The organism is Microbacterium sp. NPDC055442 (assembly GCF_053644215.1).
The window spans coordinates 595,749-707,994 of the sequence record NZ_JBSHLF010000001.1 but is presented as its reverse complement, the minus strand read 5'-3'; the positions used below and the strand labels follow the sequence as shown (position 1 = coordinate 707,994).

Genomic DNA, 112,246 nt, shown 5'->3' with positions numbered 1-112,246 from the left:
AAGCGCCGCCCACTCCACCGGGGCTCCCTCATCGGTGAGGGTGCGCCAATTCACCACGTGCGCCGCGATCGCAGCAGACGTCCCGCCACGCTGTCGGGCGTCGAGGGCGAGGTCGTCGGCGAGCATCCCGTCGTAGTCGACGTCCGGGTTGTACCCCTTCACGACACCACCCCCTCCCCGTAGCGCTGGAGCTTGGATCGCAGGGCGGTGAGGGCGAGGGCGGTGGCGTCGCGGCGGGTGCGGTGGCGGGACAGGACGGGGTCGCGGTCGATGAGCCGGTGCAGCAGTTCGTGGCATCCCCGATGCAACGCCACCAGATCCTCGTCCCGCTCCGCGGCAACCCACCTGCCGTTCTGGATGGTGACGCCGGCGTAGTCGACGTGGTGCAGCTCGAGCTCACGCTTCGACGCGACACCCCCGCACGCCGCGCACGCGAGCTCCCCTGTGCTGCGGAGCCGGTCGGTGAACCAGCGGTCCCGGCGGGCGAACCACGCCCTCGAGCGGAGGTAATCGCGTTGGTACCCGGCGTCGCGGGGCTTGCGGCGATTGCTCATTCGTCCCTCACCACCTCAACCGCCTCGACCTCAGCCGCCGGCTCCTCAGGAGAAGCCTTGTTCTCGGCTGAGGGAGTCGTCGGGGTGGTGTGGGTGTGGAAGACGGCTTGTTGTTCGCGTTCGGTGTCGGCTTTGCCGGTGCGGATGGTGCGGGCGTCGGCGCGTTCGTCCCATCCGGTGAGGTCCAGGAGTACGCCGCGGCGGTTCCGGTAGGCGAGGAGGCCGAGGTTTTGGGGCATGCGGCGGATCTCATCGACCGACATGAGGGGGAGGCGTTCGTTGTGTTCGCTGGTGGAGTGCCCGCTCTCCCTCGTCGTCCACGACCTCTGTGTGCGGCGGGTGTCTCTCGTGCCGAGAAGCGCTTCGACATCGCGCAGGTGATCGACGTGCGATGCGCCGCCGAGGAGGACTTTCGCGGTGGCGGCAGCCCAGATGGTGTCCGCTTCTGCTTTGGACCAGGACGTTTCTGCTTGGGAGAGGGCCTGCAACACGACGAAGGTGCAGATGCCGCGCCCACCACCGTCGGCCATGGTGCGGGGCAGGTTTCCCCACCGGAACATGTTGGCGATCTCATCCAGAATCAACCCCAACGGCAACGGCAACCGCGACCCGGGGGAGGCGAGCGCGGTGGTGCGGGCGACCTCCACGACGTCATCCATCAGCGCCGATAACCATCCGCCCATCGCGGCGGCACCGGAGGAGGACCCGATGAGGTAGAGGGTGTTGGGGGCGGTGAGGAACTCGCCCGGGCGGAAGATCGGGTCGCCGGAGCGGGGCATGAGGGAGTCGCGGATCTGCGGGACGGCGAGCGGGGCGACGGCGCCTTGGACACCGAACCAGATGGAGGAGACGAGCTTCTCATCCCCACTGATCGTCGCCTCCAGGCTGTCTCCCCACCCCGGTGCCCCATCACCGCGGAGAATGTCCACCGCCCCGCGGGCAAGGGCAGAGGAGGATCCCCAGTCGTAGATGTCGGCGATTGTTCTGCCGCCGACAGCGGCGGCGTGAAGGAGGCGGCCGAGGACGACACCGGAGGCTTGCGCCCATTCCTGGTTCGTGGACGAGGATCCGAGGGCGGTGCCGGTGATGATCGCGGCGCCACGTTGCATCGCCACCAGCGGGTCTTCGCACCCGGTGATGGGGGACACCCGGAGGGGGTGGCGGATGCCGGAGAGGCCTTGCGGGTCGAACACGTGCACGTCCCCGCGGGCCTGGCGGGGCCGCATGGTGGCGGTGAGGTTGTCGTTCGTAGTCGAGGTCGTGATGAGCGGCCCGGTCCAGTCGAGGATCGCGGAGATCAGAACCCGGTATCCCTTTCCGGAGCGGGGTGGGCCTTCCAGAGCGACGGAGTCTTCGATGGACACGTACACGTCCATCCCCCGCGACCGTCCGACCCGCCACCCGACATCCGCGGGCACCGCCCGCCCCGCCCCTGGCCGCAGCTGGGATGCCCTGCGGAGCACGGCTTTCGCGGAGAGGTGCTGGCGGATCTCCGACCCGGCCGCGAACCCCGGCCGGGTGCGCAAATCCGAGACGAACGCCCGGTCCGAGTGCTGGTAGCGGCGCACCGCCGTGATGACCACGACCGCCAGGGCGATGATGAGGAGCAGGGCGGTGAGGTCGGCGACCCGGATCTGCCACACCGGCAACTCACACCCCGCCGGAGCCGTATAAGTGGTGGGGTCCCCGGTCAGGGCAAGCCCAATGCCGGAGAACAGGCCCGTCGGGGTCGGGCGGGCACCGCACAGGGCCTGGGTGATTACTTCAGCGAGGAACGCGGTGGCCAGGGTGAGGACGATCCCTGCGGCCGCTGCGCCGGCGAGGATCTTCACAAGCAGCCCGTCACTCATCGTCGTGTCACCGTGGTCAGAGGGTGATGACGGTGGTGGCGGTGGCGCGAAGCCAGGCGTCTTGGGTGCGGGTGCGGAGCGTGCCCCACCGCAGCGGCCCGGATTTCAGGGCCGGGTCAAACGGGATAATCTCCACGGCGCGGACAAGGCCGGCGAACCCGTCGACGATGCGGACCAGGTCTTTCGGGTGCGCGGCCTCCTGCTGGGTGACGATGACCACGGCGTTGTCGGCGAGAACACGCGAGTGCGCATCCCGGGTGCGGAGCGCGTCCAGGAGAAGCGCGGCGGACTCGGCGGACTCGGGGGAGGCGAGGGTGGGGATGACGACCTGGTAGGACGAATCGATCATCCGAAGCCACCGATCCGCGGACTCGTCGTTGCCGGAATCGAACACCACCACCCGGTAGTACCGGGCAGCGACCTGCATCAGCAGATCGAACTCGGACGTGGTGAGGCGTTGGTCGGTGGCGAGGAGTTCGGGGTTGGAGCGGAGCACGTCGTACCGGTCGTCGGGCTGATGGTGCACGAACTGCGCGATCTCCGACACCGCCGCCGCCCGATCCAACAAACCCGGGGCGTGGCGGAGGAGGTCGCGGATGGTGGTGTCGTACCGACCAGGTTCGGTGCGCCAGCCCAGCGTCCCGCGGGTGTCGTTGTTGTCCCAGGCGAGCACATTCCCGCCCCCGTGCCGGGCGAGGACCGCGGCGAGCATCGCGGTGGTCATCGTCTTCCCCACCCCGCCCTTTCCGTTTACCACCGCGATGGTTCGGCACCCCGCCCACTGCGACGACACTGCCCGCACTGCCCGGGCCCGGGCCTTCTGCGCGTGTGACCCGCCGCGGGTCAATCCGAGCCGCGCCCAGAACCGTTGCCATCCCGACCCGCCGTGATCAGGGTCTGCGGGGGTGGTGAGGAAGGTTTGGCGGGGTGTGGGTGGCTCCGCGACCGGGGCCGCGCCCGAGACGGACTCATCCGTGATGGACGCATCCGTGGCGGGCGCGGCCGTGGAGGTCTCGTCCGGGTGCGGAGCCGTTTCCCTCACCTCCTTCCCAAACAGTTCGAGCTCCTCCGCCACGAGTTCCTCCTCCGTGAGGGGTGACGCGGGCGCCGTGTCGGGGGCCTCGTCGATCGCGTGCGCGTCGTGGGGGAGGGGTGCGAGGGTTCCGTCGGTGTGGACGACGAGGTGGTGGTCGCCGCGGTCACCGCGGGTGACGAGTTCGATGGGGGTGCCGGTGCGGCGGGCTTCGTCGGCGGCGCGGCGGACGACGGCGTGGCGGATGTCTTCATCGGCGGTGGTGGTGATGGGTTCGGTGTGCCCGTCGGGGCCGGTGTAAGTTGCGGCGGGCCCGGTGACGGTCGCATAGGCACGGACTCTCATGACAGCTCCTTCGATACCGGGGCCAACCAGCCCTCCACATCCCGACCCCACCCATCCGGGCCGGCGGTGGGCGCCGTCGGCCAGAGGTGTTCAAGTTCGTCCGGGTCCAGCAAGTGCAGGTGCGGGTCGTCGCGGTCGGCGGGGGTGACGGCGTCGTCGGTGCTGAACAGGTCGTATTCCCACGGGGTGCTGGTGGGGAAGCAGTTGACGAGGTAGGAGTATTGGCCGATGTAGGCGATGAACTCGCCCTTCTGCAGTTCCCTGGCCATCTCCACGTGCGGGGCGGGGAGGTTCAGCCGGTCGCGGAGCGCGGTTTGTTCTTGGTGGTTGACGCGGAAGATGAACTTGTTCTCGATGTCCCCGATGATCGAATACGCCAGGGCCCGTTCGGTGGAGTCCGCATCCCCGACCGCGTCGAGGTCGCCGATCTTGTGCAGGATGACAATGTTGCTGATCCCGTAATGCCGGGACAGTTTCAGCCACTGTTGGAACATCTGCAGCGACGCCAACGATGTCATATCCCGCCACCCTTCCTCCCGCACCACGTACCGGGTGCGGCGGGCGGACCGGTCGGAGATGACGGCCTGGATCCACGCGGTGGAGCACACCTGCGTCAACTGCGCGGCAAGCTCCCCCCGGGCGAACAGCTCGCTGGTGTCGGTGACAACGATGGGTGCGTCCTGATCGAACTCGACGGTGGATTCGTCTTCGAACAGGCCGGAGAGGTCCCCGTCGACGAACCGGCGCAGCACGAACCTCGGCTGCACCGCACCCTCAGCCACCCGCCGCTCCGACTCCGTCCCCACCGGCGGCCGACCGAGCTCCTCATACACACCCCGCAGCGTCGGGCGATCGCCCGTGGTGGTGACGCAACGGGCGAGGGCGTCGTGGATGGCAGCATGCTCGACAGCGGTGAGCCGGCCTGCGAGGGTCATCTCGACCAGGGCGATGAGGGTGCCGATGCGCCGCTGGGTGACCATCTGCTCGTGCTGCTCATCCGACGCACCCGTCCGCCTGGGCCCCCGATCCAGCGGGTTCAGGCGGGCACCGGTGCCACCGCCGAGGCGGATCACCTTCCCTCCGGGGATGGCTTCGGCGACGGTCACCCACTCCCCTTTCGGATCAGAGGGGACGACGACTTGGTGGCCGAACGCGATCGACCTCGTGGTGAGGGTCTTGATGGTGGCGGATTTCCCGGACCGGTACGCACCGAGCGCGAGGATGTTGGTCGAAAACGTGCCCCGATCGGAGGTATCGGTGTAGGCCTCCCAGGGGGAGAAATGCCAGAGGGCGTCCGCGTTGAGGTCGACCCCGACGATGGGACCGCGGTGGCCGAGGCCGGCGTCGGCGACGAACGGGTAGATCCCCGCCAGATGCTGCGACGTTGCCTGATGCGGCGGCAACGCCGGGGAGGCGAGATTCCAGTACCCGCCCTCGATCAACCCCGGCCCGAACGGACCCCGAACGGCCGGGTCCGGCAGCGACCGATCCCTGCGCGTGGACCGGGGTGGTTGCTCTTCCCTGCTGAGCGCGGCGAGTTCGCGGCGCAGGGTTTTACGTTCACGGCGGGTGAGGTTGCCGGGGGTGAAGGTGACGGTGCGGCGAGTCATTTCATGCCCAGTCCGATAGGCAGCGCGTTGACCATGAGCGCTTCGGCTTGCTGGCAGTACAGGATCTGCGCTTCCATCCCCGCCCGCGACAACGCGTTGCGCATCCCCGCGATCGCCTGATCCAACTCCTCCTCCGTGGGAGCGGTGACGGTGAGGTATGCCCCGTACCGGTACTCACCGTGACCTGCGACGATCTCCTGCTCCTGCTTGCCGAGTGCTTCCCAGTCGGCAAGGTCCGCAGCCGACCCGTCCGCGCCGCGCTTCGCACGCAGCTTCTCGTTTCCCCGCCACACTTTCTTCTCATCCCGGATGCGGCGGAGTGCTTTGGAGACGGGGACGGGGGTGAGGACGAGGGAGAGGATGTGGGTGACCGCGTCGCCGGTGTGCGGGTGGCGGGCGAATACGATCGGGGACACGAACCCGACGGGGGCGTCCGAGCGGGGCCACTCATGAATCCACATCGTGCAGTGCACTCCGGAATCGGTGACCACGATCCCGTTGTTCCCCTTCGGTTCATCTAGGAACATTGGCCCGATTGCCACCGGGTCCACCCCCGACTGCGCCTCGTCCCGGTTTTGCACTGTGCCGGCGAACTCCGGATCAAACGCCACCCGTCCCAGTGCTGCGACATCCCGCGGTGTGAGCCATTTGCGGACGCGGACGCGGGCGGCGTGCAGGGCGTCAGCGAGGTTTCCGGCTTCAATGTAGGCAAGCGAGGTGATGGCGGTTTTGCCGCCGCCGAGGGATTTCAGTTGGGCGCCGAGGGCGACCAGGTCCAGGGTGAAGGTGAGGTAGTTGCGGTGCGAGACTGCGAACCGCTCCGACCCGTCCATCACCTCCCGGTAATTCACCGCCACCACTGACCCCTGGTCCAGGTTTCGGCGCAGCCGCACCGTGTCGTAATGGTCACGGGCGGGACGGATCGTGGTGGGAAGGGTGCGTTCTTGCAGGGTGACGCGTTTCACCCCGGGGCGTTGCGTGAACGAGGCGAGGACGGTGGACCACTGTTGGGCGAGGTCGAACCGTTCCGGGGTGTCGTGCATCAAAAACCCCTGCACCTCCAGTTCGGCGGTGACGGACACGGTCCGGTCGTGCGGGTTGTACACGCACGCCATCCCCTCCACCTCCCACAACTGGATCGACGCCCGCACCCCCGGCAGATTCAACGTCCCCGAAAGCTGCACACGCTCGGGGCGGAACGACTGTGTCGTTGCCCCGGCCGCCTGCCGGACCTGCTTCATCACCCACAGGCCCGCCATCCGGGGTGTGGAGATCCCGTGAATGCTCGTCAGCGCGGTGATCCCGAACGCGAGGTAGAGGGGGGCGGCGTAGAGGAGTCCGGGTGGGCCGAACCGGTTGATGCCGATGAGGAGGATAAGGGCGGCGGCGGCGACAAAGGCCAGCTGCCACCCGTCCATGCCCATCACCACCCCCTGTCGGGATCGGCGCGGCAACCGCACCGGACGTGACTGATCCATCGCCGCACTCATCACGACGTCCTTCCATTCGGTGACACCGCCGGCCGTGGAACTCCCGCACCGTTCTGCGGCGACGGGGTCGACGCCTGCGGTGTCGGCTTCGCGCCCGGCGGCGGGGTGGACGTTGTCGTCGGTGATGACGCCGCAGCGGGGGAGCCGCGGCCGGCCGTCCGGGATGTCGCGGGGCGGGAGCTCGGGGCGCCGGGGCCTTTCACGGGGCCGCCGGTGCCGGCACGGGTGCTGGTGGGGAGGGCGACGGAGCCGCGGGAACCGAGGGTGCTCGCAGGCGACGCACCCAGCCGGGTCGGGATGCTGACGGCGGTGCGGGCGCCGCTGGTGGTGATCCTCCCGGCGTGAGAAGCGGCGCTCGAGCCGATGCCGTCGGCGGCGGCTGCGCCGACGAAGGAGAAGAGGCCGAAGATCGCGAACGGGGCGAACGCGACGAGCACGAGCCCGAACAGGAGGGGCCAGGACTGCGGGTCCCAGATCGTCTTCACCGTCGATAGCCCGTTGATGATCAACGTGACGAACCCGATCGTCAACGGGCCCGTGAGGAGAAGCACAATGACTGCGGATGCGTATCGGACCACCCATTGGGGACCGATGCCGCGGATGGGGAACACCATCCAGGCGATCGGGCCGACGGCGATCAGGGCGGCCAGGACGATGTTGCGGAAGGTGAACACGAGCATCAGTAGCAGCATCCCGATCATTAGCAGCCCGTGGATCACGAATGCGAAGAAGTAGTTCGCCTGCCCGCCCGCCCACATCACCCCCTGCAGGGTCGCGAACAGACTGCCGGGGCCTTCACGGTTGAGGATGTACCAGGTCAGGTCATCGATCGCGTTCAACAGGTGCCCGGTCACCCACAAGGTCAGGGGTACGGCGGGGATCGCGATGAATGTGCGCACGAGCGCCCCGACGAGTTGCTCACGGTCGCCGGAGACGATCGCGGCAGCGATCGCCCACACCATCGCCCCCATGAGGATCACGAGGATCGCCCACTGCCAGAACGACCATTCCTCAACCGCCGCTGACCACAACAGTGACGAGGTGTCGAACCGCATGTTGTCGGCAACAGCGAACATCATCGTCGTCGCCGACAGCGCCATCCCCCGGCCCGCGTTCTCGAACGTCACACAGACCACGTCGCCGAGACTGCAGCCGTATTCCACAAGAAGCGGCTTCCCGCCGTCGTTGCGGAGCGCTTCGACGTGACCGGAATAGGTCGTGCATACGGTGCTGCGCGTACCAGCCGCGAGAACTCCCGCAAAGCAGTGCAGTGCCGTGACCGACGCGGGATCCGTGGGGGTGCAGGAGATCTGCCCGCTCGTGTTGGTGCAGGTGACGGGCTGAGCCGGAGCGGACCAGGGTTCGCCTTCGATGGGGTTTGCCGCCGCGACCACTTTCGCCGAAGCCGTGGTTGCTGAAGCGGTGGCGGGGAGTGCCGCGCCGAGCGCGAGGAACAGTCCGAGGGCTGTTCCGGCGAGGAGGGCGGCGGGGGTGCGCATCAGAATCCGAAGTCGAAGTTCACGAACCACTGGAACAGGCCGGATGCGGCTCCCAGGACGGCGGCGGCGATGAAGATCCACAGGATGTTCTCGCCCGCCCATGTCCGCACCCGGTCAGATGCCAGCCCGCGGAACGCCAACGCGGCACCGGCGATGATCAACATTGCCAGCACCACAATCAGCGCCGCCGCGAGGAGGTAGGAGACGAGGACTTGGAGGCCGCCGAAGAAGGGGGCGCTGAAATCGGGCTGGATATCGGGAACATCAACACCCAACGGCCAGGAGTGGGAGAGGGACATGGGTTTGCTCCTTCGCTAGGACTAGACGAGGGGAAGACCGCGCGCGGCCATGAACGGTTGCGGATCGATCGAACGACCCTGATGAGTGACCTCGAAATGCAAGTGGCAGCCGAACGACTTCCCCGTATTGCCCTCCGCACCCACCGCAGTCCCCGCCGTCACGGATTGTCCGGTCGTGACGCGGAGGGAGCCGGTGGTCATGTGGCCGTAAAGGGTGATGAGGGAGTCGCCGTGGTCGATGCGGACGGTGTTCCCGTACCCGAAGTAGACCCCGGCGGTGATCACGGTTCCGGGGCCGGCGGCGTAGATCGTGGACCCGCATCCTTGGGCCATGTCATACCCCTGATGGTTCACGGAGCAGTAGCTGCACCCGCGGACCGGGTTATGCCCGTACCCGCGGCCCTTCGTGTAGGAACCGGCGAGGGGGTAGGCCCAGTCGCCGGCGACGGCGGGGCCGCCACCGGGCCGTGGGGGAGTGGTCGCGATCGATTGCCCGGCGAGGGCGAACGGGATCGCGATCCACGGGGTCGCGAAGAACGCGCTCACCAGCAGGAGGAGGATGAGCGTTCCGATCGCGATTCGCTGTCCAGTCCTCGTCTTGGCGAGGGCTGCGATCGCGGCGACCGGGGCTCCCATGTCAGGGCTCCAACGGCTCCGTGAAATACCGGACGACCTTGCAGTCCCCTGCCCGTTGATCGGTATTGGGTGTCGGAACCGAGGCGGGACCGCAGAGAACCTGCACACTCACCCGCACGGTCTCCTCGAACTCAACCTCCGTGCCGGTCCCATCGTCCTGCGTATACGTCAACAGGACATCCATCGTCCCGATCGACATATCCCCGGAATCGTCGTCCGACACGTCGACGAACACGATGTCGCCGACGGGATCGGCCTTCACACGTCCATCGCTGGCCGCGAGGAGATCCCACTCCTGCTCGGGTAAGACAACACCTTGGCGAAGTTCCAGCCGGGCTGCGTCAAGCTCGATCTGCCGGTCGGCGTCCGTGGCATAACGGGTGTCCGGGGTGAACCAAGAATCCAGGTGGGAGAGCCAGTCAGGGCGTTCAGCTTTCGTCGTGTCAAAGGTCGACGCGGCTGCGAGAGCTGCCCTGATGTACACGTTCGGGTCTGACGTGATGGGTTCGGGAACCCAGCCGAACTCCGCCACGCTCGCATCCACGACGGCGTCGACATCGGGCGGCGAACTCGAAGAGGTGGACGGCTGTGATGTGCCAGGCGTCGTATCGGGGGACGGGGCCGGTCCAGGGGTCTGGCGAGACAGCAAGGACGCGACGATGATCGCAACGATGCCGACCAGCAGGACGCCGCCGCCCACCACAGCCCACACCAGGCCGCGCCGACTCGATCGCTGGGATGCCATCATCGCTGCCCCTCCTGAACACTCAGGACGACGAGCAAACCCAGTCCGACAACGAACATGCCTCGCCGTCCGTGCATCATAGACACGAAACGACCTGCTCGAAAAGGATCGATCGAACCGTTCCGAACGGCGTGCGCGAGCGAAGAGCGAGCGGCAATTGGGGCCCGGCTCGCTTGGTGCTCGAACGATACTCGCGCGTGGCGGAGGCTGTCTGTAGGTCGTTCGGGGGACACGCGGAGCGTCCGGTCGACAGGTGTTGCCGAGGTGACGCTCCGATGCTCCATGGGTGAAGAGTTTAACTCGCCAGTAGATGAGTGTCTAGTTAAATTCTAAACCCCGTCGCGTGTGTTCGCGCCGGGCCTGCGAGAATGCGTGCATGCCAAAGATCGCGCGCCCGACAGACGACGACACTGCGGTGCTGCCACTGTCGCTGCTCGGCAATGAAGCCAAGGTCGGAATCATTCGGTTCTTGCGCGCGAATCCCAACAGCACCAGACAACGCATCGCTGACGGCCTCGGCATCACTGTGGCAACGGTCAGCAGCTACCTCGCGGAATTCGAAAGCGCCGGTGTGCTGCTAGCCAACCCCTCGAAGGGGATCCGTAAACGGGGAGATATCCCCGCGTACCGAGTGAATAGCGCGATCGTCACCGAACTTTACCTGCAGCTCGGGCTGGCTCTCGGAGAGATCTAGCATGATCCGGCGCTGACCCCGCGAGTGATTCAGCAGCGCCCCTGTGCCATACCGCATAGCCAAATCCGGGCCTCGGACGCATCTTCCGGCAGATCCTCGACCCGCCGCCACGCGACCAGTAGCGTCTCACCGAAGAGGCCGGCGGCATCATCCGCCCGCGCCCGATCCGCCGGTGCAGGAACCGCAACAGGTCCGCATTCGATTCGCGCAGCGCTGTTGGTCAAAAGCCGATTCTTGCGATTGATAGGGGTCACGGCGCAACGCCCTCGCACTACATCTGCTGGTCCCCACCGAAACCGAACACCACCCGTGCGGGGAAGCAGGCGCCGAACTCGCGGAACGGGTCGACGCCGAAAATGGTGCGGACCGAGATCGACGAGGTCACCATCCAGGTGCCGCGGGATTGGGCTGGGACGTTCAGCCCGGTGGTGCTGCCGAAGCATCAGCGCCGGATCGCCGGGTTCGATGACGCGGTGATCTCGTGGTATGAGAGCGGCATGACCACCGGCGATATCGCCAAGCATCTCTCCGACCTTTATGGCAGCGAGGTGTAGCGGGACTTGGTGTCGGCGGTGACCGACAAGGTCATCGGCGATATGCAGGAATGGCAAGCATGCCCCCTCGACGGGATCTAGGGACTGCTGCACGAGTAGGCGACATCTGATCACGTTTGCCCGGTAGGGTCAGCCTGGAAGTGAGCTGCTGTGTCCAGGCCCGTGTGGGAGTTCCGTGGTGATCTCGAGTGCGTCGTCGAGAACCACGACTGCGCGCGAAGGTTGAGGATGCGTCGTCGTGCTCTCGAACCCGCGTGATTCCGCGGAAATCTACCTGAACCACCACCCATCACCGTTCGATCGGTGGAGTTCAAATCCCTCCGTCGCGCGCACGTCGACGAGGCCCCTTCCGAGGACTTGAAAGCGTGCCCACATTTTGCCCACACCTGAGTCGTTATCGGCGCTCCCAGTGGCCCTCAACAAGCGCCGAAGTTGTTGCGAAACCGCGATTTTCCGGGACAGTTGCCGTCAACCTCCGCGAACCGCTCTGCCCGTAGGTTCCTCATAATCGTGAGGTCGAGAGTTCGAATCTCTCTCCCGCTACGCAATGAAGGCCCCGGCTTGTTCCGGGGCTTTTTGCATGACCGGATACGGGACGAAGCGCTGACCCCCGACGACACGCGGGAATGATCATCCCCGGCATCCTCACGGACAGACGCGGACCCTGCGGCCTCCGAAGCTGACGATGTCGCCGAGCTGCAGCTGCCGTCCGCGGCGGCGGTCGACCTCGTCGTTCACCATCACGTAGCCGTCGATGATGGCCTCTTTCACATCTCCGCCGGAGTCGAGGAGCCCGGCGAACTTCAGGAACTGCCCCAGGCGGATCGACTCACCGCCGATCGGGACATCGTCGATGGGGGTCGGATTCGTCATTCCCGGATGCTAGCCGACCCGGCTCCGTTCCCTTCACGCCGCCACGTCGACGATGCGCTGCGCCCCATAGACCGGGACGAGTGCACCGCCCGTCGCGGCGGCGATATCGGCCGTGAAGGTGCCGACGAGGTGCGGCGCCAGCCACACCTCGAACGTCGTCTGCTCGGCGTAGCTCGATTCGCCGAGACTCGCACGATGTCGTGACGCCCATTCGCGAAGCAGATGGTCGATGCGGCCCGCGTCCGCATGACCGACGGCGAGCGTCGCCTGAGTCAAGACCTCGCGCCGCACCAGCCGAACTCGATCGAGTGCCTCCGAGGTCGCCGAGGAATACGCGCGTACGAGTCCGCCCGCGCCGAGCTTCACGCCGCCGAAATAGCGGGTGACGATCACCAGGACATCGGTGAGGTCGCGTCTGCGCAGAACATCGAGCATCGGTGCGCCGGCAGTCCCCGACGGCTCCCCATCGTCCGAGGAACGCGCGTGCTCGCCGGAGAGCCCCGTGACGAGCGCGAGGCAGTTGTGGTTCGCGTCCCAATACCGCTTGCGCGTCGCGGCGATGAGCTCTTCGGCATCCCCGGGCGAGGGGACAGGAAAGGCATGAGCGAGGAAGCGCGACTTCTTGACGATGAGCTCGTGCTCGATCGGCGTCGCGATCGTGCTCGGGTAGCGCGGCGTCGAAGTCACGCTCCCACGCTAGCCACGATGACGCGGACCGGATTCACGGTGTCGACGGCGACGGGTCATCGTGCGTGATCGTCGTCTGCTGGTACAGCGCCAGCCTGACCTCGTCGTCGATGACGTAGTAGTGGCTCGTCATGAGGGCGGTGAACGACTCGCCATCGCGCTCAGCGCGTGCCCGATAGACGAGGGCGGCTGATGCGACGCCGGTCGGAATGACTCGCGCGTCAGAGAGGACGTAGGCCGCCCACGGCGGCGATTCGTTCAACGACTCGGCCACCGTCGCGCGGTCGAGGATCATCCCGTTCACCAGGACCATGACGGCATCCTCGGTCATCTGCTCGCCGTAGAACGTGCCTCCGCGAGAAGCGCAGAGTGCATCCCATCCGCGATGTTCCAGGGGCAGGAGCGTGTCGAGCGTCAGCCGGTCCATGAGTTCAGCCTCGCGCGTCCGCGTCGGATCCTCCAGAGCAGCGCGTGTGCGATCAGCGCAGGAAGTCGTCGAGCGCCTCGATGAGCCGATCGATCTCGGCGTCGTCGTTGTACGGTGCCAAGCCGACCCGCACGCCCGCATCCGTGCCCGTCGCGAGCGCGCGGAAGGGCTCGTGCGCATAGAAGGTGCCGGCCGGTGCCGCGATGTCGCGCGCCGCCAGGAACCGGCCGGCCGCGGCGGCATCCCGATCGGCGAACGTGAAGAACAGCGTCGGTGTGCGGTCCTCGGCGACCGAGTGCACGACGAGGCGGTCGCCGTGCGCCGCGAGCGCGTCTTCGATCCGATGGCGCAGCCGGAGTTCGTGCTCGTGGGTGAGGTCCGCCGCCGCGACGAGGCGCTCGCGCCGGCTCCCTCCCGCCGGTGCCAGGCCGGCGATGAAGTCGACCGCCGCCGTCGCGCCCGACATGAGTTCGTACGGCAGCGTGCCGAACTCGAAGCGCTCGGGCACCGTGTCGGGCGACGGCAGCAGCTTGTCGGGGCTCAGCTGATCCAGCAGATCGGGGGATGCCGCGAGGGCGGCGCAGTGCGGGCCGAAGAACTTGTACGGCGAGCAGACGAAGAGATCGGCTCCGAGCGCCTGCACGTCGACGAGGCTGTGCGCGGCGTAGTGCACACCGTCGACGTAGACGAGAGCGCCGACCTCGTGCGCCCGCTGCGCGATGCGCGCGACCTGCGGCTTGGTGCCGATCAGATTCGACGCGGCCGTGACCGCGACCAGGCGGGTGCGTTCGTTCACAAGCTCGTCGAGGTCGTCGAGGCGCAGGTCGCCCGTCGCGGGATCGAGCTCGAGCCACCTCACCGTCACCCCCGCTCGCGCGGCGGCCTGTATCCACGGCCGCACGTTGGAGTCGTGGTCCAGCTCGGTCACGACGATCTCGTGGCCCGGCTCCCACGCCTTGGCGAGGTGGCGGGAGAAGTCGTAGGTGAGCTGCGTCGCGCTGCGCCCGTAGACGATGCCTTCAGGAGCGGCACCGAGCAGGTCGGCGAGCGCGTGCCGGAACGCGGTCACGGCGTCCTCGGCGTTCTGCTCGCTCAGGATCCCGGTGCCCCGGTTCGACAGGGGCCCCGTCAGCGTGCGCGCGACGGCTTCGCCGACGACGGCCGGGGTCTGCGTTCCGCCGGGCCCGTCGAAGTGGGCGATGCCCGAGGCGAGCGAGGGGAACTGCTCTCGGACGGCGGCGACATCGAGCATGTGGACTCCTTCAGGCGAGGGGCTCCCGCCGACCATATCGCGCACGGGCGCGCTTGGCGCCGGGGTCAACGCCGTCCGCCGGCGTGATCGAAGATGAGGCTCGTGTTCGTCGCGGCCACCTCTTCGCGCAGGCTCAGGGTGTCGCTCACGAGCTCGCGCATCGCCGCGGCGTCGCGCACGGCGACGTGCAGCAGGAAGTCGAGGTCGCCCGCGACGAAGTAGACGTGCCGCGTCGCGGGCAGCCGCTCGAGGTAGGTCTGGAACCGCCGCAGGTCGCCGCGCGCGTGCGCGTGCAGCCGGATGCCGATGAGCGCCTCGAGGTCGAGACCCGCGGCGGCGGGGTCGACATCGGCGTGCACGCCGCGGATCGCACGGGATGCCACGAGCCGGCGCACGCGCTTGTGGCAGGTCGATTCGGCGATGCCGACGCGTGCCGCGAGTTCGCTGTTCGAGACCCGGCCGTTGCGTTCGAGCTCGCGGAGGATCGCGAGGTCGATGTCGTCGACCTCGAATGCGCGCGAAGATTCCTCTGTCCGCATCGGCCTACCCCCTCTGTCAAGAGTGATTCTTCCTTATGGCCACCTCCCAGGCAAAGAATCTGCACGATCACTGAGGTGCAGCATCCGATTCTGCATACTTGACGGCAGGAAGCCCATGACCGAGGAGGTATTGTGGCGCGTTCGATCGTCATCGGTGCAGGAATGGTCGGTCTCGCGACCGCGTGGCACCTGCAGGAGCACGGCGTCGAGGTCACGGTGCTCGATCGCGCGGGCGTCGCGGCGGGTTCGTCGTGGGGCAATGCCGGCTGGCTGACCCCCGGCAAGACCATCCCGCTGGCCGACCCGAGCCTGTGGACGTACGGACCGAAAGCTCTGCTCGACCCCGATGCGGCACTGCACGTTCCCTTCCGCGCCGATGTCGCCCTGTGGTCCTTCCTGGCCCGCTTCGCCTCGCACGGCTCGATGCGCGCGTGGAACCGCACGATGGCGGCGCTCACGCCCATCGACAAGATCGCCCTCGCCGGCTTCGACGAACTCGCCGAGGGCGGCGTGGACGCCTGGACGAAGAAGGGGCCGTTCGTCATCGGCTTCACCGACGAACCGCACTCGAAGGGCTTCCTGCGCGAGGTCGAGGGTGTCATCCGGCATGGTCAGGACGTGCCGTTCGAGCGGCTCACCGATCCGCGCTCACTCGTGCCGCAGCTCTCCGACGCCGTCACCGTCGCCTACCGTCTCGACGGGCAGCGCTTCCTCGAGCCCGGACCCTACGTCGAAGCGCTCGCCGAGGCCGTCCGCGCCCGCGGCGGCGTGATCCGCACCGACGCGACGGTCACGGCGGTCGGCTCCACGGGCCGCCCCTCGGTCACGCTCGCCGGCGGCGAACAGTTCGAGGCCGATTCCGTGGTCGTCGCGACCGGCGCATGGATGCCGCAGCTCGCTCGCCCGCTCGGCGTCAAGGTGCGCGTGCAGGCCGGCCGCGGGTACTCGTTCACGGTCGACACCGACGAGCCGATCGATTACCCCGTCTACATGCCATTCCAGCGCATCGCCTGCACGCCGTATCAGGGGCGCTTCCGCATCGCCGGCACGATGGAGTTCCGCCGCCCCGACGAGGCTCCTCAGCCCCGCCGCATCCAGGCCATCGTCAACCAGTCGCGCGCCCTGTTCACCGGCATGGATCTCGACGACCGTCACGACGAATGGGTCGGCTCTCGCCCGGTCACCCCCGACGGGCTGCCGCTCGTGGGCGCCACCCGCGCACCCGGCGTCTACGTCGCCGGTGGTCACGGCATGTGGGGCATCGTCCTGGGCCCGGCGACCGGCAAGCTCCTCGCCGAGCAGATCGTCACGGGCCGGGTCGACCAGGCGATCGCGCCGTTCAATCCGCTGCGCTGATTTCGCGTTCCGTCATCGCCTCATCGGGGATCCGATCGACGGGGATCACGACGACGTCCTGCAGCTTCCAGTCGAGCTGCGCGATCTGCTCAGCCGCGGTGCGGAGGACGTCCGTGCCGACGGGGCGGCGCCCCGACGGCACGAAGAAGACCTCGGCGTGGAAGACATGCCCGAGGTCGCGCATCCGCACTCCCGCGTCACGCACCCACGGCTGCCGGCGCATCGTCGCGAGGATCTGCGCGAAGAGCGGATGCGTCTGGCCGCTGTCGAAGGTGCGGGCGCTCTCGTCGACGAGATCGCGCACGGCGGCACGCGTGTTCCGGAAACCGTCGAGCACGATGCCGAGCGAGATGAACAGGGCGGCGACACCGTCGAGCCACCACAGGCCGACGCCGATGCCGAGCACGCCGATGATGGATGCGGCGTTGGTGTGCCAGTCGGCCTTGGCCATGTCGGCGTCGGCATAGAGCAGCTTGCTGTGCAGCGTCGGCGCGATGCGCAGCTTCGCGCGTCCGTAGATGAACGGGCCTGGCACGATGAGCGCCATGACCGCGACCATGAGCCAGCCCTGCCAGATCGTGTACCCGAAGAGGTTGACCGTTCCGATCGTGGGATGCGCCGCCGCCTCGAGCCCCGTGACCGATTCGAGGGCGAGGTTGCCGCCGACGGCGAAGAGGGCGACCCCGGCGACGAGATGGCCGATCACCATGGCGCGGTGGAAGCCGAAGGGATGCGAGGGGGAGGGGTCCCGACGGATGAACAGCAGCGCGATGAGGAACGCGATCTGCGGGATGAGCGAGAGCATGTCCTCGATCCACGCCGTCTTCATCGCCTGGGAATTGCCGACGACGAACGCCACGAGTGTGATCGTCCCGACGGTGTAGGCGATCGTGATCCACTCCCACGTGATCGCCTTCTTCAGCGCCTCCCGCTGCTCGGCAGGAAGATCGGTGCGGCCGACCGGGCTCACTCCGCCACCTCTTCGTCGAGGAACATCTCCACTTCGGAGAGGAAGCGGTTCTCACCGAGCGGGACGAGCATGACGATCTCGCGACCGTCGCCCCCGTCGAGCTGCGGGTATCCGCGGGTGACCGCCGCACGGTCGGCCCAGGGAGTCTGCGCTGTGATCCCGCCGACCACGAGATCCAGCTCACCCTCTTCGAGCAGCGTCACGAGCATCTCCTCGCCTCCGACCGTCCAGTCGACGGATGCGTCGTGCTCCCGCGCAAAATCGTCCACCATGTCTACGAGCGGGCCCGCCGGCTCATCGCGCACGACCTCGACGAGCCCCGGTTCGGGTACCGCCCCGGCCCGCAGCACCGACCCTTCGACACGCGCCGTCGTGCCGTTCGGGTCTGCGGGTACGTGCAGGCCGCAGCCGGCGAGCACCAGTACCGCGCCGATGCACATGGCGATCGCCGTCCCGGTCCTTCCGCGCACCGCACGCCCTCCGTTCGCATGCTCAGCATGACGCCGCTCGTGCTCGGCCGGAGGGCCCTTGCGCCGTGTGCGGCGCCGGGTGTAACCCGGTGAACGGATGCTGCGCAAGGCCTTGTCGCGTGCCTGCGCCCCGACGAGACTCTCCGCATGGCCTTCATCGGGTACCACGCGTCTCACGAGCAGCTCGCGCCGAGTGCGCTGTTGCGCGCCGTCGCCCGAGCCGAATCGGCGGGCTTCGACGGCGCGATGTGCTCGGACCACGTGGCACCGTGGGGGCTCGCGCAGGGTGAATCCGGACACGCCTTCAGCTGGCTCGGCGCCGCCCTGGCATCGACGGGATTCTCGCTCGGCGTCGTGACGGCACCCGGCCAGCGATATCACCCGGTGATCGCAGCGCAAGCCATCGCGACGCTCGAGGAGATGTTCCCCGGCCGGTTCTGGGCCGCTCTGGGCAGCGGTGAAGCCGTCAATGAGCACGTCACGGGCGACCCGTGGCCGCCGAAGGCGCAGCGCGAAGAACGGCTCGCGGCATCCGTCGATGTCATCCGGCGCCTGCTGACGGGCGAAGAGGTGACGCGGACGGGGGTCATCGACGTGCATCGCGCTCGGCTGTGGTCACGGCCCGCCGTGCCCCCGCCCCTGCTCGGCGCCGCCGTCAGCGCAGAGACGGCCGGATGGGTCGCGGGGTGGGCCGACGGCCTCGCGACCGTCGCACAGGCGCCGGCGGTGCTCGAGCGCGTGCTCGCCGCGTACGCGGATGCCGGGGGCACCGGCCCGCGCATCCTGCAGGTGCACGTCTCGCTCGAGGAGTCCACGACCGAAGCGCTCGCCGTCGCGCGCGACCAGTGGCGCCATTGCGTCATCGACGCCTCGCTGTGGGACATCGAGCAGCCCGAGGACTTCGACGCGCTCGCGGCCGACCCGAGCGACGACGACCTGCACGCGGGCGTGCTGATCGCCGACGACGCGGCGGAACTCGCGGCGCGCATCGCGCATCTGGCCGCACTCGGCTTCGATCGCGTCTATCTGCACGGGGTCGGAAAGGACCAGGAGCGCTTTCTCTCCCGGGCCGAAAACGACCTGCTGCCGGCACTGCGGAGGCTCGCATGAAGATCACCGACACCAGCGACCTGTGGTGGAAGCACGCCGTCGTCTACTGCCTCGACGTCGAGACGTTCATGGACGGCAACGGCGACGGGACGGGCGACTTCGCGGGCCTCGCGCAGCGCATCGACTACCTCGCCGACCTCGGCATCACGTGCCTGTGGCTCATGCCGTTCTATCCGACGCCCGGCCGCGACGACGGCTACGACGTCAGCGACCTGTACGGCATCGACCCGAGCCTGGGCAATCACGGCGATTTCGTCGAGGTTCTGCGCACGGCTCACGACCGCGGCATCCGCGTCATCGTCGATCTCGTCGTCAACCACACTTCCGATCGCCATCCCTGGTTCGTCGCGGCGCGACGCAGCCGCTCCTCGCCGTATCGCGACTTCTACATCTGGCGCGACGAACCGCCCGCGCAGAAGCAGGAGACGGTCTTCCCCGGCGAAGAGGCGAGCGTCTGGGAGTACGACGAGCGCACCGAGCAGTACTTCCAGCACGTGTTCTACCGGCACCAGCCCGACCTCAACATCGCCAATCCGCGCGTGCGGGACGAAATCGCCAAGACCATGGGATTCTGGCTGGCCCTGGGGGTCTCGGGCTTCCGGCTGGACGCCGTCCCGCACCTCCTCGAGGTGCCGGCAGACGCAGACCTCGGCGATCCGCACGGGTTCCTGCGCGACCTGAAACGGTTCCTGCAGCGCCGTTCCGGCGATGCCGCACTGCTCGGCGAGGTGAATCTGCCATTCGAGGAACAGGTGCGCTTCTTCGGCGGCGAGCATGGCGGCGAACTCGATCTGCAGTTCGACTTCGTCTCGATGCAGGCGCTGTACCTCTCGCTCGTGCGGGACGACCCCGCGCCGCTCATCGAGGCGCTCTCGTCGCGCCCCGCGATCCCGACCGAGACGGGATGGGCCAACTTCGTGCGCAATCACGACGAGCTCACCCTCGACAAGCTCACCGAGGCCGAGCGTGACGAGGTGTTCGACGCGCTCGCGCCGGATCCGGCCCAGCGCGTGTACGGTCGCGGGATCACGCGGCGGCTTCCGCCCATGCTCTCGGGGGATCCGCGCCGCATCCGGATGGTCTACAGCCTGATGTTCTCGCTGCCGGGCACCCCCGTGCTCTTCTACGGCGAAGAGATCGGCATGGGCGAGAACCCCGACGTGCCGGGCCGCGGATCGGTGCGCACGCCCATGCAGTGGACCGACGGCAAGAACGGTGGATTCTCGGATGCCGCGCCGAGCCGGCTCACCTCCCCGCAGCCGGGCGACGGCTACGCGCCCGCGCACGTCAACGTGCGCCGGCAGCGCAACGACGACGACTCGCTGCTGATGTTCGTGCGGAAGCTCATCGCGCGGTACCGCGCGTGCGTCGAACTGGGCTGGGGGGAGCTCGAGTTCCTCGACCATGACGGCGAGGGTGTCATGGTGCACGCCGTGACGGCCGAGGTCGGGCGCATGATCGCCCTGCACAACTTCACCGCCGTGCCCGTGCGGGTGACGGTCGAGGTCGGCGAGGTCGACGAGGGGACGGTCCTGCTCGACCTGCACGGGCCCGAGCAGCTCGAGATCGATGACCGGGGACGGGTCGAGTTCGCCCTCGAGCCCTACGGCTTCCGGTGGATGCGGGTGTCACCGCCCGGCGACTCCCGCATCGCCTGAGTCACAGGTCCTCGGGCGCGAGGTCGCCCTGCCCCTCCTCGCCGAGCTCGGCGGCGACGGGGTCGGTGCCCTGCGTCTCGGGCTGCGCCGCGGCATCCGGAAGATCGGATGCCGGGATCTCGGTGTCATCGACGGGGCGTTCGGCGTCGATGCCGGTCGTGCCGTCCCATTCGGCCTGCGCGGGGTCTTCCGCGGGATCCGCCTCGATCGAGCTGTCGCGATCGCCGAGAGGCTGGAAGTCCTCCTGGGGTGCATCCGGAGTGCTGTTCATGTCGTGCTCCTTTCCGATCTCAGCCTCGCCGCCTTCGGCTGGACCGTCGACCCGGTTGCGGAAGGCGGGAGCCGGCGCTATCGGCGGGCCGGCTCCCGGCCGGTAGCGCCGGAGTCCCTTCCACGCAACCCCCTGGCCGTACCCGGTTCGCCGGGCGACGCTCAGGGTGACCCGTCGTGCGTCGGCGGGAGAGCAGGAGCGCGATCATGGCCACCGGTCCGGTCTTCGACTTCGTCCCCTCAGGGACGGGAGCATGGCGACTGCATAACCGCCGGGCGGGCGAACTCATCGCGTACGTCGAGCGGGTCGCGTCGGGCCACTACGAGGTGGTGTGGGTCGCGGGAACGCACGGCATCCGGATGTTCGACTCCCCGGAGGCCATCATCGATGCCGCATCGGCGCTGTTCACCGCAGAGGAGCATCACCCCTCGACCAAACCGGCGCCTATCCCGCACCGCAGGCCGTTCCACGCGCGGCCCAACGTCGCCTAACCACGGCCCGCGTCGACCTCGAGCCCCAGGGGGACGTGGGACACGGGATCGAGCCCCGTGACCGTGACCCAGCCGTCGGCGAGGAACGCGGCATCCGTGCCCGCTTCCGGCGTCGACGGCAGATCCTCCACCGCGAGCCGCACGTGATGCTCGTGCCGCTCGGACATCGTGGTCTGCACGATGCCGAACGGGGCCAGACTGGCCTCGATGACGCCGCGCGTGGTGGCGGTGTTGGGTGCGTTGAGGTTGACGACCGTGCCGCGCGGCCGCTCGATGATCTGCGGGACGATGGCGAGCGCGGCGTGTGCCGCCGTGTCCCAGTGGTACTCGGTCGGGCGCATGCCCACGTCCAGCGACACCGCAACCCCCCACGCACCGTTCAAGCCACCGGTCAGCGCGGCCCCGACCGTGCCGGAGTGCAGGATCGCGCGCCCCACGTTCGCGCCGTGGTTGACGCCCGACAGAACCAGATCGGAGGGGTCTCCGAAGGCACCGCGCGCCGCGATGAGGGCGATGAGCCCCGGCCCGCCGTGCACCGCGAAGGCCGGCACCTCGTCGAGGCCGGGAATCGTCCGGCGTTCCACCGCGATCCTGCCGTCGGCCTCCTCCGCCATGATCGACGCGCTCGCGCCGCTGGACTGGCCCGCCGGCGCCGCGATCGTCACCGCGAATCCGGCGTCGCGGGCGGCCGCAGCGAGCACGTGCAGCCCCGGGGCGTCGATCCCGTCGTCGTTCGTCACGAGCGCGCGCATCAGTCCTCCTCCGCGTCGCCGTCGGCCGGTTCGGCGAGAGCCGCCAGACCGTCCGGGCTCACCCGGCCCGTCACCGGCTGATCGATGCCCGCCGCCGCGTCGTCGGCGAGCGGTGTGACGACCACGTCCTGGCGCAGTTCGATGATCGCGTCGGGGTCTCCCGTTCCCAGACCGTGCCGCGTCACGTTGAGCGCGCCGGCCGCGGCGCCGAGGATGACCGCGTCGCGGGGTGCCTCGCCGCGCGCGATGCCCGCGACGGTTCCCGCCGTCAGCGAGTCGCCCGCGCCGTGCGTGTCGGCGATCTCGAACTGCGGCGGCCGGATCTCGAGGAAGCCGCCGGCGTCGAGGAACAGCGCGGGTTCCTCGGCACGAGTCACGATGACCGTCGCCGCCCCGGTATCGCGCAGACGCCGCATCGCCGCCATGATCTCGTGCGGGCTCGCTTCGTCGATGAGCCCGTCGTCGCGCAGCTCCTCGTGACTGACCTTCAGCACGTCGACGCCGCCCTCGAGCGCGGCCTCGAGTCGATCACCCGCGAGATCGACGACGACGGTCGCACCGCCCGCGCGCAGGTCGGCGGCGAGGCGGCGATAGGTCTCGGGCGGCAGTGCTTCTTCACCGGCCGGCCCGCTCAGGATGACCAGCCGCGACCGCTCTCCGAGCGCCTCGCGCAGAACGACACCGTAGAGCTCGTCGAGCTCGTGGCGTCCGAGCGGATCGCCGTCCTCCTGCGCGACGACCGTGCGCTCGCCGTCTCTGCGGTCGTGCAGGTACGCCGCACCGCGACCCGACCGCTCGACGGCGGCGACCGAGATGCCCTCGTCTTCGAGCAGGTGGCGCAGCACGGTGCCCGTCTCGCCCGACAGGACGCAGCACATCGTGACGTCCACGCCCAGACGCCGCAGCATCCGTGCCTGCCAGACGCCCTGGCCGCCGGCGTGGATGTGCACCTCGGGGCCGTCGGACTGTCCCTCGACCGTGACGGTGAGGATCGGCACCGGCGCGAAGATCGTGACGTCTCTCATGCCGCCACGCTAAGCACTCGGCGCGGGGATCGTCAGCCCCTTGCGGAGGACGCGAAGTGCCGCAAGGGTATCGTTGCCGGATGACCTCGAGGCCTCCTGGCTGGTACGACGACGGACACGGCGCGCTGCGCTGGTGGGACGGCTCGACCTGGACCCCGCACGTGGCGACTCCCGAGCCCGAGCGGTCCGACGCAGACGCCGACGACCTGCCTCCCGAGCTCGCCGAGCTCGTCGACGACCGCGACGGCGACACCCCGGGCGCGTTCACCGCCGCGACCGGAACCCGCCGCTCGGGCCTGTGGATCGTGTGGGCGGTGCTGGGCGTGCTTCTGCTGGCCGTCGTGATCGCCTTCGCGGTCGCGATCCCGCTGCTCTTCCTGGGCAACGCGACGGCTCTTCCGGCCGGTGCCGGGATCGGATTCCGGTTCGGATGACGCGGGATGCCGCGGCTCGGCCACGTGACCTGCGCTACGTCCTGACCTGTCTCGGCATCGGTCTGGCGGCGGGGCTTCTGTCGGGTCTGTTCGGGGTCGGCGGCGGCACCGTCATCGTCCCGCTCCTCGTGCTGGGCCTCGGGTTCGACCAGCGACTCGCGGCGGGCACGTCGCTCGGCGCGATCGTGCCCACGGCGGCCGTGGGCGTCGTGTCGTACGCGCTGACCGATTCGGTCGCGTGGATCCCCGCGCTCATCCTCGCCGCCGGAGCCGTCGTCGGGGCCCAGATCGGCACGTGGCTGCTGCCGCGGATGCCGGTGACGGTGCTGCGCTGGGGCTTCGTCGGCTTCCTCGCGATCGTCGTCGTCGGGCTCTTCCTCGTCATCCCCTCGCGCGATGCGGGTCTGCCCCTCACGGTCGTCAGCGTGCTCGGCCTCATTCTGCTCGGCCTCATCACGGGCGTGCTCGCGGGCCTGCTGGGTGTCGGCGGCGGGGTCGTCGTCGTGCCGGTGCTCATGCTGCTGTTCGGGGCGAGCGACCTCGTCGCCAAGGGCACGTCGCTGCTCATGATGATCCCGACGGCGTTGTCCGGCACGATCGGCAACATCCGTCGCTCGAACGTCGACCTCATCGCGGCGCTGCTGGTGGGCGGCGCGGCGTGCACGACGACGGCACTGGGCGCCTGGCTCGCGACGGTCATCGATCCGCTCGTCGGCAACATCCTCTTCGCCGCCTTCCTGATCGTCATCGCCGTGCAGATGGCGCTCAAGGCGATCCGCGGGCGCCGGCGCTGAGCCTGCCGCTCGATAGGATGTGACGGTGCCAGTGAACCCCGAGCTCGTCGGCCGAGAGTTCCCGCCGACCACCCCGTATCTCGTGGGCCGTGAGAAGGTGCGCGAATTCGCTCGTGCCGTCTTCGCCGACGACGCAGCCTACGTCGACCCGGCCGCCGCGCGGGCTCTCGGCTACGCCGACGTCATCGCGCCCCCCACGTTCGCCATGGTCGTGCAGGACCTCACACTGCAGCAGCTGCTCGCCGAGCCCGACTCCGGCATCGAGCTCTCGCGCGTCCTGCACGCCGAGCAGCGATTCGCCTACTCGCGCCCCATCGTCGCGGGCGATGAGCTCACGGCGCAGCTCGCGATCACCGGCATCCGCACACTCGGTGCGAACGCGATGGTCACCAGCGACGCGACCATCACGGATGCCGACGGCGACCACGTCGTCACGGCGACGTCCGTGCTCCTGGTGGGGGCGGACGCATGACCGCGCTGTCCGTGGGCGACGTCGTCGCAGAGCGCTCCGTACATCTCACGCGGGAGTCGCTCGTGCGCTACGCGGGGGCCTCCGGCGACTTCAACCCCATCCACTACCGCGACGACGTGGCTGCCTCGGTGGGTCTTCCGGGCGTGCTCGCACACGGCATGCTCACGATGGGTGTCGCGGTGCAGACGGTCACGGGCTGGCTCGGGGATCCCGGCCGCATCCTCGACTACGGCGTGCGCTTCACGCGCCCCGTCGTCGTCGACCCCGACACGGGCGCCGATCTCACGATCGTCGCGAAGGTCGGCGCCGTCGACGACGAGACGGCACGCATCGACCTCACCGTGACGCACGGCGAGACCACCGTCCTGGGCAAGGCGCAGGTGCGCGTGCGCCTGGCCTGACACGATGCCCGACATCACCCCCATCGCCCTGGCGCAGCTGACGACGCTGCGCACCGGCGGTGCGCCGGAACGCATGATCGACGCCCGCACGACCGACGAGCTCGTGTCGGCCCTGCGCGGACTGTGGGCGAACGACGAGCCGTGGCTCGTGCTCGGCGGCGGGTCGAACCTGTTCGTCGGCGACGAGCCCATCGAAGGCACCGTCGTGCGCGTGCTCACGCAGGGCATCGAGCAGCTGCCGTCGCCTCGACCGGGGCACGTCCGGCTGCGGGTGCAGGCCGGGCACGATTGGGATGCCCTCGTCGCCTACGCCGTCGCGCACGGACTCGCCGGCATCGAGGCGATGGCGGGGATTCCCGGCACGGTGGGCGCTGCCCCCGTGCAGAACATCGGCGCGTACGGTCAGGAGATCGTCCAGACGCTCGTCGAAGTCGATCTGATCGACGAGGCCGACGGCGAGGTGCGCACGGTCGCCGCGCCCGAGCTCGGACTCGGCTTCCGCACGTCGGTGCTGAAGCAGCACTACGGCTCCGTGCCCGCCCGATCGGCCGTCATCCTGGCGGTGACACTGGAGCTCGCCGAGGTGGGGTCGACGGAACGCCCCATCGCGGGTGCGCAGCTGCGCACGGCGCTCGGGCTCGACGAGGGGCAGGCGGTGTCGTCGGCCTGGATCCGCGACCACGTGCTGGCCACTCGTGCCCGCAAGGGAATGGTGCTCGACGAGGCGGACCCCGACACCCGCAGTGCCGGCTCGTTCTTCCAGAACGCGATCGTGTCGGCGTCGTTCGCGCGCACCCTGCCCCCGGAATGCCCGCGCTGGGAGGTCGCCCCCGAACGGGAGTCGGTGCTGGTCATCCCGCTCGCCTCGTTCGACGGGTATGTGCCGCCGCCGACGGCGCACGAGTCCGCCGTCAAGGTCAGCGCCGCCTGGCTCATCGAGAATGCGGGGCTCGGCAAGGGCTTCCGCATCGGCCCGTCCCGCGCCGCGCTGTCGAGCAAGCACGCGCTCGCCCTGACGAACCGCGGCGGCGCGACAGCGGCCGAGCTCGCGCAGCTCGCCCGGTTCATCCAGGGGCGTGTGCAGTCCGAGTTCGGACTCATCCTCCAACCCGAGCCCGTGCTCATCGGCGTCGAGCTCTGACCCCCGCCGATCGGCGTGTTTCCGGGCTTCGCGGCGCCGCGGCCGATAGGTTCGCAGAGCACGGAAGGGGAATCGCGAACATGCCCGCGCGCTCAACGAAATCGAAGGCTCTGCCACGCCACGGGCGTGCGCTCGTGACGGTCTCCGTCCGGGACTCGAACGGCTTCCTGCACCACTTCGGCGACATCGACACGAGCATCGGCGCCGTTCACGAAGCGCTCGCGATCCTGCAGCTCCAGTCGGCCGAGATGGACGCCGCGCACCGCGACGGCGCGAGCGCCTGAAGGCCGACGGGCGCCGATTCCTGCCGCGCGACGTCGTCTCTGAGCCACCCGCAATGCATGCCGCGGGCTCGTACCGCGGCATGCATTAGCCTGCGACGAGGAGGCAGGGATGAAGCGGATTCTCGCGGTGACGACCGCGCTCACGGCGTTGCTCCTGGCGGGCTGCGCGGCGGGGGAGAGCCCTGCGCCGACCCCGTCGACCGGAGCTCTCGGTGCGCCGGTCACGTCGGCTGAGCTCGCCGACTACGGCGGCGTCGTGACGATCGAGCTCGCCTCGCGGTGCACGGCCTCGCTCATCGAGACGGGCGTCGACGACGCCGCGGCATACCTGATCACCAACGGACACTGCGCGGGCCTGGACGGCGACCCGGCGAACCGCACCGTCATCGACGACGAGGCGTTCGGCGAGGCGACCTTCTTCCAGACCGCCGACACCCCCGACGCCGATCGGCTGCGCGTCGCCGCCGAACGTGTCGAATACGCCTCGATGCGCGGCACCGACATCGCGATCGTGCGCCTGGACGCGACCCTCGGCGATCTGCGGAAGGCAGGGGCCGTGCCGCTGCCGATCGCGTCCGCGCCAGGTGACGTGGGCAGCGACGTCGTCAACATCGCCGCGCCGACCGACGACGTCGACGACGACGAATGGGTGCTGCGCCGCGGTGCCTGCACGCTGGGCAGCACGGTCGACGTCATCGAGCACACCTGGCTGTGGCTGGCCGCACAGCGCACCGACTGCCCCGGTGTGCGGGGCGGCTCGTCGGGATCGCCGCTGATCGCCGACGGCGAGATCGTCTCGCTCATCAACACGACGAACACGGGGATTCCGGTCGAGCGCGGAGACACGTGCTACCTCGGCAAGCCGTGCGAGATCGACGGAGACGCTGCCGTCTTCGTTCCCGATTCCAGCTACGGCGTGCACGTCGCCGGTGTCGGAGACTGCTTCGTCGACGGTGACTTCGCACTCGGCGGCGCCTGCCCCCTCGAAGTGTCGACCCTGTGGGACATCGCGGGAGGCGGCATCTTCGCGCCCGACGGCGCCGACGGGGCGGGCCGGACCCCGGAACTCGCCCTGCGCAGCGACAGCGATGTCGAGGTCGCCGTCATCACCGACGTCGCGCTCGGCGATGCGGCGCGCTGCACGGACGCGTCGGCGTATGCCGGCGCCGCGCGTCACGCGGTCTCGGCGGGCGCCGAAGACCCCGTCGTGGTGCCCGTCACGCTGCCCGTCGAGAACGGGTTCGTGCTCGCGTGCGCCACCGTCCCCGGCGAAGAGGCGCTCGCGGCCCGGTTCATCTTCTCGATCGACGCCGTTCCGCCCACGGTCGGGCCCGAGCTCGCGATCGAGCGTCTCGGCGACACCGACGTCATGGTCGATCCGCTCTTCGACATTCCCGACATCGCCGACATCCACGTGCTCTTCGGCCCGCCCGACGTGACCGACTGCGCCGACCGCGAGGCCTACCAGCCGTACCGGCGACAGTCGTACTTCCTGGCGGAGGCCGACCTGCCGCTGCGGTTCTGCGCCGTCGGATTCGACATGGCAGGCAACGAGTCTCCCGTCACGGACCGGCTCATCCGGTAGCGTCGCGGCCGCGGCGCTGTCGGTCCGGACGTCGCGGTGACGTCGGTGCGTGCGTCAGTCCGACATCGTTTGTTCGGGGCGCTCGAGGCCGAGGAAAGGCTCCATCGCCCGGGCGAAATCCGCCGACTCGCCCGCGCGCACGACCGTCGCGCCGTACCCGAGGGCGATGCTCGCGAGCGGCCAGCCGAACTCTTCCGCCTCCGCCGCGGCATCCCCCGAAGGATCGAGCGACGTGTCCTGGATGGTGAGATACACCCACTGGTAGCCGTCGAAGACGCTGGCTGAGACGTGCCAGCATCCGCCGTCGGGGATGGTGCAGTATCGGTCGCGATACTCGGCGTCCATCGTCTCGCTGTCCAGGACGAACGCCCCCAGGCCCGCGTCGGTCGTCACGCGACTCGCGGCGTCGATCACGGCGTCCCAGCGGGCAGGCGCAGGCACGCCGTCGGACTGCAGTTCGCAGCAGTTGACCGTGGTCAGCATCGATTCGCCGCCGTAGCCGTTGCCCGTCTGCGGATGCCAGTCATCATCGCCGAACCATGACTGCTCGGCCTCGCTCGGGACGAGGGCGAGGCCGGATTCCTGCTCGACGGCGGTGCGGAGCTGTTCGATGAGCTCTCTGGCGGGCTCCTCGAGTCCGTCCTGGTCCGGCGCGCCGAGCATGGCTTCGCCGCCCTGTCCGGCGTGAGCGGGGTAGTCGGTCCAGTCGACGACGATCGTCGCCCCCGCGGCGTCCGTGTAGGTCGATGTGGGAGAGGGCCCGGAAGTCAGGACGCCGCAGCCCGTCAACAGCAGACCTGCACTCATGAGCAGGGCCGCTCGGCGTGCGCGGATCAGGGTGGAGCGCGGGTGAGGCTCCGCGCTCATCACTGGGCGAACAGGTCCTGCAGGCGCCGCACTCCCTCGAGGAGCGCGTCGTCGCCGAGCGCATACGAGAGGCGCAAGTAGCCCGAGGGGCCGAAGGCCTCGCCGGGCACGACGGCGACCTCGGCCTGGTCGAGGATGAAATCAGCGAGCTCGAGCGTCGTGTCGATGCGGGTGCCACGCCACTCGCGGCCCAGCAGGCCGCGCACGTCGGGATAGACGTAGAACGCGCCGAGCGGCGTCGGCACCTCGACGCCGTCGATCGCGGCGAGTTCGGACACGATGAGCTTCCGGCGGCGGTCGAACGCGAGACGGAAGTCCTCCGCCTCGGTCTGCGGGCCCGTGAGGGCGGCGAGCGCCGCGCGCTGCGCGATGTTGTTCACGTTCGACGACAGGTGCGACTGCAGGTTCGCGGCGAGCTTGATCGCATCGGCGGGACCGACCATCCAGCCCACCCGCCAGCCGGTCATGGCGTAGGTCTTCGCGACGCCGTTGACGAGGATCGTCTGACCGGCGACCTCTGGCACGGCCTCGACGACCGACACCGCGCGAACGCCTTCGTAGACGAGGTTCTGGTAGATCTCGTCCGAGATGATCCAGATGCCGTGCTCGAGCGCCCACTCGCCGATCGCCTTGGTCTCTTCCGCCGTGTAGACCGAGCCGGTCGGGTTCGACGGAGAGACGAACACGAGCGCCGTCGTCTTGTCGGTGCGGGCCGCCTCGAGCTGCGCGACGGTGACCTTGTACTCCTGATCGGCGCCGGCGAAGACCTCGACCGGGGTGCCCCCGGCCAGCGCGATGACCTCGGGGTACGTCGTCCAGTAGGGCGCCGGCAGCAGGACTTCGTCGCCCGGATTCACGACCGCCTGGAACGCCTGGTAGACCGCCTGCTTGCCGCCGTTGGTGACGATGACCTGCGACGGGGCGACCTCGAGGCCCGAGTCGCGCAGCGTCTTCGCCGCGATCGCCTCGCGCAGCACGGGCAGCCCGACCGCCGGTGTGTACCGGTAGTTCGCGGGATCCTGCAGTGCGTGGGCGGCGGCCTCGACGACGAACGGCGGCGTCGAGAAGTCGGGCTCACCGGCGGCGTACGAGATGACGGGCCGGCCGGCGGCCTGGAGGGCCTTCGCCTTGGCGTCGACCTTGAGGGTCGCGGACTCGGCGATGGCACTGAGCTTGCGGGACAGGGGGGCGCGTTCGGTCACGACAACGAGCGTAGTCGGCCGGTATTCCTCTGGGGAGATGAACATCCAGCATCATCGGGAAGATTCGCCCGGTGTCGCAGGCGCCTCGCGCGGCGTGGCTGCGTGCGAGATGGCAGCCTGTCATCAGACTTGCTGATGCTATGCTGTCAATCGTGCGTACGACCGTCACCCTGGATGCCGACACAGAAGCCGCGATCCGCCGGCTCATGGCGCAGCGGGGCATCTCGTTCAAGCGTGCTCTCAATGACGCGATTCGCGTCGGGACGACACCGGCAGCCAAGCGGGCGGGCGGGTACACGAAGCCGCGCGACCTCGGGGCAGCGGCGATCGATCTCGTCCATGCGAACCGCGTGCTGGGAGAGATGGAAGACGACGAGCTGGTGCGGCGCCTGCAGGTCGGACGATGAGGGTCGTCGACACCAACGTCCTCGTGTACGCGGTCGACACTCGCAGCGCGCAGCACCGGGCATCCGTTGCGTGGCTCGATGCGGCACTCGACGGTGCGGACGATGTCGGGTTCAGCTGGAACGCGCTGCTGGGGTTCGTGCGCCTGACCACGAACCCTCGGGTGTTCCCGTCTCCGCTGACGGCGTCGGAGGCGATGGCGCAGGTTCACGACTGGCTGGCCGCTCCCAGTGCTCACGTGCTCCATCCCGGCGCGCGTCACGCCGAGATCCTCGAGCGTCTGCTCGTTGCGCGCGGAACCGCGGCGAACCTCGTCGATGATGCGCATCTGGCGGCACTCGCCATCGAGAACCGCGCGAGCGTCGTCACGTACGACACCGATCTCACTCGCTTCGACGGCGTCCGGGCGATCAGCCCCGACGATCTGACGCTGCGCGACAGCTGACGCAGGACGGTCGCACCGTCTTGCGTCACCGTGGCGCGCGGCCTCCTGGCACGACGAAGGCCCGGATCTCCCAGACCCGGGCCTTGTCAGGGGATGGACTCAGCCGAACTGGTTCATCGTGTTGTTCGTGCCGCCCGCCTTGAGAGCGGCATCCCCGGCGAAGTACTCCTTGTGGTTGTCGCCGATGTCGCTGCCCGCCATGTTCTGGTGCTTGACGGTGGCGATGCCCTCGCGGATCTCGCGGCGCTGCACACCCCGGACGTAGGCGAGCATGCCGTCGTCGCCGAAGTAGCCCTTGGCCAGGTCATCGGTCGACAGGGCGGCCGTGTGGTAGGTCGGCAGCGTGATGAGGTGGTGGAAGATCCCGGCGCGCGCCGCGCCGTCCTTCTGGAAGGTGCGGATCTTCTCGTCGGCGAGCCCGGCGAGCTCGGTGTCGTCGTACACCACGTTCATGAGGTCGGCACGGTCGTAGGTCGAGACGTCCGCGCCCTGCTCCGCGAGCTGGTCGTAGGCCTGCTGGCGGAAGTTGAGCGTCCAGTTGAACGACGGGCTGTTGTTGTAGACGAGCTTCGCGTTCGGGATCTCCTTGCGGATCTCGTCGACCATGCCCGCGATCTGCTCGACATGCGGCTTCTCGGTCTCGATCCACAGCAGGTCGGCGCCGTTGCGCAGCGACGTGATGCCGTCGAGCACGCACCGGGCCTCGCCCGTGCCGGCGCGGAACTGGTACAGGTTGCTGGCGAGGCGCTTGGGGCGCAGCAGCATGCCGTCGCGCTTGATGACGACGTCGCCGTCGCCGAGGTCCGCGGCGTCGATCTGCTCGACATCGAGGAACGCGTTGTACTGGTCACCGAGATCACCCGGCGCGTGCGAGACGGCCAGCTTCTGCGTGAGGCCGGCGCCGAGCGAGTCGGTGCGCGCGACGATGACGCCGTTGTCGATCCCGAGCTCGAGGAACGCGTAGCGCACGGCGTTGAGCTTCGCGATGAAGTCGTCGTGCGGCACCGTGACCTTGCCGTCCTGGTGGCCGCACTGCTTCTCGTCCGAGACCTGATTCTCGATCTGGATGGCGCAGGCTCCCGCCTCGATCATCTTCTTCGCCAGCAGGTAGGTCGCCTCGGGGTTGCCGAAGCCGGCATCGATGTCGGCGATGATCGGCACGACGTGTGTCTCGTAGTTGTCGATCTGCGACTGGATGAACTCCACCGCCGTCTCGTCGCCGGCGACGCGGGCGTCGTCGAGCTTCGTGAAGAGCAGGTCGAGCTCACGGGCGTCCGCCTGCCGGAGGAAGGTGTACAGCTCCTCGATGAGCGCCGGCACCGAGGTCTTCTCGTGCATCGACTGGTCGGGAAGGGGGCCGAACTCCGACCGGAGCGCTGCGACCATCCAGCCCGACAGGTAGAGGTAGCGCTTGTTCGTGGTCTTCAGGTGCTTCTTGATCGAGATGAGCTTCTGCTGCCCGATGAAGCCGTGCCAGACGCCGAGGGACTGAGTGTAGAGCGACGAATCGGCGTCGTACTCGGCCATGTCCGTGCGCATGATGTCGGCCGTGTACTGAGCGATCTCGAGGCCGGTCCGGAAGCGGTTCTGCGCCCGCATGCGGGCGACGTACTCGGGGTTCACGGCATCCCAGCGGGAACCGTTCTGTTCCTTCAGTGCCTGAATGGCGGCGATGTCGTTCTGATAAGCGGTCATGTCAATCCTTGGTCTGTGTGCCGGTCGGCTCGAAGGAGCCGTGGGGGAAGCGGTTCACTCGCTGTCGTTGAGGTACTTCGCGTACGCGGGGAGCGTGAGGAACGCCGGGAAGTCGATGCCGAGCGCGACCTCGCGGAAGATCGCGGCGGCATCGTCGAAACGGTCCCCGCCGGTCCTGTCGACCTCGCTCAGCACCTGCGTGATGAGCCCCTCGATGTAGTCGCGCGTGATCGGCGTGCCGTCGTCGGTCGTGCGGTCCTGGTGGATCCACTGCCACACCTGCGAGCGTGAGATCTCGGCGGTCGCGGCATCCTCCATCAGGTTGTCGATCGCGACGGCGCCGAGGCCGCGCAGCCACGCCTCGAGGTAGCGGATGGCGACCGAGACGTTGCCGTACACACCCGCCGCCGTCACCGGCCGGCCGATGTGCACATCGATCAGGTCGGCCGCTCGCACCTCGACGTCGTCGCGCTGACGGTCGATCTGGTTGGGGCGATCGCCCAGCACGGCGTCGAACTCGGCCCTCGCGACGGGAATCAGATCGGGGTGGGCCACCCACGTGCCGTCGAAGCCGTCTCCGGCCTCGCGCTTCTTGTCGGCGGCCACCTTCTCGAACGCGCGCGCTGTCACCTCGGGGTCACGCCGGTTCGGGATGAACGCGCTCATGCCGCCGATCGCGAAGGCCCCGCGCTTGTGGCACGTCTTGACCAGCAGCTCGGTGTAGGCCCGCATGAACGGCACGGTCATCGTGACCTCGCTGCGGTCGGGGAGGACGAATCGCGCCCCGCGGCCGCGGTAGTTCTTGATGATCGAGAAGATGTAGTCCCACCGGCCGGCGTTGAGGCCCGCGCAGTGGTCGCGCAGCTCGAAGAGGATCTCCTCCATCTCGAAGGCGGCCGGCAGCGTCTCGATGAGCACCGTGGCGCGAATCGTGCCGTGGGGAAGCCCCACGTACTGCTCACTGAACGTGAAGACGTCGTCCCACAGCTTCGCCTCTTCGCTCGACTCGAGCTTCGCGATGTAGAAGTAGGGGCCACGACCGCCGTCGATGAGTGCCTGGGCGTTGTGGAAGAAGTACAGCCCGAAGTCGACGAGCGACCCCGAGGCCGCCAGTGTCCGGCCGCCGCGGTCGGTGAAGGAGATGTGCTTCTCGGTCAGGTGCCAGCCTCGCGGGCGCATCACGATCGTGGGCGTCTGCTCGGCGGTCACCTCGTAGACCTTGCCCTCGGGGCTCGTGAACGACAGGTCGCCGCGAATCGCGTCGCGCAGCGACAGCTGACCCTCGATGACGTTGCGCCAGGTCGGGCTCGTGGCATCCTCCTGGTCGGCGAGCCACACCTTCGCGCCGGAGTTCAGCGCATTGATCGTCATCTTCGGGTCGGTCGGACCGGTGATCTCGACGCGGCGGTCCTCGAGGCCGGGTCCCGCGCCGGCCACCTGCCATTGCGCGTCCTCGCGGATGTGCCGGGTGTCGTCGCGGAACTGCGGGTCGTGCCCGTTGCCGATCTCGAACCGGCGGCGCATGCGGTCGGCGAGTCGGTCGTGGCGGCGTCCGCAGAAGCGGAGGTGCAGCTCGGTGAGGAAGGCGATGGCCTCGGGGGTGAGGATCTCGTCGTAGCGGGGGCGGATCGCGCCGAGGATCTCGATCTGGGGTTCGTGGGTCTGGGCGGGGATCGAAGCGGTGTGTGTACGCATCGGCGTCGCGGTCGCAGGTGTCATGGGTCCTGGCCTCTCTGTGCGGAACGTGGAAGGTGGGGAACGGATGGCGCTTCGTTGTGCGAAAGCCGGGCGGTGGGTCGTGGCATCCACTCTGGGTGAACTTCTGGGGCTGAACCCACGGATACCGCTGTGAACTTTGCGCATACTTCTGCTTTCGTGACAGAATCCGGTCATCGTCACGGGCAGAAGGAGCCGATATGGATGCGATCCTCGATATGACTGAGGATGTGGATGCACTCACGATCGGCCGCCGTATCCGGCAGCTGCGCACGCAGCGCGGGATGACGCTGGACGAGCTCGCGACGGCCGTCGACCGTGCTCCCAGTCAGCTGTCGATGATCGAGAACGGTCGTCGTGAACCCAAGCTCACACTGCTGCGCGCGATCGCCCGAGCGCTCGGCTCGACGCTGGACGCGCTCCTGGAGTCAGAGCCTCTCGATGAGCGCGCGACGCTCGAGATCTCCCTCGAGCGCGCCATGCGCGGGTCCACGTTCCAGGCGCTCGGCATCGAGCCGTTCCGCATCGGAAAGACGATCCCCACCGAGGCGCTCGCCGCGATGATCGCGCTGCAGGGCGAGATCGAACGACTGCGCGACGAGCGTGCCGCGACCCCCGAAGAGGCTCGGCGCGCCAATGTCGCGCTGCGCAAGCTCATGCGCACGCAGAACAACTACTTCGCCGACCTCGAGGGGCATGCGCGGCGGATCCTGGATGCCGTCGATCACCCCGGCGGCCCCCTCACGCAGCGCACCGCGTCGGACATCGCGGCGCACCTCGGGTTCACGCTGCACTACGTCGCCGATCTGCCGCAGACGACCCGCAGCGTCGCCGATATCAAGAACGGGCGGCTCTATCTGTCGAGCCGGCTCGCGGCGAAGGGCGACCCGCGCACCGCTGTGCTGCAGGCGCTGTCCAGCCGCATCCTCGGGCATCGCGAGCCCACCTCGTATGCCGAGTTCCTGCGCCAGCGCGTCGAGACGAACTACCTGACCGGAGCGCTGCTGATTCCCGAGGCGCACGTCGTGCCCGCGCTGCGCGAGGCGAAGAAGGACCGGGCGATCTCGATCGAGGATCTGCGCGACGCCTACTCGGTGTCGTACGAGACGGCGGCGCACCGGTTCACGAACCTCGCGACGATGCACCTCGACATCGCGGTGCACTTCCTCAAGGTGCACGAATCGGGCACCATCACGAAGGCGTACGAGAACGACGACGTCAACTTCCCGACCGACCGTCTCGGCTCGATCGAGGGGCAGATGTGCTGCCGCAAGTGGACGTCGCGCGTCGTCTTCGACGAGGACGACCATTTCAATCCGTACTACCAGTACACCGATACCGGCAACGGCACCTACTGGTGCACGGCGCGCGTCGAACTGTCGAGCGAGGGGGCGCACTCCGTGTCGGTGGGCGTGCGGTTCGATGACACGAAGTGGTTCCTCGGACGCGACACCGTGAACCGCGGCACGTCGACGCACTCGGTCGAGGCGTGCTGCCGACGCGCTCCCGCCGAGCTCGAGTCGGCGTGGCGCGAGCATTCGTGGCCGAACGTGCGAACACCGCGGACCCTGCTCGCGACGCTGCCGACCGGCGCCTTCCCGGGGGTGGACACGACCGACGTGTACGAGTTCCTCGAGGCGCACGCGCCGCGCTGACCGGGCGGCGGACAGGCTCGCGAACGCCGTGAGTCAGCCGCCGCGCACCCGCAGCGCAGCCCACAGCTCGGCGCGGGTCGCGAACGAGGTCAGATCGCGCCCGAGGATCTGCTCGATGACGCCCAGCCGCGTGCGGATCGTGTGCCGGTGCACCCCGAGTGCCCGCGCGGATGCCTCGTGGGAGCAGTCGTTGTCCAGCCACGCGGCGAGAGTCTCGACGAGGCGCGTGCCCTCTTCTGTGTCATGATCCGTGAGCGGCGCAAGCTCGGCGGCCGCGAGCACGTGCGCGTCCGCGGACAGCGCCGACAAGACCCCCGCCGGGGCGACGTCGGCGAAATCGGTGAGCGGTCCCCGCCCGCGCGCGCGGGCGACGCGCGCCTGTTCGAGCGCGCTGTGAAAGGCGTCGTAGCCCACGGGGTCGGACACCCCCAGCTGCGTGTCGAAGCGTGCCACGACATCGTCGAGGATGCGACGGTCGTCGGCGGGCACCACGATCACGAGGCCGTCGTCACTGCCGCCGAAGAAGACCGACCCGCGCCGTTCGTCGATGCGCAGCTCGAGGAAGTCGGTGAGCCCGGCCGCGCCGCTGTCCACGGCGTCCGCGATCGCCACCAGCACGGGCGCCGTCGGCAGTGGACCCCACAGCTCGTGCGCGATGCGTCGCGCGAGGGCGGGGTCGCCGGTGAGCAGGATCTGGATGAGTCCGGCGCGCAGCGCATTGCGCGCACGCGCGAGGCCGTCGTGCTGCTCGAGCGCGAGGCCGGCCATCGCGATGACCGCTGTCACGACGCCGCGCCCCTCGTGATCGAGCCCGCCCGCCGCGATCGCGATGACGCCGCGCAGGCTTCCGCCGCGGCCGAGCGTCTGCAGGGTGAACGCCGTGGCCCCGATCTGGAGCGCGGAGCCCGCGCGGGCAGCACGCCGCAGCACGATGTCGACCTCGTCGCGCAGCGAGGCTGCCGTCTCGGCGTCGAGGGCGGCGGGATGCTCGCGGACGAGCTCGCCCGCCGCGTCGAACAGCCCGACCCACGTCTCGAGTTGCCGCGCGAGCTCCGCGAGCGTCCGGTCGAGTCCGTCCGGGCGCAGGGCCGCGAGCGAGATCGCACGCTGGGCGGCGAGCGCCCAGCTGCGCCGTTCGAACGTCTGCGCTGCGATCGCCTCGGCGTTGGCGCGCGCGATGGCGATGAACGGCGTGCGGTAGGGGACTTCGAAGAGGGGGATCCCCGCCGCACGACACGCGTCGGAGAGATCGGGCGGGATGCCGTCGCGCACGACCGCCGTGCCGAACCCGAGCCCCGCGACGCTGCGTGACGCGAGGCGCTGGACGTACGCGCCGGGGGTGGTCGCGTCCTCGCCCTGGAACTGGGTGCCCGTCGTGAGCAGCACGAGCCCCTCCGAGAGGAACGGCGTCGGGTCGGCGAGATCACTCGAGTGCACCCAGCGCACTTCGCGGTCCAGCGCCGCGGGGGAATCCGCTTCGGTGATGAGCGTGAGCTGCAGGTCGCCGCGGGCGAGAAGCGCACGCACAGTGGGCGCTGGCGCGACGGCGGGCATGGCGACTCCTCCTGTACGGGACGTATAGCTGTCCTTCCAAAAAGTACACGTAGGCACGTGTCTTTGCCCGGGGGCACCCGTACGCTCGCGAGCATGATCCCCACGCCTACGCCGCTCGGTGGACCCGGCCTCGTCCAGGAGCGCCGACTGATCACCAGCATCCCGGGTCCGAAGTCGCAGCGCCTGCTCGAGCGGAAGTCCGCCGCGGTCGCAGCGGGGGTCGCGCACACGGTGCCGATCTCAGCCGTCGCGGCCGGCGGCGGCGTCGTCGTCGACGCCGACGGCAACTCGCTCATCGACCTCGGCTCGGGCATCGCTGTCACGACGCTCGGCAACGCGCATCCGAAGGTCGTGGAGGCCGTGCAGGCGCAGATCGCGCAGTTCAGTCACACGTGCTTCATGATCTCGCCGTACGAGTCGTACGTCGCCGTCGCCGAAGCGCTCAACCGCGTGACCCCCGGCGACCACGCGAAGAAGAGCGCGCTGTTCAACTCCGGCGCGGAGGCGGTCGAGAACGCCGTCAAGATCGCGCGCAAGTTCACCGGCAGGCACGCCGTCGTCGCGTTCGACCACGGCTACCACGGCCGCACCAACCTGACGATGGCGCTCACGGCGAAGGCGATGCCCTACAAGAGCGGGTTCGGTCCTTTCGCGAGCGAGATCTACCGCGCCCCGCTGTCGTATCCGTATCGCGACGGTCTTTCCGGGGCGGATGCCGCGAAGCGGGCGATCTCGATCATCGAGAAGCAGGTCGGTGCCGGTGATCTCGCCGCCGTCATCATCGAGCCCATCCAGGGGGAAGGCGGCTTCATCGTCCCCGCCGACGGATTCCTTCCGGCGATCGTGGACTGGTGCCGCGCGAACGGCGTCGTCTTCATCGCCGACGAGATCCAGACCGGGTTCGCCCGCACGGGGGAGATGTTCGCGAGCACCCGGTTCGGAATCGTGCCCGACCTGATCACGACGGCGAAGGGGATCGCGGGGGGACTCCCTCTCGCCGCCGTGACGGGCCGGGCCGACATCATGGATGCCGCGCACTCGGGCGGCCTCGGCGGCACCTACGGCGGCAACCCGGTCGCGTGCGCGGCGGCCCTCGCCGCGATCGAGGTGTTCGAGTCGGATGATCTGCCCGCGCGTGCCCGTGAGGTCGAGCAGATCCTGAAGGGCAGGCTGACCGAACTGCAGGCCGCCGATCCGCGGATCGGCGACGTGCGCGGTCACGGCGCGATGGTCGCGGCCGAGTTCGTCGACCCCGCCACGGCCGAGCCGGATGCTGCGCTCACGGCCGCCGTCGCGAAAGCCTGCATCGCCGCCGGTGTCATCGTGCTCACGTGCGGCACCTACGGCAACGTCATCCGCTTCCTTCCGCCGCTGTCCATCCCCGATACGCTTCTGCGCGAGGGGCTGGACGTCGTGGCGGAGGCGCTCGGCGCCGTGTGACCGATCATCGGGGAGGTGCGGGTGTGAGCGGACATGTCGTCGTGGGCTACGCGGCGACGAATGCGGGGGCCGACGCCCTCGCGCTGGGGACGCGCTTCGCCGCGGCGACCGGCGCGACCCTCGATGTCGTCGTCGTGCTGCCCGATGAGAGCCGCCACATCGTCGCGCTGCCGGCTGCGAACTACCGCCGACACCTCGAGGAGCAGGTCGAGGAGTGGCTGGCCGCCGTGCCCGACAAACTCGCCGGCGCCGTCGAACACGACACGCACGTGCGCTACGGGGAGTCGTTCGCGGCCGGATTGCTCGAGGCCGCGCACGAACTCGAGGCATCCCACATCGTCGTCGGTGCCGCCTCGGGCGGACGGCGAGGGCGTCACCGCCTCGGCACCGTCGCGACCGAGCTGCTGCACTCGGCCGACGTGCCGGTCATGCTGGCGCCCGAGGGGGCGCGCCGCATCGACCCCGCGCTCGGCGTCTCTCGGATCACAGCGGCGATCGGCCTGCGGCCCGGCGCCGACGTGCTGCTCGAAGAGAGCCTCGCGCTCACCGCCACGACGCAGGCGGAGCTGCGGCTCGTCTCGCTCGTCGCCCTCGACCTCCCCGCCGGTGTCGCGAGCCTCGAATCCGCCGCCTATCACGCCGACGAGGTGCTCGTGCACGCCCGCGGCACGCTGCCCCGGGGCGTCGAGGCCGAAGCCGTCGTGGGACTCGGCGACAGCATCGAAGAAGCCGTCGAACACCTCAGCTGGGAGCCCGGCGAGCTCGCCGTCGTCGGTTCCAGTCGCCTCGCCCGACCGCGACGGCTCTTTCTCGGATCGACGGCGGCGAAGATGCTGCGCGAGCTGCCGGTGCCGATGATCGTCGTTCCCCGAACCCGCAAGAAGAGCAGACCGTGACCCCGCACCCGATCGGAGAGATGCCATGACCGACTACGCCGTCGTCAATCCCGCAACCGGTGAGACCCTCGCCTCGTACCCGACGATCACCGATGATGCGCTGGATGCCGCCATCGCACAGGCCGACACCGCCTATCGTTCGTGGCGCGATGTTCCCGCCTCCGAGCGTGCGGCGCGGATCCGTCGGGTCGCCGAGCTGCACCGCGAGCGCCGTGACGAGCTCGCCGCGATCATCGTGCGCGAGATGGGCAAGCCGCTCGCCGCCGCCGAGGGCGAGGTCGACTTCGCCGCCGACATCACCGAGTACTACGCCGACCACGTCGACAAGATCACGGGTGACCAGCCTGTCGACATCGAGGGGGAGGGCACCGCCGTCATCCGTCGGACGCCCCTCGGAGTGCTGCTGGGCATCATGCCGTGGAACTTCCCGTACTACCAGGTCGCGCGCTTCGCGGCGCCGAACATCGTCGTCGGAAACACGATCCTCCTCAAGCACGCGTCGCAGTGCCCCGAGTCGGCCGCCGCGATTGCGCAGATCTATGCGGATGCCGGTATGGGCGAGGGCGTCTATACGAACATCTACGCGACGAACGACCAGGCGGCCACCGTCATCGCCGACCGCCGGGTGCAGGGCGTCTCGGTGACCGGCTCGGAGCGCGCCGGCTCCGCCGTCGCCGAGATCGCGGGGCGCAACCTGAAGAAGGTCGCTCTCGAGCTCGGCGGTTCGGACCCCTTCATCCTGCTGTCCACCGACGACCTCGACGCGACGGTGGATGCCGCGGTCGAAGCGCGCCTCGACAACAACGGCCAGTCCTGCAACGCCGCCAAGCGCTTCATCGTCGACCAGGAGCTCTACGACGGGTTCCTCGAGAAGTTCGTCGAGCGGATGAGCGGCGCGCAGGTCGGCGACCCGTTCGCCGAGGACACCGTGCTCGGTCCGCTCTCGTCGCTCACGGCGGCCGAGCGGCTCGCCGAGCAGGTGGAGCGGGCCGTCGCGCAGGGTGCGACGCTCGTCACAGGGGGCACGCGCGACGGCGCGTACTATCCCGGCACCGTCCTGACCGGCGTCACGAGCGACATGGATGCCTACCGCGAAGAGTTCTTCGGGCCGGTCGGCGTCGTTTACAAGGTCTCGGGCGAGGACGAGGCGGTCGCCGTCGCGAACGACACCCCGTACGGGCTGGGCTCCTACGTCTTCACGACCGACAGCGAGCAGGCGGCGCGCATCGCCGACCGGATCGAGGCGGGCATGGTCTACGTCAACCTCGTGCTCGCCGACGAGGCCGGCCTGCCCTTCGGCGGCGTCAAGCGCTCGGGAACGTCGCGCGAGATGGGTCTGCTCGCCGCCGACGAGTTCGTCAACAAGAAGCTCATCCGCGTCGGCCCCTGACCGTCGCGTCCCGGTCGTTCGCCCCCGGAGCACCGCACCCCGCCGAACCGTACCGATCCCGTCGAGCCGTACGTCGACGATGTCGGGTTCGACGGAAATGGTCGGGCTCGACATCGCGGCGAGGGCGGCGGGGCGGGCAGGGCGGGCGGGGCGAGCACCGCGGCGAACCGGGCGGGGGAGAGGTATCGCGGGGTGCGAGGAAGGGGCAGGATGGAGTCATGGATGCACGCAAAGATCCCGTCGTCCGCCTGAACGACGACGAATGCTGGGAGCGTCTGCGCGGGCAGGAGCTCGGGCGGCTCGTCACTCGCGTGGGTGAGGTCATCGACATCTTCCCGGTCAACTACGTCGTCGACGGCGACGCCGTGCTGTTCCGCACCGCGCAGGGCAGCAAGCTGTTCGAGCTGACCGCCAACGACGAAGTGCTCTTCGAGGTCGACGATCACACCGACACGGATGCCTGGAGCGTCGTGCTGCGCGGCCGGGCGCACGTGCTCGACACGTCGGCAGAGGTCGAACGCGCCGACGGGCTCGGCCTGACGCCCTGGATCCCGACGCTGAAATACACCTACGTGCGCGTCACGGCGACATCGCTCACGGGGCGCGCCTTCGAACGCGCCGAGGAGCCCGATCGATACGGCGTTCAGCAGTACTGATCCGGTTCGCGGGCGTGGAAGGCATGCCGTACACTGGATGGTGCAGTTGAAGTCTGCATTTTTTCGCCGTGCCCGCGCTTCGGGTGCTTCCCGGAACATGGTCGCGGCGACCGCATGCAGGCAACCTGAGATCCCCAGGGTCTCTAGGGCGGTAGCTCAATTGGCAGAGCAGCGGTCTCCAAAACCGCAGGTTGCAGGTTCGATTCCTGTCCGCCCTGCGCGTCAGCGCTGTCGGCAGTCGCGCCGACACGCTCTGACACACGGAAGGTAAATCAGGTGACATCGATGATGCAGGACGAGCCGGGCGGCGAGATCGTCGCTTCGAGCGGCGGATCACGCGAGAAGAGGCTCAACCCCTTCGCGCGCATCGTGCTGTTCATCCGTCAGGTGTTCGCAGAACTGCGCAAGGTCGTCACGCCGACTCGCCAGGAGCTGCTGAAGTACACGCTGGTGGTGCTGGGGTTCGTCGTCGTCATGATGGCGTTCGTCTACGGCCTCGACCTGCTGTTCGTCTGGGTCACGACGGTCGTCTTCGGCATCCCCGCCTGAGCTGATTCACGACGCGGGCAGGATCGCAGCATCCGCCCACGGAATGGAAGTTAACGAAGTGTCTGAAAGATTTAACGACGACGTGGACTGGGCTACGGCCGCAGAGCAGTCCTCTGAAGACGACGAAGCCCAGGAGGGCAACGTCCTCGCGGAAGAGGAGCGCTCGGTCGAGCCCGCGGAGCACGTCGCACTGCACATCGTGGACGACTCGAACAGCGAAGACCTCTCCGACAACGACGACATCGACATCGACGACCCGGAGGCTGACGCGATCGTGAACGACGCCCTGAACATCGACGAGGCCGCAGAGGCCGAGGCCGCCGCAGAGGCCCTCAACGAATCCATCGCCGACGAGGTGGCCGAGTACCAGGCCGACCACGCCGACGACGTGGCGCCGTACGACGGCCCCGACGTCAACGGCGATGAAGACGCGCCCGTGCTCGACCCCGCGGTCGTCGACGAGGTCGCCGCCGCGGCCGAGGTCGTCGACGAGGTCGAAGCGAGCGTCTCGCCCGCTGACGCCGCAGAGGTCGCCGATGCGTCCGAAGACGCTGACGAGTCCGAGGAAGAGGACCCGTACGAGGCCTTCCGCGCCGATCTGCGGAGCCTGCCGGGCAAGTGGTACGTCATCCACTCCTACGCCGGATTCGAGCGCAAGGTGAAGGCCAACATCGAGCAGCGCAAGTCGACGCTCGAGGTCGAGGAAGACATCTACCAGATCGAGGTCCCGATGGAGGACGTCGTCGAGATCAAGAACGGACAGCGCAAGATGGTCACGCGCGTCCGGATCCCCGGCTACGTGCTCGTGCGCATGGAGCTCAACGAGGACACCTGGTCGGTCGTGCGTCACACGCCGGGCGTGACCGGGTTCGTGGGCAACGCGCACAACCCCACCCCGCTGCGCTTCGAAGAAGCCTTCAACATGCTGAAGAGCCTCGTCGAGATCAAGGACGTCGCTCCCGCCAAGGGCGGGGCCGCCACGAAGCAGGCCGGCGGCGCCGCGGCGCGCGTCATCCCCGCCGAGGTCGACTTCGAGGTCGGCGAAACCATCACGATCAAGGAGGGCTCGTTCGCGGGTCTTCCCGGCACGATCAGCGAGATCAAGCCCGAGAGCGGCAAGCTCACGGTCCTCGTCTCGCTCTTCGAGCGTGAGACCCCCGTCGAGCTCTCGTTCGACCAGGTCACAAAGTTGTAGCGAGGCGGATCAATGCTGCGCAGCAGCGTTGATGCGACTCGGCGCAAGGTCGAGTAGGCGGCGCAGCCGCCGTATCGAGACCCACAAGACACCGCACTCCGGAAAGGCCGGATGTGCGGGAGAACCGGATGCAGCAGCATCCGATTCGATCGAAAGGAAGAAGAATGGCACCGAAGAAGAAGGTGACCGGCCTGATCAAGCTTCAGATCAACGCCGGTGCAGCCAACCCGGCGCCGCCGATCGGGCCCGCGCTCGGTCAGCACGGCGTCAACATCATGGAGTTCTGCAAGGCGTACAACGCCGCGACCGAGTCGCAGCGCGGCAACGTCATCCCCGTGGAGATCACCGTCTACGAGGACCGCAGCTTCACGTTCATCCTGAAGACCCCGCCCGCGGCAGAGCTCATCAAGAAGGCCGCCAGCGTGGGCAAGGGATCGGCGACGCCGCACACCGCCAAGGTGGGCAAGCTCACGAAGGATCAGGTGCGCCAGATCGCCGAGACCAAGCAGCCCGACCTCAACGCGAACGATGTCGACGCCGCGATGAAGATCATCGCCGGCACGGCTCGCTCCATGGGCATCACGGTCGAGGGCTGAGGGGAATAGACATGGCACACAAGTCCAAGGCCTACAAGGCCGCCGCGGCGAAGATCGCCGCCGACACGTTCTACACGCCGACCGAGGCCGTCGCTCTCGCGAAGGAGACCGGCTCGTCGAAGTTCGACTCCACCGTCGAGGTCGCCCTCAAGCTCTCGGTCGACCCGCGCAAGGCCGACCAGATGGTGCGCGGCACCGTCATGCTGCCGCACGGCACGGGCAAGACCGCCCGCGTCATCGTCTTCGCGACGGGTCCGGCCGCCGAGGCCGCGATCGCGGCGGGCGCTGATGAGGTCGGCGGCGCCGAGCTCATCGCGAAGGTCGCCGACGGATGGACCGACTTCGATGCGGCCGTCTCGACCCCTGAGCTCATGGGTCAGGTCGGACGCCTCGGAAAGGTCCTCGGTCCCCGTGGCCTCATGCCGAACCCGAAGACCGGCACCGTGACCCCCAACGCGGCCAAGGCCGTCGAGGAGATCAAGGGCGGCAAGATCGAGTTCCGCGTCGACAAGCACGCCAACGTGCACTTCATCGTCGGCAAGGCGTCGTTCACGGCCGAGCAGCTCGACGAGAACCTCAACGCCGCTCTCGAAGAGATCGTGCGTCTGAAGCCGTCGAGCGCGAAGGGCCGTTACATCCAGAAGGGTGCGGTGTCGACCACGTTCGGCCCCGGCATCCCGCTGGACGTCAACGTCATCTGATCCTTCGACAGGCTCAGGAACCGAGCACAGGCTCAGGAACCGAACGAAGGACCTCACCCGTGGGTGGGGTCCTTCGTCGTCGGTGGGGGAGTACCGTCGAGGGCATGCCGCGCCGCCTGCAGGACCTGTTCGGAATCGACGTGCCGATCGTGCTCGGCCCGTTCGGCGGACTGTCGTCGGTCTCGCTCACGGGCGCCGTGAGCGAAGCGGGAGGCCTGGGCTCCTACGGTCTCTACGGGTACGCGCCCGACCGCATCACCGAGACGATCGCCGCGGTGAAGGCCGCGACCCCGAAGCCGTTCGCGGTCAACCTGTGGCTGCCCACCGGTGACGAGGTGACGCCCGCCGATGTCGAACTCACATCGGCGCTGGCTGCGCTCGCTCCGCTCTACGACGCCGTCGGCGTCGCGCCGCCGACGCTCCCGGAGAGGTTCCTGCCCGACATCGCCGACCAGGTGCAGGCGGTGATGGATGCCGCACCCGCGGTCGTGAGCGTCGTCTACGGCGCCCCGAGCCGGGAGCTCGTGGGTGCCGCGCATCGCCGCGGCATCCGAATCGTCGGCACGGCGACGACGGTCGCCGAGGCCGTCGCGCTCGACGAGGCGGGCGTCGATGCGGTGGTCGCGACGGGGGCCGAGGCTGCGGGGCACCGCGTGTCGTTCCTGCGTGCGGCCGAGAACTCGCTCGTGGGAACGTTCGCCCTCGTGCCGCAGGTCGTCGACGCGGTGGGCGTGCCCGTCATCGCGGCCGGGGGCGTCGCCGACCGGCGCGGCGTGGCGGCGGCCTTCGCGCTCGGCGCGTCGGGGGTGCAGGTGGGCACGGCGTTCCTGCGCACGCGCGAATCCGCCGCGACCGAGGCGCACCGGCGCGCGATCGCGCGAGCCGCGGCCGAGGACACCGTGCTGACCCGGGCGATGAGCGGCCGACTCGCCCGCGGCATCCCCAATCGTGCGATGCGCGACATCGAAGCCTCGGGGGCCATCGCACCATTCCCGGCGCAGAACTGGCTCACGGGCGTCTTCCGCGCCGAGGCGGCACGCCGCGACGGCGGCGACCTGCTGTCGCTGTGGGCGGGGCAGGGGGCGCCGCTGGCGACGCGCGAGCGCGCCGACGAGGTCTTCGCCGAGCTCGCGGCCGGCGTGCCGGGATGACGTCCGCTCACGCGGTCGCGCGCACCTCGAAACCGGTCGCGCCCGTGGGTGCGGACTCCGTCACGGTGGCCGACTCGACGCGCGAGCCGGGCGGTCCCTCCGCCATCCACTCGAGCACGTCGTCGACCTGCGCGTCCTCGCCCTCGACCTCGGCCTCGACGCTTCCGTCGCGACGATTGCGAACCCAGCCCGAGACGCCGGCGTCCCTCGCGATCATGCGCATCGTGTACCGGTAGCCGACCCCCTGGACCGTGCCGCGGACAACGACCTGCACACGCTTCATCCCCCTATCGTGCCGGACGCCCTCGAATCCGCGCAGCGGGTGGGTCAGCGGGGGAGGACGAGCGAGATGCCCAGCGCGATCATGACGACCGCGATGACGGCATCGACGACGCGCCAGGCGCGGGGCGTCGACAGCCAGCGGCCGAGGAAGCGAGCGCCGTACGCGAGCCCGAAGAACCAGACGATGCTCGCGAGCACGGCGCCGAACGCGAACCACCAGCGGCCGTCGCCGTGGGTGCTGGCGATCGAGCCGAGGAGGAAGACCGTGTCGAGGTAGACGTGCGGGTTGAGCCACGTCAGTGCGAGCGTCGTGAGCACGACGGGCGCCAGGCGCGTGCGCGTCGTGATCGTGCCCGGGCCGTCGCGCCGTTCGGTCTCGGCCGCGACGAACGCTTCGCCGCTCGGGCGCCAGGCGCGCTTGGCCGCGAGGAGGCCATAGGCGACGAGGAAGACGGCGCCCGCCCAGCGCACGACGTCGACGAGCCAGGGAACCGCCTGCAGCACGAGGCCGACACCTGAGACTCCGAGCACGATGAGCGTCGCATCCGACACGGCGCAGATCGCGGCGACGACGAAGACATGCTCACGACGCAGCCCCTGCCGCAGCACGAAGAGGTTCTGCGCCCCGATCGCCATGATCAGGGAGAGACCGAGGCCGAGGCCGGCGAGGATCGAGGTGAGCACGTCTTCGACGCTATGGCCGACGCGCGGCTCAGTCCAGCTCATGATTCTTCAGGAGCATTAGTGTGACTGATGATGAGGATTCCCTTCGAGCTCGCCGAGACCGTCGCTGTCGTGCTCGACGAAGGCACGCTGGATGCCGCGGCGCGGCGACTGCACGTCAGCCCCTCCGCCGTCAGCCAGCGCATCAAGGCGCTCGAGGAGATGCTCGGGCGCACGGTGCTGATCCGCTCCAAGCCGGCGCGGCCGACCGAGGCGGGCGTCGCCGTCGTGCGGCTCGCACGTCAAGCCGCCCTGCTCGAGCACGACACCATCGCCGCACTGGGCGCCGACCCCGACGGCGACGTGCGCACCTCGGTGCCGCTCGCGGTCAACGCCGATTCGCTCGCGACGTGGTTCCTCGAACCGCTCGCGCGGCTGGCCCAGCGGCATCCCGTCGTGTTCGATCTGCACCGCGACGATCAGGACTTCACGGCCGCCCTGCTCGAATCCGGCACCGTCATGGGTGCTGTCACGTCGCGCGCCGAGCCCGTCGCGGGGTGCCGCGTCTCGACGCTGGGTGCCATGCGCTACGAGGCCGTCGCGACCCCCGCGTACGTCGAGCGGTGGTTTCCGGACGGACCGGATGCCGCGGCCCTGGCCGCCGCACCCCTCATCGACTTCGACCGCCGAGACGACCTGCAGGCGCAGTGGCTCGCGGCGCGGGGCGTCGCTCCGGCCGCCCCGCCGCGGCATTACGTCCCGGCATCGAGCGACTTCGCCGCGGCGACGCTGCTCGGGCTCGGATGGGCGCTGCTGCCCACGTTCCAGTCGCGCGGACCGCTGGCCGCGGGCGACCTCGTGCCGCTCGGCGGCCCGCCCGTCGACGTGACGCTGCACTGGCAGCAGTGGAACCTGCGCTCACCGCTGCTCGGCGCGATCGCCGATGAGATCGTGGCCGAGGGGCGGCGGGTGCTCGCGACCGTGTGAGCGGCTACCGGATGCCGACGTAGAACCGGGACTCGTCGCTGCGGTGCAGGGCGCTGTACCTCTCGAACGGCACGCCGTCGGCATCCCACGCGACCGACTCGATCGACAGCACGGGCTGGCCCGTCCCCAGCTGCAGCAGGTCGGCGTCTTCGGGTGAGGGCATGACGGCGCTGATCCATCGGTCGGCACCGCTCGGCTGCACGCCGAAGTGCCGCCGCAGGTGCTCGTACAGCGAGCGGTTCTCGAGGTTCGCCCGACCGAGAGTGGGGAAGCGGTCGTATGGCAGCACGGTGTCCACGAGCAGCCAGGGGGTGCCGTCGACGCTGCGCAGTCGTCGCAGGCGCACGACGGAAGAGCCTTCGGTGATCCGGAGTGCTTCGGCGTCGCTCGCATCGGCGGTCCCGACCTCGAAGTCGATGACCCGGGTCGTGACGCTGCGTCCGGTGGAGGACAGGTCATCGGAGGACCCGGTCATCGACCCGATGAACTTCAGGTCGGGCCGCCGGGGTGAGACGAAGGAGCCGCGCGCGCGGACCTTGTAGATGAGCCCGCCGCGCACGAGATCCGCGAGCGCCTCGCGCACGACCGTTCGCGACACGGCGTAGCGGTCGATGAGCTCCGATTCGGAGGGGAGGGCCTGGTCAGCCCGCAGCAGACCCTGCTCGATCTCTTCGCGCAGGACGCGAGCGAGCTGCTGCCACAGCGGGATATCGGCTTCGCGGTCGAGGGCGACATAGGTGGCAGGTGTCGGCATAGCGGGGCTCCTTCGATCCGGCACGCGCAGTGATGAGAGCGTATCGCGCGCGATTGACAGCTTCCTCGCTCATGCCTATGTTAGTCATCACCAACTCATCATGACAGGTTGGTTGTAACAGGTTGACAGACCTGGCGCCAAGATACAGAGCGCTCGTCATATCGCGACGAAGCGAAACCAGGAGGCAATGACAATGAAGTTCACCGGAATCCGCCGCGCGGCCACCGCGGTGACCGCAGCGGCAGCCGCTGCCCTGCTGATCGCCGGCTGCGCCGGCGGCACGGGCGACGCGGGCGACACGACGGCCGGCGGCGAGCCCGAAGGGCTGAAGATCGCCCTGTCGAACGGCTTCGTCAACGGATGGCGTCTGACGCTCATTGACAAGTTCGAGACCGTCGCCGAAGAGCTCAAGGCCGAGGGTGTCGTGTCGGAGTACTCCGTCGTCAACGCCCCGGGCGAAAACAGCGCCACCGAGCAGGCCTCGCAGATCCGCAGCCTCATGCTGCAGAACCCGGATGTGCTCATGGTCATCCCGGCGAGCTCCAGTGCGCTCGTGCCGGTCATCGAAGAAGCCTGCAGCGCAGGCATCAACGTCATCATCCTCGACGCCGACATGGACACCAGCTGCGGCACCGTCGTGCGCAACGAGTACGGCCAGTGGGGTGCCGACTCGCTGGAGCCGGCGCTGGAGGCCATCGGCGGCACCGGCAACATCGTCATCAACCGCGGTGTCGTGGGCTCTCAGCCCGAAGAGGCGTTCCACGCTCGCCAGCAGGAGATCCTCGCGGACTACCCCGATGTGACCGTCGCTGCCGAGATCAACGGCTTCTGCGACTCGGCGACGGCTCAGAAGGAGATCGTCGGGATCATCGGCTCGCTGCCCGAGATCGCCGCCGTCCCGGGCTGCATCGGCGGCATGGGCATCGTGCAGGCCTTCGAGTCGGCGGGCCGTGAGGCGCCGGTCGTCGTCTTCGACACCGACGGCAAGTCGCTGGCCTTCTGGCAGGAGAGCGGCCTCGACAACGGCTCGTTCGCCGCGCTGACCGATCCCGGTCAGGTCGTCGCCGCGATCTACGTCGCCCTCGCGAAGGAGCGCGGCGAAGAGGTTCCGGCCGAGGTCGTGCTGCCGCTCGTGAAGATCGCGCAGGAGGACCTGGACTACTGGGTCGCCGAGCTCAGCACCGACGAGTACGCCGCCAACGCCTGGGACGACGCCTCGATCGAAGCGGCCCTCGCAGCCCTCGCGGCCGGGGAGAGCGTCGAAGCCCCGGCGCTGCAGAAGTAGTCGACGGCCGACCAGTCCGAAGGAGCACACTCGATGACATCCGCGACACGGCGCGACAGCGCCGCACCGCCCCGAGCGGCCGGCATCGTCCTCACCGCGACGGACGTGTCCAAGCGGTACGGCAGCACGACGGCCCTCACGGGGATCGACGTCACCGTCAACGCGGGAGAGATCCTCGGTCTGGTCGGCCACAACGGCGCCGGAAAGAGCACCCTCATGCGCGTGCTCGCCGGCCGCGAGCAGCCGAACACCGGCCTCGTCTCCTGGCGCGGCGGCGGTGCGTGGGATCAGCGCGCCGCCGCCCGGGCGGGGGTGCGCATGATCTATCAGGAGCTGGCGCTGTGCCCCGACCTGACGGTCGCCGAGAACATCGCGCTGTCCGATGGCGCAGCGCGCGGCCTCTCCTGGAAGCGCACCGCCGAGCACCGCGTCGCCGAGAAGCTCGACGACGTCTTCCCCGGTCACGGCGTCGCGATTCTGCGCCGTACGAGCGATCTCACGATGGCGCAGCGCCAGATGGTCGAGATCGCCCGCGCGCTGTGCACGCCGAAACTCGCGATGCTGATCCTCGATGAGCCGACCGAGTCGCTGAGCGTCGATGCGACGCGACAGCTCTATGCGCACCTGCGCGAGCTGACCGCATCCGGCGTCAGCATGGTGCTCATCTCGCACCGCATGCAGGAGGTCCTCGCCAACGCCGACCGAATCGCCGTCATGAAGGACGGCCGCATCGTCGAGACGCTTCCGGCAGCGGATGCCACTGAGGAAGGCCTCCTCACGACGATGGGCGGCGAGGTCCACGCCGACACCGCCACGATGCGGCGCGTCACGACGAGTGAGCCCACCGACATCGCCCACGAAGGAACCGTCGCGCGACTGCGCGACGACGGCTCGGTCCCGTTCGTCGTCCAGCCCGGCGAGATCGTCGGCCTCGCGGGTCTCGCCGGCCACGGACAGGATGCGCTCCTGCGGCGCCTGTGGACGCGGGCCCGCGGAGTCACCGTCGCCAAACGCCGCGCCTATGTGCCCGGCGATCGTCAGACCAGCGGCGTCTTCCCCCTGTGGAGCGTCGCCGACAACCTGACCGTCTCGGCCTCGCGCGACCTCGCGGTGGCCGGCGTCATCCGATCCGGCGCGAAACGCGCACTCGCCGGCGAGTGGGTGCAGCGGCTCAAGATCAAGGGCGGGGCACCCGCCCCGATCATGTCGCTGTCGGGCGGGAACCAGCAGAAGGTGCTCGTCGCCCGCGCTTTCGCGACCGACGCGACGCTCGTGCTGCTGGACGACCCGTTCCGCGGCGTCGACGTCTCGACCAAGAACGAGCTCTACGCCCTGATGCGCGTCGAAGCGTCGCGGGGACGCTCGATCGTCTGGTATTCGACCGAGAACGGCGAGATGGCTCACTGCGACCGCGTCTATGTCTTCCGCTCCGGCCGCATCGTGAGCGAGCTGGCCGGCGAGGACATCACGGAGGACCGCATCATCGCCGATTCGTTCGGCAGCGACGATCGCACTCAGGAGCACGCACGATGAGCACCGCCACCGCTTCTTTCCCCACGACCGCGCAGCGCTTGCGCGTCGGCGCTGTCAACGGCTCGCCGGCCCTGCTGTCGCTCGTCGCCCTCATCGCCATCTTCATCGTGACGGCGACACTCCAGCCCGGCATCCTGAGCGTTCCCGGCCTGACGCTCATGCTCATGTCGTCGGTGCCGCTCGTGCTCGCCGCGCACGCCCAGATGATCATCATGAGCGTCGGCGACATCGACCTGAGCGTCGGCTATCTCGTCGGTCTCGTGACGGTGATCGCCGCAACGCTCTTCCTGGAAGCGCCCGTCATGGCGGTGCTGTCGATCGTCGGCATCTTCGTCGCGTACGCCCTGATCGCCTACGTCGTGCAGCGCCGCGGTGTGCCGTCGATCATCATCACCCTCGGGATGTCCTTCGTATGGCTGGGGGTGGGCCTGCAGATCCGGCCGACGCCCGGCGGTGCGACGCCGGAATGGCTCTCCGTCATCTCGACGTGGCGTCCGACATGGTTCCCCGCGCCGATCATCTTCATCGTGATCGCGACGCTCGTGGCCTGGTATGTGACGCGCCGGGCCCAGGTGGGCACCAGGATGCGGGCGCTCGGCTCGCAGGCGCCGACGCTCGAGAAAGCCGGTGTCTCCCTCATCGGCACCCGGGTCACGGCCTACGTGATCGCCGCCGCCTTCATGATCGTCGCGGGTCTCCTGCTCGCTTCGCAGACCTGGTCCGGCGACATCAACGCCGCGAGCGAGTACACGCTCATGACGATCGCCGCGGTCATCCTCGGCGGAGGCACCTTCGCCGGAGGCCGCGCGATGCCGATCGGCACGACGCTGGGCGCCGTCACGCTGGGCCTCATCACCGTGCTGCTCAGTCTCATCAACCTGCCCTCCAGCCTGCAGTCCGCCGCACAGGGACTCATCGTCATCGCCGTGCTGGCCGGCCGCATCATCACCGAGAGGTTCGTACGATGACCGCGATCGACAACTCCGCCCCGCGCGCTCGTCGCGGATTCAGCTGGCCGGCGTGGGGCTGGTCGCTCATCGGCGTGCTCGCGGTATGGGCGCTCATCGTCGCCGTGCGCCCGGGCGCGCCCTTCGACCCGCTGACGCAGGCGCTCTCGCTCGCGCCCTTCCTCGTGCTCGTCGCGCTCGGGCAGATGCTCGTCATCACGCTCGGGCCCGGCAACATCGACGTCTCGGTCGGCACGATCGTCTCGATGTCGTCGTACGTCTCGGTCGCCGTCGGAGCCACGGCGGGCCCCCTCGTCGGACTCGTCGCGGCGGCCGGCGCGGGGGTCGTCGCGGGGCTCGTGAGCGTCGCGGCGATCCTTCTGCTGCGCGTCCCGCCCATCATCGCGACGCTCGCGACGAGTCTCGTCGTGACCAGCGCGACGCTGCTGCTCGCCGACTCGGCACGAAGCTCGGCCGATCCGGCGCTGCGCGCGTTCGTCAACGCCAAGGTCCTCGGCGTCCCGCTCATCGCGATCCTCGTCGTGCTCGTCACGATCGTCATCTGGTTCGTGCTGCGCCACACGCGTCTCGGCCTGTCCATCGTCGCCGTCGGTCAGAGCGAGCGCGCGGCGGAGCGCGCGGGCCTCAAGGTCGCCGCCGTCACGGCGACGGCGTACCTGCTGAGCGCGGGCTTCGCGGGCCTCGTCGGCGGTCTCCTCGCTGCCTTCATCTCACCGAGCACCGTTCTCGGCACCTCCTACATGCTCGACTCGATCGCCGTCGTCGTGATCGGCGGCACGCTCATCTCGGGCGGCCGGCCCGTGCCCGTCGGCGCGTGGACGGGTGCGCTGTTCTTCGTGCTGCTCTCGGGCCTGCTCAACCTCGTCGGGTGGTCCGTCGGGGCCCAGAACGTCCTCAAGGGCGTCCTGGTCGTGCTCGTCGTCGTCGTCGCGTCAACCGCGACCGGCACAGGCAGAAGCAGCATCCGACGCCTGCGTGCATCGATGACCCCGGGCTCGCGCACCGCGACGCCCACCACCACAACAGAGAAGGAGCCCATTCATGGCTGACCTCGACGACCTCCGCGACGGAACCGACTTCTCGGGCGCGATCGCGACGCACGACGGCTTCCACCTCAAGGGGCAGGCGGGCCAGGACTGGGGCATGCGCGCACGGCTTTCGCGTGTCTTCGACCCCGCCGACGGCAAGACCGTCATGCTCGCCTTCGACCACGGGTACTTCCAGGGCCCGACGTCGGGACTGGAACGACTCGATCGCTCCATCCTGCCGCTCGTCCCGCAGGCCGACGCCCTCATGTGCACGCGCGGCGCGCTGCGCACGACGATCCCCGCCGACAACGGCAAGGGCATCGTGCTGCGCGCCTCGGGTGGGCCGAGCGTGCTGAACGACCTCTCGAACGAAGAGATCGCGGTCTCGATCGACGACGCCGTGCGTCTGGATGCCGCCGCGCTGGCCGTACAGGTGTTCATCGGCGGTGAGAACGAGACGAAGTCGGTCAAGAACATGACGACTCTCGTGGACCAGGGCCAGGCTGCCGGCATCCCCGTCCTGGCCGTCACGGCGGTCGGGCGCGACATGGTGCGCGACGCGCGCTACTTCCGTCTCGCGACCCGCATCAGCGCCGAGCTCGGCGCGGCCTTCGTGAAGACCTACTACGTCGAAGAGGGCTTCGAGACGATCACGAGCGCGTGCCCCGTGCCGATCGTCATCGCCGGCGGCAAGAAGGTCGAAGAGCAAGAGGCACTGCGCGTCGCGTACCAGGCGATCCAGGAGGGCGCCGCAGGTGTGGACATGGGCCGCAACGTGTTCCAGTCCGAGCACCCCGCCGCGATGCTCTCGGCCGTGCGCGGGGTCGTGCACGACGGGCTCACCCCCGCCGAGGCGTTCGACCTCTTCCAGTCCCTCTCCCACTGAACCGGTCTGCGGGCGCCCCTCGGGGCGCCCGCAGCGTCGAAGGATCCACATGCCCACTCTGCGCACCCACAGCGCGCCCCGGACGGCGGACGTCGTCGTCATCGGCGCGGGGATCAACGGCCTGGCCATCGCCCGGGAAGCCGCCGCGCGCGGCCTGCACGTCGTCATGATCGATCGCGACGACATCGCCGCCCGCACCTCGGCCATCTCGACCCGGCTCATCCACGGGGGGCTCAAGTACCTGCCGCGCTTGGAGATCCCGCTCGTGTTCGAGTCGATCCGCGAGCGCAACATCCTGCTGAAGACGGCGCCGCACCTCGTGCTGCCGTACCCCATGCTCATCCCGTTCGCGAAGTGGAACAAGACCCCCGGGTGGCTCATGTCGTGCGGGCTGATCCTGCACGACGTGCTCGCGATCGGCAAGCGCCTGCCGCTCAACCGCATCGTGCTGCCGGGTCGACTCAAGCGCGACTGGCCGTCGGTCGCACGTGCGGGCGTGCGCTGGGGTGGGCTCTTCCAGGACGCACACGTCCCCGTCACGGAGCGGTTCGCGCTCGAGCTCGCGATCGACGCCGACCGGCGCGGCGCGACGATCCTCACGCACACGCCCGTCACCGCGCTCCTGCGCGAACGCGGCCGCATCGCCGGTGTCGTCTACCGCGACCGCGAGACGGGGGAGCACCTCGAACTGCGTGCGCCCGTCGTCGTCAACTCGGCCGGACCCTGGGTCGACTCCGTGCTGGACCTCGCCGGTTCCCACGCTCGCCGGATCGGTCCGACCAAGGGCAGTCACCTCATCGTGGACGCCTTCCCCGGCGTTCCCGACACGTGCGTCTTCTTCGACTCCCCGAAGGACGGCCGGCCCATGTTCGTGCTGCCCTGGTGGGACGGTCGGTTCATGATCGGCACGACCGACCTGCCGTACGACGGATCGATCGAGGACATCGCGATCGACGACGACGAAGTGGCGTACCTGCTGGAGTCGGTGAACACGATCATCCCCGACGCGGGACTCACCCCCGACGACGTGCTCTGGTCGTATTCGGGTGTCCGCCCGCTGCCCTATGTCGCCGACCTCACCGACCCTTCGTCGGTCAGCCGCGACAGCGAGATCGTCACCCACGACGGCGACTCCGCGGGGCTTCTGACTGTCATCGGCGGCAAGTACACGACGCACCGTGCCCTCGGTGAGCAGGTGTTGCGCAAGATCGAGAAGCAGCTCGGGATGCCGCGCGAAGCGTCGCCGACACGCGAGGCGCGCTTCCCCGGTGCTCCCGCCGAGAGCGTCGCCCGCTTCCGTGCCTCGTTCGTCGCGCGCAGTGCGCTTCCCGCACGCAGCGCCGCGCGACTGGCCGACGTCTACGGAGCGCTCGCTCGCGACATCGAGATGCTCGCGGCATCCGATCCCACCCTCGCAGAGGTCATCGACGACGAAACGGGCGCGATCGCCGCCGAGATCGTGCACGCCGTGCGCGAGGAGGGGGCTCTGAGCCTCGAAGACGTCCTGCTGCGCCGAACGGTGATCGCCTTGAACGGCGACGTCGGCCTCGCGTGCGCGCCGCGAGCCGCCGCCGTGCTCGTCGCCTACGCCGGGTGGACGCCGGAGCACGCCGAGTCCGAGATCGCGCGCTACCGTGAATCGGCTCGCCGCTTCGTGCCGAGGGCGCTGCGAACGCGGCCCGCCGTGGCCGGAACGCCCTGAGCGCGGAGAGGACGACAACCATCATGAGCACCTGTGTCATCGGCATCGATGTCGGGCTGACCTCGGCGAAGGCCGCCGCCTTCGACGAGTCCGGGCGTGAGATCCGCACCGTGTCGGCCCCCAATCCGCGTGTCGCGGTGTCGCGCGAACGCCAGGAAGTCGACATGGACGCGCTGTGGGACGTCGTCGCCGACGTGCTGCGCGATCTCACGGCGGAGCTGGAACGCGAGGGTTGGACCATCGCCGGGATCGGCGCGACCGGTCACGGCAACGGACTGTACTTGGCAGACGAGGATCTTCGTCCCGTGCGCGCCGCGATCGCGTCGACCGACCACCGAGCCGAGGGCGTCGTGGCGGCGCTCGATGCCGACGAGGTCGAGCGGGTGCGCCTGCTGACGGGATCGATGCCCTGGGCCGCGCAGCCTGCCGTCGTGTTGCGCTGGCTGCACGACAACGAGCCGGAGACGCTCGCTCGCGCCCGCTGGGCTCTCACGTGCAAGGACTGGCTCACGGCATGTCTGACGGGAACGGCGAGCGCTGACCTGTCCGATTCGTCGGGATGCGGCCTGGTCAACCTGAAGACCCGCGATTACGAGCCGGCCGTGCTCGATCTGCTGGGCCTTCCCGCCGACACGGCGCGCCTGTTCCCCGAGCTGCGAAGCTCGGACGACATCGCGGGCGCGGTCACCGAGGCGGCATCGGTTCGCACGGGTGTCCCCGCCGGCACGCCCGTCGTCGCCGGCTGCATGGACTGCGTCGCCAGCCCGCTCGGAGCAGGCTCGACGACACTCGGCGACGTCACGGTCATCGTGGGCACCTGGGCGATCAACAGCGTCGTCGTGCCCGCCGACACCGAGCCGCCGCGCGTGACGATCAACGCCCTCCTGCCCGATCCGACCGCGATGCTCGCGATGGAGGTCGCCCCGACATCGGCTGCCAGCATCGAGTGGGCCGCCGGGCTGCTCGGCGCGAGCGCGACTATTCCCGTCACTCCCCGCGACCTGCTCGACGCGGGCCACAAGGCGCCGCCGCTCGCCGACGGGCTGCTCTTCCTGCCGTTCATCCACGGCGCTCCCGAGCACCTCGGCGCTTCGGGCACGTTCATCGGCATCAAGGGCAGTCACGGGTACGCGCACGTCGCGCGCGCCGTGGCCGAGGGCATCACCCAATACCACCGTGTCCAGCTCGACAAGGTGCGCTCGAGCGGTGCCGCCGTCTCGGACGGTCCGTGGACACTGGCCGGAGGCGGCGCGAAGAACGCGCTGTGGGCGCAGATGTTCGCCGATGTCGTGGGCCACCCCATGCGGCGACAGCTCGGCACCGAGCTCGGCGCGCGTGGCGTCGCCTGGCTGGCAGCGCGTGGCGTCGGCATGGACACCGGCGCGTGGAACACCGAACCCGACCCCGCGCTCGTCGTCGTCCCCGGCGAGTGCGCGGTCGACTACGAGCGGCAGGCGGCGACGTTCGACCGCGTGCTCGCGGCGATGGATGCGGTCTGGGAGGCCTCAGCATGACTTCGATCGACCACCGGACCGCCCTCGACGACATCGTGCGCGTCAGTCGCGACCTCGGCGGTGACCCTTCGTACGTGCTCCACGGCGGGGGGAACACCTCGATCAAGACGGTCGGCATGGATGTGACGGGCGCGCCCGTCGATCTCGTGCTCGTCAAGGGCAGCGGCTGGAACCTCGGCACGATCGAGGCGGCCGGGTTCGCGCCGTTGCGTCGCGCGCGACTGGACGAGATCCTGCAGCTCGACGAGCTCGATGACGCGACGATGGTCAACGAGCTGCGCCAGGCCTCGCTCGACGCGTCGGCGCCGACGGCCTCCATCGAGGCGCTGCTGCACGCGTATCTGCCGGGCAGGGTGGTTCTGCACTCGCACGCCGACGCGATCGTGTCGCTCACCAACCGCGACGTCGCGGCCGCGGACATCGCCGAAGCTCTCGGCGACGGTGTCCTCGTGCTGCCGTACGTCATGCCCGGATTCCCGCTCGCCCGCCTCATCGCGAACACGGATGTGAGTGGAGCCGACGCCGTCGTGCTGTCCAACCACGGACTCTTCACCTTCGGTGACGACGCCGACGCCGTTCTCGCGCGGCACCGCGAGCTCGTCGACCGTGCGTCGGCCGCCGTCGGAGTGGCGAACTGGGGCGACCCGGGCGCGACGGTCGCCCGAACCGGCGACTCCGCGGAGATCGCGTCGCTGCGTCAGGCGGTGTCCGAGGCGGCCGGGCGTCCGATGCTGCTGCGGCAGTCCGCCTCGGCGCGCGCCGACGCGTTCGCGCGCCGAGCCGATCTCACCGAGCTCACCGGTCGCGGCACGGCGACGCCCGAGCACGTTCTGTATACGAAGCGCAGCCCCCTCGTGGGGCGCGATGTCGACGCGTATGCGGCGGCCTACCGTGCGTACGTCGACCGCAATCGCGCCCGCGCGACGACCGGGATCACGCCGCTGGATCCGGCGCCGCGCGTCATCATGGACCCCGCCCTCGGCTGCCTCTTCGCGGGGGAGTCCGTCGCGGCGCTTCGTGTCACCGCCGATGTCGCGCTGCACACGATTGACGTCATCGACGCCGCCGACCGGCTGGGTGGGTACCGCTCGCTCGACGAAGCGGATTCGTTCGACATCGAGTACTGGAGCCTCGAGCAGGCCAAGCTCGCCGGGCGCACACGCAAGCCGCTCACGGGCGAAGTCGCCATCGTGACGGGCGCCGCGTCGGGCATCGGCCGCGCCGTCGCCGAGCAGCTGTCGGCCGAGGGCGCCGCCGTCGTCGGCATCGACCTCTCGCCCGACGTGACCTCGGTCGTGGCCGGTGACGCATGGCGCGGCGTCGTCGGAGACGTGAGCGATTCCGCGGTCATCGACGAAGCGCTCGATCTCGCCGTGCGCGAGTTCGGCGGAGTCGACATCGTCGTGATCGCGGCGGGCATCTTCCCGCCCTCGCAGCCCATCGCCGAGCTCGACGACGACGTGTGGGACCGGGCCTTCCGGGTCAACGTCACCGCCCCGGCGCGACTGCTGAGGGCGGTGCATCCGCTCCTCGCGCGCTCGCCGCGCGGCGGTCGCGTCGTCCTCGTGTCGACGAAGAACGTCGCAGCGCCCGGCCCGGGCGTCGCGGCCTACTCGGCGAGCAAGACCGCCGCGGCACAGCTGGCGCGGGTCGCCGCACTGGAGTGGGCAGAGGACGGCATTCGCGTCAACCAGGTCGAACCGGATGCGGTGTTCGACACCGCCATCTGGAGCCCCGAGCTGCTCGAGGCGCGAGCCGCGCACTACGGCCTGACGGTCGACCAGTACCGCACGCGCAACCTGCTGCGCGTCGAGGTGCGCAGTGCGACGGTGGCCGAGGCGGTCGTGGCGTTCTGCGAATCGTTCCCCGCGACGACGGGCGCGCACCTGAGCGTCGACGGCGGCAACGACCGCGTGATCTGACCCGCTCAACATGCCGTCCGCGACATGTGGGCCGCGTAGCGTAGACCTCAGCGATCGGCGACTGCCTTTGGCTTTTGCGGCCGACTGGTCCCGATCGAAAGAGCAGGTGCGTTCATCTCCGCCACCACCCTCGAGCCTCGGCTCGGTCCTGTTCGGCAGACCTACGCCGGCACCGCTGACTTCCCGCCGATGGCGCGGGCATACACGGATGTGGCTCAGGTGGTGCGCGAGAGCGGTCTGCTGCGTCGTGCGCCCTGGTTCTACGCCTTCGTCGGTGTCCTGATCGCTCTGGGCTTCGGCGGCGCCATCACCGGTTTCGTGCTGCTCGGAGACAGCTGGTTCCAGCTGCTGATCGCGGGTGCCCTCGGCATTCTGTTCACCCAGGTCGCCTTCCTCGCGCACGAAGCCGCCCACCGACAGATCCTGACGGCCGGGCCCGCCAACGACCGGCTCGCCCGGTTGCTCGCGAACGGCATCGTCGGCATCAGCCTGTCGTGGTGGACGACCAAGCACACGCGCCACCATGCCAACCCGAACCGCGTCGGCAAGGACCCCGACATCGAGATCGACACGATCTCGTTCCTCGACGAGGATGCGGCGACGGCACGCGGCCTGCGCCGCATGATCACGCGCAAGCAGGGGTGGCTGTTCTTCCCGCTCCTCACGCTCGAGGGACTCAACCTGCACTACCTGGGCCTGAAGCACCTGCTGAGCCGCGGTCCCGTCAAGGACCGCTGGCGCGAGCTCGGCCTCATCGCGTTGCGGTTCACCGTCTTCGTCGGTCCCGTCTTCTTCTTCCTCCCGCTCGGAATGGCGTTCGCGTTCCTCGGCGTGCAGCTCGCCGTCTTCGGCGTCTACATGGGGGCGTCGTTCGCTCCGAACCACAAGGGGATGCCCGTCATCGCGCCCGATGCGAAGCTCGACTTCTTCACGAAGCAGGTCCGCACCTCGCGCAACGTCTCGGGCGGCTGGTGGGCGACGTGGCTCATGGGCGGACTCAACTACCAGATCGAGCACCACCTGTTCCCGAGCATGCCGCGCACGCACCTCGCCAAGACGCGCGAGATCGTCATGGAGCAGTGCCGCACGCTCAACGTGCCCTACACCGAGACGACGATCCTGCAGTCCTACGGCATCGTGATCGAGTACCTCAACCGCGTGGGGCTGGCCGCGCGCGACCCGTTCGACTGCCCGATGGTCTCGACCTACCGCCCCGCCTGACGCGTGATCAGTCGTCGCTGACGCGAAGGACGATCTTCCCGCGCGCGTGACCCTGCTCCAGGAGCGCGTGGGCCGCGGCGGCATCCGACAGATCGAAGACGTCGTCGACGTGGATCCGCAGGCTGCCGCTGTCGATGAGCCCGGCGATCGTCGCGAGGGCGCGCCCGTCGGGGATGACCTTGTACGAGGTCGCACGAACCCCCGCCGCATGCGCCGCGGCGGCGTAGTCCGGCCAGGACCCCGTCGCGACGGGGATGTAGAGGCCGCCGGGACGCAGGACGCCCAGCGAGCGCGTGCCGGTGTCGTCGCGCACGTTGCCGATGAGATCGATCACGACATCGACGTCGCTCACGACGTCTTCGAAGCGCGTCGTGCGGTAGTCGACGACCTCGGATGCACCGAGCTCGCGCAACCATGAGAGATTGCGCTCCGATCCGGTCGCCGTCACGTGCGCTCCGAAATGCGCCGCGAGCTGCACGGCGACGTGGCCCACGCCGCCCGCCCCGGCGTGGATGAAGATGCGCTGACCCGCGTGCGCCCGGGCGGTGTCGACGACGAGACCCCACGCGGTGAGCGCCGCGAGCGGCACCCCGGCCGCCTCGGCGTGCGACAGCGATTCGGGCTTGAGCGCCGCAGAGAGCGAGGGGAGTACGACGTACTCGGCGTATGTGCCGCCCGAGCGGGGGAAGGGCACCATGCCGAAGACGGGCGTGCCCGGCTGCATCGGGTGGGATTCGTACGGCGCTCGCACGACGACGCCGCTCACGTCGTAGCCGAGCGTCGACGGGAACGACTCGATGAGTCCCGAGACGCCCGTGCCGCCGCGCGTCTTCGCGTCGATCGGATTGATGCCGGCGGCGACGACACGCACGAGCAGCTCGCTGAGCGCGGGAGCGGGGACGGGGAGCGTCGTCTCGCGCAGCACCGACGGATCGCCCGGCGCGTCGAACACGATCGCCCGCATGCGCTCCGGAAGGCGGGGGGCGGTGGCTGAGGCCGAGGTCATGACGGGTCCTTTCGTGCGCGCGCGATGCGCAGCATCCAGTCAATCGGATTCCCGGGCCGTCGGGCGGCCCGTGCGCGTCACCGAGCCGCCGGTCCTCCCTGCGTGAGGGCGTGCAGCAGGCGCGTCAGATCCTGGATGTCGTCCACCGACCAGGCCTCGAGCGCCGTGAGGATGCCGCCCTCCTGCGGCGCGCGGGCGATGGCGAGTCGTTCGAGGCCGAGCGATGTCGGCGAGAGGAGGCTCGAGCGGCCGTCGGCGGGATCGGGTGTGCGCTGGATGAAGCCCTGCTTCTCGAGTCCGCGCACGGTGCGGCTGATCTGGCCCTTGTCCGCCATGAGGGCGTCGGCGAGGGCCGACAGCGTGACCTGCTCGCGCCGCACGATCGTCGTGAACACCTTGTACTCGCCGGGCAGCATGCCGGGGCTCATCCGGTCGGCGTTGCCGGCGAGGAGTCGGCGCACGTGGGTGAACAGCTCGCCGAACTCGGCCTCGAGCGCCCGCACGGCGTCTGCGCGGGTGTCAGGCGCGTCGGGCCCGGTCATCGGGGTCGACATCAGCGACGGCCGCGGCGCGAGCGGCGAGCCGTGGCATCCGTCGTCGGGATCGGACCTGTCGCTGTGATCGAGCTCATTCCTTCGGCTGCCGACACCGTCGCCAGATCGGCCTCGCCGGCTTCCAGGCGCTCCTTCGTCGTCATGCGGGTGAGGGGCGTGTTCGGCAGGAAGATGACAGCGATGAGGCTCAGGAGAGCGAACGGCACGGCGATCAGGAACGAGTTCGAGATCCCCTGCGCGTAGATGTCCTCGACGATGACCTGCACGCTCGCGGGGAGCGAGTGGACGGCGGGGAGTGCGCCGGACTGCAGCTGCTCCGCGACGGCGGCCCCCTCGGGACCGAGACTCTCGATGGCCGTGGCCAGGGCCTCCTTGCTCGATGTGAAGAGGTCGGCGACGGTCGTGGCCAGAGCCGCACCCATGACCGACACGCCGACCGTGCCGCCGAGGCTGCGGAAGAAGGTGACGCCGGATGAGGCGACGCCGATCTCTTCGGGTCGGGCGGTGTTCTGAACGACGAGCACGAGGTTCTGCATCGTCATGCCGACGCCGGCGCCCATGAGGAACATGTAGATCGAGACGAGGACGAAGTTCGTGTCGTACTCGATCGTCGTGAGCAGCCACAGACCCGCGATGAGCAGGATCGATCCGACGACGAGGTAGCTCTTCCACCTGCCGAAACGGCTGATCAGCTGGCCGACGACGACCGATGAGACGAGGAGTCCGCCGATCATGGGGATCGTCATGAGCCCGGCTTCGGTCGGCGTCGCGCCGCGTGCCATCTGCATGTACTGGCTGAGGAACACCGACGCGCCGAACATCGCGATGCCGGTCGCGATCGAGGCGAGGACCGAGAGCGTGAAGGTGCGGTTGCGGAACATGCGCAGCGGAATGAGCGGCTCGCGCGACCGCAGCTCGACCACGACGAACACCACCGTCGAGATCAGCGCACCGCCGACCATGAGGATCGTCGTCAGGCTCCACCACTCGTAGTCCGTGCCGGCGTTCGTGATCCAGATGAGCAGGAGCGAGACGGCCGCCGAGAGCAGGACGATGCCGAGATAGTCGATGTGCGCCTTCCGCTTCGTCTGCTGCACGTTCAGGGTCACCTGCAGCAGGATCAGCGCGACGATCGCGAAGGGGATCGCGATGTAGAAGTTCCAGCGCCAGCCGAGCGAGTCGGTGACGACGCCGCCCAGGAGCGGGCCGCCGATCGTCGCGAGGGCCATGACGGCGCCGAAGAGTCCCATGTACCGGCCGCGCTCGCGCGGGCTGATGATGTCGGCCATGATGATCTGGCTGAGCGCCGCGAGACCGCCGGCACCCAGGCCCTGCACGGCCCGGAACGCGATGAGCGTGCCGGGATCCTGGGCGAATCCCGCCGCCGCGGTCGCGAGGACGAAGAGTGCGATCGCGAGCTGGATGAGGAGCTTGCGGTTGAACAGGTCGGCGAGCTTGCCCCAGATCGGGGTCGAGATCGCCGTGGTCAACAGGGTCGCCGTCACGACCCAGGTGAAGGCGGCCTGATCCCCGCCGAGATCGTGGACGATCACGGGGAGCGAGGTCGAGACGACGGTCGAGGCGAGCATCGACACGAACATGCCCAGCAGCAGGCCGGAAAGGGCCTGGAGCACTTGGCGGTGCGTCATGCCGGATTCGGTGAGCGCGGGGGTCTTGGCTGCCATGGGCGTCCTTCGTCGAGGAGAACCGCGGCAGCACTGGCGCGAAAGTTGACAAAGGTCAACGATATGCATGTCGTTGACTTCTGTCAACTATTGATCACGCTGACGCCGACCTCACGGGGTAGGCGTATGGCGGCGGTCAGTCGGCGAGGGCGAGCGCGCGGAACGGGTGACGCGGGGCAGCGGGCTGCGGCATCCGATCGCTCTCGGGCCGTCCGCGCAGGTGACGCCGGTGCAATTCGTCGATGAGCGACGTCGCCAGCTGCACGAGCTTGGCGATCTCGTCTTCGTCGCGATCGACCCACGCGCAGCGGGGCTCATCGGCGACGGGCACGAAATCGTCGTGCTGCTCCCAGGCGACGAGAGTGCGCTCGGCGCCGAGGACGTGCTGCTGCCAGAAGATCTGACGCAGATACGTGCGCGGGATGCTGCGCCACGGCTTGTTCGTCGTCTTGATCTCGGCGAGGGTCACGCGCCCACGGCCGTCCACCGCGACGCCGTCGGGTGTGGCCAGATGGCGCTTCTCGACGGCGGCGTGGAACAGCGCGGAAGAGGGCTGGATGCCGTGCGTCGCGGCGACCCACGCGGCGATCTCGGGTTCGCGCCGACGACCATGCGCCGTGTAGGCGTTGCCCGAGAAGCCGGAGCCGAGCAGCTTCGCGTCTGCCGCGCGAGGGATCGCACGCTCTGACGTGAGTGCGGCGACGTCCGTCGCCGTGATCCCCCGCGAGCGAGCCCGCACCCACGCCACCCGGTCACGGGAGTCCGCGACGATGCGCGCGGCGAGTTCGGGGGTCACGGCTTCGACCCTACGCCGACCCGGCGACGGGCATGACCCGGCACGCGCTGACGGCCGCATTCCGCCGTCGGCGCGGAGCACGGCCTCATGCGCCGACGTCACGTCCGCGGCGCATGAGGCCGGTGCCGCGGCGTCAGAACGCTGCAGCGCCCGCTTCGGCGACCGAGTGGTCCTGCTCTCCCGAGCCGCCCGAGACTCCCACCGCGCCGACGACGACGCCGTCCTTGGAGAGCGGGATGCCGCCGGCGAAGATCGCCACCTTGCCGCCGTTGGTGTTCTGGATGCCGAAGAACTGCTGGGTCGGCTGAGAGTTGTCGCCGAGGTCCTTCGTCGAGATGTCGAAGGCCTTCGAGGTCCAGGCCTTGTTGATCGAGATGTTGACGCTGCCGATCCAGGCGCCGTCCTGGCGGACGTGGGCGACGAGGTTGCCGCCGGAATCGACGACGGCGATGTTCATGGGCTGACCGATCTCGACGGCCCGCTTCTCGGCGGCCTCGATCACGCGGCGCGCGTCGGCGAGAGTGACGTTCGTCATGGGGTGGTCCTTTCGTTGGTGTGCGTTCAGGTGGTCTTGATGTAGCCGTTGGGATCGAGGACGTACTTCTTCGCGGCGCCCTGGTCGAACTCGGCGTAGCCTTTCGGTGCGTCCTCGAGCGAGATCGGCGTGGCATTCACGGCCTTCGCGATCTGCACCTTGTCGTGGAGGATCGCCATCATCAGCTGCCGGTTGTATCTCATGACGGGGCACTGCCCGGTCGTGAACGACAGCGACTTCGCCCAGCCGGTACCGAGGTTGATCGAGAGCGACCCGACCTTCGCGGCCTCGTCGATCCCACCCGGATCCCCCGTGACATACAGGCCCGGGATGCCCAGCGCGCCGCCCGCCGCGGTGATGTCCATGAGCGAGTTGAGCACCGTCGCCGGCGCCTCGTGCGCGGCATCCGATCCGTGTCCTCGTGCTTCGAATCCGACCGCGTCCACGCCGCAGTCCACCTCGGGCACGCCGAGGATCTGCTCGATCTGCGCGGCGGGGTCGCCCTGCGACACGTCGACCGTCTCGCAGCCGAAGGAGCGCGCCTGGGCGAGCCGATCGGCGTTGAGGTCTCCGACGATGACGACGGCCGCACCGAGCAGCTGCGCGCCGACGGCGGCGGCGAGGCCGACGGGACCCGCACCCGCGATGTAGACGGTGGAGCCCGGGCCCACTCCCGCCGTGTAAGCGCCGTGGAAGCCGGTCGGGAAGATGTCGGACAGCATCGTCAGGTCGAGGATCTTCTCGAGAGCCTGGTCGCGATCGGGAAAGCGCAGCAGGTTCCAGTCCGCGTACGGTACGAGCACGTACTCCGCCTGTCCGCCGACCCACCCGCCCATGTCGACGTAGCCGTATGCGCTGCCCGGACGGTCCGGGTTGACGTTGAGGCAGATGCCCGTCTTGCCCTCTTTGCAGTTGCGGCACCGCCCGCACGCGATGTTGAAGGGGACCGAGACGATGTCGCCGACGCTGATGAATTCGACGTCGGGACCGACTTCGACGACCTCGCCCGTGATCTCGTGCCCCAGGACGAGTCCCGCCGGTGCCGTCGTGCGACCGCGCACCATGTGCTGGTCCGAGCCGCAGATGTTCGTCGCGACCGTACGCAGGATCGCGCCGTGCGGAACCTTGCGCCCGACGTTCGCGGGGTTGACCCCCGGCCCGTCCTTGAGCTCGAACTCGGGGAAATCGGTGTCGATGACCTCGACCATGCCGGGACCCTTGTAGGCCACTGCTCTGTTGGCTGACATCGTCGTCCTCCTTCTTCTTCGGTATCACCCGCTGTGTGTCCAGATTCGCCCATCGGGACGGGTGGCGCGATCCGCCGGGCGAACTGTCAGGACTACCCGAACGGGTGGGCGGCGCGTACCGTGAGGTCATGCCCGACGGAGGACACGCCTGCACAGAGCACACGTTGCGAGATCTCGCCGATGTCGTGGGGGTACCCGCCACGGCGCTCCCCGCGCGGCTGTCCGAACTGCTCGCCGCCTTCGTGCCGCACGACGGGCTCATCATCCTCGCCGCCGACGCCGGGGGAGGGCATCGACGGGGCGTGGGAGACCCCGCCTTCGTCGAGCGCGTGTCCTTCCTCGCCCTCGACGATCTGCGCCGGACCCAGCACCCCGACACCGTCGCGGTGGGTGAGATGGATGCCGCCGGCACAGCGGTCCCGGTGCTGCAGGTCGTCTCGCGAAACGGTGCGCTGATGGTCATGGCGAACCCGCAGAACGGGGCCGGCTCCGCCGACGACCGCGCCGCGACGGTCCTCCAGCTGTGGAACGTCGTCGCGCTGCGCGTGCAGGAGCTCGCTGATGCGGCGACCCCTGACTACCTCACGCTCGCGCGGGCGAGCGCGGGCGAGCGGATGGAAGCGCTGACAGAGCTCGCGGACGAGTACTCCACGACGCTGGAATCGGTCCTCGCGGCGCTTCGGTCGGCATCGCTCGACGATCGATCGGCGCGGCAGACGGCGACGGGGATCGCGGCATCCGGGCTCGTGCAGTTGCGCACCGCGAGCGATCGCGTCAGGACCGCCACCGAGGAGCCCGTGACGACGGCGTTCGAGCGCCTCCGCGACGATCTGCGGCCGCTCGTGCGGTATCGCGAGATCGACGTGCAGTTCGTCGAGCCGCCTGCCGATGGGCGGCCCCTGCCGAGCGAAGTCGCGCAGGGAGCCCGTGCCGTTGTGCGGGGGTCGATCCTCGCGCTCATCGATCGTCCGCGGGTGGGCCGCGTGCGCGTCCAGTGGGATTGCGACGGGACCAACCTGCTCATCGACATGCGCGACGACGGACCGGGGGATCTGTCGGACGCCTCGTCGCAGCTGAAGCTCATCCGGCACCGCGTGCATGCGCTCGACGGCCGGCTGTCGGTCGAGGCGACACCGGGATGGGGGACGGAGATCGCGATCGTCCTTCCGCTCGATCCTCCGCGCGCCGTGGCGGCGGTGACCCAGTGGGGCCTGCGCCCGCGGGAGGTCGAAGTGCTCGCGCACCTCGCGACCGGCCGTCGCAACCGTGCGATCGCCACAGCGCTGGCCATCAGCGAGAACACCGTCAAGTTCCACGTCGCGAAGATCTACCGCAAGCTCGGCGTGGGCAGTCGGGCCGAGGCGACGGCGCTGTATCTCGAAACCGGGCTCGCGACCGAGTCGGGGTGAGTGCTCCGCCGGCGATCCCGGAGGGCGGAACCCGCGGAGGTTTATAACCCCTTGTCTGTGAGCCTTCGCCTTTACACTCGACGCTCGGTACCACTGAAGAGTGCCCTCGAAGAACATCGACCCTCGTGTCGAGCTCGGTCGTCGCCTCACGGCCCACCGGATGGCACGCAAGCTCACGGCCGAGGGCCTCGCTGCCGTCGCCGACCTCGACGTGTCGAACATCCGCAAGATCGAGAGGGGGTCGAATCCGCGACTGCTCACGGTGCTCAAGATCGCGGGTGTCCTCGAGGTCGACCTGGGGGAGCTGTTCCGCGGCATCGATCCGTACGCCCTCACGGGGGAGGACCGGCCCACGCGCGTGTCCGAGGTCGACGCGCGCTTCTGGCGGCCGCGCGACCGGATCGCCTGACTACATCACGAAGGTCCAAGCGTACTCGGCAGTGGGCCCCACCCGCCAGTGCACCGTGATGCGTGCAGAGTCGACGGTGTTCGGCCACAGGGCGATCCGCAGGCTCTGCCCGGGTCGGATCGACGCGCGCGGAATGGCGGGCTCCATCCACCCGTCGCCGAAGAATTGCGTCGAGACGTGCGTGAGCTCGTCGGGTCCCTCGTTGACGACGCGGCACCACGGCGGATTCGATCGATCGACCCGCCAGGGCACGCGATACGCGGGATCTGCGGGATGTTCGTCTGGGCCGATGAGTCGGAGCATGCCGGGACGGTACGGCGGGCATCCGACGTGCGGCGCGTGTCCACCGTGTGTGAGAGCAACGTCGGTGGACAGGGCGTCGCGGCACCGCGGTGGGGAGGAAGCTCCGATTTGGTGAGCGACGCGTCCTCACGTACTCTGGTCGAAGCCAAAGACCGCCGGTCATCGGCGTGCGTGTGAGCGCACATCGATCGAAGCTCTGCGAAATGCAGGGGCCCGCGCAGGTGACACGAACTTCTTCCAGAGCTCCGTGCGCTTGCGCCGGAGCTCTTTTCATTTCCCTGCGGGAAGAACCAGATGTCTGCGGCCGGCGCACCGTCATCGCGGAGCGTCTCGTACACACAAGGAGTGGCCATGGCGCAGAAGGATGCATCGGTCGCCGAGCTCACGAAGAATTTCGAGGACTCGACCGCCGTTCTGCTGACCGAGTACCGCGGTCTGACGGTTGCCCAGCTCAAGGAGCTGCGCAACAGCATTCGTCAGGACGCGGAATACGCCGTGGTGAAGAACACGCTGACCAAGATCGCCGCGAACAACGCGGGGATCACGTCGCTGGACGACGACCTCAAGGGTCCGTCGGCCATCGCGTTCGTGCACGGTGACCCGGTCGCCGTCGCGAAGGGTCTGCGCGCCTTCGCCAAGGCACACCCTCTTCTCGTGATCAAGGGCGGTTTCTTCGACGGAAACCCTCTGACCGCGGATGAGGTCAACAAGCTCGCCGAGCTCGAGAGCCGTGAAGTCCTGCTGGCGAAGCTCGCCGGCGCGATGAAGGCCACGATGACCAAGGCGGCATACGTCTTCAACGCGCTCCCGTCGAAGGCCGTTCGCACGGTCGACGCGCTGCGCGAGAAGCAGGAGTCCGCGGCCTGACATCGGGCTTCGGCATAAACAAACAATCGGTTATCGAGTAGGCCGCGAAGCGGCCGTATCAATCGGTTATCGAGTAGGCCGCGAAGCGGCCGTATCGAGATACAAGGAGACACATCATGGCAAAGCTCAGCACTGACGAGCTGCTCGACGCGTTCAAGGAGCTCACGCTCATCGAGCTCAGCGAGTTCGTCAAGGCCTTCGAGGAGACCTTCGACGTCACCGCTGCCGCTCCCGTCGCCGTCGCCGCTGGCGCACCGGCCGGTGGCGCACCCGCCGAAGAGGCCGAAGAGAAGGACTCGTTCGACGTCGTCCTCGAGGCCGCCGGTGACAAGAAGATCCAGGTCATCAAGGTCGTTCGCGAGCTCACCTCGCTCGGTCTCGGCGAGGCCAAGGCCGTCGTCGACGGCGCTCCCAAGGCCGTGCTCGAGGGCGCGACCAAGGAAGCCGCTGAGAAGGCGAAGGCTTCGCTCGAAGAGGCCGGCGCGAGCGTCACCCTCAAGTAATCACGACCGACGAAGAGATCCCGGATGCCGCGCAGCGGCCGAGTCGAGATCTCCCCGTCGTCTGATGCGACATCGAAGACCCCCGGGTTCGCCCGGGGGTCTTCGTGCGTGTGCGGGAGTATATCGATGTGATCGCGCTGGCGGCGGGGGGCTTGCCGCGCGCGACGTGGAGTCCTACGGTGACCCACGTGGGAGGGATTCGCATCGCTCCCGCGACACAGCACGCACACCGCAACACCGAAGGGGATCGCAGATGAACGCACGCAGCCGTACTCGCAGTGCCGTTTCCGTCGTCGCACTCGGAGCCGCCGGTCTTCTCGTCGCCGGATGCGCCGGCGGTGGAGGGGACGGTGGCGGAGAAACCGTCGAGGGAGATTTCTCGGGGCAGACCCTCACGGTCGCCGCAGCGTGGTCGGGAGCTGAACAGTCCAACTTCGAAGCGGTGCTGCAGAAGTTCTCGGAGGATACGGGCGCCCAGGTCGACTACACGAGCTTCGGGGACAACGGACCGACGTATCTGCAGGGCCAGCTCGAGGGCGGCTCGCCGCCCAATGTGGCGGTCATCGGGCAGCCGGCGCTCATGCAGTCGCTCGCGTCCGCCGGTGATCTCATCCCGCTGAGCGACGCAGCCCGCAGCGCCGTCGAAGAGAACTACTCCGACAGCTGGATCGACCTCGGATCGGTCGACGGCGAGCTGTACGGGGTGTGGTTCAAGGCTGCCAACAAGTCGACCGTCTGGTACAACGCCGACATCTACGACGAAGCGGGAGCATCCGAGCCCGAGGACTGGGACGGCTTCCTCGAGCAGCTCCAGCTCGTGCAGGATTCCGGATACTCGGGCATCTCGGTCGGCGCCGACGTGGGCTGGCCGCTGACCGACTGGTTCGAGAACGTCTACCTGCGCACGGCCGGTGCCGAGAAGTACGACCAGCTCACGAACCACGAGATCCCGTGGACCGATCCGTCGGTCGCGGAGGCCCTCGAGGTCATGGCGACGCTGTGGTCGAGCGATGTGCTGCAGCCCGGCGGCGCCCAGCGGACCTTCCCCGAGAGCGTCACGGCCGTCTTCGGCGCAGACCCGCAGGCCGGCACCGTCTACGAGGGTGACTTCGTCGCGGGCAACATCACCGATGACGGGAACTCGGTCGTCGGCGAGAACGCGCTCTTCTACGACTTCCCGTCGATCAACGGTTCGACTCCGGCCGTCGTGGGCGGCGGCGATGTCGCCATCCAGTTCGTCGACGACGAAGCGACCGACGCACTCATGCAGTACCTGGCGTCGCCCGGGGCGGCCGAGATCTGGGTGCCCAACGGTGGTCTCACCTCGCCCAACAACAACGTCGACACGTCGCTGTATCCCGACGACACGGCGCGCCAGATCGCCGAGGCCCTGACCGGTGCCGAGACGTTCCGATTCGACATGTCCGATCTCACGCCGAGCGCCTTCGGAGGCACGGTCGGTGCCGGGTTCTGGCAGATCATGATCGATTTCTACGCCGATCCCTCTGACATCCAGGGCACGATGGAAGCCTTGGAAGCGGCGGCCGTCGCGGCATACTGACGCCCCGCCACTGGGAATCGGACCTACCGTGACCGCTCTCGTCGAGACCGCGGCGGACCCGGGCCCGGGGAGCGAGCAGACTGCTCGTGACCCGGGCAAGGGGCGTCTGCGGCGCACCCTCATCCTCGCGTCGTTCCTCGGGCCCGCGCTCGTCGTGCTCGGCGCGCTTGTGGTGTATCCCATCGTCTACACCGTCATCCGGTCCTTCTACAGCCAGCGCGGTGACGCGTTCGTGGGCTGGGAGAACTACGTGACGATGTTCACGAACGAGAGCACCTTCACCGCGATCCGCAACAACGTCATGTGGGTGATCGTGGCGCCCTTGGCGTGCACGATCCTGGGGCTCATCTTCGCCGTGCTGCTGGAGAAGCTGAAGTGGAAGACGGCGTTCAAGCTCATCATCTTCATGCCGATGGCGATCTCGATGCTCGCAGCGGGTGTCATCTTCCGCGGCATGTTCCAGGAGGACCCGAACCTCGGCGTCGTCAACGCCGTCGTCGTCGGCGTCGACAGGGCGTTCTCGAACGAGGCGGGCTATCCGGGAGCGACCCCGCGCGACGGGTTCGGCGTCATCGCCGACCGCGGGACGATCGCCTCCGAAGAGGAGCTGTCGCCGGGGAGCGTGCAGGACTTCCCGCTCACCGGCATCCGTCAGTCGAACATCCCGCCCGACGCGACGCAAGCGGTCGCGGCGGCGGCGCCGGGCGACACCGAACTCGCCGGAACGGTGTTCCTGGACGTCGTCTCGGGCGGAGGGGGCGTCAACGGCGAGATCGGCGACGGCAAGAGCGGCCTTCCGGGTGTGCGCGTGGACGCCGTGGCACCCGACGGCTCGATCCACGGCTACGCGACGACGGGAGCCGACGGGACCTTCCTCATCGAAGGACTCACGGCGGGGGAGACCTACCGTGTCGCGCTGCCGGCGACGAACTTCGACGAGGGCTTCCAGGGCGTCTCCTGGCTCGGTCCCTCGCTCATCAACGCGGTCATCATCCTGTCGTACATCTGGATCTGGGCGGGCTTCGCGATGGTCATGATCGCGTCGGGTCTGTCTGCCATGGACCGGTCGCTGCAGGAGGCGTCGCGCATGGACGGTGCGAACGAATGGCAGGTGTTCACGAAGATCACCGCACCTCTGCTCGCTCCCGTGCTCGTCGTCGTGATCGTGACGCTCATCATCAACGTCCTGAAGATCTTCGACCTCGTCTACGTCATACCGCCCGGCGTCTCCAAACCGGCGGCGAACGTCATCGCCGTCGAGATGTGGACCGTCTCGTTCGGCGGCGGCAGCAACCAGGGTCTCGGATCGGCGCTGGCGATCCTGCTGCTGATCCTCGTGCTGCCGTCGATGATCATCAACGTGCGCCGCTTCCGTGAGGAGCGCAGCCGATGAGCGCGGCCTCAGCGGATCTCGGCATCGTCCGCGGCAAGAAGACCACCGCGCAGAAGATCGTCGGTGTGTTCACCTCGAGCATCGTCAACGTCGTGCTCATCATCGTGGCGCTGTTCTGGCTCGTTCCGACGATCGGCCTGTTCCTCACGTCGCTGCGCAGCTCGGGAGACAACGCCTCCTCGGGGTGGTGGACCGTCTTCACCAAGCCCGCCGAGCTGACGCTCGAGAACTACGCGAACCTGCTCTCGAACCCCACCATCACGGGCTCGTTCTGGAACACGATCGTGATCGCCGTGCCCTCGACGCTGCTCGTCGTGCTGCTGGGGGCGTGCGCCGCCTACGCGTTCGCGTGGATGCAGTTCCCCGGTCGCGACTGGCTGCTCATCGTCGTCATCATCCTGCTCGCCGTTCCCGTGCAGGTGGCGCTGATCCCGCTCGCGCGCCTGTTCGGCACGCTCGGGATCTTCGGCAGCGTGCTCGGGGTGATCCTCTTCCACGTCGCCTTCGGGCTGCCGTTCGCGATCTTCCTGCTGCGGAACTTCTTCACGCAGGTGCCCGCCGAACTGCTCGAAGCCGCGCGTATCGACGGCGCGGGGGACTGGCGGATCTTCTTCCAGCTCATCCTGCCGCTGGGACTGCCGGCGATCGCCTCACTGGCGATCTTCCAGTTCCTGTGGACGTGGAACGACATGCTCGTCGCCCTCATCTTCACCAACTCCCAGTCGCAGCCGCTGACGGTCGCGATCCAGTCTCAGCTGCGCCAGTTCGGATCGAACATCGACGTGCTGAGTTCGGGGGCGTTCCTGTCGATGATCGTGCCGCTCATCGTCTTCTTCGCGTTCCAGCGCTACTTCGTGCAGGCGCTCCTCGCCGGCTCGCAGAAATGAGTCACCGCGGATCAATGCTGCGAAGCAGCGTTGATGCGCGGTGACTCATCATCGAGTAGGCCGCGCAGCGGCCGTATCGAGATGCAAGCAAGCCATTGACGCTGCGCAGCAGCGTCAATGCTCTCCCCCACATCTCGATACGCGCTCCGCGCTACTCGATGACCGGTCGCCGGTTGGTCAGGAGCAGCCGAGGCGGGCCTGCATCGACCGCATGGCGTCGAGCTCGGCCGTCTGGCCATCTTTCATGCTCTGCGCGACGGCGAGCGCGCGCGGCTCGGAGCCGAGGTCGAGCAGGGCCTGCGCCATCGGCACGGCACCCTCGTGGTGTCGGATCATGAGCTCGAGGAACAGGCAGTCGGCCTCGGTCCCTGTCGCATCGCGCAGGGCGGTCAGCTGCTCGGGGGTCGCCATCCCCATCGCGGCATCCGCTTCCTGAGGACTCAGCGGCGACCCGTCGCCGTGCACGTGGCCGTCGCCGAGCGGCGCCATCCACACCATCATGGCGCCGTCGGACTGCGACAGCCCCCACTTCACGAGCCAGTCGTACATCTCCCCGCGCTGCGCCGATTGCGCCGTCGCGATGTCGTACGACAGGATGCGCAACTCGTCGTCGTCGGTCTTGCGGTAGATCTCCATCGCCATCTCGATCGCCTGAGTGTGATGCGCCTGCATGTCGCGAGAGAATCCCGCCTCGGGCGAGTTGGTATCGGGAAGGGCGACGGATGCCGCCTGCCCGAAGGTCGAGAATCGACCGATCGCGAAGGCGACGGCCGCGATCGCGATGACCGCCAGGGCGATGAGCACCCAGCGTCTCGCTCCCCTCGCGGGCTCCGCCGTGCCGGTCACGGCTACTGCTTGCCGGGGCCGTCGATCGCGCCCGAGCACAGTGCTCCGGGCTCGGGGACGAGGTCGGAGCGCCAGTACTCCTCGAGGAACTCCTCGATGCGGGGATCGGCGGCCTCGTCGACCTTGAGCTGGTGGTTCCACGCGCTGAGCGCGATGGGGGTGTCGAGACCTTCGTAGGGGGACAGGACGACGTAGCTCGAGGGCAGCTTGCTCTTGAGCAGGTCGAGGTCCTCGCCCTGCACGAGGTCGGCGTCGTACGTGATCCACACCGCACCGTGCTCGAGCGAGTGCACGGCGTTCTCGTTCTGCTGCGGCTCGTCATAGATGCCGCAGTTGAGCCAGACGGCGTTGTGCGGGCCGCCGGCCGGCGGGTTCTGCTCGTACTCCACCACGCCCTCGACGTGCGTCGTCGTGTTGGTGAAGGTCTCGACGCCCTCGATCTCGGCGCCCTCACTGCCTGCGGTGTAAGACGCAGGCGGGGGCGGAGCGAAGACGAAGGACGCCACGATCGCGCCGATCACGGCGATGGCTCCGACAGATCCCACGGTCCACCACACGACCTTGCCGCGCTTGCGCTTCGCGAGCTGCTTCTGGTACTCGGCGAGCTTCTCCTGCCGCTTCTGCTCACGCTGCTGCTTGACGGTCAGGTCGATCTTCGCCTGAGTCGCGGGGTTCCCGCTCGTGCGCTTCTCGGACGGGGACGGGGGAGTCGGGGACATGCGAGTGCTCTCGGCTCGGCGCCGGGTCTGGCGCGGGATGCGGACGGGTCAATCCTATGCGGGTGCATGTGATGGAAGTCCTGGGAACCGGCCGCAGATCGTCTGAGTCCGATCGCGGGGTATGCACGGTCGGCCGGTGGGCATCCGATATCATGAAAGCTCGAATCGATTCGATCGACGTTGTCGCCATCGCTGTGACAGCCGACCGACGATGCCCTCGCGCCCCTGCCGGATCCCGGACGCCGCGCCGCTGCCTCTGAAACGAAGAACTTTGCTCGATACCGCGTCCGTTCCCGTCGTCCCTTCGACGCCGCCACCCACGACCGGCGCGATCCGCACCCTCGGGTCGAATCCTGCTACCGCGCCGGTCGTCCTGCATCCCGGCGACGCGATCTCGACGCGTCGCCGCGTGCTCTACATCATCCTGCTGGGCGCGCTCACGGCTCTCGGGCCGTTCACGATCGACCTGTACCTGCCCGCCTTCCCCGTGCTCGAGGCCGACTTCCAGACGACATCGGCCGCCATCCAGCTGACCCTCACGGGCACGATGATCGGCTTCGCCCTCGGCCAGCTCATCGTCGGGCCCCTCAGCGACAAGGTCGGCCGGCGCATCCCGCTGCTGGCCGTCACGGCATTGCACGTCGTGGCGAGCGCCGCGGCCGCCTTCGCACCGACTTTGGAGCTGCTCTCCGTCACGCGCGTGCTGATGGGAGCCGGGGCTGCCGCGGGCGGCGTCGTGGCAGCCGCTGTCGTGCGCGACCTGTTCGGCGGACGGCGGCTGGTCGTGATGCTGTCGCGGCTCGCGCTCGTGTCGGGTGTCGCCCCCGTGCTCGCGCCCCTCGCCGGGTCTGCGCTGCTGCTCGTCATGCCGTGGCGCGGCATCTTCATCGTGCTGGCCGCCTACGGCGCGCTCATGCTGATCTCGGCCGTCGTGTTCATCCCCGAGACGCTGCCGCCCGCGCGGCGCAGCGAGAAGGGGACGACGACCGTGTGGCAGCGGTATCGCAGCGTGCTGGGCGACCGGGTGTTCCTCGGCGTCCTCGTCATCGGGGGCATGACCTTCAGCGGGCTGTTCTCGTACCTGTCGGCATCGTCGTTCCTGTTCCAGGGGACGTACGGCTTCGACCCCCAGCAGTACGGGCTCCTCTTCGCCGCCAACTCCGTCGGCGTCGTGATCGGCGTGCAGACGGCGTCGCGCCTCGCGGCACGCTTCGGCCCGCAGTGGGTCATGGCGTGGTCCACCGTCGTGCTCCTGGCCGCGGCATCCGCCATCGTCGTCACCGATCAGCTCGGGCTCGGACTGTGGGGCACGGTCGTGCCGCTGTTCGTCTTCATGACGGCGTGCGGCTTCACGTTCCCGTGCGTGCAGGTGCTCGCGCTCGACCGGCACGGGAAAGCCGCGGGCACGGCGCAGTCGATCATCGGAGCGACCAACTTCGGCGTTGCGGGTCTCGTCTCGCCGCTCGTGGGGTGGATCGCGAACGACGCCGGAATCACGGCCACGACGATGGCCGCCGTCATGGTCGGCTGCTCGGCGATCGCCGTTCTGGCGCTGTGGCTCATCGTGCGTCCCCGCACCGTCGGGCAGCTCGCTCCGTAGTCAGCGGCGGACGGGCTGCAGCCGGAACAGTCGCACGACGCGACCCGAGCTGCGCTCGTACGAGCGGTATCCGGGCCATTGCGCTTCGATCCGCGCCCACGCGGCATCCTTCTCGTGATCGGGGATCGGCGCGGCTCGAACGGGCATCCGTCTGCCGCGCACGGTGATGGCCGCGTCGGGGTGGGCGAGGAGATTCGTCGTCCAGGCCGGGTGGCGTCCGCCGGCGAAGTTGGTGCCCGCGACGATCGCACGGCCCTCGCCGTCGGGCGTGTACATGAGCGCCGCGTCGCGGGGCTCGCCCGAACGCGCGCCCGTCGTGTGCAGCACGAGCGACGGGACGAGCAGCCCGCTGATCGGGACGCGGCCCCCCGTGATCCGGGCGAAGGCGCGCTCGAGCCGGGGCATGAGCCGCGGCCCGGCGGCGCGGAACGCACGTGTGCGTGTGAGCGGGGCGATCATGGCGCGGACGATGTCGAGCACGCGGATCATGGCAGCATCCTCGCATCCGGCCCGGCACAATGGGGTAATGCCGGCTGAGCAACGCAACGTCGCCTCGCCCACGGTGCCGTTCCTCGTGTGGGGACTCGTGCTCGTGTCGCTCTCGTGCGCGCTCGGCGCGTGGGTGCTCGCGCAGGGCAACGGACCCTTCGCCGTCGACGCGTGGTGGAACGGCGTCCTCGCGGGTGCCGAAGGCTCAGCGCTGTCGAGCTTCTCGCTCGTCATGGCGTTTCTCGGCGGGGGATGGTTCGCCGTCCTCGTCGTGCCGCTCGGCGGCGCCCTCGTGCTGCTTCTGGTGCGACGCCCCTGGTCGGCCGCGTACTTCATCCTGGCGCAGGCGGCGTCGGCGGCGCTCGTGCAGGTGCTCAAGCGCGTGTTCGGCCGGGACCGGCCCGAGGACATCATCATCATCACCGATTTCGGCTCGTTCCCGTCGGGGCACGTGGCCGGTGCCGCGACGCTCGCGACGGCGCTCGTCGTGCTCTTCCCGCGCGTGGCTGTCCTGATTCTGGGAGTGGCGTGGGTGCTGCTCATGGCGCTCAGCCGGACGGTGCTGCACGCGCACTGGCTCAGCGACACCGCCGGCGGCGCGCTCCTCGGGACGGGGGCGGCGCTCATCGTCGCTGCCGCGATGTGGCGGCTCCTCGCACGCGAAGAACCGCGGCCGAGCCTCGCGGTCGGGCGGTAGGCCGGGGGACGCATGCGGCGCGTCGCTAGGCTGTGCGCATGACCGAGCCGGACGCCGTCGCCGAAGCCGAACTCGCACGCCTGCGGGCCGAGGCGGAAGCCGCCGAGGCCCAGCTCAAGGTCGCCCAGGCGAGGGCCGCGCTCGCCGCGGCCGAGGCCGAGGCCGCGAAGGCCCGGGCGGGGGTTCCCGCCGAGTCGCCGGTGCGCGGTGCTCCGGATGAATCGACCGCCCACGAGCCGCGGGCGCCGAAACCGCCGGATTCTCCTGAGTTGTCGACGGTCGCCGAGGGCGCCCCACCGCAACCGGCGGCGACCGGCCCGCTCGATGACGCAGCCGTCGCTGCCATCGTCCAGGGATACACGTTCGACGCCGAGACGCTCGAGCTCGGCGCCCTCGTCAACACCGACCCCGTCGCATCGGCGCAGATCCGCATCCCGATCGCCATGACGAACCGTCACGGCCTCGTCGCGGGCGCGACCGGGACAGGAAAGACGCGCACGCTCCAGGGCCTCGCCGAGCAGCTCGCGGCGAAGGGCGTCCCCGTGTTCGCCGCCGACATCAAGGGGGATCTGTCCGGTGTCGCGACGCCGGGCGAGGCCAGCGACAAGCTCCTCGCGCGCACCCGGGCCATCGGCCAGGACTGGACCCCCGCGGCATCCGTCACGGAGTACTTCGCCCTCGGCGGTGTCGGCAAGGGCGTTCCGGTGCGCGCGACCGTGAGCGGATTCGGCCCCCTGCTGCTGAGCAAGGTGCTCGGGCTCAATCAGACGCAGGAGTCGAGCCTCGGCCTCGTCTTCCACTACGCCGATCAGAACGGGCTCGCCCTCGTCGACCTGTCCGATCTGCGGGCCGTGCTCAGCTATCTCACGAGCGACGACGGCAAGGCTGAGCTCAAGGGGCTCGGGGGCCTCTCGGCGGCGACGGCGGGTGTCATCCTGCGCCAGCTCATCACGTTCGCCGACGACGGCGCGGACGTCTTCTTCGGCGAACCCGAGTTCGACGTGCGCGACTTCCTGCGCACGGCGCCCGACGGCCGCGGTGTCATCAGCCTGCTCGAAGTGCCCGGTGTCATCGACAAGCCCGCGCTGTTCTCCACGTTTTTGATGTACCTGCTCGCCGAGCTCTTCGAGATCCTCCCCGAGGTCGGCGATCTCGACAAGCCGAAGCTCGTCTTCTTCTTCGACGAGGCGCACCTGCTGTTCACGGATGCCTCGAAGGACTTCATCGCCGCAATCACGCAGACCGTCCGGCTCATCCGTTCGAAGGGCGTCGGCGTCTTCTTCGTGACGCAGACCCCGAAGGACGTGCCGGCCGACGTGCTCGCGCAGCTGGGGTCGCGCATCCAGCACGCGCTGCGCGCGTTCACGCCCGACGACGCCAAAGCGCTTCGCGCGGCGGTCGGCACCTACCCGAAGTCCGGCTACGACCTCGAGCGCGTGCTGCAGGAGCTCGGCACGGGCGAGGCCATCGTGACGGTGATGAGCGAGAAGGGCGCACCGACGCCCGTCGCCTGGACCCGGTTGCGCGCACCGCAGGGCCTCATGTCGCCCACGCCGGATCCCGCGATCGAGGCGGCCGTGAAGGCGTCGCCGCTGCTCGCGGCCTACGGCACACCGATCGACCGGGAATCGGCGCGCGAGATCCTCGCCGCCAAGATGCGCGCCGCCGACGACGCGGCCGCCGCAGCCGAGGCTGAGCTGGAGAAGGCGAAGATCGACGCCGAGCTCGCCAGGCAGCGGGCGGCGATCGACAAAGCGCAGGCGGATGCCGACCGCAGGGCCCAGAAGGAGTACGAGCGGCTCCTCAAGAAGACGAGCGGCTCGGCCCGCACCTCGAGCCGGGCGCCGAAATCCGGGCTCGAGCAGATCCTCGGATCGCGGTCGACGCGGACTGTCCTCGACGGTGTCATCCGCGGGATCTTCGGCACGGGCCGCCGCTGACGGCCCCGAACCGTGCCGATCCCGGGGCGCGCTCCCGCGCGGGCACCCGCCGGCTGAGCGCGAGCCCGACGCTCCCGGGAGGTCCTAGCCTGGGGGCATGGTGAAGAAGCCCCCGGTGTCCGACATCGACGAATCGCGCGTGCGCGTCTCGAAGCCCAAGCGCGTGGCCGTCGGCATACCCGGCGTCCTGCACGCGCTGCAGATCTCCGCCGAGCAGATGGGTGTCGTGCGCTCGGCGCAGACGCTCCTGCGGGTGAATCAGAAGGACGGGTTCGACTGTCCGGGGTGCGCATGGCCCGAAGAGGACAAGCGCCATCTCGCCGAGTTCTGCGAGAACGGCGCGAAGGCCGTCGCCGAGGAGGCGACGCTGCGCCGCGTGGGGCCGGAGTTCTTCGCGGCGCACTCGATCGACGAGCTCGCCGGGCACGACGACTGGTGGCTGGGGCAGCAGGGGCGACTGACGCATCCGATGATCCTCGACGAGGGTGCGACGCACTATCGGCCGATCGAGTGGGATGACGCGTTGCGCGAGATCGCCGACGCGATTGCGGCGCTGGACGACCCGGACGAGGCGGCGTTCTACACGTCGGGTCGCACCTCGAACGAGGCGGCGTTCCTGTACCAGCTGCTCGTGCGCGGGATCGGCACGAACAACCTGCCGGACTGCTCGAACATGTGCCACGAGTCGAGCGGCTCGGCGCTCACCGAGACGATCGGGATCGGCAAGGGCACCGTCTCGATCGAAGACGTCCACGAGGCCGATCTGCTCATCATCGCGGGCCAGAATCCCGGCACCAACCATCCGCGCATGCTGTCGGCGCTCGAGAAGGCCAAGAAGCGCGGCGCGACGATCATCGCCGTCAACCCGCTGCCCGAGGCAGGTCTCGTCCGGTTCGAGAATCCGCAGACCGTGCAGGGGATGATCCTCGGCGGCACGAAGCTCGCCGACGAGTTCGTGCAGATCCGGCTCGGCGGTGATCAGGCGCTCTTCCAGGCGATCGGCAAGCACCTGCTCGAGGCTTCGGCGGACCCGGCGACCGATGCGCTGGACCACGACTTCATCGCGCAGCACACGAGCGGCTTCGACGCGTACCGACAGGCGATGACGGATGCCGCGTGGCCCGACCTCGTCGCCGCGACGGGCCTGTCCGAAGCCGAGCTGCGCCGCGTCGGCGAGGCCGTACGGGCCTCGAAGGCGACGATCGTGTGCTGGGCGATGGGGCTCACGCAGCACAAGCACTCCGTGCCGATGCTGCGCGACGTCGTGAACGTCCTGCTGCTGCAGGGCAACATCGGGCGCCCGGGCGCGGGAGTGTGCCCCGTGCGCGGTCACTCCAACGTGCAGGGCGATCGCACGGTGGGCATCTACGAGAAGCCCTCGGCGTCCTTCCTCGACGCCCTCGACGCGGAGTTCGGCTTCAGCGCCCCGCGCGAGCACGGCTACGACACGGTCGAGGCGATCCGCGCGATGCGCGACGGACGCGTGCGGTTCTTCATGGCGATGGGCGGCAACTTCATCTCGGCGACGCCCGACACGGCGGTCGTGGAGGAGGCGATGGCGCGGGTGGACCTCACCGTGCAGGTGTCGACGAAGCTCAACCGCTCCCACGTCGTGACCGGTCGACGGGCGATCATCCTGCCGACGCTGGGCCGCACCGACCGCGACCGGCGGGCGGGGCGCGAGCAGCGGGTCACGGTCGAGGACTCGATGGGCGCCGTGCACGCCTCGCGCGGGCGCCTCGCGCCGCCCGCCGACGACATGCTGAGCGAGGTCGCGATCGTCGCGCGGCTGTGCGAGCTGCTGTTCGGCGCGCGCGATGAGGCGCCACGGGCGCAGGGGAGCCGGCCGGTGCGAGCCAACGCGCCCCGAGCGGACTGGGCCGCGCTCGAGACGGACTACGCGCGCATCCGCACGCATATCGAGCGCGTCGTGCCCGGGTTCGACGACTACGAGGCGCGCATCGCGAAGGGGGCGACGCTGCGGCTGCCGAACGGTCCGCGCGATGCCCGCCGGTTCGACACGGCCGATGGGCGCGCCCGGTTCACCGTCAATCCGCTGGAGTATCCCCGCATCCCGCCGGGGCGCCTGCTGCTGCAGACGCTGCGCTCGCACGACCAGTACAACACCACGATCTACGGCAAGGACGACCGCTACCGGGGCATCCACGGCGGCCGCCGCGTCGTGCTCGTGCACGCCGACGACATCCGCAACCTCGGCTTCGCCGACGGTGAGATCGTCGATCTGGTGTCCGAGTGGACGGATGCCGCGGGGCGGACCGAGGAGCGCACGGCCGAGGCCTTCCGCATCGTGGCGTATCCGACGCCGCGCGGCAACGCGGCGGCGTACTATCCCGAGACGAACGTCCTCGTGCCGCTCGACTCGGTCGCCGACGTCAGTGGCACGCCGACCTCGAAGTCGGTCGTCGTGCGACTTCAGCGACGTGGATCGTAGGCTGAGGGGATGCCGCACCTCGCCGTCGTCGTGACCGTCTCGGATCGTTCGGCGGCCGGCGTCCGGGACGACGCGAGCGGACCGATCGCCGTCGCGGCGCTGCGCGACGCCGGGTTCGCGTGCGGCGACGCCGTCGTCGTGGCGGACGGCGCCGACACCGTCGAGGCGGCGCTGCGCGCAGCGCTCGCCGACGGCGCCGCACTCGTCGTCACGACGGGCGGCACGGGCCTCTCGCCCCGCGACGAGACTCCCGAGGGCACGGCGCGCGTCATCGAGCGCGACGTGCCGGGGATCGCCGAGGAGATCCGCCGCATCGGCGTCCTCGAGAAGCCGGCCGGAATGCTCTCGCGCGGCCGGGCGGGGGTGTCGGCCGGGGCGCTCGTGGTGAACCTTCCCGGGTCGCCGGGGGCCGTGGCATCCGGAATCCCCGTCGTGCTCTCCGTCGCGCGGCACGTCATCGACCAGCTCGCCGGAGGAGACCACGCATGAGCGCTGTCCGTCTCGCGCGCATCAGCGCCGATCCTCTCGACATCGCCGCGCACCTCGACGCTGTCGAGGACCCGACCGCGGGTGCCGTGACGACCTTCATCGGCCGCGTGCGCGATCATGATCCGGATGCCGCAACCGCCGTCGTCGCCCTCGAATACAGCGCGCATCCCGACGCCGAGGCGACGCTGGACGGCATCGCTTCATCGTGCATCGGCTCGACGCAGGCGATCGTCGCCGTGTCGCATCGGGTGGGCCGGCTCGAGGTCGGAGACCTCGCGGTCGTCATCGCTGTCGCATCGCCCCACCGGGCCGAGGCGTTCGCCGTCTGCCGCGACGTCATCGAGGCGATCAAGCGCGAGCTGCCGGTGTGGAAGCGCCAGGTCGAGTCCGACGGCACGACCGCGTGGAAGGGCATCGGCGGCTGACCGTCGGTGCGCTCCGGGCGGCGTCTCTGCCGCTGGGCGCTGGGCGCTCGGCGCTGGGTCGTTCGGGCGCTCGGTCGCTGGGTCGTGCGGGCGTTCGGTCGGTCGGGCGCTCGGACGCTGGGTCGCTCGGTCGCTCGGTCGCTCGGGCGCTCGGTCGCTTCATCGAACCTGACCCTTCCCGTCGAACCGAACGTCGTCGACGTCGGGTTCGGCGGAAACGGTACGGCTCGACGTCAGGGGCGACGGGCGACGCGCGCCGGTCGCCGGTCAGCCGCCCGCGAAGGGCGGCAGCACGTCGATGAGGTCGTCGGCGCCGAGTGGCGTGTCGTCGTCGACGCGGGAGCCGCCGACGAGCACGGCGCAGCGGGGAAGGATGCCGCCGAGCCCGGGCCGTTCGGTCGCGAGGGCGGCGCGCAGGTCGCCGAGGGTCGCTTCGCCACGGGTCTCTTCCGCTACGCCTGCCATCTCCTCGGCGGCGGCGAAGTAGCGCACGCGCGACATCATGCCTCCCAGTCCGCGGCGAGGGCCGTGATGGTCTCGACGGCCGCGCGCGTGTCGGCGGGGGAACCGCCCGCGCGTCCCGCGACGAGGCCCGCGACGAACGCGCTGAACGGAGCGGCGGGGCGCGCGACACCGACCGCGACATCCCGCGCGAGGTCGAGGATGAGCGCGATCGGCAGATCCTCGGGCGCGAGATCGAACTGCGCACGCAGCGCCGTCGCCCAGTCGTCGAGGGCTTCGGGGGGAAGGGTGCGGGACTCGCTCACGGTGCCTCCTCGGTCGGTGTGCGCTCGGATCGGGCTCGGGCAAGATCCTCCCACGTATCCACGTCGCGGGTGAGCGCGTCAGCGACGCTGATCACCGCGAGCGCGAGATCGTCGACCAGGGCGCGCACGGGGGCGTCCCGCCCGCGGTCCGCAAGAGCGGATGCCGCCGCGCGCAGCTTCGCCGTGCGGTAGACGCCGATGAGCCACTGCGGACGCGCCGACGCGTCGGCGAGGCACACGCCGTCGATGTCGGCGGGGAGGAGCATCATGTCCGTCACGAGCCGCTGCACGGCGGCGTCGGCCGAGGGGAGGTCGCATGCGAGCAGCACCGTCCAGTCGGGGTCGCTCCCCTCCGGCCACGTCTCGAGCGCCGCGACGATGCCCGCGGCGGGTCCGCCGAAGGGCGGGTCCTCGCGCACCCACGTGACGGCCAGAGCCGTGTCGAGCACGGGGGCGACGACGATGACGGGGTCGGCGTCGATCGCGTGCACGGCCTCGACGGCCGTCGTGAGGAGTGTGCGTCCGCCGACCTCGAAGAGCGGCTTGGTCGCGCCGCCGACGCGTGAGGCGCGTCCGCCCGCGACGAGGATGGCGCCGAACGTGGTCATCGTGTAGGGACCATTCGTCGGCGACGCCGTTGTGCTCGGCGCACCGCCGGACGGGTCATTCTTCGCCCGGCCGCACCCAGTCGCCGCTCTTCCCGCCCGTCTTGCGCACGATGCGCACGGCTTCGATCGACGTGCCCTTGTCGAGCGCCTTCACCATGTCCACGACGGCCAGTGCCGCGACCGTCACGGCCGTGAGCGCTTCCATCTCGACGCCGGTGCGGTCGGCGGTGCGCACGCTGGCCTCGATCGCGACGCCCTCATCGGTGATGGCGAGGTCCACGGTCGCGCCGTGCACGCCGATGACGTGCGCGAGCGGCAGCAGGTCGGGCGTGCGCTTGGCCGCCTGGATGCCCGAGATCCGGGCGACGGCGAGCACGTCGCCTTTCGGGACCGAGCCGTCGCGCAGGGCCGCGACGACTTCGGGCGCACACCGCACCAGCCCGCGCGCCGTCGCGGAGCGGATGGTCGGCTGCTTCTCGGTGACGTCCACCATGCGGGCGTGGCCCGCGGCATCGAGGTGCGTGAAGCTCATGAGATCAGCATGACATCGACGAGGTCTCCCGCCTCGACTGCCCCGACGTGCGCGGGCACGACCGCGTACGCGTCGGCGCGCCCGAGACCACCCGCCAGGTGCGAGCCGCCACGGGTGACGGGCACGGCGCGCCAGGCTCGCGGGTCGGTGCGATCGATCGCGACGGGCAGGTACTGGGTTCGGCCCGGTGGCGTGCGCCATCCGTTCGCGGCGGCGATCGTGAGGACGGGGCGCGCGAGAGCGGCGGCACCCTGCAGGGCCAGCAGGGCGGGCCTGACGAACACCTCGAACGACACGGCGGCGCTCACGGGATTGCCGGGCAGCCCGAACAGCAGGATTCCCGACGGTGTGCGGCCGAAACCCTGCGGTTTGCCGGGCTGCATCGCGATCTTCGTGAAGGTCATGACGTCGCCCAGCGTATTCTTGACGACCTCGTATGCTCCCGCGCTCACTCCGCCCGAGAAGACGACGACGTCGGCGCCGAGCCGTTCGGCCTCGGCGATCGCGTGACGCGGTCCGTCGCCGTCGTCGGACACGCTCGTTCGCAGCACGACGTCGGCGCCGGCTTCGGCGGTGAGGCCGGCGAGCAGTTCGCTGTTGGACTCGGGGATCTGCCCGCGCGAGAGGACGGAGCCCGGCGCGACGAGTTCGGAACCCGTCGAGACGACAGCCACGCGCGGACGCCGGCTCACGGCGACCATGGCGACCCCGGCGGCGGCCGCCGCCGCGGCCTGCAGGGCATCCACCCGCACTCCGGCGGGCATCAGCTCGTCGCCGGCGAGGGCGTCTTCGCCGCGACGCCGGATGTGCGCGCCGATCGCCTTCGGAGCCTTCAGGACGGTGATCTCGCCCAGGGAGTCGGCCAGCCCGCCGCGGGTGTCTTCGAAGGGCACGATCGCCGTGGCATCGGCGGGCAGGGGAGCGCCCGTCATGATCCGCGCCGCCTCGCCGCGTGCGAGAGGCGGATCCAGGGCGGTTCCGGCGGGGACATCGGCGACGACGCTCAGGGTGATCGGAGACTCCGGGGATGCGGCGGCGACGTCCTCGTGGCGCACGGCGAACCCGTCCATCGCCGAGTTGTCGAACACCGGGATGTCGACGGCCGCTCGCACCGGCTCGCGCAGGATCCGCCCGTGAGCCCGGCTCACCGGGTGGATCCCGGCGTCGACGGGCGTGACCGCGGTCAGGACGGCGGCGAGGTGGTCGGCGATCGACCGCAGCGCGCTCACACCGGCTCCTCGCGCTGCCACGCCTCGATGCCGCCCGCGAGGACCGACGCGGGGATGCCGGCGGCGACGAGGGTGTGCGCGGCGCGTTGCGCGCGCGCCCCGACCTGGCACACGACGACGACGGGACCGGCGCCCGCGAGCGCCGGTTCGGACAGGAGCGTCGCCAAGGGCACCTCGATGCTGCCGTCGATCGTGCCCAGCGCCGTCTCGTGCGGTTCGCGCACGTCGACCAGCGTGGCCCCCGCGGCCCGCGCGGCGCGCGTCTGCTCGGGATCGAGCTGGGGGATCGCGGGCGGGACGCGGCCCGGGTGCGCCGGATCGGCGGCGACCGGTGCGGCGGTCGACCGCGCGGGCCGCAGCGGCACGTCGTCGACGCGGCCGCGGAGGGCATCGACGACGAGCACGCGCCCGAGGGCCGGCTCGCCGACGCCGGTGAGGAGCTTGATCGCCTCGGTGGCGAGCAGACTGCCCGTCTGCAGACACAGGGTGCCGAGCACACCGACGGCCGCACAGCTGGGGACGCCGCCCATGGAGCCCGGCGGGTACAGGTCCGCCAGGCCGACGGTCGGCACGCCCTCGGGCGGACGCGACCAGAACACCGTGACCTGAGCGTGGAACTCCTGCACGACGCCCCACACGAGCGGCACGCCGAGCGCGTCGCATCCGGCGGCGACGGCTTCGCGTGTCTCGAACGTGTCCGTTCCGTCGATCACGACATCGGCGCCCGCGAGCAGCTCCGCGGCGTTGGCGAGGGTCAGATGCTCGTGGATCGGACGCACGCGCGTCGTGGGGGACAGATCTGCGGCGATGCGCACGGCCGAGTCGACCTTGCGCGCCCCGATGTCGGCGACCCGGTGCATGACCTGACGCTGCAGATTGGATGCCTCGACGAGGTCGTCGTCGACGATCGAGATGGTGCCCACCCCGGCGCCGGCGAGGGCGAGCACGACGGGAGAGCCCAGGCCTCCGGCGCCGACCACGGCGACGTGCGCCGCGGCGAGCCGCCGCTGTGCGATGTCGCCGAATCCCGCGAGCACGCGGTGACGTGCGGTGCGAAGGGCCTCGGCATCGTCGAGGACGTCGACGGGCTCGACGAGGGGAGGAATCGCCATAGCAGCCAGGGTACGGCTCATCCGCTGCGACGAAGGCCGTTCCGGCGCGCGAACAGCGCCGCTAGTCTCGGGATCGTGCGCGAGAGCGAACTGGATGTCGCCGACGTCGAGCAGGTCGTCGACACCGGCGAGGTGCCCGCGGGGCGCCGCATCGACGATGTGCTCGCTGCCGCGCACGAGCGGGCCGCCGGCCACGATGAGGGGCACGTCGCCGACTACATCCCCGCGCTCGCGGCTGCCGATCCGCGCCGTTTCGGAGTGTGCGTCGTCGATGTCGACGGCGGCACGCACGAGGCGGGCGACACCCGCGCGCTCTTCTCGATCCAGTCGATCTCGAAGGCCTTCGTCTACGCGCTGCTGTGCGACGAGCTCGGTCACGAGAAGGTGCTCGACGTCGTCGGCGTCAACAACACCGGCGCCGCCTTCGACTCCCTGCTCGCGATCGAGCTCGGCGACGGACACCCCGGCAACCCCATGGTCAACGCCGGCGCGATCGCGACGACGGCGCTCATGCCGGGGGAGAGCGCCGACCAGAAGTGGGCCGGCATCCTCACAGGCCTGTCGCGCTTCGCCGGCCGGCCTCTCGAGGTCGACGAGGAGGTCTACCGGTCCGAGACGGCGACGAACCACCGCAACCGCGCGATCGCGCAGCTCCTCGAAAGCTACGGCCGGATCACAGAGGACCCCTTCGAGGTCGTCGACGTGTACACGCGGCAATGCTCCGTCCTGATCGACGCGCGAGACCTGGCCGTCATGGGCGCGACTCTCGCCGACGGCGGCGTGAACCCGATCACGGGCGAACGCGTCGTGGCCGCCGACGTCTGCCGCGACACCCTCGCGGTGCTCGCGGCGAGCGGCCTGTACGAGCGATCGGGCGAGTGGCTGTTCGAGATCGGCCTGCCGGGCAAGTCGGGCGTCTCGGGCGGTCTCGTGACGATCGCACCGGGCAAGGTCGGCATCGGCGCGTTCTCACCGCCCCTCGACAGCGCGGGCAACAGCGTACGGGGGCAGATCGCGACGGCGTACCTGTCCCGCGCGCTGGGCCTGAACGTCTTCGCGTCCGACCCGCACCGGTCCGCACGCAGCGCGGAGGGAAGCGCACGATGAAGACGGATGCCGCGAACGAGACCCGCGCATCGTGGGTGCCCATGATCGGCCTCTTCCTCGCGCAGATCCTGATGTCGTACAACGTCTCGGCGCTCCCGGTGTCGCTGGGCGGCATGGTCGACACCTTCGGCGTCCCACCCACCGACGTCAGCACCGCCATCGTCACGTACGGACTCGTCGTCGCGGCGCTCGTCATGGTCGGGGCGAAGATCGGGCAGCGCGTGGGCTGGGTCGTCATGTTCCGCGTCGTCGTCGCGCTTTTCGCGATTTCGGCGACGCTCATGGTGTTCGCGCCCTCCGTCGAGTGGGTCATCCTCGCGCAGGCGCTCGCGGGCGCATCGGCGGCGATCATCGTCCCCTCGCTCGTCGCGCTCATCGCCGAGAACTACCGCGGCGGGCAGCAGGAGACCGCGATCGGGTCCCTCGGGTCGGCACGCGCGCTCGCCGGCGTCAGCGCGTTCCTCATCGGAGGAGCGCTCGCGACGTTCGTGGGCTGGCGGCAGGTGTTCGTCGTCGTGCTCGTGCTCGCCGTGGCGGTGTTCGCGCTCAGCTTCCGCCTGCGCAGCGCACGGGGCAACCGGGACATCACGATCGACGTCGTCGGGGCGCTGCTGATCGGCCTGGGCATCGTCGCCCTCACGCTCGGGGTCAACAACCTCAACGCCTGGGGCCTCGTGACGGCCGAGGCGGACGCCCCGTTCGACGTCGTCGGTCTGTCACCGGCACCCGTGCTGGTCGTCGTCGGCATCGTGCTCGTGCAGCTGTTCTTCGTGTGGACGCGCCGCCGGACGAAGGCCGGAAAGGTCCCGCTCGTGAGCCTGTCGGTGTTCGCCTCGTCGCGTGAGCGCGCGGCCGTGGCTGCGATGTTCGTCGTGGTCGGACTCGAGGCGGCGCTGAACTTCGCGATCCCGCTGTATATCCAGATCGTGCAGGGTCGCACGCCCTTCGACACGTCGCTCGCGATGCTGCCGTTCAACCTCACGGTGTTCGTCACGGCGATGCTCGTCGTGCGGTTCTATCGCCGGTTCCCGCCGCGGACGATCGGCATGTTCTCATTCGGCCTCACCACGATCGCGCTCGTGTGGCTCGCCGTGGTCGTCACCAACAACTGGGAGACGCTGCCCACGATCCTCGGGCTGTTCGTCTTCGGCGTCGGTCAGGGCGCCCTCGTGACCCTCGTCTTCAACGTCCTGGTGACGGCGTCGCCGAAGGAGCTCGCGGGCGATGTCGGGTCGGTGCGCGGCACGACGCAGAATCTCGCGTCCGCTGTCGGCACGGCCGTCGCGGGCGCCCTGCTGGTCGGCATCCTGAGCGTCAACGTCGTCTCGGCGCTCGCGGAGCATCCCGAGCTGCCGCCGCAGCTCGTCGAGCAGGTCGATCTCGATCGCACCAACTTCGTGAGCAACGATCGGCTGCGCGACGTGCTCGAGACCACAGATGCGACGCCCGCCCAGGTCGACGCCGCGATCGTCGTGAACGAGGAGGCGCGCCTGCGCGCGCTCAAGCTCGGTCTGCTCGTGCTCGCGGGCGTCAGCGCCGTGGCGATCCTGCCCGCCAGCAGGCTGCCGCGGTTCCGGCCGGGTGAGATCCCGGAGTCGGTCGCGACGGGCGAGGCCACGGAAGGCCTCTGATCACGCAAGTGCGGATGATTCAGGGGTATTCATCCGCAGATGCGGTGATAGTCTCACCGCGTGGACAGCTATCGTGTCTCTGAAGCCGCTCGTCTGGTGGGGGTGAGTGACGACACGGTTCGCCGGTGGATCGACGCGGGCACTCTTCCCACCACGGGGGACACCCCCACCCGCGTGCCGGGTGACAAGCTCGCGGCGCTCGCGGTCGAGCTCGCCCATGCGGCATCCGACCCCACTGATGTGCTCTCCAGTGCGCGCAATCGCTTCGTCGGGCTCGTCACGCGCGTGCAGGTCGACGGCGTCATGGCGCAAGTCGACATCCAGGCGGGGCCGCATCGGGTCGTCTCGCTGCTCTCGGCCGAGGCGGTGCGCGACCTCGCGTTGCAGCCCGGCTCCCTCGCGGTCGCCGTCGTCAAGGCCACGAACGTCATCGTCGAAACCCCGAAGGTCTGACGTGGCGCGCTCCCGCTTCGCCGTCGTCCTCGCCGTCGCGGCACTCGTGGCGCTCACCGGCTGCGCGGCGAGCGGGGGCGCCCGCCCCGCCGACGAGGACCCCCGTGCCCCCTCGGCGCCGGTCGAGGGCGTCGGCCCCGAGCTGACCGGTGAGCTCTCGATCTACGCGGCGGCGTCGCTCGGCACGGCGTTCGACGAGCTCGCGGCGCTCTTCGAGGAGCGGCATCCGTCCGTGGATGTGCGCCCGGTCGTCTACGACGGATCCAGCACTCTCGCGAGGCAGATCATCGAGGGAGCGCCGGCCGACGTCTTCGCCTCGGCCGACGAGGTCACGATGGACAGGATCGGCGATCTCGCCGCGGCGCCCGCCCTCTTCGCGACGAACACCCTCGTCATCGCGGTCCCGGTGGGCAACCCCGGCGGCGTCACGGGGCTGCAGAGCTTGGCCGACCCGGATCTCACCGTTGTGCTGTGCGCTGCCGAAGTGCCGTGCGGTGCGGCATCCGGCACGCTGCTCGGCAACGCCGGTGTCACGGTGTCCGCGGGGAGCCTCGAGCAGAACGTCACCGCTGTGCTCGCCAAGGTCAGGATCGGCGAGGCCGACGCGGGACTCGTCTACGCGAGCGATGTGCGCGATGTCGCCGGCGTCGAGGTCGTCGACGCAGAGGGCGCGCACGACGTCGTCAACCGCTATCCGATCGCCGTGATGACGGATGCCGCGAACCCCGCCGCCGCGGCCGCGTTCGTCGCGTTCGTGCTGAGCCATGACGGCCGCGCCGTCCTCTCGGCGCTCGGCTTCGGATCGCCGTGACCCATCGTCGCGACGCGCGAGGGTTCGTTCCGCGTGTGCTCGCCGTCCCCGCGGTCATCGGGGCCGGGCTGCTCGTCCTGCCCCTCAGCGCCCTCGTGCTGCGCGTCGAGTGGTCGACGCTGTGGAGCGACATCACCTCGATCGAAGCGCTGTCGGCGCTCGGGCTGTCGGTGCTCACGGGCCTCATCGCGACGGTCGTGTGCGTCGTGCTGGGGGTTCCGCTCGCGCTCGTCATCGCGCGGGCGGGCCGGCGCACGGCGGCGCTGCTGCGCGCCGTCGTCACGGTGCCGCTCGTCCTGCCGCCGATGGTCGGCGGCGTCGCGCTGCTGTTCCTCTTCGGTCGCACGAGCTGGCTCGGCGGGCTGCTCGGCGAGTGGGGCGTGCGCGTGCCCTTCACGACCGGCGCCGTCGTGCTGGCGCAGACCTTCGTCGCGCTGCCGTTCCTCGTGCTCGCGCTCGAGGGGTCGCTGCGCACGACGGGTGTCGGGTACGAGCAGACGGCCGCCGCGCTCGGTGCGAACCGGTGGACGATCCTCGCTCGCGTGACGCTGCCGCTGGCGGCGCCCGGGCTGGTCGCCGGAATCGTGCTGTGCTTCGCGCGCGCGATCGGAGAGTTCGGCGCGACGGCGCTGTTCGCCGGGAACGCGCCGGGGGTCACGCAGACGATGCCGCTCGCGATCTACACGGCGTTCAACGGCGCGGGCGTCTCGCAGGGCACGGCGGTCGCGCTGTCGCTGCTGCTGCTCGTGACGGCGGTCGCGGTGCTGTTCCTCGTCCGCGCGTGGCGTGCGGAGGCCCCCGGATGACGGGTGAGGCGCTCGACGCGCGCGTCGTGGTCGAGCGGGCGGGGTTCCGTCTGGAGGCGCACGTGCGCGCGGCGGCGGGTGAGGTCATCGCCCTCATGGGACCGAGCGGGGCGGGCAAATCGACCCTGCTCGGTGCTCTCGCGGGGCTCGTGGGGCTCGATGAGGGACGGATCACGCTCGACGATCGGGTGCTGGATGCCGCGCCTCGGCCACGGACGCACGTGACACCCGCGCAGCGGCGCGTCGTGCTGCTGGGGCAGGACCCACGGCTCTTCCCGCACCTGAGCGCCCGCGCCAACATCGCGTTCGGTCGTCGGGTGAGGGGCGTCTCCGCCGCCGCGGCGGGCGTCGAGGCCGACGAATGGCTGGCGCGCGTCGGTCTCGAGGGCATGGGCGCCCGTCGGCCCGCGCAGCTGTCGGGCGGCCAGCAGCAACGGGTCGCCCTGGCCCGGGCGCTCGCCACGGCTCCCGCGGCGCTCCTGCTCGACGAGCCGCTCACCTCGCTCGACCCCGAGACGGCGGGCGACATCCGCACGGTGCTGCACGATCAGCTCGCCGCGACCGGCACGACGGCGATCATCGCGACGCACGACGCGGTCGACGCCGTCGCCCTCGCGACACGCCTCGTCATCCTCGAGGCCGGTGCGGTGACGCAGGCCGGTGCCGTGCGGGACGTCTTCGCCGTGCCGGCGACCCGGTTCGCCGCCGCGGTCGCCGGGGTCAACCGCGTCTCCGGCCGGGTGCGCGACGGGCGGTTCGTCGCGGGAGGCCTCGAGTTCGCGGCATCCGGAATCGCCGACGGACCGGCGGCGGCCGTCTTCGCACCGTCGCGCGTGCAGATCGCGCGCACCGACGGGTCGCCGGCGAAGACGGGGGAGTGGCTCGCGCGGGTGGCGCGGCTCGAGCAGACGCCCGGTGGCGTGCGCGTGCGGGTGGTCGGTCCGGATGTCGCGATCGATGTGTCCACCGATCGCGCGATCGATCTGGGCCTGGCGTCAGGCCGCGACGTCGTTCTGCGGGTCGCTGCCGAGGATGTGCGCCTGTCCTAGGGGCGCGTCAGTAGTCTTCGCCTTCGGCCTGCGAAGGGTGACGGTCGTACCAGACCGGCACAGCGAGAAAGTCGGAGGCGTCCGAATCGTGCGTGTCAGTGGTGTGCATGGGGATCTCCTCTAGGGCGAAGTTCCCTCCACTGTCGCTCATCTTTCCACCGGCCCGCCGCGATCGCGGCGATAAACCCTCCGCCTTCTGGCTTCGTGTGAAAGAACCGCACTTCTTGTGCGTCAGGCGACGATTCGCCCGCGCTCGATGCGCACCACCCGGTCGACCAGGCCGGCGGGGACCGTCACGTGCGAGATGAGCACGACCGCACGGTCATCGCCGATGGCCTTCAGCAGATCCGTCAGCAGGGCATCGGATGCCGCGGGGTCCACTCCCGCGGTCGGCTCGTCGAGCACGAGCACGGGAAAACCGCGCAGCAGCGCCCGCGCGAGGGCGATGCGCTGCGCCTGCCCGCCCGAGACCAGGCCGCCGCGCTCACCGACCCGCGCATCGAGGCCCCCGCGCTCGCGCAGCCACGCACCCAGCCCGACACGCTCGAGCGCGTTCTGGAGCTCTGCGTCGGAGGCGCCCTCGCGCGCGAACAGCAGGTTCTGGCGGATGTCCTCGTCGAAGAGCATCGGATGCTGCTCGCACAGGCCGATCGTCTGCCGCACGTCGTCGCCGGCCAGGTCGTGCACCGAGCGTCCGCCGATGTCGTAGCCGCCGTCGGTCTCGAGGAAGCGGACGAGCGCGTGCGCGAGCGTCGACTTGCCCGACCCGCTCGAGCCCACCACCAGCACCCGCTCACCGGGTCGCACCGCCAGATCGACGTCGTGCAGCGCGGGCTCGGCGGCACCGGGCCAGCGCACCGTCGCGCCGCTGAGACGCACACCCGAGCCGAGCGGCGGCGCGCTGCCGGTGGGGGCGACATGCTCGCGCACGATGCCCTCGGGAGCCTGGACGGGCACCGCCGTGGCGACGCGCTCCGCCGAAGCGCGCACCTGACGCCACGCCGATGCCGCGAGGGGCACCGAGGTGAACACCTCGAAGGTCGCCATCGGCACGAGCACGGCGACCGCGAGCCAGGGGCCGTCGAGGTCGCCGATGGCCGGGGCCGTGACGATCACGGCCGCGATCGAGGCGGCGCCGGCGAGAAGAGAGACGAGCCCGGCTGTCGCCGCCTGTGCCCCGGCGCGGCGCACGACGGCTCTGCGCACGGCCGCGTCGGCCTTCGCGATGCGGGCGCGGCTGGCCGGCTCCGCACCGTAGGCGGCGAGCACGTCGAGGCTGCCGATGTGGTCGAGCACGGCATCGGCGAGCTGCGCCCGCAGCGGGGCGATCGCGCGATCGGCCCTCGCTCCGGACGCCCATCCCCACAGCGTCGCGACGAGTCCCGCAGCGATCAGGCACGCGAGCAGGGTCAGGGCGGCCGGCCACCACACGAACGCGACGAGCACGACCGCGCCGATCGCGACGAGCGCCGACGAGACGAGCGGCTGCACGACCCGCAGCGGAAGGTTCTGCAGCTCGTCGACGTCGTCGACGAGGGCGCCGAGGATGCTGCCGCGCTTCGCGCGGGTGAGGCCATCGGGAGCCAGCGGCACGAGTCGACGAACGAGGGCGCCGCGCGTCGATGCCAGCTGGCGCAGTGCGGCGTCGTGGCCCGTGAGGCGCTCGAGGTAGCGGAAGACGGCGCGGGTGAGCGCGAAGAAGCGCACGCCGACGACGGCGACCGACAGGTACAGGACGGGCGGCATCTCGCTCGCCCGCACGATGAGCCACGCGCTCGTCGCGAGGAGCGCCACTGCCGAGGCTTCCGAGGCGAAACCGGCCGCGAGCGCGGGCCACAGCCGTCGCGCGGGAGGCAGCGCGCCGCGCAGCACCGCCGCCGTGCCGGGGTCCGTCGACGCGCGTCTCACGCGATCACCTCGCTCGCGTGCATCCGCACGACGGCGTCGGCGATCGTGCGCGCGCTCTCGCGGTGCGACACGAGCAGCACGGCGGCACCGCCGTCGGCCACGCGGCGGATGCCGTTCCACAGGCGCGCCTCGGTCGCAGCATCCAGCGCCGCACTCGGCTCATCGAGGGCGATCACGTCGGCCCGGCCGCGCAGGTGGCGGTACAGCGCCCGCGCGACGGCGACGCGCTGCGTCTGGCCGCCGGAGAGTCCCACGCCCTGCACGCCGAGCTCGAGGGCGGGATCGATGTCGTCGGCGCAGGCGAGCGCGAGCGACCGCGACACGAGATCGGTCAGGGGTGCATCGTCGCCGAGCGTGACGTTGTCGGCGACCGTGCCCGACACCAGGCCCGGACTCTGCCCCGCCCAGGCCAGCCACTGCGACGGCGCGAGCGATCGCACATCGACGCCGCGGAACGCGGCGTCGCCGTCGAACGAGGCCGCTCCTCGCAGGGCGGCGAACAGACTCGACTTGCCCGCACCGCTCGGACCCTCGATCAGCGTGACCGTTCCGGGGGCGGCCGACAGGTCGACCGGCGGCAGCATGCGGTCGCCGCGCCGGACGCGCAGACCGCTCAGGGTGAGCAGCGCCCCTCCGGCGGGCCCGGCGGCCGCGGGGGCCGGCGCTGCGGACCCCGTCGCCGGACGCGCGGGCGCGTCGTCCCGGAGCGAGTGCGCGGCATCCAGGACACCGAAGACGTCGTCGGTCGCCGCGACGCCCTCGGCCGCAGCGTGGAACTGCACTCCGACCTGGCGCAGCGGCAGGTACGCGTCGGGTGCGAGCAGCAGCACGAACAGACCGATCGCGAGCGTGAGCGAGCCGTCGATGAGGCGGAACCCGATGGACACGGCGATGATCGCGACCGAGATGCTCGCGAGGAACTCCAGCGCGAACCCCGACAGGAACGAGATCCGCAGCACGCGCATCGTCTCGCGGCGATAGTCGTCGGTGACGCGTTCGATGGATGCCGCGGCCCGGTGCTGGCGCCCGAAGATCTTGAGCGTCGACAATCCCTGCACGGTGTCCGAGAAGCGTGCCGCGAGCTGCTGCAGCGTCGCCCATTGGCGCTGCTGGACAGCACGCGTCGCGAGGCCGATGAGCACCATGAAGATCGGGATGAGGGGGATCGTGAGCACGACCGTCAGGCCCGAGATCCAGTCCTGCCACCACATGACGGCGACGATGAGCGGCGTCGCGACGACGGTCTGCACGAGCTGAGGCAGGTAGCGGCCGAAATACGCCTCGAGGGCATCGAGTCCGCGGCCGGCCGTCACCGCGAGCGCGGCGGAGTTGCGCGTCGCGAGCCACTCGGGTCCGAGCGCGCCGACCGCCGCGACCAGTGCCGTCCGCAGCTGCGTCTGCACCCGCGCGGCGGCCCGCGCCGCGACGGCGTCGCGGGCCCACACGAGCAGTGCGCGCGCCGCGGCCGCGCCGGCGAGGCCCGCGAGCGTCGTCGTGAGCTCGGCCGGCGGCATCCCCTCGACCGCTCCGACGACGGCCCGCGTCAGCAGCCACGCGAAGGCGACGATGACGGCGGTCTGGGCGAGGGCGATCGCGCCGATCGCGACGAAGAACGCGCGCGATGCCGAGGCGTACCGCAGAAGGCGAGGATCGATCGGGCGAGCCCGGCCGGGCGGAGGAGCCGTGTCCGTCTCGTTCATGCCTTCTCGACCCTAATCCAGTCCGCGTGTGGTCGACCGCCGCCGCAGCGGGTCCGGTCGGGGCCGGGGCTCAGTGCACCTCGGCGGCGGCCTTCTCGATCGTCGAGCGGCGCACGCGCTTGCGGAACACCCAGTACGTCCAGCCCTGGTAGAGCAGCACGAGCGGCAGGAAGACGAGCGCGGCCCACGACATGATCGTCAGGGTGTAGTCGGTGCTCGAGGCGTTCTCGATCGTGAGGCTGTTGGTGGCGAGGTCGACCGTCGACGGCATGACGTACGGGAACAGCGCGAACCACAGGGCCAGCACGGCGCTGACGATCGTGAACGCTCCGAAGCCGAACGCCCATCCCTCGCGACCGCGGAGGTTCGACACCCATGACGAGATCAGCAGCACCGCCGCGACGGCCGAACACAGCACCGTGAGCCAGGCGAGGTCACGGTCCTGGTCGAAGGCCATGGCGATCGTCCACAGCAGGAAGCCCGCCGCGACGACGATCGTCACCAGGCCCGAGCGCACGGCGAGCTTTCGGGCGTCGGCCGACACCTGCCCGTCGGTCTTGAGCGCGACGAAGTACACGCCGTGCGTGAAGAACAGCAGGAGCGTGGTCAAGCCGCCGAGCAGGCCGTACGGGTTCAGCAGGGTCAGCAGGCTTCCCATGAACTCGTGGTCGGCGTCGAGGGGGACGCCCTGCACGATGTTGGCGACGGCGACGCCCCACAGGAACGCGGGCAGTGCCGAGCCGATGACGATCATGCGGTCGAAGTTGCGCTTCCACCGCAGGCTGTCGCGCTGGTGCCGGTACTCGAACGAGACGCCGCGCACGATGAGGGCGAGCAGGATGACCAGCAGCGCCAGGTAGAAGCCGCTGAACAACGTCGCGTACCACTCCGGGAACGCCGCGAACAGGCAGGCCCCCGCGACGATGACCCACGTCTCGTTGAGGTCCCACACGGGACCGATCGTGTTGATGACCTGCCGGCGGGAGACGTCGTTCTTGCCGAGGAACGGCAGGGACATGCCGACGCCGAAGTCGAACCCGTCGAGCACGAAGTAGCCGACGAAGAGGAATCCGACGATGAAGAACCAGAGGTAGGCGAGATCCATGTCAGCTCCTAGTACACCGTGGTGGGCGTGTCTTCGACTGCTGTCGGCCCGGCGGCCTCCGAGCCCGGTTCGGGAACGGGCTCGGGGCCCTTCTTGACCGTCTTCACAATCAGTCCGAACTCGACGATCGCGAGGATGAGATAGATGAGCGTGAACGACACGAGCGAGATCAGGACGTTCCAGCCCGGCACATTCGGCGAGACGCCGTCCTCCGTCAGCATGAGGCTGAACACGATCCAGGGCTGGCGGCCCATCTCGGTGAAGATCCAGCCGACGAGGATGCCGAACAGGGCCAGCGGCGCCGACCACACGGCGACGCGCCACATCCACATCGCCGGCGGCTTCTTGGCCTTCTTCCGGGTCACCCACAGACCCACGACCGCGACGGCGGTCGCGAGGAAGCCGAAGCCCATCATCCAGCGGAACGACCAGTACGTGACCCACAGGATGGGGGCGAAGCTGCCGCCGACCTGATCGGCGAACTGCGGGAAGAGCTCGGTCGTGTACGCCGCGTTGAGGTCGTTGATCCCCTCGACGCATCCGGTCAGGGTGTGGGTCGACAGGAACGCGAGAAGGTACGGGACACGGATCGAGAACAGCTCGGTCTGTCCGTCTGGCGTGCCGAGCGTGAAGATCGAGAAGGACGCATCCGCGCCGCACGCCGTGTTGAACAGTGCTTCGGCCGCAGCCATCTTCATGGGCTGCGTGTCGACCATGACGAGCCCCAGCTGGTCGCCCGAGAGCGCTGTCGCGGCGAAGGAGACGATCATCATCCACCCGCCGTACTTCAGCGCGGGTCGCATGAGCTCCTGGTGCTGGTGGCGCATGAGGTGCCACGCGGCGATCGCGATGATGACGCCGGCGCTGAACATGCACGCCGAGGCGATCGTGTGCGGGAACGCCGCGAGCGCGACCGGATTGAACAGGACCGCGAAGAAGTCCACCATCTCGGCGCGACCGCCGTCTTCGGCCATCTGGTAGCCGACGGGGTTCTGCATGAAGGCGTTCGCCGCGAGGATGAAGTACGCCGAGATCCAGGCGCCCGCCGCGGCGATCCAGATCGTCGCGAGATGGACCTTGCGGGGCAGCTTGTCCCAGCCGAAGATCCACAGGCCGATGAAGGTCGCTTCGAAGAAGAACGCCATGAGGCCTTCGAAGGCGAGCGGGGCGCCGAAGACGTCACCGACGAAGCGCGAGTAGGAAGACCAGTTCATACCGAACTGGAACTCCTGCACGATGCCCGTCACGACGCCCATCGCGAAGTTGATCAGGAAGATCTTCCCGAAGAACCGCGTCAGGTGAAGCCACTTCAGGTTCCCTGTGCGCACCCACGCGGTCTGGAAGATCGCCACCGTGACGGCCATGCCGAGCGTCAGCGGAACGAAGATGAAGTGGTACAGCGTCGTCAGGCCGAACTGCCATCGCGCCAGCAGCAGAGGGTCCAGCAGATCCACGGTCGCGTTCTCCGATCGCTCACACGGTTCATGTGGTCTGACCAAAGCTAACATGTGGTCTGACCACATAGTCACAGGCGGGAAGCCCGCGTGTCCGCCACGGTACACAGGAATCTCCCAGGCGGGCGAGACGCAGGCCGTGAAAAAGGCACGGAAGCGTCGCTCGCTGCCGCCGGCCCGCACAACCGGGCTACCCTCGGCGTATGAGGCGAGGGCGGGCGAGGGTGCGCTCATGACGGCCGTGCCCGTGACGATCGGGATCCGGATGCCGCAGGCCGCGGCATCCGTCGATGAGGTCCGCCCCGGCGCACCGCTCATCGACACGCACGGGCGCGTGCACCGGGATCTGCGCATCTCCCTCACCGACCGCTGCTCGCTGCGCTGCACGTACTGCATGCCCGAGCAGGGGAACGAGTGGCTCGCGCGGTCCAGCATCCTCAGCACCGACGAGATCGTCCAGGTGGCGCGGGTCGCGGCCGCCGCGGGGATCTCGACCTTCCGCCTCACGGGCGGCGAGCCGCTGCTGCGGACCGACGTCGTCGAGATCGTGCGGCGACTCGCGGAGCTGCGCACGCCCGGGGGAGATCCCGCCCACATCGCGATGACGACGAACGGGATCCGGCTGCCCGATTTCCTTCCGGCGCTGCAGGCGGCGGGCCTTGCACGGCTCAACATCTCGCTCGACACGCTGCGCCGCGACCGGTTCCATGCCCTCACGCGGCGGGACCGGCTCGACGACGTGCTCGCCGGTATCGCTGCGGTGCAGAGGTCGGGTCTGCGGCCGCTCAAGATCAACGCCGTCGCGATGCGCGACGTCAACGACGACGAACTCGTCGATCTCGTCGAGTTCGCGATCGCACACGACGCGCAGATGCGCTTCATCGAGCAGATGCCGCTCGACGCGGGACACACGTGGGATCGTGCGCGCATGGTGACGCGGGAGGAGATCCTCGACCGGCTCGCCGAGCGCTGGACGCTCACACCGTTGCCCGGTCGCGGCGGCGCTCCGGCCGAGCGGTGGATGCTCGACGGCTCCGCGCACTCGGTCGGCGTCATCGCGTCGGTCACGGCGCCGTTCTGCGGGGACTGCGACCGGCTGAGGCTCACGGCCGACGGCCAGTTGCGCAACTGCCTGTTCTCGACGACCGAGTACGACCTGGTTCCGACCCTTCGGCAGGCTCAGGGATCGGTTCCTCCGCGGACACCGGTCGCTGAGCTTGCCGAACGGTCGATCGACGACGGGATCGACCGGATGCTGCGCGCCTGCGTGCACGGCAAGCTCCCCGGCCACGCGATCAACGATCCGTCCTTCCTGCAGCCGGCGCGCGGCATGAACGCGATCGGCGGCTGAGGATGGCACGGATCCGGCGCTGAGATCTGACGCCGGCGAGATCGCCCGGGCTAGCATGGGCGCCATGGGTCGGATCACGGCGCTGCGACCGGTCACGCGGATCACGGTCTCCGCGGACCAGGAGCCGATCGTGCGTCGGCGTCCTGACACGCTCGCGGTCGAAGAGCCGCTCGAGATCCGCGTCGCGGGCACGCCGCTGGCCGTCACGATGCGCACGCCCGGGAGCGACATCGAGCTCGCGGCCGGGTTCCTCGTGTCCGAAGGCGTCCTCTCCCGCGGGGAGGAGTTCCACTCCGCCATCCACTGCGGCGGTCCCGGCACGGGCGGCGTGACGGCGGAGAACACCTACAACGTGCTCGATGTCACCCTCGCTCCAGGGGTCGCGCCGCCGTCGCCGGACATCGCGCGCGCCTTCTACACGACCAGTTCGTGCGGCATCTGCGGCAAAGCGTCGATCGACGCCGTCGAGACGGTGTCCTCGTACGACCTCACAAGCGATCACGCCGATGTCGCACCCGCCATGATCGCGACGTTCCCCGATCGACTCCGCGAACAGCAGGCGGTCTTCGAGAAGACCGGTGGCCTGCACGCCGCGGCGCTCTTCGACGCGGCATCCGGCGAGATGCTCGTGCTCCGCGAAGACGTCGGGCGGCACAACGCCGTCGACAAGGTCGTCGGGTGGGCGCTCCTGAACGACCGGCTGCCGTTGCGCGGCACGGTCCTGCAGGTGTCGGGGCGGGCGAGCTTCGAGCTCGTGCAGAAGGCCGTCATGGCCGGCATCCCTGTCTTGTCCGCCGTGTCGGCGCCGTCGTCTCTCGCCGTCGAACTGGCCGCGGCATCCGGGCTCACTCTCCTCGGATTCGTCCGGGGCGACACCATGAACGTCTATGCCCACCCCGAACGTCTGACGAACGCTCTTCCCGCCGGAAGGGCGGAAGGAGCACGCGCATGATCAACCCCTTCGATCACCCGCTCGCGGAGGACTTCACCGACGCCGACCTCGAGGTGAAGAAACCCATGGGCTACGCCGTGGGCATCGAGGCCGTCGAGAAGGCGATGCTGCCGCTCGAAGAGCATCTCGGAACGCTGCGCACCGCGAAGCTCTCGCTCACGATCAATCACAAGAAGGGCTTCGACTGTCCGTCGTGCGCGTGGGCCAACCCCGATCACTCGAAGGCGATCGAGTTCTGCGAGAACGGCATCAAGAACATCGTCTGGGATGCCACGCCCGTCGTCATCGAGGACTCGTTCTGGCGGGAGAACAGCCTCACGAGCATGCTCGACAAGAGCGAGTACTGGCTGGGACTGCAGGGTCGGATCACGAAGCCGATGTACAAGGCGAAGGGCTCCGATCACTACGAGCCGATCTCGTGGGAGGCTGCGCTCGACCTGCTCGCCGACCGGCTGCGCGGGCTCGACAGCCCCGACGAGGCGGTCTTCTACACGTCGGGCCGGATCATGAACGAGCCGGCGTTCCTGTTCCAGCTGTTCGCGCGTGCCCTCGGCACGAACAACCTGCCGGACTGCTCCAACATGTGCCACGAGGCGACGGGGTCGGGCATGACTCCCGCGATCGGGATCGGCAAGTCGACGGTGCACTACGACGATTTCGCGTGGGCGGATCTCGTCATCGTCATGGGGCAGAACCCCGGCACGAATCACCCGCGCATGCTCAACGCGCTCGAGGACACGAAGACCCGCGGCGGCAAGATCGTGGCGGTCAACACGCTGCCGGAGGCGTCGCTCCAGCGGTACAAGAACCCGCAGAAGGTCTCGGGCGAGCTGGGCTCGGGCACGAAGATGGCCGACCAGTTCGTGCAGATCAAGATCGGCGGCGACCAGCACATGCTGCAGGCCGTCGCCAAGCGAGTGTTCGAGGCCGAGGCCAAGGCGCCCGGAACCGTGCTCGACCACGACTTCATCCAGACGCACTGCCACGGGTTCGAGGCGTACCGCGAGCACATCATGCAGATCGATGAGGCGGAGGTGCTCACGGCGACGGGGCTCACGAGCGCCGAGCTCGACGAGCTCGCGGAGCGCTACATCGCCAGCAACGGCACGATCATCACGTGGGCGCTCGGAATCACGCAGCACAAGAAGGCCGTCGCGACGATCGCCGAGATCATGAACCTCCTGCTGCTGCGCGGCAACATCGGCAAGCGTGGTGCGGGGGCGTCTCCGATTCGTGGGCACAGCAATGTGCAGGGCGATCGCACGATGGGGATCTGGGAGAAGATCAGTCCCGCCTTCGCGTCGCAGCTCGAGAAGGAGTTCGGCTTCACGGTGCCGACGGCCGACGGCCTCGACTCCGTCGATGCCATGAACGCGATGGATGCCGGCACGGTCGGGGTCTTCGTCTCACTCGCCGGCAATCTCGTCGCGGCGATGAGCGACTCGGGTCGCGCCGAAGAGGGCGTGCGCAAGGTCGGCTTGACGGTGCAGATCGCGACGAAGCTCAACCGATCGCACGTCGTGACGGGCGAGGAGTCGCTGCTGCTGCCGGCACTCGTGCGTGCCGAGCGCGACGTGACCGAGAACGGCCTGCAGTTCGTCACAAGTGAAGACACCGTGTGCCGCATCAACATGAGTCATGGTGAGCTCGCTCCCGTGTCCGATGATGTGCGGTCGGACGTGTGGATCCTGTGCGAGCTCGGCAAGCGGCTGTTCGCCGAGTCGCGTCCCGGCATCCCCTGGGGTGATTTCCAGCGAGACTATGCCCGGATCCGCGGGTCGATCTCGCGCGTCGTGCCGGGCTTCGACGACTTCGACGAGCGGATCCGCAAGGACCTGACATTCGTGCTGCCGCATCCGCCGCGGGACTCGCGCACCTTCCCGACCCCGTCCGGCAAGGCCGAGTTCACGATCCAGGAGGTCGAGCACGTCACGGTTCCCGAGGGGCGCTTGATGATGCAGTCGATGCGTGCGCACGACCAACACAACACCACGATCTACTCCCTGAACGATCGGTATCGCGGCATCCACAAGGGGCGCTTCGTCCTCTTCGTCCATCCCGACGACCTCGCGGCGCGTGGACTCGTCGACGGAGACACCGTCGACATCTTCAGCGAATGGCCGGGGGAGTCCGATCGAGTTCTGCGCGGCTATCGCGCCGTGTCATATCCGACGGTCAAGGGGTGCGTCGCGGCGTACTTCCCCGAGGCGAACGTCCTCGTGCCGCGTGGTGCGGTCGCGGACATCTGCAACACGCCGACGTCGAAGCAGATCATCGTGCGGATCGAGAAGGGCACCCAGCCGGCAGCAGGCGGTCGCCCCGTCGCCGTGTAGGCGTCGCGAGTGTGGTCAGCGGCTCAGCAGCACGACGCACGTGGCCGGGTCGCAGCCGTCCTCGACGGCCTCGACGCGGAGCGGGCCTCCCGCTTCGGAGAGGACGCTGCGCATGAGTCCGACGTGCACACGGCAGAGTGTCTCGAGATGTTCGCCTTGGGCCGTTGCGTGCGGACACGGAGTGAGGTCGATCGTCAGGGCTTCCTGATCGACGACGGGGTCGAAGCCGGCGTCGACGAGGTCATCGACGATCGCGTCGAGCTGATGGAGTGCTTCGCCCTCGAGCGGTCCGGCTGATTCGGGGATCACGCGTCGCATGAGGTCGCCGCGTCTGGCGGCATCCTGCACCTTCTTGCGCGCGACGGGGCTCGAGGCGTCGGGCTCGCCGGTCGCGGCGCTGTACAGCATGCGCGGACGGCCGCGTGTCGTTCGGTGCTCGCGCTCCTGCACGACGTGGCCTGCGTCGATGAGCCGCTGGATGTGCTCGCGCACCGTGTTGGCGTGCAGTCCCGTGCGGTCGCAGAGGTCCTGGATCGTGCGTCCGGGCTGCTCCTGCAGGAGGTGCAGGATCTCGACCCGCGAATAGCTCGAGATCGCGCTGTACGACGTTCGGCTCATGCCTCGATCCTCCCACCGACCGGGTGACGACGTGGCCTTCGTCACCGACGTGGCTGCGGGATGGCAGCGATGGTCGGGAGCGTCGTGGCGCAGGTCGTCGACCCGTGAGCCGATGCCATAGTGTCGGCGTCATGAGACGAATGCACCGGGCTCTCGCCGTCGGCGCGGTGGGATCGCTCGTCGTGGCGCTCGCGGGATGTTCGGTCGACACGCTGATCTGGGGTGTCGAAGGCGCCGGTGTGATCGAGACGACGGAGGAGCTGATCGATGCGGCCGCAGCCGGTGACGGCGCCTCGTTCGTGTGCGCGGGACATGATCCGGAGCTGCGCGATCCCGACGATTGGGTGGGGCTGTCGGCGGAGGAACCCGAGCGGTTCGTCGCAGACTACTGGCCGGATCAGGCCTCGCTGGAGCCGGCGTGGAGCATCAACCTGTCGTTGCCTGTCGATCGGGTTGCCTCGGGCGTGGAGTACCCGGGGGACGTCTTCTACCGGGAGACGGGCGACGCGCTGTGTCTCGTCGACGTCGCGTGGTGGACCGTCGAATAGGCGTGGTGGACCGTCGAATAGCTGGTGCGGTATGCCGGTACCCGTGCGGCATGTCACGTCGGTGGTCTGCGGCGGATGGCTCGGGCGCGGGTCGTGGCCGGCGGGTCACGGGTCACGGGTCACGGATCGCGGATCACGAGCCAGGGAGTGGCGGGCTGCGGGCTGTGGGCTTGCGGGCTGTGAGTCGTGCGCCGCGAGCTACGAGCCGCGAATCGCCGGCTGTGAGCTACGGGCTGTGAGTCGCGAGTCGTGATCCGCGAACTGCGAATCGCGAGCTACGGGCTGTGAGCTACGGGCTGTGAGCTACGGGCTGTGAGCCGCGAGCCGCGAACTGCGAATCGTGAATTACCGGCCGCGAACGGCAAACCGCGGGCCGCAGGCCAAGGAGACCGGCACCGCTCAAGCGGCGCGCCAGCCCGAGCGTGTCGGAGGTGGGGGCGGATCCCACGCCCACTTCCACGAGGCCTTCGACGCGAGGATGATCGGCTCCTCGCCCACATCAGGCGGCGGATGCAGCACGAATCGTCCCTTCTCGACACGACGGATTCGCCATCCGCGGTTGTGGAGGAGGAGATGGTGATACCGACAGAGCAGGATGCCGCGGTCGATGTCGGTCCTGCCGCCGTCGGCGACATGGTCGATGTGGTGCGATTCGCAGTAGGACGCCGGCATCGCGCACGCCGGCCACATGCATCCGCCGTCGCGAGCAGTGAGGGCGATCCGCTGGGCCGGGGTGAACAGTCGTTGCTCGTGCCCGACGTCGAGAGGATTGCCGCACGCGTCGACGGTGATCGCGGTCGAGCCGTTCATGCAGAGGTTGCGGTCGATGATCGATCCCGGGAGGGCCTGGCCGCCGTCTTCGGCGTATCCCACGGCCAGCAGTCGGCCGAAAGCGTCTCGTCTGCCGACATCGACACCGGAGCTCGGGTCTTTCACGACGATCATCCGGACACCGGGCTGCCGCGCACCGAAGACGTCCTTCGCCTCCGCGAGCGATCCTGCGCGGAGAACCGCCATGAACAGGTCGTACTGAAGCTGATCATTGGTGCGCGGGTCATCCAAGAGCTGTGTGGCCGCTGCGCGCTCCTCTTCGGTGAGGAATCGCGGTCCGCCACGGCGCGGGCGGAGCGCGGCATCCCTCATGGCTTGCACCCACAAGCCCATCTCATCGTCGAACGTGATGCGACCGTGGTGCTGGCCGTCGGTGTCGACCCAGGTGCGGAACGCCCGGTTGGCGTACCGGCGTGCGTAGCGCTCTTCGGCGCCGACGGTGTCGAGCGCATCGCGCATGGCTCGTGCTCTCGTGCCGAGGTCTTCGACGGTCATCGCGCCGGCCTCGTCGATCAACTGGCACGCGGCGACGCTCCACACTTCGTTCGCATCCGCGGACTCGTCGAGCGGCTGACCGAGACCGCGGCGGATCGCGTCATGCTGCGCGGAGGTCAGACGTCGGTCCATGAGTGCTTCACGCAGGGGTGCATGCCACGCGACCGGTGGCGGTGCGGCATTGACGGCGTCGGTCTCAGTGCTACCACCCGCCCCCGAACCCGCCTCCGATCCCGATCCGATGGTGTCTTCGAGCAGCGAGATCCCCACCCGCACCTGGCGGGTCGCATCGGCCTTCGTACCACCGGTGATCGCCTGGATGAGGGATGCCGGGGTGGCATGGCCCTGCGTCGCGGCGAGTCCGCTGTGACCGGCGGTGCGCTGCGATCGGTGCGCGGCGACCCCGGCGACGAGTGCCTGCAGCCGTGCGATGTCGTTGGCGATGCCCGCGAGATCTTTCGCGATCTCGATGACGGAGCTGTCGCCCAATTCGAGCACGGTGGTCGGGAGATCGCCCGCCGGAGCTGTCAGCTCAGCGAACGTCGACAGGCGGGTAAGCCGACCTTCGATGTTCGCCAGGAGATTCATATGTACAGTGTGACATTCGCCACCGACATTCGAACAAAGAAACTATGGATTGTGGATAACTCAGCACGGGAAACTGAGTGCGACGTGCCGGGAACTCGGTGCAACGCGCCGAAGTGCAGCACCGGGAACTCAGCGCAACCCGACCCGGAAGCTCAGCGCAGCGCCGCACGCGCGAACGCGCGTCCGTCGTCGGTCAGACCCGACCGGCGCCTCTGCCCGGTGTATGCACCGACGTCCTCGAGGACATGGTTCACGCGGGCGGTGAGCGCGTCGATCGTGCGAGCCGTGAACTCGTCCGCGTCGCGCGGTCTCCAGCCGATCGCCTCGAGGCCGAAGCCGATCGCGGCGAGCGCTGCCCCCGGCACAGAGTGCGTGCCGTCGGCGATCGTCAGCAGCCACAGAGTCGAGGCATCGCGCTCCGCGTCATCGAGCCCCCGCAGAAGGCGTGACGTGACCAGCCGCCATGTGAGCTCCGGCTGAGTGAGTGCCTTCTTTGCCTCGGCGCCGAGCATGAGGCGGCCCTTGTAGACACGCACGATCCCCATCCGCTGCGCGGCCGCGCGGAAGTGACGCATAGGCCACGTCATGTCCTCGCGGTTCGCTTCGCCGATCCATTCGTCGCGCCAGCCGAGGCGCGTCATTCCGTCCAGGACGGTGGCCGGCGGCATCCATCCGGCCTTCGTGAGGACGAGGCCATCGCCGCCGACGCTCTCGATCAGCCAGCGGAACGGGGCCATCATGCGATCCATCGACTCAGCGTCCGGCGGCGCCTCGTCGAAGACGCCCGCTCGCTCCAGATGCGCGCGGAGCTCGACGCGATAGGGCACAGGAAGATTCGAAGCGAGTTCGACGATCGGCGACGACTCATCGAGCGAGTCTGCCGTCGGATGCGCCGGGACGAGCCCGGACATGTCGGAGACGGCAGCCCCCGTCGATGCGGGACTGAAGCGCAGATTGAGCTCGGCCTGCACGACGTCCGCATCGAAGTGCGCGGGGTCGAGGGGCGTCCACGGGCCGACCGTGAGGCGCACCCAGCGAGCCGTGTCATCGTGCTCCGGATGCGTCGGGTCGCCGAGTGCGTCGAGCTTCTCGTAGAACCCGTGCGGCCCGCCCGAATCCTCGAACGGCCCACGATTCTCGCCCCGCACGAGAGTGACGGAAGGTTCGTGCGGATCCATGGCACCGCGCTCGATGAGGTCGATGCGATGCGTCCAGCCGTCACCGAAGTCGTATTCGTAGAAGAGCGGCCCATCGAACGCGAAGGCCTCGAGGATCGTCGTCGCCTCATCGGACTCGCTGGGTGGACCATCGTCGAACGGGTCGGGTTCGCTCCACCGGCGCGCGGCGCGGCCGATTCGAGGAAGACCGCGACTCGCCTCCGTCGGATCCACGTCGGTGAACGCGTACAGGTGCGACATGCGCCAGCCCATCGCGAGCTGGATCGCGTCGTGCAGGTCGCGCAGGCTCAGCGACGCGTCGATGTCGAAAGTGCGCCAGATCTCAGGATCGCTGCCTTCGAGCGTGATGCGGAGTCGAGTGAAGGTCCGTGTTTCGGTCTGCTTCGTCACGTCCCGATCGTATGTATTGCTCAGCATGTTCGTGCGTCTCAGAAGGGCTGGGACCGCCCGGTCCCGTATCGGCTCTGGAGGGCGGCGCGGGCGAACTCGCGGAGGGTGGACGGGACGAGCCACCCGCCGTCATCGGTACGCGCGAGTCCGAACAGCGAGAGCAGATCGGTGACGTCGCCGACCTCGCTCATGAAGGCATCCTTGCGCGAGTCTGTCTCGGCCTTCCCGCGAATCCTCGTCGCAACAGATGCCGCCGCACTGATGTCGCCTGCTACCCACTCGCGGGGCACACCGAGTTCGTGCATGGCGTCTGGCTCGAGCGCGGATGCCACGGTGCTGGCACCGTCGCGCGATTCGGCCGTCGCAGCATCCCGGATCGCCTTCGTGACGAGGGCATGCCACGTCGCACCGAGAGCGTCGGAGCAGTCGCAGCGTGAGTCGCAGTCATCATCGCGGTCGCTGTACTCGTACATGTCCCAGGGTGGGGGAAAGCGGGTCTGCATCGGTTGCAGAGCCTGTGCCGCGTGCTCGACGCCGATCTCAGGGTCGATGAGGCTCCCATCTGCGATCGCGAGCAGGAAGAGTGCCTGCGCCGTCGACGATGATCTCGACACAGCGCCGGACATCGTCGCTTCGGCCAGGAGCATCCACAGATCGAACGACGAGCGTGCGGCCGCGAGGACACTCTTCTTCGCGATGAGACGCCCGCCGCGCAGGTACAGCAGTCGCAGCCGCCGTGCCCATGCGACGAGCTGGAGCATCCTCGCTTCGTCGCCGCCCAGCTCCCGGATCCCCTTCGCGATGACCGACGGGTCCGGGGCGCCGTCGATGAGCGGGATGCCGGCGGCACCGGCGCACTCGATGAGCCACCGGAAGTCCCGCACCGTGTCGTCGGCTTCGTCCGCCGTCACGACCGCGGGCAGTTCGAGACCTGCCGCGGCGAGATGGGCGCGCAGGCCCGGTCGCGTCGCCGCCGGAAACCTGTCGACGAGCCGCGTCAGCGGTCCTCTGCCGCCCGCTCCTGTGAACAGACCGTCGAGCGCGCGCTGGACCGCACCGAGGTCGAACTCCTCTGGATCGAAGCGCGCCCATGGGCCGACCGTCGACGCCAGGCATGCTCGCATGGCGTCGTGGTCCGGGTGGTCGGTATCGGCGAGCACCCCAACGAGGACATCGTGCTCGTACGGCCTACGGCAGCACGGGAGAGGTGCGCGTCGCGCACCGTCGAGAACGCGGGCGGGCGGATCGGAGGAGGGGACGATGTCATCGACGCCCGCTTCGATCTCGATGAGCCAGCCGGAGGGGCACGTGTGACCGTGGTAAATGGTGTGCGATTCGTGCAGCACACTGCCGATGCGCGCGGTCGCCTCGTCGATGACGTTCGGATCGCGCAAGTCGATCATCGTCCAGCGGTCGCCCCATCGTCGTCGTCCGCGCGACCAGCTGCGTCTGTCGAGCGTGTCGGTGAAGAGGTGATGTCTGCACTGCGGCCGGTCGAAGACGGCGAGCACGATGCGATGCAGATCGGCCAGAGAGAGGCTGCGATCCACGGCGACATCACGCCGGATCTCGGGTACCGGACCGACGAGGGTCAGACGCAGATGAGTGACATGGCGGACGGCGGATGAGCGCATGCGACGACGCTAGGGGTGCACACGACACGGCGGTCACGGCCACGGCAGTTCAGTGGAACCCGGGACCGAACGCCTGGCTGGGGAGGAATCCACGTTCCCGGGCGCCTACGAGACGGGGAGCGGATAGATGCGCCGCAGCACGGCCCGCTGCGCGAGCGTCCAGGTGACCGTCGTGAGCAGATACAGCCCCGCGGCGAGCGGGACGAAGAGCGCGACGATCGCGGTCACGAACTGCAGGCCGCCGACGAGCCAGCTCGGTATCGCCGGGACGGGCGATTCCGCGTCGCGCGAGGGCTGCGGCATCCGGAATACGCGTCTGGTCACCTCGCCGACGATCGCGATGAGGAGGACGAGGACGCCGAAGACGAGAGCCGTCCCGACGTCGAGCGAGCCGGACGCCGCCGTGCCGGCGAGGCTCGTGCCCAGCGGCACGCCGAGCAGCGTCTCGTCGAGAAGCGCATTCGGATGCCCGGCGATGACCGGATGCAGGAAGACGGCGTAGAGGATCCCCACGACCGGTGCCTGCGCGAGAACCGGAAGGCATCCCGCGAAGGGCGATGTGCGTTCGTCGCGGTACAGCTGCATCGTCTCGCGCTGGAGCCGCTCCGGGTTCTTCGCCCAGCGCTTGTGCAGGTCACGCAGCTTGGGCCCAAGGCGTGCGCGGGTCTGCTCGGCCTTCGCCTGCGCGATGCCGGTGGGGATGAGGATCGCGCGAACGAGGAGCGTCACGACGACGACGGCGGTCGCGGCGGCGGAGACGCCGGCGAGGGGTTCGAGCAGGGACGACAGTCCCGTGAGCCCGGAGGAGGCGAGGTCGAGGAGGGCGGCGAGGGGCGGGAATGCGAAGAGGTCCACGGGCGGTATCCGTTCTGCAGAGGTCGATCGGGGTCATCGATCGGCCATCGGCGGATGCCGCCACTGTTGGCCGATCAGGAGAGGATCGGCCGCGAGGGGATGCCGGTGCGCGGTGCGCGGGCGTCGACTGCTACGCGGCCGAGGCCGCGACCTGTGGTGCTCGTGGGCGAGGGTGCCCCGGGGCATCCGGATCGCTCTGCAGGAGCGGGGAGGAGATGTCGATCGCGCGG

111 protein-coding genes, 1 tRNA gene and 1 pseudogene (2 of these 113 only partly in view) are annotated in these 112,246 nt (G+C 69.4%); 59 read left to right on the top strand and 54 right to left on the bottom strand.

The genetic code is table 11. The features are described from left to right. The 10 genes in view from ACWIBS_RS03495 to ACWIBS_RS03450 are tightly spaced (at most 34 nt apart) and all read right to left on the bottom strand, a layout consistent with a single transcriptional unit that may run on beyond the window. Positions 1–162, bottom strand: partial view of a hypothetical protein gene (locus ACWIBS_RS03495; RefSeq protein ID WP_376125149.1) — the beginning only. The gene continues 360 nt to the left of window position 1, outside the view; 162 of the gene's 522 nt are visible here — the first part of the coding sequence; its start codon is at positions 160–162; the stop codon falls past the left edge of the window. Continuing rightward, positions 159–554: a hypothetical protein gene (locus ACWIBS_RS03490; RefSeq protein WP_376125152.1), complete on the bottom strand. Its 396-nt coding sequence runs from the start codon at positions 552–554 to the stop codon at positions 159–161. The genes ACWIBS_RS03495 and ACWIBS_RS03490 overlap by 4 nt, the downstream gene beginning before the upstream one ends. Then, on the bottom strand, positions 551–2,386 hold the full coding sequence (locus tag ACWIBS_RS03485; RefSeq protein WP_454136452.1) for a type IV secretory system conjugative DNA transfer family protein: 1,836 nt from the start codon (positions 2,384–2,386) through the stop codon (positions 551–553). Before ACWIBS_RS03485 ends, ACWIBS_RS03490 begins: the two co-directional genes overlap by 4 nt. A gap of 34 nt (positions 2,387–2,420) precedes the next feature. After that, on the bottom strand, positions 2,421–3,833 hold the full coding sequence (locus tag ACWIBS_RS03480) for a ParA family protein (protein WP_376125158.1): 1,413 nt from the start codon (positions 3,831–3,833) through the stop codon (positions 2,421–2,423). Next, positions 3,779–5,392, bottom strand: a complete 1,614-nt coding sequence (locus ACWIBS_RS03475) for a hypothetical protein (protein ID WP_376125161.1) — start codon at positions 5,390–5,392, stop codon at positions 3,779–3,781. The genes ACWIBS_RS03480 and ACWIBS_RS03475 overlap by 55 nt, the downstream gene beginning before the upstream one ends. Beyond that, positions 5,389–6,882, bottom strand: a complete 1,494-nt coding sequence (locus ACWIBS_RS03470; protein WP_376125163.1) for an SCO6880 family protein — start codon at positions 6,880–6,882, stop codon at positions 5,389–5,391. Before ACWIBS_RS03470 ends, ACWIBS_RS03475 begins: the two co-directional genes overlap by 4 nt. Beyond that, positions 6,882–8,381 carry an LTA synthase family protein gene (locus tag ACWIBS_RS03465; RefSeq protein ID WP_376125166.1) on the bottom strand — a complete coding sequence of 500 codons (1,500 nt, stop codon included), beginning with the start codon at positions 8,379–8,381 and terminating at the stop codon, positions 6,882–6,884. The genes ACWIBS_RS03470 and ACWIBS_RS03465 overlap by 1 nt, the downstream gene beginning before the upstream one ends. Continuing rightward, the gene (locus ACWIBS_RS03460) at positions 8,381–8,680 is read right to left on the bottom strand and encodes a hypothetical protein (protein ID WP_376125169.1); all 300 of its coding nucleotides are present in this window, start codon (positions 8,678–8,680) and stop codon (positions 8,381–8,383) included. The genes ACWIBS_RS03465 and ACWIBS_RS03460 overlap by 1 nt, the downstream gene beginning before the upstream one ends. Positions 8,681–8,701: 21 nt before the next feature. Then, on the bottom strand, positions 8,702–9,316 hold the full coding sequence (locus ACWIBS_RS03455) for a M23 family metallopeptidase (protein ID WP_376125172.1): 615 nt from the start codon (positions 9,314–9,316) through the stop codon (positions 8,702–8,704). Between the two features lies 1 nt (position 9,317). Then, on the bottom strand, positions 9,318–10,064 hold the full coding sequence (locus tag ACWIBS_RS03450; protein ID WP_376125174.1) for a hypothetical protein: 747 nt from the start codon (positions 10,062–10,064) through the stop codon (positions 9,318–9,320). A gap of 373 nt (positions 10,065–10,437) precedes the next feature. Here ACWIBS_RS03450 and ACWIBS_RS03445 point away from each other — a divergent pair, with 373 nt between their 5' ends. Both ACWIBS_RS03445 and ACWIBS_RS03440 read left to right on the top strand, forming a co-directional pair. Further along, complete coding sequence (locus tag ACWIBS_RS03445; protein WP_376125176.1) at positions 10,438–10,755, top strand: winged helix-turn-helix transcriptional regulator; 318 nt, start codon at positions 10,438–10,440, stop codon at positions 10,753–10,755. A gap of 314 nt (positions 10,756–11,069) precedes the next feature. Continuing rightward, a pseudogene (locus tag ACWIBS_RS03440) lies at positions 11,070–11,387 on the top strand (transposase); the annotation flags it as partial. Positions 11,388–11,954: 567 nt separating this feature from the next. Here ACWIBS_RS03440 and ACWIBS_RS03435 read toward each other — a convergent pair. The 5 genes from ACWIBS_RS03435 to ACWIBS_RS03415 all read right to left on the bottom strand — a co-directional run bounded on the left by ACWIBS_RS03435 (position 11,955) and on the right by ACWIBS_RS03415 (position 15,087). Further along, positions 11,955–12,182, bottom strand: coding sequence for an RNA-binding S4 domain-containing protein (locus tag ACWIBS_RS03435; RefSeq protein WP_376125179.1), 228 nt, complete (start codon positions 12,180–12,182; stop codon positions 11,955–11,957). 33 nt (positions 12,183–12,215) lie between these two features. Continuing rightward, a complete protein-coding gene (locus ACWIBS_RS03430) occupies positions 12,216–12,869 on the bottom strand; it encodes an IMPACT family protein (RefSeq protein ID WP_376125182.1) in 654 nt (217 codons plus the stop codon). A gap of 34 nt (positions 12,870–12,903) precedes the next feature. Further along, positions 12,904–13,296, bottom strand: coding sequence for a nuclear transport factor 2 family protein (locus ACWIBS_RS03425; protein WP_376125184.1), 393 nt, complete (start codon positions 13,294–13,296; stop codon positions 12,904–12,906). A gap of 52 nt (positions 13,297–13,348) precedes the next feature. Then, on the bottom strand, positions 13,349–14,548 hold the full coding sequence (locus tag ACWIBS_RS03420) for a cysteine desulfurase-like protein (RefSeq protein WP_376125186.1): 1,200 nt from the start codon (positions 14,546–14,548) through the stop codon (positions 13,349–13,351). 65 nt (positions 14,549–14,613) lie between these two features. Next, positions 14,614–15,087, bottom strand: coding sequence for an Lrp/AsnC family transcriptional regulator (locus ACWIBS_RS03415; RefSeq protein WP_376125189.1), 474 nt, complete (start codon positions 15,085–15,087; stop codon positions 14,614–14,616). 132 nt (positions 15,088–15,219) lie between these two features. Between ACWIBS_RS03415 and ACWIBS_RS03410 the strand changes: the two genes are divergently transcribed. Continuing rightward, positions 15,220–16,443 carry an NAD(P)/FAD-dependent oxidoreductase gene (locus tag ACWIBS_RS03410; protein WP_376125191.1) on the top strand — a complete coding sequence of 408 codons (1,224 nt, stop codon included), beginning with the start codon at positions 15,220–15,222 and terminating at the stop codon, positions 16,441–16,443. On the opposite strand, the gene ACWIBS_RS03405 is transcribed toward ACWIBS_RS03410, so the two are convergent. Continuing rightward, positions 16,427–17,413: a cation diffusion facilitator family transporter gene (locus ACWIBS_RS03405; RefSeq protein WP_376125194.1), complete on the bottom strand. Its 987-nt coding sequence runs from the start codon at positions 17,411–17,413 to the stop codon at positions 16,427–16,429. The genes ACWIBS_RS03410 and ACWIBS_RS03405 overlap by 17 nt on opposite strands. Further along, on the bottom strand, positions 17,410–17,883 hold the full coding sequence (locus tag ACWIBS_RS03400; RefSeq protein ID WP_376125197.1) for a transglycosylase SLT domain-containing protein: 474 nt from the start codon (positions 17,881–17,883) through the stop codon (positions 17,410–17,412). The genes ACWIBS_RS03405 and ACWIBS_RS03400 overlap by 4 nt, the downstream gene beginning before the upstream one ends. A 147-nt stretch (positions 17,884–18,030) precedes the next feature. Here ACWIBS_RS03400 and ACWIBS_RS03395 point away from each other — a divergent pair, with 147 nt between their 5' ends. Together ACWIBS_RS03395 and ACWIBS_RS03390 are read left to right on the top strand one after the other, a co-directional pair. Continuing rightward, positions 18,031–18,993 carry a TIGR03885 family FMN-dependent LLM class oxidoreductase gene (locus tag ACWIBS_RS03395; protein ID WP_376125198.1) on the top strand — a complete coding sequence of 321 codons (963 nt, stop codon included), beginning with the start codon at positions 18,031–18,033 and terminating at the stop codon, positions 18,991–18,993. Further along, positions 18,990–20,651, top strand: a complete 1,662-nt coding sequence (locus ACWIBS_RS03390) for an alpha-amylase family protein (protein WP_376125201.1) — start codon at positions 18,990–18,992, stop codon at positions 20,649–20,651. The genes ACWIBS_RS03395 and ACWIBS_RS03390 overlap by 4 nt, the downstream gene beginning before the upstream one ends. 1 nt (position 20,652) lies before the next feature. On the opposite strand, the gene ACWIBS_RS03385 is transcribed toward ACWIBS_RS03390, so the two are convergent. After that, positions 20,653–20,922, bottom strand: a complete 270-nt coding sequence (locus tag ACWIBS_RS03385; RefSeq protein WP_376125203.1) for a sugar ABC transporter ATPase — start codon at positions 20,920–20,922, stop codon at positions 20,653–20,655. A 206-nt stretch (positions 20,923–21,128) separates the two neighbouring features. Between ACWIBS_RS03385 and ACWIBS_RS03380 the strand changes: the two genes are divergently transcribed. Continuing rightward, positions 21,129–21,413, top strand: coding sequence for a hypothetical protein (locus ACWIBS_RS03380; RefSeq protein WP_376125204.1), 285 nt, complete (start codon positions 21,129–21,131; stop codon positions 21,411–21,413). Here ACWIBS_RS03380 and surE read toward each other — a convergent pair. After that, the gene (surE, locus tag ACWIBS_RS03375; protein ID WP_376125207.1) at positions 21,410–22,165 is read right to left on the bottom strand and encodes a 5'/3'-nucleotidase SurE; all 756 of its coding nucleotides are present in this window, start codon (positions 22,163–22,165) and stop codon (positions 21,410–21,412) included. The genes ACWIBS_RS03380 and surE overlap by 4 nt on opposite strands. Next, positions 22,165–23,190 carry a 1-phosphofructokinase family hexose kinase gene (locus tag ACWIBS_RS03370; RefSeq protein WP_376125209.1) on the bottom strand — a complete coding sequence of 342 codons (1,026 nt, stop codon included), beginning with the start codon at positions 23,188–23,190 and terminating at the stop codon, positions 22,165–22,167. Before ACWIBS_RS03370 ends, surE begins: the two co-directional genes overlap by 1 nt. 80 nt (positions 23,191–23,270) lie before the next feature. Between ACWIBS_RS03370 and ACWIBS_RS03365 the strand changes: the two genes are divergently transcribed. From ACWIBS_RS03365 to ACWIBS_RS03335, 7 genes are all read left to right on the top strand, one after another. After that, entirely contained in the window at positions 23,271–23,624 is a 354-nt protein-coding gene (locus tag ACWIBS_RS03365) for a DUF2510 domain-containing protein (RefSeq protein ID WP_376125211.1), read from the top strand. After that, the gene (locus tag ACWIBS_RS03360; RefSeq protein WP_376125214.1) at positions 23,621–24,418 is read left to right on the top strand and encodes a sulfite exporter TauE/SafE family protein; all 798 of its coding nucleotides are present in this window, start codon (positions 23,621–23,623) and stop codon (positions 24,416–24,418) included. The genes ACWIBS_RS03365 and ACWIBS_RS03360 overlap by 4 nt, the downstream gene beginning before the upstream one ends. 25 nt (positions 24,419–24,443) lie before the next feature. Beyond that, a complete protein-coding gene (locus ACWIBS_RS03355) occupies positions 24,444–24,890 on the top strand; it encodes an FAS1-like dehydratase domain-containing protein (RefSeq protein ID WP_376125216.1) in 447 nt (148 codons plus the stop codon). Further along, the gene (locus ACWIBS_RS03350) at positions 24,887–25,291 is read left to right on the top strand and encodes a MaoC family dehydratase (RefSeq protein WP_376125218.1); all 405 of its coding nucleotides are present in this window, start codon (positions 24,887–24,889) and stop codon (positions 25,289–25,291) included. Before ACWIBS_RS03355 ends, ACWIBS_RS03350 begins: the two co-directional genes overlap by 4 nt. A 4-nt stretch (positions 25,292–25,295) precedes the next feature. Next, positions 25,296–26,432 (top strand): UDP-N-acetylmuramate dehydrogenase, encoded by a 1,137-nt coding sequence (locus ACWIBS_RS03345; RefSeq protein WP_376125220.1) that lies wholly within the window; start codon positions 25,296–25,298, stop codon positions 26,430–26,432. Between the two features lie 134 nt (positions 26,433–26,566). Continuing rightward, on the top strand, positions 26,567–26,716 hold the full coding sequence (locus tag ACWIBS_RS03340; RefSeq protein WP_376125223.1) for a hypothetical protein: 150 nt from the start codon (positions 26,567–26,569) through the stop codon (positions 26,714–26,716). Between the two features lie 109 nt (positions 26,717–26,825). Further along, positions 26,826–28,301 (top strand): trypsin-like peptidase domain-containing protein, encoded by a 1,476-nt coding sequence (locus ACWIBS_RS03335; protein WP_376125225.1) that lies wholly within the window; start codon positions 26,826–26,828, stop codon positions 28,299–28,301. Between the two features lie 54 nt (positions 28,302–28,355). Here the strand turns inward: ACWIBS_RS03335 and ACWIBS_RS03330 are convergent, their stop codons facing one another. Next, positions 28,356–29,108: a hypothetical protein gene (locus ACWIBS_RS03330; protein ID WP_376125228.1), complete on the bottom strand. Its 753-nt coding sequence runs from the start codon at positions 29,106–29,108 to the stop codon at positions 28,356–28,358. 59 nt (positions 29,109–29,167) lie between these two features. Continuing rightward, positions 29,168–30,370: a pyridoxal phosphate-dependent aminotransferase gene (locus ACWIBS_RS03325; protein ID WP_376125230.1), complete on the bottom strand. Its 1,203-nt coding sequence runs from the start codon at positions 30,368–30,370 to the stop codon at positions 29,168–29,170. Between the two features lie 152 nt (positions 30,371–30,522). On the opposite strand from ACWIBS_RS03325, the gene ACWIBS_RS03320 reads away from it, so the two are divergent. Both ACWIBS_RS03320 and ACWIBS_RS03315 read left to right on the top strand, forming a co-directional pair. After that, positions 30,523–30,777: an antitoxin gene (locus ACWIBS_RS03320; protein ID WP_376125233.1), complete on the top strand. Its 255-nt coding sequence runs from the start codon at positions 30,523–30,525 to the stop codon at positions 30,775–30,777. Then, positions 30,774–31,220, top strand: a complete 447-nt coding sequence (locus ACWIBS_RS03315) for a type II toxin-antitoxin system VapC family toxin (RefSeq protein WP_376125235.1) — start codon at positions 30,774–30,776, stop codon at positions 31,218–31,220. Before ACWIBS_RS03320 ends, ACWIBS_RS03315 begins: the two co-directional genes overlap by 4 nt. Before the next feature lie 99 nt (positions 31,221–31,319). Here ACWIBS_RS03315 and ACWIBS_RS03310 read toward each other — a convergent pair whose 3' ends face one another. Both ACWIBS_RS03310 and aceB read right to left on the bottom strand, forming a co-directional pair. Then, on the bottom strand, positions 31,320–32,915 hold the full coding sequence (locus ACWIBS_RS03310) for an isocitrate lyase (protein WP_376125238.1): 1,596 nt from the start codon (positions 32,913–32,915) through the stop codon (positions 31,320–31,322). Positions 32,916–32,969: 54 nt separating this feature from the next. Continuing rightward, on the bottom strand, positions 32,970–34,610 hold the full coding sequence (gene aceB, locus ACWIBS_RS03305) for a malate synthase A (protein WP_376125240.1): 1,641 nt from the start codon (positions 34,608–34,610) through the stop codon (positions 32,970–32,972). A gap of 239 nt (positions 34,611–34,849) precedes the next feature. Between aceB and ACWIBS_RS03300 the strand changes: the two genes are divergently transcribed. Next, entirely contained in the window at positions 34,850–36,286 is a 1,437-nt protein-coding gene (locus tag ACWIBS_RS03300) for a helix-turn-helix domain-containing protein (RefSeq protein ID WP_454136440.1), read from the top strand. A 33-nt stretch (positions 36,287–36,319) separates the two neighbouring features. On the opposite strand, the gene ACWIBS_RS03295 is transcribed toward ACWIBS_RS03300, so the two are convergent. Next, entirely contained in the window at positions 36,320–37,840 is a 1,521-nt protein-coding gene (locus tag ACWIBS_RS03295; RefSeq protein WP_376125246.1) for a PucR family transcriptional regulator, read from the bottom strand. Between the two features lie 93 nt (positions 37,841–37,933). Between ACWIBS_RS03295 and gabT the strand changes: the two genes are divergently transcribed. The 10 genes from gabT (at position 37,934) to ACWIBS_RS03245 (ending at position 46,414) form a co-directional block, all read left to right on the top strand. Then, positions 37,934–39,280: a 4-aminobutyrate--2-oxoglutarate transaminase gene (gabT, locus tag ACWIBS_RS03290; RefSeq protein WP_376125249.1), complete on the top strand. Its 1,347-nt coding sequence runs from the start codon at positions 37,934–37,936 to the stop codon at positions 39,278–39,280. A 23-nt stretch (positions 39,281–39,303) separates the two neighbouring features. Further along, positions 39,304–40,176 (top strand): universal stress protein, encoded by an 873-nt coding sequence (locus ACWIBS_RS03285; RefSeq protein ID WP_376125251.1) that lies wholly within the window; start codon positions 39,304–39,306, stop codon positions 40,174–40,176. A gap of 25 nt (positions 40,177–40,201) precedes the next feature. Beyond that, complete coding sequence (locus tag ACWIBS_RS03280; RefSeq protein WP_376125253.1) at positions 40,202–41,566, top strand: NAD-dependent succinate-semialdehyde dehydrogenase; 1,365 nt, start codon at positions 40,202–40,204, stop codon at positions 41,564–41,566. Between the two features lie 218 nt (positions 41,567–41,784). Further along, positions 41,785–42,222, top strand: coding sequence for a pyridoxamine 5'-phosphate oxidase family protein (locus ACWIBS_RS03275; RefSeq protein ID WP_376125256.1), 438 nt, complete (start codon positions 41,785–41,787; stop codon positions 42,220–42,222). Positions 42,223–42,367: 145 nt separating this feature from the next. Beyond that, a tRNA-Trp gene (locus tag ACWIBS_RS03270) sits at positions 42,368–42,440 on the top strand. 67 nt (positions 42,441–42,507) lie between these two features. Continuing rightward, the gene (gene secE / locus ACWIBS_RS03265; RefSeq protein ID WP_376125258.1) at positions 42,508–42,771 is read left to right on the top strand and encodes a preprotein translocase subunit SecE; all 264 of its coding nucleotides are present in this window, start codon (positions 42,508–42,510) and stop codon (positions 42,769–42,771) included. Between the two features lie 58 nt (positions 42,772–42,829). Continuing rightward, on the top strand, positions 42,830–43,966 hold the full coding sequence (nusG, locus tag ACWIBS_RS03260; RefSeq protein ID WP_376125259.1) for a transcription termination/antitermination protein NusG: 1,137 nt from the start codon (positions 42,830–42,832) through the stop codon (positions 43,964–43,966). Positions 43,967–44,130: 164 nt separating this feature from the next. Next, entirely contained in the window at positions 44,131–44,562 is a 432-nt protein-coding gene (rplK, locus tag ACWIBS_RS03255; protein ID WP_376125262.1) for a 50S ribosomal protein L11, read from the top strand. 11 nt (positions 44,563–44,573) lie between these two features. Beyond that, a complete protein-coding gene (gene rplA / locus ACWIBS_RS03250) occupies positions 44,574–45,263 on the top strand; it encodes a 50S ribosomal protein L1 (protein WP_376125264.1) in 690 nt (229 codons plus the stop codon). A gap of 104 nt (positions 45,264–45,367) precedes the next feature. Further along, the gene (locus ACWIBS_RS03245) at positions 45,368–46,414 is read left to right on the top strand and encodes an NAD(P)H-dependent flavin oxidoreductase (protein WP_376125266.1); all 1,047 of its coding nucleotides are present in this window, start codon (positions 45,368–45,370) and stop codon (positions 46,412–46,414) included. A gap of 7 nt (positions 46,415–46,421) precedes the next feature. Here ACWIBS_RS03245 and ACWIBS_RS03240 read toward each other — a convergent pair whose 3' ends face one another. Together ACWIBS_RS03240 and ACWIBS_RS03235 are read right to left on the bottom strand one after the other, a co-directional pair. Beyond that, a complete protein-coding gene (locus tag ACWIBS_RS03240) occupies positions 46,422–46,697 on the bottom strand; it encodes an acylphosphatase (protein ID WP_376125269.1) in 276 nt (91 codons plus the stop codon). 44 nt (positions 46,698–46,741) lie between these two features. Next, on the bottom strand, positions 46,742–47,422 hold the full coding sequence (locus ACWIBS_RS03235) for a LysE/ArgO family amino acid transporter (protein WP_376125270.1): 681 nt from the start codon (positions 47,420–47,422) through the stop codon (positions 46,742–46,744). A 27-nt stretch (positions 47,423–47,449) separates the two neighbouring features. Here ACWIBS_RS03235 and ACWIBS_RS03230 point away from each other — a divergent pair, with 27 nt between their 5' ends. Next, positions 47,450–48,346, top strand: a complete 897-nt coding sequence (locus ACWIBS_RS03230; protein WP_376125273.1) for a LysR family transcriptional regulator ArgP — start codon at positions 47,450–47,452, stop codon at positions 48,344–48,346. A 4-nt stretch (positions 48,347–48,350) separates the two neighbouring features. On the opposite strand, the gene ACWIBS_RS03225 is transcribed toward ACWIBS_RS03230, so the two are convergent. Next, positions 48,351–49,100, bottom strand: a complete 750-nt coding sequence (locus ACWIBS_RS03225) for a GntR family transcriptional regulator (protein WP_376125276.1) — start codon at positions 49,098–49,100, stop codon at positions 48,351–48,353. Between the two features lie 193 nt (positions 49,101–49,293). Between ACWIBS_RS03225 and ACWIBS_RS03220 the strand changes: the two genes are divergently transcribed. From ACWIBS_RS03220 to ACWIBS_RS03180, 9 genes are all read left to right on the top strand, one after another. Then, positions 49,294–50,385, top strand: a complete 1,092-nt coding sequence (locus tag ACWIBS_RS03220) for a substrate-binding domain-containing protein (RefSeq protein ID WP_376125278.1) — start codon at positions 49,294–49,296, stop codon at positions 50,383–50,385. Positions 50,386–50,418: 33 nt separating this feature from the next. Further along, the gene (locus ACWIBS_RS03215) at positions 50,419–51,918 is read left to right on the top strand and encodes a sugar ABC transporter ATP-binding protein (RefSeq protein WP_376125280.1); all 1,500 of its coding nucleotides are present in this window, start codon (positions 50,419–50,421) and stop codon (positions 51,916–51,918) included. Next, positions 51,915–52,886, top strand: a complete 972-nt coding sequence (locus ACWIBS_RS03210; RefSeq protein ID WP_376125282.1) for an ABC transporter permease — start codon at positions 51,915–51,917, stop codon at positions 52,884–52,886. Before ACWIBS_RS03215 ends, ACWIBS_RS03210 begins: the two co-directional genes overlap by 4 nt. Then, positions 52,883–53,935 carry an ABC transporter permease gene (locus ACWIBS_RS03205; protein WP_376125284.1) on the top strand — a complete coding sequence of 351 codons (1,053 nt, stop codon included), beginning with the start codon at positions 52,883–52,885 and terminating at the stop codon, positions 53,933–53,935. The genes ACWIBS_RS03210 and ACWIBS_RS03205 overlap by 4 nt, the downstream gene beginning before the upstream one ends. Beyond that, a complete protein-coding gene (gene lsrF, locus ACWIBS_RS03200) occupies positions 53,928–54,800 on the top strand; it encodes a 3-hydroxy-5-phosphonooxypentane-2,4-dione thiolase (RefSeq protein WP_376125286.1) in 873 nt (290 codons plus the stop codon). The genes ACWIBS_RS03205 and lsrF overlap by 8 nt, the downstream gene beginning before the upstream one ends. A 49-nt stretch (positions 54,801–54,849) precedes the next feature. Continuing rightward, on the top strand, positions 54,850–56,502 hold the full coding sequence (locus ACWIBS_RS03195) for a glycerol-3-phosphate dehydrogenase/oxidase (RefSeq protein WP_376125288.1): 1,653 nt from the start codon (positions 54,850–54,852) through the stop codon (positions 56,500–56,502). Positions 56,503–56,525: 23 nt separating this feature from the next. Further along, positions 56,526–58,016: an FGGY-family carbohydrate kinase gene (locus ACWIBS_RS03190; RefSeq protein WP_376125290.1), complete on the top strand. Its 1,491-nt coding sequence runs from the start codon at positions 56,526–56,528 to the stop codon at positions 58,014–58,016. Beyond that, the gene (locus ACWIBS_RS03185; protein WP_376125293.1) at positions 58,013–59,938 is read left to right on the top strand and encodes an SDR family NAD(P)-dependent oxidoreductase; all 1,926 of its coding nucleotides are present in this window, start codon (positions 58,013–58,015) and stop codon (positions 59,936–59,938) included. The genes ACWIBS_RS03190 and ACWIBS_RS03185 overlap by 4 nt, the downstream gene beginning before the upstream one ends. A gap of 189 nt (positions 59,939–60,127) precedes the next feature. Further along, a complete protein-coding gene (locus ACWIBS_RS03180) occupies positions 60,128–61,159 on the top strand; it encodes a fatty acid desaturase family protein (protein ID WP_376125295.1) in 1,032 nt (343 codons plus the stop codon). Positions 61,160–61,166: 7 nt separating this feature from the next. Here ACWIBS_RS03180 and ACWIBS_RS03175 read toward each other — a convergent pair whose 3' ends face one another. From ACWIBS_RS03175 to fdhA, 6 genes are all read right to left on the bottom strand, one after another. Further along, a complete protein-coding gene (locus ACWIBS_RS03175) occupies positions 61,167–62,165 on the bottom strand; it encodes an NADP-dependent oxidoreductase (protein WP_376125298.1) in 999 nt (332 codons plus the stop codon). A 77-nt stretch (positions 62,166–62,242) separates the two neighbouring features. After that, on the bottom strand, positions 62,243–62,707 hold the full coding sequence (locus ACWIBS_RS03170; protein WP_376125301.1) for a MarR family winged helix-turn-helix transcriptional regulator: 465 nt from the start codon (positions 62,705–62,707) through the stop codon (positions 62,243–62,245). Positions 62,708–62,718: 11 nt separating this feature from the next. After that, complete coding sequence (locus tag ACWIBS_RS03165; protein WP_376125304.1) at positions 62,719–64,404, bottom strand: MDR family MFS transporter; 1,686 nt, start codon at positions 64,402–64,404, stop codon at positions 62,719–62,721. Positions 64,405–64,540: 136 nt separating this feature from the next. Beyond that, complete coding sequence (locus ACWIBS_RS03160) at positions 64,541–65,200, bottom strand: YqaJ viral recombinase family protein (RefSeq protein WP_376125306.1); 660 nt, start codon at positions 65,198–65,200, stop codon at positions 64,541–64,543. Between the two features lie 133 nt (positions 65,201–65,333). After that, positions 65,334–65,735, bottom strand: coding sequence for a GlcG/HbpS family heme-binding protein (locus ACWIBS_RS03155; protein ID WP_376125308.1), 402 nt, complete (start codon positions 65,733–65,735; stop codon positions 65,334–65,336). A 26-nt stretch (positions 65,736–65,761) separates the two neighbouring features. Beyond that, the gene (fdhA, locus tag ACWIBS_RS03150; RefSeq protein ID WP_376125311.1) at positions 65,762–66,982 is read right to left on the bottom strand and encodes a formaldehyde dehydrogenase, glutathione-independent; all 1,221 of its coding nucleotides are present in this window, start codon (positions 66,980–66,982) and stop codon (positions 65,762–65,764) included. Positions 66,983–67,110: 128 nt separating this feature from the next. Between fdhA and ACWIBS_RS03145 the strand changes: the two genes are divergently transcribed. Together ACWIBS_RS03145 and ACWIBS_RS03140 are read left to right on the top strand one after the other, a co-directional pair. After that, positions 67,111–68,391 carry a helix-turn-helix transcriptional regulator gene (locus ACWIBS_RS03145; RefSeq protein ID WP_376125312.1) on the top strand — a complete coding sequence of 427 codons (1,281 nt, stop codon included), beginning with the start codon at positions 67,111–67,113 and terminating at the stop codon, positions 68,389–68,391. Between the two features lie 100 nt (positions 68,392–68,491). After that, positions 68,492–68,800, top strand: coding sequence for a helix-turn-helix domain-containing protein (locus ACWIBS_RS03140; protein WP_376125314.1), 309 nt, complete (start codon positions 68,492–68,494; stop codon positions 68,798–68,800). Here ACWIBS_RS03140 and ACWIBS_RS03135 read toward each other — a convergent pair whose 3' ends face one another. Beyond that, a complete protein-coding gene (locus tag ACWIBS_RS03135) occupies positions 68,801–69,103 on the bottom strand; it encodes a hypothetical protein (protein WP_376125317.1) in 303 nt (100 codons plus the stop codon). A 351-nt stretch (positions 69,104–69,454) separates the two neighbouring features. Here ACWIBS_RS03135 and rplJ point away from each other — a divergent pair, with 351 nt between their 5' ends. The 5 genes from rplJ (at position 69,455) to ACWIBS_RS03110 (ending at position 74,314) form a co-directional block, all read left to right on the top strand. Further along, complete coding sequence (rplJ, locus tag ACWIBS_RS03130; RefSeq protein WP_376125320.1) at positions 69,455–69,970, top strand: 50S ribosomal protein L10; 516 nt, start codon at positions 69,455–69,457, stop codon at positions 69,968–69,970. 116 nt (positions 69,971–70,086) lie between these two features. Continuing rightward, positions 70,087–70,473, top strand: coding sequence for a 50S ribosomal protein L7/L12 (gene rplL, locus ACWIBS_RS03125; RefSeq protein WP_376125322.1), 387 nt, complete (start codon positions 70,087–70,089; stop codon positions 70,471–70,473). A 253-nt stretch (positions 70,474–70,726) separates the two neighbouring features. Beyond that, positions 70,727–72,034, top strand: a complete 1,308-nt coding sequence (locus tag ACWIBS_RS03120) for an ABC transporter substrate-binding protein (protein WP_376125324.1) — start codon at positions 70,727–70,729, stop codon at positions 72,032–72,034. Between the two features lie 28 nt (positions 72,035–72,062). Then, on the top strand, positions 72,063–73,427 hold the full coding sequence (locus ACWIBS_RS03115; protein ID WP_376125327.1) for a carbohydrate ABC transporter permease: 1,365 nt from the start codon (positions 72,063–72,065) through the stop codon (positions 73,425–73,427). Continuing rightward, positions 73,424–74,314 carry a carbohydrate ABC transporter permease gene (locus tag ACWIBS_RS03110; RefSeq protein WP_376125329.1) on the top strand — a complete coding sequence of 297 codons (891 nt, stop codon included), beginning with the start codon at positions 73,424–73,426 and terminating at the stop codon, positions 74,312–74,314. The genes ACWIBS_RS03115 and ACWIBS_RS03110 overlap by 4 nt, the downstream gene beginning before the upstream one ends. Before the next feature lie 177 nt (positions 74,315–74,491). Here the strand turns inward: ACWIBS_RS03110 and ACWIBS_RS03105 are convergent, their stop codons facing one another. Continuing rightward, positions 74,492–75,160, bottom strand: a complete 669-nt coding sequence (locus ACWIBS_RS03105) for a DUF305 domain-containing protein (RefSeq protein WP_376125332.1) — start codon at positions 75,158–75,160, stop codon at positions 74,492–74,494. 2 nt (positions 75,161–75,162) lie between these two features. Then, positions 75,163–75,879, bottom strand: coding sequence for a DUF3105 domain-containing protein (locus ACWIBS_RS03100; protein WP_376125335.1), 717 nt, complete (start codon positions 75,877–75,879; stop codon positions 75,163–75,165). Between the two features lie 271 nt (positions 75,880–76,150). Here ACWIBS_RS03100 and ACWIBS_RS03095 point away from each other — a divergent pair, with 271 nt between their 5' ends. Then, entirely contained in the window at positions 76,151–77,479 is a 1,329-nt protein-coding gene (locus ACWIBS_RS03095) for a multidrug effflux MFS transporter (RefSeq protein WP_376125338.1), read from the top strand. Here ACWIBS_RS03095 and ACWIBS_RS03090 read toward each other — a convergent pair whose 3' ends face one another. Further along, positions 77,480–77,968 (bottom strand): nitroreductase family deazaflavin-dependent oxidoreductase, encoded by a 489-nt coding sequence (locus ACWIBS_RS03090; protein WP_376125340.1) that lies wholly within the window; start codon positions 77,966–77,968, stop codon positions 77,480–77,482. A gap of 37 nt (positions 77,969–78,005) precedes the next feature. Here ACWIBS_RS03090 and ACWIBS_RS03085 point away from each other — a divergent pair, with 37 nt between their 5' ends. The 5 genes from ACWIBS_RS03085 to ACWIBS_RS03065 all read left to right on the top strand — a co-directional run bounded on the left by ACWIBS_RS03085 (position 78,006) and on the right by ACWIBS_RS03065 (position 83,971). Beyond that, the gene (locus ACWIBS_RS03085) at positions 78,006–78,665 is read left to right on the top strand and encodes a phosphatase PAP2 family protein (RefSeq protein WP_376125342.1); all 660 of its coding nucleotides are present in this window, start codon (positions 78,006–78,008) and stop codon (positions 78,663–78,665) included. Between the two features lie 38 nt (positions 78,666–78,703). Further along, a complete protein-coding gene (locus ACWIBS_RS03080; protein ID WP_376125345.1) occupies positions 78,704–80,605 on the top strand; it encodes a helicase HerA-like domain-containing protein in 1,902 nt (633 codons plus the stop codon). A gap of 97 nt (positions 80,606–80,702) precedes the next feature. Continuing rightward, positions 80,703–83,057 (top strand): FdhF/YdeP family oxidoreductase, encoded by a 2,355-nt coding sequence (locus ACWIBS_RS03075; RefSeq protein WP_376125348.1) that lies wholly within the window; start codon positions 80,703–80,705, stop codon positions 83,055–83,057. Between the two features lie 9 nt (positions 83,058–83,066). Then, positions 83,067–83,546 (top strand): MogA/MoaB family molybdenum cofactor biosynthesis protein, encoded by a 480-nt coding sequence (locus tag ACWIBS_RS03070; protein WP_376125351.1) that lies wholly within the window; start codon positions 83,067–83,069, stop codon positions 83,544–83,546. Then, positions 83,543–83,971: a molybdenum cofactor biosynthesis protein MoaE gene (locus ACWIBS_RS03065; protein WP_376125352.1), complete on the top strand. Its 429-nt coding sequence runs from the start codon at positions 83,543–83,545 to the stop codon at positions 83,969–83,971. The genes ACWIBS_RS03070 and ACWIBS_RS03065 overlap by 4 nt, the downstream gene beginning before the upstream one ends. 267 nt (positions 83,972–84,238) lie before the next feature. On the opposite strand, the gene ACWIBS_RS03060 is transcribed toward ACWIBS_RS03065, so the two are convergent. From ACWIBS_RS03060 to ACWIBS_RS03035, 6 genes are read right to left on the bottom strand one after another with little or no spacing between them, the layout of a single operon-like run. Continuing rightward, a complete protein-coding gene (locus tag ACWIBS_RS03060) occupies positions 84,239–84,472 on the bottom strand; it encodes a MoaD/ThiS family protein (RefSeq protein ID WP_376125355.1) in 234 nt (77 codons plus the stop codon). Then, positions 84,472–84,738 carry a DUF6457 domain-containing protein gene (locus ACWIBS_RS03055; RefSeq protein ID WP_376125357.1) on the bottom strand — a complete coding sequence of 89 codons (267 nt, stop codon included), beginning with the start codon at positions 84,736–84,738 and terminating at the stop codon, positions 84,472–84,474. Before ACWIBS_RS03055 ends, ACWIBS_RS03060 begins: the two co-directional genes overlap by 1 nt. Continuing rightward, positions 84,735–85,346, bottom strand: coding sequence for a molybdenum cofactor guanylyltransferase (gene mobA / locus ACWIBS_RS03050; protein ID WP_376125360.1), 612 nt, complete (start codon positions 85,344–85,346; stop codon positions 84,735–84,737). The genes ACWIBS_RS03055 and mobA overlap by 4 nt, the downstream gene beginning before the upstream one ends. Before the next feature lie 55 nt (positions 85,347–85,401). Continuing rightward, positions 85,402–85,878, bottom strand: coding sequence for a cyclic pyranopterin monophosphate synthase MoaC (gene moaC / locus ACWIBS_RS03045; RefSeq protein ID WP_376125363.1), 477 nt, complete (start codon positions 85,876–85,878; stop codon positions 85,402–85,404). Further along, entirely contained in the window at positions 85,875–87,107 is a 1,233-nt protein-coding gene (locus ACWIBS_RS03040) for a molybdopterin molybdotransferase MoeA (protein WP_376125366.1), read from the bottom strand. The genes moaC and ACWIBS_RS03040 overlap by 4 nt, the downstream gene beginning before the upstream one ends. Continuing rightward, positions 87,104–88,219: a ThiF family adenylyltransferase gene (locus tag ACWIBS_RS03035; RefSeq protein ID WP_376125369.1), complete on the bottom strand. Its 1,116-nt coding sequence runs from the start codon at positions 88,217–88,219 to the stop codon at positions 87,104–87,106. Before ACWIBS_RS03035 ends, ACWIBS_RS03040 begins: the two co-directional genes overlap by 4 nt. Before the next feature lie 75 nt (positions 88,220–88,294). Here ACWIBS_RS03035 and glsA point away from each other — a divergent pair, with 75 nt between their 5' ends. Genes glsA through ACWIBS_RS03005 form a run of 6 tightly spaced genes read left to right on the top strand, consistent with a single transcriptional unit; the run spans position 88,295 to position 94,076 of the window. Beyond that, positions 88,295–89,326, top strand: a complete 1,032-nt coding sequence (glsA, locus tag ACWIBS_RS03030; RefSeq protein WP_376125372.1) for a glutaminase A — start codon at positions 88,295–88,297, stop codon at positions 89,324–89,326. Beyond that, complete coding sequence (locus tag ACWIBS_RS03025; RefSeq protein ID WP_376125374.1) at positions 89,323–90,957, top strand: MFS transporter; 1,635 nt, start codon at positions 89,323–89,325, stop codon at positions 90,955–90,957. Before glsA ends, ACWIBS_RS03025 begins: the two co-directional genes overlap by 4 nt. 60 nt (positions 90,958–91,017) lie before the next feature. Next, positions 91,018–91,410 carry a TOBE domain-containing protein gene (locus tag ACWIBS_RS03020; protein ID WP_376125376.1) on the top strand — a complete coding sequence of 131 codons (393 nt, stop codon included), beginning with the start codon at positions 91,018–91,020 and terminating at the stop codon, positions 91,408–91,410. Between the two features lies 1 nt (position 91,411). Beyond that, entirely contained in the window at positions 91,412–92,221 is an 810-nt protein-coding gene (gene modA / locus ACWIBS_RS03015; protein WP_376125378.1) for a molybdate ABC transporter substrate-binding protein, read from the top strand. Beyond that, positions 92,218–93,027 carry an ABC transporter permease gene (locus ACWIBS_RS03010; RefSeq protein WP_376125381.1) on the top strand — a complete coding sequence of 270 codons (810 nt, stop codon included), beginning with the start codon at positions 92,218–92,220 and terminating at the stop codon, positions 93,025–93,027. Before modA ends, ACWIBS_RS03010 begins: the two co-directional genes overlap by 4 nt. Beyond that, on the top strand, positions 93,024–94,076 hold the full coding sequence (locus tag ACWIBS_RS03005) for a sulfate/molybdate ABC transporter ATP-binding protein (protein WP_376125383.1): 1,053 nt from the start codon (positions 93,024–93,026) through the stop codon (positions 94,074–94,076). Before ACWIBS_RS03010 ends, ACWIBS_RS03005 begins: the two co-directional genes overlap by 4 nt. A 231-nt stretch (positions 94,077–94,307) precedes the next feature. Here the strand turns inward: ACWIBS_RS03005 and cydC are convergent, their stop codons facing one another. The 4 genes from cydC to ACWIBS_RS02985 all read right to left on the bottom strand — a co-directional run bounded on the left by cydC (position 94,308) and on the right by ACWIBS_RS02985 (position 100,243). Beyond that, the gene (gene cydC / locus ACWIBS_RS03000) at positions 94,308–95,984 is read right to left on the bottom strand and encodes a thiol reductant ABC exporter subunit CydC (RefSeq protein WP_376125385.1); all 1,677 of its coding nucleotides are present in this window, start codon (positions 95,982–95,984) and stop codon (positions 94,308–94,310) included. Further along, complete coding sequence (cydD, locus tag ACWIBS_RS02995) at positions 95,981–97,684, bottom strand: thiol reductant ABC exporter subunit CydD (RefSeq protein ID WP_376125388.1); 1,704 nt, start codon at positions 97,682–97,684, stop codon at positions 95,981–95,983. The genes cydC and cydD overlap by 4 nt, the downstream gene beginning before the upstream one ends. 70 nt (positions 97,685–97,754) lie before the next feature. Beyond that, positions 97,755–98,789, bottom strand: coding sequence for a cytochrome d ubiquinol oxidase subunit II (gene cydB, locus ACWIBS_RS02990; RefSeq protein WP_376125390.1), 1,035 nt, complete (start codon positions 98,787–98,789; stop codon positions 97,755–97,757). Between the two features lie 8 nt (positions 98,790–98,797). Further along, a complete protein-coding gene (locus ACWIBS_RS02985; RefSeq protein ID WP_376125393.1) occupies positions 98,798–100,243 on the bottom strand; it encodes a cytochrome ubiquinol oxidase subunit I in 1,446 nt (481 codons plus the stop codon). Positions 100,244–100,475: 232 nt separating this feature from the next. Here ACWIBS_RS02985 and moaA point away from each other — a divergent pair, with 232 nt between their 5' ends. The 3 genes from moaA to ACWIBS_RS02970 all read left to right on the top strand — a co-directional run bounded on the left by moaA (position 100,476) and on the right by ACWIBS_RS02970 (position 104,879). Beyond that, the gene (moaA, locus tag ACWIBS_RS02980; protein WP_376125396.1) at positions 100,476–101,594 is read left to right on the top strand and encodes a GTP 3',8-cyclase MoaA; all 1,119 of its coding nucleotides are present in this window, start codon (positions 100,476–100,478) and stop codon (positions 101,592–101,594) included. 64 nt (positions 101,595–101,658) lie between these two features. Further along, positions 101,659–102,546 (top strand): formate dehydrogenase accessory sulfurtransferase FdhD, encoded by an 888-nt coding sequence (gene fdhD / locus ACWIBS_RS02975; protein WP_376125399.1) that lies wholly within the window; start codon positions 101,659–101,661, stop codon positions 102,544–102,546. Then, positions 102,543–104,879 carry an FdhF/YdeP family oxidoreductase gene (locus ACWIBS_RS02970; RefSeq protein WP_376125401.1) on the top strand — a complete coding sequence of 779 codons (2,337 nt, stop codon included), beginning with the start codon at positions 102,543–102,545 and terminating at the stop codon, positions 104,877–104,879. Before fdhD ends, ACWIBS_RS02970 begins: the two co-directional genes overlap by 4 nt. A 15-nt stretch (positions 104,880–104,894) precedes the next feature. On the opposite strand, the gene ACWIBS_RS02965 is transcribed toward ACWIBS_RS02970, so the two are convergent. After that, positions 104,895–105,497 (bottom strand): helix-turn-helix transcriptional regulator, encoded by a 603-nt coding sequence (locus ACWIBS_RS02965; RefSeq protein WP_376125403.1) that lies wholly within the window; start codon positions 105,495–105,497, stop codon positions 104,895–104,897. Positions 105,498–105,628: 131 nt separating this feature from the next. On the opposite strand from ACWIBS_RS02965, the gene ACWIBS_RS02960 reads away from it, so the two are divergent. Next, positions 105,629–106,045, top strand: coding sequence for a hypothetical protein (locus ACWIBS_RS02960; protein WP_376125406.1), 417 nt, complete (start codon positions 105,629–105,631; stop codon positions 106,043–106,045). 399 nt (positions 106,046–106,444) lie between these two features. On the opposite strand, the gene ACWIBS_RS02955 is transcribed toward ACWIBS_RS02960, so the two are convergent. From ACWIBS_RS02955 to ACWIBS_RS02935, 5 genes are all read right to left on the bottom strand, one after another. Next, a complete protein-coding gene (locus ACWIBS_RS02955; RefSeq protein WP_376125408.1) occupies positions 106,445–107,959 on the bottom strand; it encodes an HNH endonuclease signature motif containing protein in 1,515 nt (504 codons plus the stop codon). A gap of 152 nt (positions 107,960–108,111) precedes the next feature. Beyond that, the gene (locus ACWIBS_RS02950) at positions 108,112–109,527 is read right to left on the bottom strand and encodes a plasmid pRiA4b ORF-3 family protein (protein ID WP_376125411.1); all 1,416 of its coding nucleotides are present in this window, start codon (positions 109,525–109,527) and stop codon (positions 108,112–108,114) included. A 38-nt stretch (positions 109,528–109,565) separates the two neighbouring features. Beyond that, a complete protein-coding gene (locus tag ACWIBS_RS02945) occupies positions 109,566–111,161 on the bottom strand; it encodes an IS1096 element passenger TnpR family protein (RefSeq protein ID WP_376125414.1) in 1,596 nt (531 codons plus the stop codon). 105 nt (positions 111,162–111,266) lie between these two features. Continuing rightward, the gene (locus ACWIBS_RS02940) at positions 111,267–112,016 is read right to left on the bottom strand and encodes a YidC/Oxa1 family membrane protein insertase (RefSeq protein ID WP_376125417.1); all 750 of its coding nucleotides are present in this window, start codon (positions 112,014–112,016) and stop codon (positions 111,267–111,269) included. Between the two features lie 130 nt (positions 112,017–112,146). Then, positions 112,147–112,246 carry the end of a DUF6412 domain-containing protein gene (locus ACWIBS_RS02935; RefSeq protein WP_376125418.1) on the bottom strand. The gene runs 200 nt beyond the window's last position, so only the last 100 of its 300 coding nucleotides appear in the window; the start codon falls outside the window, past its right edge — the gene reads right to left on this strand; the stop codon is at positions 112,147–112,149.

Coding starts and splice junctions, on each gene's coding strand:
- ACWIBS_RS03490 (WP_376125152.1), bottom strand. CDS start 554: ATGAGCAATCGCCGCAAGCCCCGCGACGCCGGGTACCAACGCGATTAC.
- ACWIBS_RS03350 (WP_376125218.1), top strand. CDS start 24,887: ATGACCGCGCTGTCCGTGGGCGACGTCGTCGCAGAGCGCTCCGTACAT.
- ACWIBS_RS03230 (WP_376125273.1), top strand. CDS start 47,450: ATGATGAGGATTCCCTTCGAGCTCGCCGAGACCGTCGCTGTCGTGCTC.
- ACWIBS_RS03205 (WP_376125284.1), top strand. CDS start 52,883: ATGACCGCGATCGACAACTCCGCCCCGCGCGCTCGTCGCGGATTCAGC.
- ACWIBS_RS03395 (WP_376125198.1), top strand. CDS start 18,031: ATGGCCTTCATCGGGTACCACGCGTCTCACGAGCAGCTCGCGCCGAGT.
- ACWIBS_RS03070 (WP_376125351.1), top strand. CDS start 83,067: ATGCCGCACCTCGCCGTCGTCGTGACCGTCTCGGATCGTTCGGCGGCC.
- ACWIBS_RS03075 (WP_376125348.1), top strand. CDS start 80,703: ATGGTGAAGAAGCCCCCGGTGTCCGACATCGACGAATCGCGCGTGCGC.
- fdhA (WP_376125311.1), bottom strand. CDS start 66,982: ATGTCAGCCAACAGAGCAGTGGCCTACAAGGGTCCCGGCATGGTCGAG.
- ACWIBS_RS03100 (WP_376125335.1), bottom strand. CDS start 75,879: ATGTCCCCGACTCCCCCGTCCCCGTCCGAGAAGCGCACGAGCGGGAAC.
- ACWIBS_RS03175 (WP_376125298.1), bottom strand. CDS start 62,165: ATGACCTCGGCCTCAGCCACCGCCCCCCGCCTTCCGGAGCGCATGCGG.
- ACWIBS_RS03135 (WP_376125317.1), bottom strand. CDS start 69,103: ATGCTCCGACTCATCGGCCCAGACGAACATCCCGCAGATCCCGCGTAT.
- ACWIBS_RS03335 (WP_376125225.1), top strand. CDS start 26,826: ATGAAGCGGATTCTCGCGGTGACGACCGCGCTCACGGCGTTGCTCCTG.
- rplA (WP_376125264.1), top strand. CDS start 44,574: ATGGCACACAAGTCCAAGGCCTACAAGGCCGCCGCGGCGAAGATCGCC.
- ACWIBS_RS03360 (WP_376125214.1), top strand. CDS start 23,621: ATGACGCGGGATGCCGCGGCTCGGCCACGTGACCTGCGCTACGTCCTG.
- ACWIBS_RS03225 (WP_376125276.1), bottom strand. CDS start 49,100: ATGCCGACACCTGCCACCTATGTCGCCCTCGACCGCGAAGCCGATATC.
- rplL (WP_376125322.1), top strand. CDS start 70,087: ATGGCAAAGCTCAGCACTGACGAGCTGCTCGACGCGTTCAAGGAGCTC.
- moaA (WP_376125396.1), top strand. CDS start 100,476: ATGACGGCCGTGCCCGTGACGATCGGGATCCGGATGCCGCAGGCCGCG.
- ACWIBS_RS03465 (WP_376125166.1), bottom strand. CDS start 8,381: ATGCGCACCCCCGCCGCCCTCCTCGCCGGAACAGCCCTCGGACTGTTC.
- rplK (WP_376125262.1), top strand. CDS start 44,131: ATGGCACCGAAGAAGAAGGTGACCGGCCTGATCAAGCTTCAGATCAAC.
- gabT (WP_376125249.1), top strand. CDS start 37,934: ATGATCCCCACGCCTACGCCGCTCGGTGGACCCGGCCTCGTCCAGGAG.
- ACWIBS_RS03475 (WP_376125161.1), bottom strand. CDS start 5,392: ATGACTCGCCGCACCGTCACCTTCACCCCCGGCAACCTCACCCGCCGT.
- ACWIBS_RS03170 (WP_376125301.1), bottom strand. CDS start 62,707: ATGACCGGGCCCGACGCGCCTGACACCCGCGCAGACGCCGTGCGGGCG.
- ACWIBS_RS03065 (WP_376125352.1), top strand. CDS start 83,543: ATGAGCGCTGTCCGTCTCGCGCGCATCAGCGCCGATCCTCTCGACATC.
- ACWIBS_RS03235 (WP_376125270.1), bottom strand. CDS start 47,422: ATGAGCTGGACTGAGCCGCGCGTCGGCCATAGCGTCGAAGACGTGCTC.
- ACWIBS_RS03330 (WP_376125228.1), bottom strand. CDS start 29,108: ATGAGTGCAGGTCTGCTGTTGACGGGCTGCGGCGTCCTGACTTCCGGG.
- ACWIBS_RS03365 (WP_376125211.1), top strand. CDS start 23,271: ATGACCTCGAGGCCTCCTGGCTGGTACGACGACGGACACGGCGCGCTG.
- ACWIBS_RS03245 (WP_376125266.1), top strand. CDS start 45,368: ATGCCGCGCCGCCTGCAGGACCTGTTCGGAATCGACGTGCCGATCGTG.
- ACWIBS_RS03180 (WP_376125295.1), top strand. CDS start 60,128: ATGGCGCGGGCATACACGGATGTGGCTCAGGTGGTGCGCGAGAGCGGT.
- cydB (WP_376125390.1), bottom strand. CDS start 98,789: ATGGATCTCGCCTACCTCTGGTTCTTCATCGTCGGATTCCTCTTCGTC.
- ACWIBS_RS03120 (WP_376125324.1), top strand. CDS start 70,727: ATGAACGCACGCAGCCGTACTCGCAGTGCCGTTTCCGTCGTCGCACTC.
- ACWIBS_RS03155 (WP_376125308.1), bottom strand. CDS start 65,735: ATGACGAACGTCACTCTCGCCGACGCGCGCCGCGTGATCGAGGCCGCC.
- ACWIBS_RS03460 (WP_376125169.1), bottom strand. CDS start 8,680: ATGTCCCTCTCCCACTCCTGGCCGTTGGGTGTTGATGTTCCCGATATC.
- ACWIBS_RS03215 (WP_376125280.1), top strand. CDS start 50,419: ATGACATCCGCGACACGGCGCGACAGCGCCGCACCGCCCCGAGCGGCC.
- cydD (WP_376125388.1), bottom strand. CDS start 97,684: ATGAACGAGACGGACACGGCTCCTCCGCCCGGCCGGGCTCGCCCGATC.
- ACWIBS_RS02960 (WP_376125406.1), top strand. CDS start 105,629: ATGAGACGAATGCACCGGGCTCTCGCCGTCGGCGCGGTGGGATCGCTC.
- ACWIBS_RS03315 (WP_376125235.1), top strand. CDS start 30,774: ATGAGGGTCGTCGACACCAACGTCCTCGTGTACGCGGTCGACACTCGC.
- ACWIBS_RS03370 (WP_376125209.1), bottom strand. CDS start 23,190: ATGAGAGACGTCACGATCTTCGCGCCGGTGCCGATCCTCACCGTCACG.
- ACWIBS_RS03035 (WP_376125369.1), bottom strand. CDS start 88,219: ATGGCGATTCCTCCCCTCGTCGAGCCCGTCGACGTCCTCGACGATGCC.
- ACWIBS_RS03220 (WP_376125278.1), top strand. CDS start 49,294: ATGAAGTTCACCGGAATCCGCCGCGCGGCCACCGCGGTGACCGCAGCG.
- ACWIBS_RS03080 (WP_376125345.1), top strand. CDS start 78,704: ATGACCGAGCCGGACGCCGTCGCCGAAGCCGAACTCGCACGCCTGCGG.
- ACWIBS_RS02955 (WP_376125408.1), bottom strand. CDS start 107,959: ATGAATCTCCTGGCGAACATCGAAGGTCGGCTTACCCGCCTGTCGACG.
- ACWIBS_RS03060 (WP_376125355.1), bottom strand. CDS start 84,472: ATGTCGCGCGTGCGCTACTTCGCCGCCGCCGAGGAGATGGCAGGCGTA.
- ACWIBS_RS03025 (WP_376125374.1), top strand. CDS start 89,323: ATGAAGACGGATGCCGCGAACGAGACCCGCGCATCGTGGGTGCCCATG.
- moaC (WP_376125363.1), bottom strand. CDS start 85,878: ATGAGCTTCACGCACCTCGATGCCGCGGGCCACGCCCGCATGGTGGAC.
- ACWIBS_RS03275 (WP_376125256.1), top strand. CDS start 41,785: ATGGATGCACGCAAAGATCCCGTCGTCCGCCTGAACGACGACGAATGC.
- rplJ (WP_376125320.1), top strand. CDS start 69,455: ATGGCGCAGAAGGATGCATCGGTCGCCGAGCTCACGAAGAATTTCGAG.
- ACWIBS_RS03110 (WP_376125329.1), top strand. CDS start 73,424: ATGAGCGCGGCCTCAGCGGATCTCGGCATCGTCCGCGGCAAGAAGACC.
- ACWIBS_RS03455 (WP_376125172.1), bottom strand. CDS start 9,316: ATGGGAGCCCCGGTCGCCGCGATCGCAGCCCTCGCCAAGACGAGGACT.
- ACWIBS_RS03085 (WP_376125342.1), top strand. CDS start 78,006: ATGCCGGCTGAGCAACGCAACGTCGCCTCGCCCACGGTGCCGTTCCTC.
- fdhD (WP_376125399.1), top strand. CDS start 101,659: ATGGGTCGGATCACGGCGCTGCGACCGGTCACGCGGATCACGGTCTCC.
- ACWIBS_RS03005 (WP_376125383.1), top strand. CDS start 93,024: ATGACGGGTGAGGCGCTCGACGCGCGCGTCGTGGTCGAGCGGGCGGGG.
- ACWIBS_RS03145 (WP_376125312.1), top strand. CDS start 67,111: ATGCCCGACGGAGGACACGCCTGCACAGAGCACACGTTGCGAGATCTC.
- ACWIBS_RS03210 (WP_376125282.1), top strand. CDS start 51,915: ATGAGCACCGCCACCGCTTCTTTCCCCACGACCGCGCAGCGCTTGCGC.
- secE (WP_376125258.1), top strand. CDS start 42,508: ATGATGCAGGACGAGCCGGGCGGCGAGATCGTCGCTTCGAGCGGCGGA.
- ACWIBS_RS03415 (WP_376125189.1), bottom strand. CDS start 15,087: ATGCGGACAGAGGAATCTTCGCGCGCATTCGAGGTCGACGACATCGAC.
- ACWIBS_RS03185 (WP_376125293.1), top strand. CDS start 58,013: ATGACTTCGATCGACCACCGGACCGCCCTCGACGACATCGTGCGCGTC.
- ACWIBS_RS03190 (WP_376125290.1), top strand. CDS start 56,526: ATGAGCACCTGTGTCATCGGCATCGATGTCGGGCTGACCTCGGCGAAG.
- ACWIBS_RS03295 (WP_376125246.1), bottom strand. CDS start 37,840: ATGCCCGCCGTCGCGCCAGCGCCCACTGTGCGTGCGCTTCTCGCCCGC.
- ACWIBS_RS03445 (WP_376125176.1), top strand. CDS start 10,438: ATGCCAAAGATCGCGCGCCCGACAGACGACGACACTGCGGTGCTGCCA.
- ACWIBS_RS03380 (WP_376125204.1), top strand. CDS start 21,129: ATGGCCACCGGTCCGGTCTTCGACTTCGTCCCCTCAGGGACGGGAGCA.
- ACWIBS_RS03195 (WP_376125288.1), top strand. CDS start 54,850: ATGCCCACTCTGCGCACCCACAGCGCGCCCCGGACGGCGGACGTCGTC.
- ACWIBS_RS02965 (WP_376125403.1), bottom strand. CDS start 105,497: ATGAGCCGAACGTCGTACAGCGCGATCTCGAGCTATTCGCGGGTCGAG.
- ACWIBS_RS03090 (WP_376125340.1), bottom strand. CDS start 77,968: ATGATCCGCGTGCTCGACATCGTCCGCGCCATGATCGCCCCGCTCACA.
- ACWIBS_RS03470 (WP_376125163.1), bottom strand. CDS start 6,882: ATGAGTGCGGCGATGGATCAGTCACGTCCGGTGCGGTTGCCGCGCCGA.
- ACWIBS_RS02945 (WP_376125414.1), bottom strand. CDS start 111,161: ATGCGCTCATCCGCCGTCCGCCATGTCACTCATCTGCGTCTGACCCTC.
- ACWIBS_RS03240 (WP_376125269.1), bottom strand. CDS start 46,697: ATGAAGCGTGTGCAGGTCGTTGTCCGCGGCACGGTCCAGGGGGTCGGC.
- surE (WP_376125207.1), bottom strand. CDS start 22,165: ATGCGCGCGCTCGTGACGAACGACGACGGGATCGACGCCCCGGGGCTG.
- ACWIBS_RS03385 (WP_376125203.1), bottom strand. CDS start 20,922: ATGAACAGCACTCCGGATGCACCCCAGGAGGACTTCCAGCCTCTCGGC.
- ACWIBS_RS03420 (WP_376125186.1), bottom strand. CDS start 14,548: ATGCTCGATGTCGCCGCCGTCCGAGAGCAGTTCCCCTCGCTCGCCTCG.
- ACWIBS_RS03450 (WP_376125174.1), bottom strand. CDS start 10,064: ATGATGGCATCCCAGCGATCGAGTCGGCGCGGCCTGGTGTGGGCTGTG.
- ACWIBS_RS03425 (WP_376125184.1), bottom strand. CDS start 13,296: ATGGACCGGCTGACGCTCGACACGCTCCTGCCCCTGGAACATCGCGGA.
- ACWIBS_RS02970 (WP_376125401.1), top strand. CDS start 102,543: ATGATCAACCCCTTCGATCACCCGCTCGCGGAGGACTTCACCGACGCC.
- ACWIBS_RS03435 (WP_376125179.1), bottom strand. CDS start 12,182: ATGACGAATCCGACCCCCATCGACGATGTCCCGATCGGCGGTGAGTCG.
- aceB (WP_376125240.1), bottom strand. CDS start 34,610: ATGCGTACACACACCGCTTCGATCCCCGCCCAGACCCACGAACCCCAG.
- lsrF (WP_376125286.1), top strand. CDS start 53,928: ATGGCTGACCTCGACGACCTCCGCGACGGAACCGACTTCTCGGGCGCG.
- ACWIBS_RS03390 (WP_376125201.1), top strand. CDS start 18,990: ATGAAGATCACCGACACCAGCGACCTGTGGTGGAAGCACGCCGTCGTC.
- ACWIBS_RS03300 (WP_454136440.1), top strand. CDS start 34,850: ATGACTGAGGATGTGGATGCACTCACGATCGGCCGCCGTATCCGGCAG.
- ACWIBS_RS03345 (WP_376125220.1), top strand. CDS start 25,296: ATGCCCGACATCACCCCCATCGCCCTGGCGCAGCTGACGACGCTGCGC.
- ACWIBS_RS03280 (WP_376125253.1), top strand. CDS start 40,202: ATGACCGACTACGCCGTCGTCAATCCCGCAACCGGTGAGACCCTCGCC.
- ACWIBS_RS03310 (WP_376125238.1), bottom strand. CDS start 32,915: ATGACCGCTTATCAGAACGACATCGCCGCCATTCAGGCACTGAAGGAA.
- mobA (WP_376125360.1), bottom strand. CDS start 85,346: ATGACCACGTTCGGCGCCATCCTCGTCGCGGGCGGACGCGCCTCACGC.
- ACWIBS_RS03165 (WP_376125304.1), bottom strand. CDS start 64,404: ATGGCAGCCAAGACCCCCGCGCTCACCGAATCCGGCATGACGCACCGC.